The organism is Vibrio sp. 1F263 (assembly GCF_041439035.1).
In the GTDB taxonomy this organism is placed as follows: domain Bacteria; phylum Pseudomonadota; class Gammaproteobacteria; order Enterobacterales; family Vibrionaceae; genus Vibrio; species Vibrio tasmaniensis_A.
Genome location: NZ_JBGONI010000009.1, coordinates 1 through 115,343 on the forward strand (window position 1 = coordinate 1; position 115,343 = coordinate 115,343).

The 115,343-nt window shown below is 43.0% G+C and carries 107 protein-coding genes (1 of these 107 running past the window's edge); 61 read left to right on the plus strand and 46 right to left on the minus strand.

Annotated features, from left to right (window positions below):
• Nucleotides 1-447: 447 nt before the first annotated feature.
• From ACED25_RS08320 to ACED25_RS08385, 14 genes are all read left to right on the plus strand, one after another.
• Complete coding sequence (locus ACED25_RS08320) at nucleotides 448-654, plus strand: Flp family type IVb pilin (RefSeq protein ID WP_371695060.1); 207 nt, start codon at nucleotides 448-450, stop codon at nucleotides 652-654.
• Nucleotides 655-800: 146 nt separating this feature from the next.
• Nucleotides 801-1,253 carry a prepilin peptidase gene (locus ACED25_RS08325; RefSeq protein ID WP_371695061.1) on the plus strand — a complete coding sequence of 151 codons (453 nt, stop codon included), beginning with the start codon at nucleotides 801-803 and terminating at the stop codon, nucleotides 1,251-1,253.
• 21 nt (nucleotides 1,254-1,274) lie between these two features.
• On the plus strand, nucleotides 1,275-2,099 hold the full coding sequence (gene cpaB / locus ACED25_RS08330) for a Flp pilus assembly protein CpaB (protein ID WP_371695062.1): 825 nt from the start codon (nucleotides 1,275-1,277) through the stop codon (nucleotides 2,097-2,099).
• A complete protein-coding gene (locus tag ACED25_RS08335) occupies nucleotides 2,099-3,469 on the plus strand; it encodes a type II and III secretion system protein family protein (RefSeq protein ID WP_371695063.1) in 1,371 nt (456 codons plus the stop codon). The genes cpaB and ACED25_RS08335 overlap by 1 nt, the downstream gene beginning before the upstream one ends.
• Nucleotides 3,466-3,945: a hypothetical protein gene (locus ACED25_RS08340; protein ID WP_371695064.1), complete on the plus strand. Its 480-nt coding sequence runs from the start codon at nucleotides 3,466-3,468 to the stop codon at nucleotides 3,943-3,945. Before ACED25_RS08335 ends, ACED25_RS08340 begins: the two co-directional genes overlap by 4 nt.
• The gene (locus tag ACED25_RS08345; RefSeq protein WP_371695065.1) at nucleotides 3,945-5,180 is read left to right on the plus strand and encodes a CpaE family protein; all 1,236 of its coding nucleotides are present in this window, start codon (nucleotides 3,945-3,947) and stop codon (nucleotides 5,178-5,180) included. The genes ACED25_RS08340 and ACED25_RS08345 overlap by 1 nt, the downstream gene beginning before the upstream one ends.
• Nucleotides 5,177-6,448 (plus strand): CpaF family protein, encoded by a 1,272-nt coding sequence (locus tag ACED25_RS08350; RefSeq protein WP_371695066.1) that lies wholly within the window; start codon nucleotides 5,177-5,179, stop codon nucleotides 6,446-6,448. The genes ACED25_RS08345 and ACED25_RS08350 overlap by 4 nt, the downstream gene beginning before the upstream one ends.
• 1 nt (nucleotide 6,449) lies before the next feature.
• Entirely contained in the window at nucleotides 6,450-7,352 is a 903-nt protein-coding gene (locus ACED25_RS08355; RefSeq protein WP_371695067.1) for a type II secretion system F family protein, read from the plus strand.
• A complete protein-coding gene (locus tag ACED25_RS08360) occupies nucleotides 7,349-8,191 on the plus strand; it encodes a type II secretion system F family protein (RefSeq protein ID WP_371695068.1) in 843 nt (280 codons plus the stop codon). The genes ACED25_RS08355 and ACED25_RS08360 overlap by 4 nt, the downstream gene beginning before the upstream one ends.
• Nucleotides 8,192-8,202: 11 nt before the next feature.
• Complete coding sequence (locus tag ACED25_RS08365; protein ID WP_371695069.1) at nucleotides 8,203-8,943, plus strand: tetratricopeptide repeat protein; 741 nt, start codon at nucleotides 8,203-8,205, stop codon at nucleotides 8,941-8,943.
• Nucleotides 8,927-9,409 (plus strand): TadE/TadG family type IV pilus assembly protein, encoded by a 483-nt coding sequence (locus tag ACED25_RS08370; protein ID WP_371695114.1) that lies wholly within the window; start codon nucleotides 8,927-8,929, stop codon nucleotides 9,407-9,409. Before ACED25_RS08365 ends, ACED25_RS08370 begins: the two co-directional genes overlap by 17 nt.
• Nucleotides 9,399-9,956, plus strand: coding sequence for a tight adherence pilus pseudopilin TadF (gene tadF, locus ACED25_RS08375; RefSeq protein WP_371695115.1), 558 nt, complete (start codon nucleotides 9,399-9,401; stop codon nucleotides 9,954-9,956). Before ACED25_RS08370 ends, tadF begins: the two co-directional genes overlap by 11 nt.
• A gap of 10 nt (nucleotides 9,957-9,966) precedes the next feature.
• Nucleotides 9,967-11,523, plus strand: a complete 1,557-nt coding sequence (locus tag ACED25_RS08380) for a TadE/TadG family type IV pilus assembly protein (RefSeq protein WP_371695116.1) — start codon at nucleotides 9,967-9,969, stop codon at nucleotides 11,521-11,523.
• Between the two features lie 8 nt (nucleotides 11,524-11,531).
• Complete coding sequence (locus ACED25_RS08385; RefSeq protein ID WP_371695070.1) at nucleotides 11,532-12,170, plus strand: OmpA family protein; 639 nt, start codon at nucleotides 11,532-11,534, stop codon at nucleotides 12,168-12,170.
• Nucleotides 12,171-12,311: 141 nt separating this feature from the next.
• On the opposite strand, the gene rsmF is transcribed toward ACED25_RS08385, so the two are convergent.
• From rsmF to ACED25_RS08405, 4 genes are all read right to left on the minus strand, one after another.
• A complete protein-coding gene (rsmF, locus tag ACED25_RS08390; protein ID WP_371695071.1) occupies nucleotides 12,312-13,733 on the minus strand; it encodes a 16S rRNA (cytosine(1407)-C(5))-methyltransferase RsmF in 1,422 nt (473 codons plus the stop codon).
• Between the two features lie 171 nt (nucleotides 13,734-13,904).
• Entirely contained in the window at nucleotides 13,905-16,562 is a 2,658-nt protein-coding gene (locus ACED25_RS08395) for an MlaD family protein (RefSeq protein WP_371695072.1), read from the minus strand.
• Nucleotides 16,549-17,850 carry a PqiA/YebS family transporter subunit gene (locus ACED25_RS08400; RefSeq protein WP_371695073.1) on the minus strand — a complete coding sequence of 434 codons (1,302 nt, stop codon included), beginning with the start codon at nucleotides 17,848-17,850 and terminating at the stop codon, nucleotides 16,549-16,551. The genes ACED25_RS08395 and ACED25_RS08400 overlap by 14 nt, the downstream gene beginning before the upstream one ends.
• A 78-nt stretch (nucleotides 17,851-17,928) precedes the next feature.
• Nucleotides 17,929-19,725 carry an ABC transporter ATP-binding protein gene (locus ACED25_RS08405; protein WP_371695074.1) on the minus strand — a complete coding sequence of 599 codons (1,797 nt, stop codon included), beginning with the start codon at nucleotides 19,723-19,725 and terminating at the stop codon, nucleotides 17,929-17,931.
• Nucleotides 19,726-19,814: 89 nt separating this feature from the next.
• Here ACED25_RS08405 and ACED25_RS08410 point away from each other — a divergent pair, with 89 nt between their 5' ends.
• The 14 genes from ACED25_RS08410 to rmf all read left to right on the plus strand — a co-directional run bounded on the left by ACED25_RS08410 (nucleotide 19,815) and on the right by rmf (nucleotide 41,402).
• Entirely contained in the window at nucleotides 19,815-20,306 is a 492-nt protein-coding gene (locus tag ACED25_RS08410; RefSeq protein WP_371695075.1) for a GAF domain-containing protein, read from the plus strand.
• 97 nt (nucleotides 20,307-20,403) lie between these two features.
• Nucleotides 20,404-21,027 carry an RNA chaperone ProQ gene (gene proQ, locus ACED25_RS08415; RefSeq protein ID WP_009846654.1) on the plus strand — a complete coding sequence of 208 codons (624 nt, stop codon included), beginning with the start codon at nucleotides 20,404-20,406 and terminating at the stop codon, nucleotides 21,025-21,027.
• A 17-nt stretch (nucleotides 21,028-21,044) separates the two neighbouring features.
• On the plus strand, nucleotides 21,045-23,039 hold the full coding sequence (gene prc / locus ACED25_RS08420; RefSeq protein WP_371695076.1) for a carboxy terminal-processing peptidase: 1,995 nt from the start codon (nucleotides 21,045-21,047) through the stop codon (nucleotides 23,037-23,039).
• Nucleotides 23,040-23,315: 276 nt separating this feature from the next.
• A complete protein-coding gene (locus ACED25_RS08425) occupies nucleotides 23,316-23,999 on the plus strand; it encodes a hypothetical protein (protein WP_009846656.1) in 684 nt (227 codons plus the stop codon).
• 217 nt (nucleotides 24,000-24,216) lie between these two features.
• The gene (gene pepN / locus ACED25_RS08430; RefSeq protein WP_371695077.1) at nucleotides 24,217-26,823 is read left to right on the plus strand and encodes an aminopeptidase N; all 2,607 of its coding nucleotides are present in this window, start codon (nucleotides 24,217-24,219) and stop codon (nucleotides 26,821-26,823) included.
• 221 nt (nucleotides 26,824-27,044) lie between these two features.
• Nucleotides 27,045-27,263 (plus strand): DUF2835 domain-containing protein, encoded by a 219-nt coding sequence (locus ACED25_RS08435; RefSeq protein WP_004733645.1) that lies wholly within the window; start codon nucleotides 27,045-27,047, stop codon nucleotides 27,261-27,263.
• A 228-nt stretch (nucleotides 27,264-27,491) separates the two neighbouring features.
• The gene (locus ACED25_RS08440) at nucleotides 27,492-32,333 is read left to right on the plus strand and encodes an NAD-glutamate dehydrogenase (RefSeq protein ID WP_012603883.1); all 4,842 of its coding nucleotides are present in this window, start codon (nucleotides 27,492-27,494) and stop codon (nucleotides 32,331-32,333) included.
• A gap of 346 nt (nucleotides 32,334-32,679) precedes the next feature.
• The gene (gene pyrD, locus ACED25_RS08445; RefSeq protein WP_017099304.1) at nucleotides 32,680-33,690 is read left to right on the plus strand and encodes a quinone-dependent dihydroorotate dehydrogenase; all 1,011 of its coding nucleotides are present in this window, start codon (nucleotides 32,680-32,682) and stop codon (nucleotides 33,688-33,690) included.
• Nucleotides 33,691-33,947: 257 nt separating this feature from the next.
• On the plus strand, nucleotides 33,948-34,502 hold the full coding sequence (locus tag ACED25_RS08450) for a cell division protein ZapC (RefSeq protein ID WP_017099303.1): 555 nt from the start codon (nucleotides 33,948-33,950) through the stop codon (nucleotides 34,500-34,502).
• Between the two features lie 509 nt (nucleotides 34,503-35,011).
• Nucleotides 35,012-37,132 (plus strand): bifunctional 23S rRNA (guanine(2069)-N(7))-methyltransferase RlmK/23S rRNA (guanine(2445)-N(2))-methyltransferase RlmL, encoded by a 2,121-nt coding sequence (rlmKL, locus tag ACED25_RS08455; protein ID WP_017103925.1) that lies wholly within the window; start codon nucleotides 35,012-35,014, stop codon nucleotides 37,130-37,132.
• A gap of 25 nt (nucleotides 37,133-37,157) precedes the next feature.
• Entirely contained in the window at nucleotides 37,158-37,418 is a 261-nt protein-coding gene (locus ACED25_RS08460) for a glutaredoxin family protein (RefSeq protein WP_012603885.1), read from the plus strand.
• The gene (locus ACED25_RS08465; RefSeq protein WP_009846664.1) at nucleotides 37,396-39,312 is read left to right on the plus strand and encodes an ABC transporter ATP-binding protein; all 1,917 of its coding nucleotides are present in this window, start codon (nucleotides 37,396-37,398) and stop codon (nucleotides 39,310-39,312) included. Before ACED25_RS08460 ends, ACED25_RS08465 begins: the two co-directional genes overlap by 23 nt.
• Before the next feature lie 9 nt (nucleotides 39,313-39,321).
• Nucleotides 39,322-41,067 (plus strand): DUF3466 family protein, encoded by a 1,746-nt coding sequence (locus ACED25_RS08470; protein WP_017103924.1) that lies wholly within the window; start codon nucleotides 39,322-39,324, stop codon nucleotides 41,065-41,067.
• A 161-nt stretch (nucleotides 41,068-41,228) separates the two neighbouring features.
• Nucleotides 41,229-41,402 (plus strand): ribosome modulation factor, encoded by a 174-nt coding sequence (gene rmf / locus ACED25_RS08475; RefSeq protein ID WP_009846667.1) that lies wholly within the window; start codon nucleotides 41,229-41,231, stop codon nucleotides 41,400-41,402.
• Between the two features lie 368 nt (nucleotides 41,403-41,770).
• On the opposite strand, the gene fabA is transcribed toward rmf, so the two are convergent.
• Both fabA and ACED25_RS08485 read right to left on the minus strand, forming a co-directional pair.
• Complete coding sequence (fabA, locus tag ACED25_RS08480; RefSeq protein WP_010440782.1) at nucleotides 41,771-42,286, minus strand: bifunctional 3-hydroxydecanoyl-ACP dehydratase/trans-2-decenoyl-ACP isomerase; 516 nt, start codon at nucleotides 42,284-42,286, stop codon at nucleotides 41,771-41,773.
• A 70-nt stretch (nucleotides 42,287-42,356) separates the two neighbouring features.
• On the minus strand, nucleotides 42,357-44,009 hold the full coding sequence (locus ACED25_RS08485; RefSeq protein WP_017099300.1) for a Lon protease family protein: 1,653 nt from the start codon (nucleotides 44,007-44,009) through the stop codon (nucleotides 42,357-42,359).
• Nucleotides 44,010-44,198: 189 nt separating this feature from the next.
• On the opposite strand from ACED25_RS08485, the gene matP reads away from it, so the two are divergent.
• The 3 genes from matP (at nucleotide 44,199) to ACED25_RS08500 (ending at nucleotide 45,402) form a co-directional block, all read left to right on the plus strand.
• The gene (matP, locus tag ACED25_RS08490; RefSeq protein WP_009846670.1) at nucleotides 44,199-44,654 is read left to right on the plus strand and encodes a macrodomain Ter protein MatP; all 456 of its coding nucleotides are present in this window, start codon (nucleotides 44,199-44,201) and stop codon (nucleotides 44,652-44,654) included.
• A 23-nt stretch (nucleotides 44,655-44,677) separates the two neighbouring features.
• Nucleotides 44,678-44,986, plus strand: a complete 309-nt coding sequence (locus ACED25_RS08495) for a DUF3634 family protein (protein WP_012603889.1) — start codon at nucleotides 44,678-44,680, stop codon at nucleotides 44,984-44,986.
• A 104-nt stretch (nucleotides 44,987-45,090) separates the two neighbouring features.
• Complete coding sequence (locus tag ACED25_RS08500) at nucleotides 45,091-45,402, plus strand: hypothetical protein (protein ID WP_017101103.1); 312 nt, start codon at nucleotides 45,091-45,093, stop codon at nucleotides 45,400-45,402.
• 158 nt (nucleotides 45,403-45,560) lie between these two features.
• Here the strand turns inward: ACED25_RS08500 and ACED25_RS08505 are convergent, their stop codons facing one another.
• The 3 genes from ACED25_RS08505 to ACED25_RS08515 form a co-directional block, all read right to left on the minus strand.
• Entirely contained in the window at nucleotides 45,561-46,163 is a 603-nt protein-coding gene (locus ACED25_RS08505; protein WP_029223106.1) for a DUF2971 domain-containing protein, read from the minus strand.
• Nucleotides 46,164-46,625: 462 nt separating this feature from the next.
• Complete coding sequence (locus ACED25_RS08510; RefSeq protein ID WP_371695078.1) at nucleotides 46,626-47,300, minus strand: hypothetical protein; 675 nt, start codon at nucleotides 47,298-47,300, stop codon at nucleotides 46,626-46,628.
• Between the two features lie 553 nt (nucleotides 47,301-47,853).
• Nucleotides 47,854-48,453 carry a porin family protein gene (locus ACED25_RS08515; RefSeq protein WP_017103191.1) on the minus strand — a complete coding sequence of 200 codons (600 nt, stop codon included), beginning with the start codon at nucleotides 48,451-48,453 and terminating at the stop codon, nucleotides 47,854-47,856.
• Nucleotides 48,454-49,057: 604 nt separating this feature from the next.
• Here ACED25_RS08515 and ACED25_RS08520 point away from each other — a divergent pair.
• The 3 genes from ACED25_RS08520 (at nucleotide 49,058) to ACED25_RS08530 (ending at nucleotide 50,227) form a co-directional block, all read left to right on the plus strand.
• The gene (locus ACED25_RS08520) at nucleotides 49,058-49,315 is read left to right on the plus strand and encodes a type II toxin-antitoxin system Phd/YefM family antitoxin (protein ID WP_016787072.1); all 258 of its coding nucleotides are present in this window, start codon (nucleotides 49,058-49,060) and stop codon (nucleotides 49,313-49,315) included.
• Nucleotides 49,303-49,605 carry a type II toxin-antitoxin system RelE/ParE family toxin gene (locus tag ACED25_RS08525; protein WP_371695079.1) on the plus strand — a complete coding sequence of 101 codons (303 nt, stop codon included), beginning with the start codon at nucleotides 49,303-49,305 and terminating at the stop codon, nucleotides 49,603-49,605. Before ACED25_RS08520 ends, ACED25_RS08525 begins: the two co-directional genes overlap by 13 nt.
• 250 nt (nucleotides 49,606-49,855) lie before the next feature.
• A complete protein-coding gene (locus ACED25_RS08530) occupies nucleotides 49,856-50,227 on the plus strand; it encodes a hypothetical protein (protein WP_029222959.1) in 372 nt (123 codons plus the stop codon).
• A 45-nt stretch (nucleotides 50,228-50,272) separates the two neighbouring features.
• Here the strand turns inward: ACED25_RS08530 and ACED25_RS08535 are convergent, their stop codons facing one another.
• From ACED25_RS08535 to ACED25_RS08595, 13 genes are all read right to left on the minus strand, one after another.
• Complete coding sequence (locus ACED25_RS08535; protein ID WP_017103187.1) at nucleotides 50,273-51,034, minus strand: hypothetical protein; 762 nt, start codon at nucleotides 51,032-51,034, stop codon at nucleotides 50,273-50,275.
• Complete coding sequence (locus ACED25_RS08540; protein ID WP_016786871.1) at nucleotides 51,027-52,139, minus strand: ATP/GTP-binding protein; 1,113 nt, start codon at nucleotides 52,137-52,139, stop codon at nucleotides 51,027-51,029. Before ACED25_RS08540 ends, ACED25_RS08535 begins: the two co-directional genes overlap by 8 nt.
• Nucleotides 52,140-52,522: 383 nt before the next feature.
• Nucleotides 52,523-52,696, minus strand: a complete 174-nt coding sequence (locus tag ACED25_RS08545) for a hypothetical protein (protein ID WP_017103185.1) — start codon at nucleotides 52,694-52,696, stop codon at nucleotides 52,523-52,525.
• A 33-nt stretch (nucleotides 52,697-52,729) separates the two neighbouring features.
• Entirely contained in the window at nucleotides 52,730-54,097 is a 1,368-nt protein-coding gene (locus ACED25_RS08550; protein ID WP_017103184.1) for a zonular occludens toxin domain-containing protein, read from the minus strand.
• Nucleotides 54,098-54,100: 3 nt separating this feature from the next.
• Nucleotides 54,101-54,442, minus strand: a complete 342-nt coding sequence (locus ACED25_RS08555) for a DUF2523 family protein (protein WP_017103183.1) — start codon at nucleotides 54,440-54,442, stop codon at nucleotides 54,101-54,103.
• Nucleotides 54,442-56,217: a hypothetical protein gene (locus ACED25_RS08560; RefSeq protein WP_371695080.1), complete on the minus strand. Its 1,776-nt coding sequence runs from the start codon at nucleotides 56,215-56,217 to the stop codon at nucleotides 54,442-54,444. Before ACED25_RS08560 ends, ACED25_RS08555 begins: the two co-directional genes overlap by 1 nt.
• Before the next feature lie 128 nt (nucleotides 56,218-56,345).
• The gene (locus ACED25_RS08565) at nucleotides 56,346-56,543 is read right to left on the minus strand and encodes a hypothetical protein (RefSeq protein ID WP_029222958.1); all 198 of its coding nucleotides are present in this window, start codon (nucleotides 56,541-56,543) and stop codon (nucleotides 56,346-56,348) included.
• Between the two features lie 42 nt (nucleotides 56,544-56,585).
• Nucleotides 56,586-56,810 carry a hypothetical protein gene (locus ACED25_RS08570; protein ID WP_081324601.1) on the minus strand — a complete coding sequence of 75 codons (225 nt, stop codon included), beginning with the start codon at nucleotides 56,808-56,810 and terminating at the stop codon, nucleotides 56,586-56,588.
• Between the two features lie 3 nt (nucleotides 56,811-56,813).
• Nucleotides 56,814-57,161, minus strand: a complete 348-nt coding sequence (locus ACED25_RS08575) for a DUF1293 family protein (protein ID WP_017103180.1) — start codon at nucleotides 57,159-57,161, stop codon at nucleotides 56,814-56,816.
• Nucleotides 57,149-58,261 (minus strand): replication initiation factor domain-containing protein, encoded by a 1,113-nt coding sequence (locus tag ACED25_RS08580; protein ID WP_017103179.1) that lies wholly within the window; start codon nucleotides 58,259-58,261, stop codon nucleotides 57,149-57,151. Before ACED25_RS08580 ends, ACED25_RS08575 begins: the two co-directional genes overlap by 13 nt.
• Nucleotides 58,251-58,451, minus strand: coding sequence for a hypothetical protein (locus ACED25_RS08585; protein WP_017103178.1), 201 nt, complete (start codon nucleotides 58,449-58,451; stop codon nucleotides 58,251-58,253). Before ACED25_RS08585 ends, ACED25_RS08580 begins: the two co-directional genes overlap by 11 nt.
• 2 nt (nucleotides 58,452-58,453) lie before the next feature.
• Nucleotides 58,454-58,765, minus strand: a complete 312-nt coding sequence (locus ACED25_RS08590; protein WP_017103177.1) for a hypothetical protein — start codon at nucleotides 58,763-58,765, stop codon at nucleotides 58,454-58,456.
• A 2-nt stretch (nucleotides 58,766-58,767) separates the two neighbouring features.
• Nucleotides 58,768-58,971, minus strand: a complete 204-nt coding sequence (locus ACED25_RS08595) for a hypothetical protein (protein ID WP_017103176.1) — start codon at nucleotides 58,969-58,971, stop codon at nucleotides 58,768-58,770.
• A gap of 213 nt (nucleotides 58,972-59,184) precedes the next feature.
• On the opposite strand from ACED25_RS08595, the gene ACED25_RS08600 reads away from it, so the two are divergent.
• Complete coding sequence (locus ACED25_RS08600) at nucleotides 59,185-59,553, plus strand: DUF3693 domain-containing protein (protein WP_017103175.1); 369 nt, start codon at nucleotides 59,185-59,187, stop codon at nucleotides 59,551-59,553.
• A 150-nt stretch (nucleotides 59,554-59,703) separates the two neighbouring features.
• Here ACED25_RS08600 and ACED25_RS08605 read toward each other — a convergent pair whose 3' ends face one another.
• The 3 genes from ACED25_RS08605 to ACED25_RS08615 form a co-directional block, all read right to left on the minus strand.
• Entirely contained in the window at nucleotides 59,704-61,428 is a 1,725-nt protein-coding gene (locus ACED25_RS08605) for an ATP-binding protein (protein WP_017103174.1), read from the minus strand.
• On the minus strand, nucleotides 61,428-62,612 hold the full coding sequence (locus ACED25_RS08610; RefSeq protein WP_009846705.1) for an FIST signal transduction protein: 1,185 nt from the start codon (nucleotides 62,610-62,612) through the stop codon (nucleotides 61,428-61,430). Before ACED25_RS08610 ends, ACED25_RS08605 begins: the two co-directional genes overlap by 1 nt.
• A gap of 115 nt (nucleotides 62,613-62,727) precedes the next feature.
• Nucleotides 62,728-63,093 carry a hypothetical protein gene (locus tag ACED25_RS08615; protein ID WP_009846706.1) on the minus strand — a complete coding sequence of 122 codons (366 nt, stop codon included), beginning with the start codon at nucleotides 63,091-63,093 and terminating at the stop codon, nucleotides 62,728-62,730.
• A gap of 252 nt (nucleotides 63,094-63,345) precedes the next feature.
• Between ACED25_RS08615 and ccoN the strand changes: the two genes are divergently transcribed.
• The 10 genes from ccoN (at nucleotide 63,346) to uspE (ending at nucleotide 72,330) form a co-directional block, all read left to right on the plus strand.
• Nucleotides 63,346-64,779 (plus strand): cytochrome-c oxidase, cbb3-type subunit I, encoded by a 1,434-nt coding sequence (ccoN, locus tag ACED25_RS08620; RefSeq protein WP_008221953.1) that lies wholly within the window; start codon nucleotides 63,346-63,348, stop codon nucleotides 64,777-64,779.
• Nucleotides 64,780-64,790: 11 nt separating this feature from the next.
• Complete coding sequence (ccoO, locus tag ACED25_RS08625; protein ID WP_122047301.1) at nucleotides 64,791-65,411, plus strand: cytochrome-c oxidase, cbb3-type subunit II; 621 nt, start codon at nucleotides 64,791-64,793, stop codon at nucleotides 65,409-65,411.
• 9 nt (nucleotides 65,412-65,420) lie between these two features.
• Complete coding sequence (locus ACED25_RS08630) at nucleotides 65,421-65,597, plus strand: CcoQ/FixQ family Cbb3-type cytochrome c oxidase assembly chaperone (protein ID WP_009846708.1); 177 nt, start codon at nucleotides 65,421-65,423, stop codon at nucleotides 65,595-65,597.
• Entirely contained in the window at nucleotides 65,597-66,571 is a 975-nt protein-coding gene (gene ccoP / locus ACED25_RS08635; RefSeq protein ID WP_009846709.1) for a cytochrome-c oxidase, cbb3-type subunit III, read from the plus strand. The genes ACED25_RS08630 and ccoP overlap by 1 nt, the downstream gene beginning before the upstream one ends.
• 85 nt (nucleotides 66,572-66,656) lie before the next feature.
• Nucleotides 66,657-67,136 carry a FixH family protein gene (locus ACED25_RS08640; protein ID WP_009846710.1) on the plus strand — a complete coding sequence of 160 codons (480 nt, stop codon included), beginning with the start codon at nucleotides 66,657-66,659 and terminating at the stop codon, nucleotides 67,134-67,136.
• 5 nt (nucleotides 67,137-67,141) lie between these two features.
• Nucleotides 67,142-69,514 carry a heavy metal translocating P-type ATPase metal-binding domain-containing protein gene (locus tag ACED25_RS08645; protein ID WP_017103171.1) on the plus strand — a complete coding sequence of 791 codons (2,373 nt, stop codon included), beginning with the start codon at nucleotides 67,142-67,144 and terminating at the stop codon, nucleotides 69,512-69,514.
• Complete coding sequence (gene ccoS, locus ACED25_RS08650) at nucleotides 69,514-69,750, plus strand: cbb3-type cytochrome oxidase assembly protein CcoS (RefSeq protein WP_009846712.1); 237 nt, start codon at nucleotides 69,514-69,516, stop codon at nucleotides 69,748-69,750. Before ACED25_RS08645 ends, ccoS begins: the two co-directional genes overlap by 1 nt.
• Nucleotides 69,740-70,414: a sulfite exporter TauE/SafE family protein gene (locus ACED25_RS08655; RefSeq protein WP_009846713.1), complete on the plus strand. Its 675-nt coding sequence runs from the start codon at nucleotides 69,740-69,742 to the stop codon at nucleotides 70,412-70,414. The genes ccoS and ACED25_RS08655 overlap by 11 nt, the downstream gene beginning before the upstream one ends.
• Before the next feature lie 86 nt (nucleotides 70,415-70,500).
• Nucleotides 70,501-71,247 (plus strand): FNR family transcription factor, encoded by a 747-nt coding sequence (locus ACED25_RS08660; RefSeq protein ID WP_009846714.1) that lies wholly within the window; start codon nucleotides 70,501-70,503, stop codon nucleotides 71,245-71,247.
• A gap of 132 nt (nucleotides 71,248-71,379) precedes the next feature.
• Complete coding sequence (gene uspE / locus ACED25_RS08665) at nucleotides 71,380-72,330, plus strand: universal stress protein UspE (protein WP_017097864.1); 951 nt, start codon at nucleotides 71,380-71,382, stop codon at nucleotides 72,328-72,330.
• Nucleotides 72,331-72,438: 108 nt separating this feature from the next.
• On the opposite strand, the gene ttcA is transcribed toward uspE, so the two are convergent.
• The 4 genes from ttcA to ACED25_RS08685 all read right to left on the minus strand — a co-directional run bounded on the left by ttcA (nucleotide 72,439) and on the right by ACED25_RS08685 (nucleotide 76,085).
• Nucleotides 72,439-73,332, minus strand: a complete 894-nt coding sequence (ttcA, locus tag ACED25_RS08670) for a tRNA 2-thiocytidine(32) synthetase TtcA (RefSeq protein WP_029222956.1) — start codon at nucleotides 73,330-73,332, stop codon at nucleotides 72,439-72,441.
• A gap of 289 nt (nucleotides 73,333-73,621) precedes the next feature.
• On the minus strand, nucleotides 73,622-74,272 hold the full coding sequence (locus ACED25_RS08675) for a DUF2987 domain-containing protein (RefSeq protein ID WP_017103169.1): 651 nt from the start codon (nucleotides 74,270-74,272) through the stop codon (nucleotides 73,622-73,624).
• A gap of 123 nt (nucleotides 74,273-74,395) precedes the next feature.
• A complete protein-coding gene (locus ACED25_RS08680; protein ID WP_029222955.1) occupies nucleotides 74,396-75,244 on the minus strand; it encodes a glucosaminidase domain-containing protein in 849 nt (282 codons plus the stop codon).
• Nucleotides 75,237-76,085 carry a membrane protein gene (locus tag ACED25_RS08685; protein WP_017103167.1) on the minus strand — a complete coding sequence of 283 codons (849 nt, stop codon included), beginning with the start codon at nucleotides 76,083-76,085 and terminating at the stop codon, nucleotides 75,237-75,239. The genes ACED25_RS08680 and ACED25_RS08685 overlap by 8 nt, the downstream gene beginning before the upstream one ends.
• Nucleotides 76,086-76,414: 329 nt before the next feature.
• Here ACED25_RS08685 and potA point away from each other — a divergent pair, with 329 nt between their 5' ends.
• The 6 genes from potA to ACED25_RS08715 all read left to right on the plus strand — a co-directional run bounded on the left by potA (nucleotide 76,415) and on the right by ACED25_RS08715 (nucleotide 82,547).
• Nucleotides 76,415-77,530 carry a spermidine/putrescine ABC transporter ATP-binding protein PotA gene (gene potA / locus ACED25_RS08690; RefSeq protein ID WP_009846720.1) on the plus strand — a complete coding sequence of 372 codons (1,116 nt, stop codon included), beginning with the start codon at nucleotides 76,415-76,417 and terminating at the stop codon, nucleotides 77,528-77,530.
• Nucleotides 77,514-78,371, plus strand: coding sequence for a spermidine/putrescine ABC transporter permease PotB (gene potB / locus ACED25_RS08695; RefSeq protein ID WP_012603924.1), 858 nt, complete (start codon nucleotides 77,514-77,516; stop codon nucleotides 78,369-78,371). Before potA ends, potB begins: the two co-directional genes overlap by 17 nt.
• Nucleotides 78,371-79,141, plus strand: a complete 771-nt coding sequence (gene potC, locus ACED25_RS08700; RefSeq protein WP_004733706.1) for a spermidine/putrescine ABC transporter permease PotC — start codon at nucleotides 78,371-78,373, stop codon at nucleotides 79,139-79,141. The genes potB and potC overlap by 1 nt, the downstream gene beginning before the upstream one ends.
• Before the next feature lie 137 nt (nucleotides 79,142-79,278).
• The gene (locus ACED25_RS08705; protein ID WP_017097859.1) at nucleotides 79,279-80,313 is read left to right on the plus strand and encodes an extracellular solute-binding protein; all 1,035 of its coding nucleotides are present in this window, start codon (nucleotides 79,279-79,281) and stop codon (nucleotides 80,311-80,313) included.
• A gap of 227 nt (nucleotides 80,314-80,540) precedes the next feature.
• The gene (locus tag ACED25_RS08710; RefSeq protein WP_029222954.1) at nucleotides 80,541-81,578 is read left to right on the plus strand and encodes an extracellular solute-binding protein; all 1,038 of its coding nucleotides are present in this window, start codon (nucleotides 80,541-80,543) and stop codon (nucleotides 81,576-81,578) included.
• 102 nt (nucleotides 81,579-81,680) lie between these two features.
• Nucleotides 81,681-82,547, plus strand: a complete 867-nt coding sequence (locus tag ACED25_RS08715; protein ID WP_017097858.1) for a GGDEF domain-containing protein — start codon at nucleotides 81,681-81,683, stop codon at nucleotides 82,545-82,547.
• 116 nt (nucleotides 82,548-82,663) lie between these two features.
• On the opposite strand, the gene cobB is transcribed toward ACED25_RS08715, so the two are convergent.
• From cobB to ACED25_RS08770, 11 genes are all read right to left on the minus strand, one after another.
• Entirely contained in the window at nucleotides 82,664-83,398 is a 735-nt protein-coding gene (gene cobB / locus ACED25_RS08720; protein WP_269336212.1) for a Sir2 family NAD+-dependent deacetylase, read from the minus strand.
• A 204-nt stretch (nucleotides 83,399-83,602) separates the two neighbouring features.
• The gene (locus tag ACED25_RS08725) at nucleotides 83,603-84,823 is read right to left on the minus strand and encodes an ammonium transporter (RefSeq protein WP_371695081.1); all 1,221 of its coding nucleotides are present in this window, start codon (nucleotides 84,821-84,823) and stop codon (nucleotides 83,603-83,605) included.
• Between the two features lie 411 nt (nucleotides 84,824-85,234).
• Complete coding sequence (locus ACED25_RS08730) at nucleotides 85,235-85,651, minus strand: hypothetical protein (protein WP_371695082.1); 417 nt, start codon at nucleotides 85,649-85,651, stop codon at nucleotides 85,235-85,237.
• Nucleotides 85,635-86,708: a formate dehydrogenase subunit gamma gene (locus tag ACED25_RS08735; RefSeq protein WP_122047291.1), complete on the minus strand. Its 1,074-nt coding sequence runs from the start codon at nucleotides 86,706-86,708 to the stop codon at nucleotides 85,635-85,637. Before ACED25_RS08735 ends, ACED25_RS08730 begins: the two co-directional genes overlap by 17 nt.
• Nucleotides 86,709-86,721: 13 nt before the next feature.
• Entirely contained in the window at nucleotides 86,722-87,330 is a 609-nt protein-coding gene (fdh3B, locus tag ACED25_RS08740; protein ID WP_010440854.1) for a formate dehydrogenase FDH3 subunit beta, read from the minus strand.
• An 11-nt stretch (nucleotides 87,331-87,341) separates the two neighbouring features.
• A complete protein-coding gene (locus ACED25_RS08745) occupies nucleotides 87,342-90,197 on the minus strand; it encodes a formate dehydrogenase subunit alpha (RefSeq protein ID WP_012603933.1) in 2,856 nt (951 codons plus the stop codon).
• Between the two features lie 10 nt (nucleotides 90,198-90,207).
• Nucleotides 90,208-90,408, minus strand: coding sequence for a twin-arginine translocation signal domain-containing protein (locus tag ACED25_RS08750; RefSeq protein WP_029222953.1), 201 nt, complete (start codon nucleotides 90,406-90,408; stop codon nucleotides 90,208-90,210).
• 76 nt (nucleotides 90,409-90,484) lie between these two features.
• Nucleotides 90,485-91,153, minus strand: a complete 669-nt coding sequence (locus ACED25_RS08755; protein ID WP_371695083.1) for a molecular chaperone — start codon at nucleotides 91,151-91,153, stop codon at nucleotides 90,485-90,487.
• 9 nt (nucleotides 91,154-91,162) lie between these two features.
• Nucleotides 91,163-92,824 carry a 4Fe-4S dicluster domain-containing protein gene (locus ACED25_RS08760; RefSeq protein ID WP_371695084.1) on the minus strand — a complete coding sequence of 554 codons (1,662 nt, stop codon included), beginning with the start codon at nucleotides 92,822-92,824 and terminating at the stop codon, nucleotides 91,163-91,165.
• A 302-nt stretch (nucleotides 92,825-93,126) separates the two neighbouring features.
• Nucleotides 93,127-93,813, minus strand: coding sequence for a DUF3306 domain-containing protein (locus tag ACED25_RS08765; protein WP_371695085.1), 687 nt, complete (start codon nucleotides 93,811-93,813; stop codon nucleotides 93,127-93,129).
• Nucleotides 93,803-94,267 (minus strand): DUF3305 domain-containing protein, encoded by a 465-nt coding sequence (locus ACED25_RS08770; RefSeq protein ID WP_086049431.1) that lies wholly within the window; start codon nucleotides 94,265-94,267, stop codon nucleotides 93,803-93,805. The genes ACED25_RS08765 and ACED25_RS08770 overlap by 11 nt, the downstream gene beginning before the upstream one ends.
• Before the next feature lie 369 nt (nucleotides 94,268-94,636).
• Here ACED25_RS08770 and fdhD point away from each other — a divergent pair, with 369 nt between their 5' ends.
• The gene (gene fdhD / locus ACED25_RS08775; protein ID WP_009846735.1) at nucleotides 94,637-95,458 is read left to right on the plus strand and encodes a formate dehydrogenase accessory sulfurtransferase FdhD; all 822 of its coding nucleotides are present in this window, start codon (nucleotides 94,637-94,639) and stop codon (nucleotides 95,456-95,458) included.
• Between the two features lie 243 nt (nucleotides 95,459-95,701).
• Here fdhD and ACED25_RS08780 read toward each other — a convergent pair whose 3' ends face one another.
• Nucleotides 95,702-97,285, minus strand: coding sequence for an ABC-F family ATPase (locus ACED25_RS08780; RefSeq protein WP_009846736.1), 1,584 nt, complete (start codon nucleotides 97,283-97,285; stop codon nucleotides 95,702-95,704).
• 461 nt (nucleotides 97,286-97,746) lie between these two features.
• Between ACED25_RS08780 and ACED25_RS08785 the strand changes: the two genes are divergently transcribed.
• Complete coding sequence (locus ACED25_RS08785; RefSeq protein WP_371695086.1) at nucleotides 97,747-100,092, plus strand: ATP-binding protein; 2,346 nt, start codon at nucleotides 97,747-97,749, stop codon at nucleotides 100,090-100,092.
• Nucleotide 100,093: 1 nt separating this feature from the next.
• Nucleotides 100,094-100,981, plus strand: coding sequence for a mechanosensitive ion channel family protein (locus tag ACED25_RS08790; protein WP_371695087.1), 888 nt, complete (start codon nucleotides 100,094-100,096; stop codon nucleotides 100,979-100,981).
• 131 nt (nucleotides 100,982-101,112) lie between these two features.
• On the opposite strand, the gene ACED25_RS08795 is transcribed toward ACED25_RS08790, so the two are convergent.
• Nucleotides 101,113-103,140 carry a cache domain-containing protein gene (locus ACED25_RS08795; protein ID WP_371695088.1) on the minus strand — a complete coding sequence of 676 codons (2,028 nt, stop codon included), beginning with the start codon at nucleotides 103,138-103,140 and terminating at the stop codon, nucleotides 101,113-101,115.
• Entirely contained in the window at nucleotides 103,130-104,593 is a 1,464-nt protein-coding gene (locus ACED25_RS08800) for a sigma-54-dependent transcriptional regulator (RefSeq protein WP_371695089.1), read from the minus strand. Before ACED25_RS08800 ends, ACED25_RS08795 begins: the two co-directional genes overlap by 11 nt.
• A gap of 303 nt (nucleotides 104,594-104,896) precedes the next feature.
• Between ACED25_RS08800 and ACED25_RS08805 the strand changes: the two genes are divergently transcribed.
• The 5 genes from ACED25_RS08805 to ACED25_RS08825 all read left to right on the plus strand — a co-directional run bounded on the left by ACED25_RS08805 (nucleotide 104,897) and on the right by ACED25_RS08825 (nucleotide 109,788).
• Nucleotides 104,897-105,703, plus strand: a complete 807-nt coding sequence (locus ACED25_RS08805; protein WP_009846741.1) for a substrate-binding domain-containing protein — start codon at nucleotides 104,897-104,899, stop codon at nucleotides 105,701-105,703.
• Nucleotides 105,704-105,980: 277 nt separating this feature from the next.
• On the plus strand, nucleotides 105,981-106,679 hold the full coding sequence (locus ACED25_RS08810) for an ABC transporter permease (protein WP_009846742.1): 699 nt from the start codon (nucleotides 105,981-105,983) through the stop codon (nucleotides 106,677-106,679).
• Between the two features lie 10 nt (nucleotides 106,680-106,689).
• Nucleotides 106,690-107,409 (plus strand): energy-coupling factor ABC transporter ATP-binding protein, encoded by a 720-nt coding sequence (locus ACED25_RS08815; protein ID WP_371695090.1) that lies wholly within the window; start codon nucleotides 106,690-106,692, stop codon nucleotides 107,407-107,409.
• Nucleotides 107,387-107,971, plus strand: coding sequence for a molybdenum cofactor guanylyltransferase MobA (gene mobA / locus ACED25_RS08820; RefSeq protein ID WP_009846744.1), 585 nt, complete (start codon nucleotides 107,387-107,389; stop codon nucleotides 107,969-107,971). The genes ACED25_RS08815 and mobA overlap by 23 nt, the downstream gene beginning before the upstream one ends.
• Nucleotides 107,971-109,788, plus strand: a complete 1,818-nt coding sequence (locus tag ACED25_RS08825) for a bifunctional molybdopterin-guanine dinucleotide biosynthesis adaptor protein MobB/molybdopterin molybdotransferase MoeA (protein WP_371695091.1) — start codon at nucleotides 107,971-107,973, stop codon at nucleotides 109,786-109,788. The genes mobA and ACED25_RS08825 overlap by 1 nt, the downstream gene beginning before the upstream one ends.
• 133 nt (nucleotides 109,789-109,921) lie before the next feature.
• On the opposite strand, the gene ACED25_RS08830 is transcribed toward ACED25_RS08825, so the two are convergent.
• Nucleotides 109,922-112,069 (minus strand): diguanylate cyclase, encoded by a 2,148-nt coding sequence (locus ACED25_RS08830; protein WP_371695092.1) that lies wholly within the window; start codon nucleotides 112,067-112,069, stop codon nucleotides 109,922-109,924.
• Nucleotides 112,070-112,240: 171 nt separating this feature from the next.
• Here ACED25_RS08830 and ACED25_RS08835 point away from each other — a divergent pair, with 171 nt between their 5' ends.
• Entirely contained in the window at nucleotides 112,241-112,507 is a 267-nt protein-coding gene (locus ACED25_RS08835) for a DUF2960 family protein (protein ID WP_004733780.1), read from the plus strand.
• Between the two features lie 179 nt (nucleotides 112,508-112,686).
• Here the strand turns inward: ACED25_RS08835 and nagK are convergent, their stop codons facing one another.
• Together nagK and ACED25_RS08845 are read right to left on the minus strand one after the other, a co-directional pair.
• A complete protein-coding gene (nagK, locus tag ACED25_RS08840; RefSeq protein ID WP_012603950.1) occupies nucleotides 112,687-113,595 on the minus strand; it encodes an N-acetylglucosamine kinase in 909 nt (302 codons plus the stop codon).
• A gap of 163 nt (nucleotides 113,596-113,758) precedes the next feature.
• Complete coding sequence (locus ACED25_RS08845; protein ID WP_371695093.1) at nucleotides 113,759-114,505, minus strand: tRNA-uridine aminocarboxypropyltransferase; 747 nt, start codon at nucleotides 114,503-114,505, stop codon at nucleotides 113,759-113,761.
• A gap of 68 nt (nucleotides 114,506-114,573) precedes the next feature.
• Here ACED25_RS08845 and ACED25_RS08850 point away from each other — a divergent pair, with 68 nt between their 5' ends.
• Nucleotides 114,574-115,343, plus strand: the 5' portion of a protein-coding gene (locus ACED25_RS08850; RefSeq protein ID WP_371695094.1) for a sterol desaturase family protein. Its footprint extends 34 nt past the window's final position; the window shows 770 of its 804 coding nt (coding positions 1-770); the start codon lies at nucleotides 114,574-114,576; its stop codon lies beyond the right edge, outside the window.

A 115,343-nucleotide genomic window follows, 5' to 3' on the forward strand; every position in this document is an offset into this window, starting at 1 on the left:
AGAAATACGCGAAACGGGGTTGTTCTATCTTTAAATTTAATTACGCAACAAAGCCCTGTAGTTTCATGATTCGACTAACCCCTGATACTGAAAAATCATATTTATTTGGAGAACAATAACGTGATGATAATTTAATCTCAATGAGTTTCATAATAAATAATTGTAAATCTTTAAATGGGTTATATCTAATAGTAATACAATGCATTCGTGATGCGTGTCACATTTTTTGTCTTTGTAAATTTAATTTAAATTTCCACTACTAATACCCGTGTTATTTTAAGCTGTTGTTTTTTAGTTGTTTATTTTTGTCTGTTTTGTGATGTGAGACGTTTTTGGTTGTTTTTTGGACGACCTATAGGTTTAATCGATAGAGGGTATTTTCCTTAGATTGGTGGTGCTAAATATAATAATGGCGAATTTTAAACACCCCTTAAATAGGAATAAATAATGATTACTAAGCTATACGTTAAAACAAGCATGTTTTTATCACAATTCAAGAACGATGAGCGCGGTGTAACTGCAATTGAATATGGTCTTATTGCAGTAGCAATGGCTGTATTAGTAACAGCAGCAGTAGACACAACTGGTTTTATTGGCAAACTAGAAGGAGCGTTTAAAGAAGTAGGTAAAGCTATCACAAAGGCTAGCACCTAACATCAAGCCTCATTGGCTAATGTAGTTCATATCGAAAGATATTTGTGCCAGATCTATGCTTCCATTGGTCTGGCTCTATTAATTGTGAATATCAATTAAGACATGCGCTTATGCCAATCCATATAACTTAGGTAATATTTCTAATTTTGAGTTTTGAAGTCTATTTACTGATTTTGGCAATCTTGTGTGTCTATGTATCGGTTACTGATTTTTTGTTTCGCAAGATACAAAATCACGCATTGTTGATATTGATCTTTTTGCAATGTTTTCTATCACCGTTAGACATTCAGAGTATAAGTTTTTTACTGGTGTTAGGCGGAGGGCTGATAGTTTATGCCCTGATTTGGATTGGAGCCGGTGATATTAAATATGCCGCAGCTCTATCACTTACCATACCTGTCAACGATTTACATTGGGCGTTTGTTATGACGGCTTTTGCTGGCGGGTTTTTATCCGTGATTTATGTCGTAAAGAGCAAGCTGATAAGTAAAAAGCTAACAACAAGCATGTTGAACGATCGGCAAGGCATTCCATATGGGATAGCGATTAGCATTGGATTTTACTTGGTGATTTTAACTCAAAACACGCCACATATATAACCCTCCAAGAATGAGAACATTATGAGATCTCGACTGGTATTACTTGTTGCCATAGCTGCCGTAATAGTTGGTGTGCTAGGCGTTGTCGATTTGTTGAAGAGTGAACCTCAACCAACAACGGCCGCTGAAATGGTGGAAGAAAAGAACGAAGAGCATGTTGCCGTTTGGGTGACCACGGAACCTTATGGAAAAGGGCGTGCGGTCGATGCACAAGGTGTCGTTAAACAACAACTTCCTCTTAGTGAAGCATTAACGCTTGGTGTCAGAGAAGACGCACAAATCAGCTTTGCCCCCTCCATTTTGCTAAATCGCGACCTTAACGCTGGTGAGGTTGTACTGCCTGAATATCAAGTGATGCCTGACCAGCCCGGATACATCGATCTTTTGGTCACGGAAGGCATGACGTTATACCCACTTCAAGTGAGTGATACAAACCTCATTAACGATTACATCCGCCCTGGAACGTCCATCGATATCCTCACTGTGAGTTCTCCAAATGATAACTTAGCCGGAAATATTGATAAGCCGAAACGCTTTAGAGGAGTAAAGGCTTCAATGTTCCTTAAAAACGTCAAAGTACTCAATATTGGAAATGACGAAACTGGCGACAGTTCTATTACCGCTCGCGCTCCTAGTAAAGAGGATGGACTGACGACGGTGGTCATCGAAGTTAGTCCCGACGAGTTACCAAAACTTGCGCTGGCACAACGAACTATGCATATCGAAATTTACCGAACTCAAACCTATACACAACCTGAGTTTGCTGAGGTGCGCAATATTATCGATAACTATACGGGGATTGCTGAGTTACGTGGTAACGAAAATAACCCGAGAGAGGCTTTGTGATGATGATTCACCATCGAATCAAGCAAGTAATGTTTGCTTTCGTTTTAGCACCACTGATTGGCTTATTTTTTATAACCAACGCTTTTGCCGCCGATCGCTCTATCACGCTCAACGACGGTGAGCACATTCAGCTACAAAGCCCGATCGGTCAAGTGTTTATTAATAACCCTGATATCGTCGATTATAAAATAATCAATGACAACACACTTGTTGTGTTCGGCAATGGTATTGGTCAATCGCGATTAATTGTCTATGGCATTGATGACGATGTTCTGCTTTCAGATCGCATTATTGTCGATTTAGATTTAACTGATATTAGACGCCAACTCAAATTTCATTTCCCTGATGCCAAAGTCAAGGTTCAGTCCGTAGGAGAACAAGTTGCCGTTAGTGGCCTTGTTGATTCCGAAGCGACTCGTGACGACATCTATCGTTTGGTTGCCACTCTGCTTGGACGAGAAAAAACAGAGAAATGGGACAAAACAGTGAAACTGGAGTTTAAATCCGACCACGCAAATTATGAAGAACCCGAAAGCATGGTTTTTGCCCGAAATATGACATGGGAAGGGATCATAGAGCGTATAGAGGTCGCAACGACCCAGCAAGTGAACGTTAAGATATCGGTGGCTCAAGTATCGGAATCATTTGGGCAAACTGTTGGCGTTGATTGGAGTACAGTCGGTTCAAGTGTTGGCGAATTTGTGTTTGATCAATTTGATGCAGCAAACCTTAGTACCCTGATCACAGCGTTAGGTAATGATAAAATTGCGGAGGTTCTGGCTGAACCCAACTTAACCGTGCTATCGGGTGAGTCTGCCAGCTTCCTTGTAGGAGGGGAAGTGCCCGTTATTGTAACTTCTAATAGTAACGTGAACATATCTTTCAAAGAGTTCGGCATCAAACTTGACCTTACGGCAAAAGTACTTAGCCAAGATAGAATCCGAATGCAATTAGCCCCAGAGGTGAGCGAAGTCGAAGGCTATGTAGAAGCAGCAGGAATCAAAGTTCCGCAACTGGCTTCTCGACGTGCTTTGACAACCGTTGAGCTAGCGGATGGTGATAGCTTCGTCCTTGGTGGCTTAATGAGCAGTTCTGATTTGGAAAAAATGCAAAAAATTCCTTTTATTGGTGACATACCTGTACTCGGCGCGGCATTCCGAAAAGCCACCACTGAGAGAAAACGAACTGAGTTGATCATTGTTGCCACCGTGAATCTTGTTGAGCCGATGAAACCCAAAGACATTCAGCTGCCTTATATTAAGAAGACCTCTACATTGGCGCGTTGGTTAAACATTAGATGGGATGGCAAGGCGGTAACGTCTTCTGATGCAACGATTCGTCTATTGTCGCAAGGAGGGTTCATTCAATGAAAAAATCACTAATAATGGCGTTGTTTAACTTGTCACTTTTGGGTTGTGCTTCCGAGCAATACTTTGTCGGTCAAGGCGCTGAAGCCTTGGTCTACAAAGAGCAGCACAGTTTTGAGTTTGCTATGAAAAATCGAGATGAAACGACTAAGCAAATTACCGCTTTAATTCAAAATATTGAATTAATGGACAAAGAAGCAACCTATGCCGTGGATTACAAATCAATACGTAGCAAAGCAATGTTACAGTCGATCTTCGAGGAGTATCCATCACATGTCATAGCGCCGCAAAGAGTCTTATATCGAAGCGTTAAGTTATTACCGAGTGACTTAAAAATTCAGGTGACTTTAACGCGCTTGAAGACTCAAAAATGCGCACCAGCCCAGATTCATGTTCGGTTGAGGCAGCCAGACTGCTTTGCTGAGTCGATGCGTTTGAAGCAAGTAGCTTACAAGTCTCGTTTGGTAGGAGAGCAATAATGTTTGACTTGACTAAAGCATTAACAACAAAGGCCAAGCCAGTTCAGACTGGAACGCCAGGTTTTGCCGGATGTACTCTGTTTTATCAATCTCAAGAGTGTTTAGACCTAGTTCAAGAAGTTTTTCGATTTGAAGGATGGAATGATCTTGCATGCGTTAAAGCCGGTTTAACCAAACTGACAGAGCAACAAAGCAGCCAAATTGTGATTCTTGAGCTTAATGAGTCAAGCAATGTTGTTGAAGACGCAAAGTCTTTTGCTAGCACTGTGCCCACACATAAAGGGGTGGTGGTGATTGGTAAAGAAGATGCCATTTCTACACTTCGTTCTCTCAAGGACATGGGCTTCTATTACGTTTTCTGGCCAGTGAATAAACAGGAATTTGCTGATTTCTTAAACCACGTGAGCAAGAACCTTAAAACTTTCTCTGGTGTGAGCGAGAAACGAAAAGCAAAGCGCGTTGCGATTGTTGGTGCCAAAGGTGGCGTAGGTGCGTCGTTTATCACAACTGAGTTGGGCTCACTATTATCGACGCAAGGCTCAGACACGATTCTCGTCGATCATCAATATGCGGATACTAATATTGATGTATTGCTTGGGCTCAAAGACTTTAAGCCGCGAACCATTGATGAATTCACAGCGCCATTGCATGAAATGGATGACGAAGGGGCGTTGAGCTATTTAATCAATGCTCGCAAAAATTTACGTCTGTTGGCGATTGATGGCGATATGAGCCAAAACGATGTTCTTAATTACAACCAAACCTTATGTGAACTGTTAGCGCGTAATGCCAATTTCATTATTGAAGACTTTTCTGGTGGTGTGGATTTCAAGGTAGAGCCTCAACTATTGGTAGAAAACTTTGATGTGGTTGTATTGGTGTTCGACGCATCTGTCTCTTCAGTTAGAAGTGCAAAAAGACTGTTTGAGAAGGTGTCCAACTTACAACTCACGTTATCGTCGCGCACTCGCGTCATTACTGTGGTGAACTATCACCGCCCTGAAAACGCTTACGTCTTACAAAGCCCCGATCTTGCGAAGTATTTAGGCGCTGAAGTTGACCTCGAAATCGATTATTGCAAAGCATTGGCACACATTATTATCGATGGAAAACGTGGCCATAAGCATGATCGCCACATAAGTCGTTCTATGGAACAACTTGTGAAACTGATTAATGGTCAGCCTATGGACCAGAAGAGAATGAACTCTTGGTTTAAAAAGGTGCGTGTTAAATGAGTTCTAACAAAGATTTATACCTCGCGTTTCGTGGCCAGATATTCGAAGCCTTAGATGCAGAGGCGGTTCAGAAAATGAGCCGACGAGATCTTGAATCTCAGATACAAGCAGCTGTTGATCTATTGGCGAATAGCTATCAAAGACCGATTACTTCAATGATGAAGTCGGGGTTGGTAAAAAGCCTGATCGATGAACTGTTTGGTTTGGGGCCTTTGCAACCTTTGGTAGAAGACCAGTCCATTTCCGACATCATGGTGAATGGGCCCAACAACATCTTTTTTGAACGACACGGCAAGGTGCAAAAATCTGAAGTATCGTTTGTGAATGAAGAGCAGTTGCTAGCCATTGCCAAGCGGATTGCGTCACGTGTCGGGAGACGTGTAGATGAACTTTCTCCGACGGTTGACGCCAGATTAGAAGATGGCAGCCGTGTGAACATAGTGATTCCCCCAATCGCGTTGGATGGCACATCGATCTCTATCCGTAAGTTCAGAGAGCAGAATATCGGCTTTGAAGATTTGATTGGCTTTGGCTCGATGTCTCCAGACATGGCGAGAGTGCTGATGATTGCTTCTCGTTGCCGTATTAATGTGTTGATTTCTGGTGGTACAGGCTCAGGTAAAACTACGCTGCTCAACGCATTGTCTCAATATATCGCCGATGATGAACGTATCGTCACTATTGAAGATGCTGCCGAACTGCGTTTGCAACAACCCAATTTAGTTAGACTGGAAACGCGAACCTCAAGTGTTGAGCAAACCGGAGCGGTAACGCAGCGTGAGTTGGTGATCAACGCACTTCGTATGCGTCCAGACCGTATTATTCTTGGTGAGTGTCGTGGTTCTGAAGCGTTTGAAATGCTACAAGCCATGAACACGGGGCACGATGGGTCGATGTCGACATTGCACGCTAACACTCCACGTGATGCGATTGCTCGAGTGGAGTCGATGGTCATGATGGCTAACTTAAACCAGCCTCTTAGTGCTATCCGCAGAACAATTGTGAGTGCAGTTCAAATGATTGTTCAGGTTAACAGGTTACGCGATGGGTCTCGTAAAATTACAAGCATCTCTGAAATCGTCGGCCTAGAAGGTGACAGTGTGGTGATGGAAGAGATCTATCGTTTTCGTTATGACGATGCCCACTATGGCGAATCCGTCAAAGGCGAATTCGTCACCGACGGTATTATGCAACGATCTGAGTTGGTGAAAAAAGCGCAGTTCTTTGGGCTCTATGAAGAGCTTAAAGCATCGTTTAAGGGGGCGTAGCATGCTTTGGCTTTCGTTGATCCTTTTTGCGGTTGTGCTGATTTTAGTCAGAGATTCAAAGGTAAAAAAAGTTAATCAGTTTTTTAATATTGAAGAAGTAGAAGCTGAAAGTGTAAATGCCATTAACGTGAAGTCATTGGTACGTAAACATAACTTACAAAAGTTCAAAGAGTCCATTTCACCCACGCTAATGGTGTTGGGCCCACGTTCTTCTCTGTATATCACGCTATATATTTTGGGCTGCATCATCGCTTCTTGGTACATCGTTGTTGAGCTACTATCAATCTCCAATACGTGGTTGGTGCTGGGCTTATTTATTGTATTTAACTTATGTGGTTATCGGATCCTAGCTACAAAAAGACGTCGTGAATTTGAGAATACATTCCCAGATGCGTTGAACATTTTAATGAGTGCGGTGACTGCAGGTGACAGCTTAATGCAAGCCATCAGTTATGTCGGTGATGTTATGCACAACCAGATAGGCCGTGAATTTAAGCTCATGGGCGACCGACTTAAGTTGGGCGAGTCACCAGAAGTGGTGCTTCAACGATCGTGCAAAAACTACCCTTATCCAGAGTTTCTATTCTTTACCGTGACGATCCGGGCAAATATCGCTCGAGGTGGGCAGCTCAAAGGGGTGATGGCACGGCTGATTAGAGTGTTGGTAGACTCTCGAACATTAGAGAAAAAGAAAATGGCGATGACTTCGGAAGCTCGAGTTTCCGCCAAGGTCGTAGCATCTATTCCATTGATTTTTATGGTTATTCTCAACCACATCAATCCCGAGAATGTGAATTTTGTTCTCTACCATCCAGAGGGAAGAGTTGTACTGTTTTACGTGCTGGGTAGTGAGCTTTTGGGTTTATTTATTGTTTGGCTATTAGTCAGAGGGGTACGAGCATGATGTTATTAAGTTCTCTTATTGTGTTGTGTTTCGCAATACTCTTTTTGATCATCGATTCAATTCGTAAAGATCAACGACACAAGAAGGTGGCGCTCTATATTGGAGATAGCTCTGCGCGTGAGCCTTCTCGCGTTTACCGTTTGTTCGTTCGCTTTGGTAAAGAATATCGCCGCGAACTAGAGCAAAAAATGATAGAGGCAGGTTACTACAACACTGAGTGGGCAAAGTTCTATTTACCTGCCAAGTTGGCGGTATTAGGGTTGGTTTCTGGATTTGTGCTATTGGGAGATATGACATCAACAAACAAACTTATCGTGGTTGTTTTGTCGTTGATTGGCGTTATTGTCGTTCCAGATACCGTGCTGCAAATGCGACGTAAAATGTTGATCAGCAGAACTTCTGCCCAACTGCCGTATTTGCTAGATATGATGTCGGTATGCGTTCAAACCGGTATGACGATCGAGGCCGCGCTAGTTTATCTGGGCAAAGAACTTGCTGAATTTGATTCAGACCTTTGTTACCAAATCAAGCGCACTTCCGATTCTGCGAAAATACACGGATTGGAAAAGGCACTCAATGACCTGAGTGAACGCATCCCGACCCCTCCTGTAAGAAGCTTTGTACTGACTATCATCCAAAACTTGCAATACGGCACATCCGTGGCTCAAGTGTTAAGTGATCTTGCTGAAGATATGCGAAAAATTCAAATTCTTACGGTTGAGGAAAAGGTAGGTAAGCTTTCAGCGAAGATGAGTGTGCCTTTGATACTCCTCATTATGTTTCCGATTGTTATCTTGATTCTCGCGCCGAGTATCATGCAAATGACATTAAGCATCTAGGGTAACTACGAGTGATTGAAAAACGTGCTTTCCTCATTTTGTTAGTGCTGAGCGTACTAGCTGGTTGTCAATCGGCACCGTCACAACAAGCCTTGCAGCTTGCCGACGTCACTAGTATGGAAAAAGTGAACAACTATGACGGTCTTATTCAATATTACAAATCTAAGTTAGAACAGGGCTCGGAAGACCCAAAGGTAAAAGAGAAACTGGCTTGGGCATATTTTTATAAAGGGGATATTGAGTCGGCAGACTTCTATGTTCAACATTTACAAAAAGAGGGAGTTACAAATTCCAACTTGTATCAGTTAGAAGGACAAGTGTTCGATGCAAAAAACGACGTTGAAAGTGCTATTTCTGCCTATATAGCTTCTATCGATGCAGGAAACAAAACAGGCCAAATTCACGTTTTGCTCGGCGTGTCATACACCAAAATGGGAAAATATGATGAAGCTTACCAAGAGCTAAATCGAGCTCGTTTACGCGGTTATGACGATGTCGTTGTTAAGAACAACATTGCGATGATTCAACTGGCCAATGGTCAGTATCAACAGGCGATCGAAACGTTAGCTCCTATTTTAAAAGAAGACCCAGCAAATAAGATCGTAAAAGCAAATCTAGCGATCGCATTGTTGAAAACCCAGCAAATAGACTCGGCCAAAAAGTTACTTAAAGGCGATTTCTCAACGGAGGAAATTCAGAGCATTACCGATGAATTAACTCAACTAGGAGTTAATGATGAAGCGTCTTTATAATCAAAAAGGAACAACGGCAATTGAATTTGTGCTGGGTGCGCTCGTTCTGTTTTTCGCAACTTTTGCGATTTTCGAGTCGAGTTACCAAATCTACGTCGTGAACATGACCGAGTATTCGCTGAGAGAAACCATCAGGAATACCAAAATATATGAAGGCAAAGGGATCAACGAGCAGTACGAGAAAAAATTCAGGTTGTTAATTGAAAACGAAGATAATTTATGGAGTTTCTTAATAGATAGCTCACGATTTTCTATCGCTGGTCAGTACTTCAAAACCTACGACGATTTTATCGTGAACAAGGGGCATTCTGACCAAATGTTAAATTTCAATTATAATTTAGCCGAAATCACCGTGACTTACCGCTACACTCCGGTGATTAAATTGATTGGCGCTGCTGACAGGAATATTTCACGAACCATGGTTTTGAATTTGGAACATGAGGGGTGGAAAGATGATGCTCCTTAAGCAACGTGTGTTTTCTATAAAAAGCCAAAAAGGCTCATACACCATTGAGTTAGTTTTCGTTCTTGTCGCTCTGTGGGGCGTTTATCTGTTTGGGGCGGACTTGAGTCATCAGTTACTCGTACGTGCCAACTTGGATCGATCCAGTTTTGCTTTGGTCAATGTCATCAAAGAGCGTACTCGTTATTTTGAAGCCGATGTGTTGGCAGGAAAAAACTTAGCCGTGACCAACAGCGAGTTATTAGAGATGACGAAAGTAGCAAGCAGAATGCTTAATACACCAGTAGACAGTGTAGCAATCAAGATAGAGTCGTTGACTAATAAAGCTAACGTCACTGAGTTTTCGTCCAGAAAATATAGAAATTTAAATTGCCAAACAGATTCGATTATTGCCCATGCAGATCTAGCGCCGATAGAGAAGGGGGTTGTGTATCCACTGTACCGAATCAGTCTTTGTGAAGAGCAAAGTTCATGGTTTAAACCCTTCTTCAATGGTGGCACAAGTACTACGGTTAAGATTGGCTCTTCGTCAATAATGCCTGGGAGATAATGAAATGAAAATGCAGCACGAACGTCATATTAATCGCCAGCATATCAGTCTCCAACGACAACAGGGTGTTGCAGCGGTTTGGATGGGCTTATTGCTTGTCCCAATTATGGGAATGACCTTTTGGGCGGTTGAAGGCACACGTTATGTACAAGAGACCAGTCGATTGAGAGACTCTGCAGAGGCTGCCGCCATAGCGGTAACCATTGAAGATCAACCGGATCTGGCTCGCGGGTTAGCGACCAAATATGTTGAAAACTATGTACGCGACATTAAATCAACTAACCTCTCCACAAAGCGAGTTCATCAGCTTGAAAGCGAGGCGGCAGGGGTTCTTGAATATATCCAATACACAGTGAATGCTAGGACCACGCACGACTCTTGGTTCGCAAGCAGCTTTATCCCTTCATTTAACCAGCAACAAGATTTGGCGGGGCGTTCGTTAGCTCGAAAGTACCCAGTCTACCTTGGGGATAACAACATCGATATTGTTTTTGTCTCAGATTTTTCTGGTTCGATGAATGAAAAGTGGGGCTCAAATCGTAATAAGAAAATAGACGATTTGAAAACGGCCATCGATGGAATATCAAACAAAATCCTTTGCACATCGATTAAGCGAGTGCGTATAAATGGAGAGCTGAAAAACGTTTGTGATGAGCCTGGAGAAGATACAGCCGGAGACAAGCTGCTTAATCGAGTTGGTTTTGTGCCTTTTAACGTTCGAACGAGGGAGATCGTCTCGGGAAATAAAGCACGGGCGACAAGTCAGTTGAGCTACAAAGACAACTATAGAACGCACGTATCACCTTATTCCTACAACGATGTTGATTGGGATTATTGGAGTACGTATTCGGAAGATGATGTACTTGATTGTGCTGATGACAAGTCAAGTTGTCCAAGACCAAAAACAGATAATCGAAAGTACGCCAAGCGTATAAAGGATGTCATTGATTTAGATAACTATCGTGTTGCCGACGTATACAAATACGTTGATTTACCGACATCAGTGTCGACTATGTTTAATGATAAATCGGGATTAAAGTCCAATTTCTATCGTGTGAGTAGAACAGATCTATTTAACGCGCATGGATCTTCAAAATCGTCGCAGTTTTCTAACATTCGATTATCGAACAAGCTTTCAGAGTTAGACCCGATTAAATCGATGTGGGCAGCCGGAGGCACTGCGGCTTTTCAAGGCATATTGAGAGGCGCCCAGATTCTTCATGACGGTGACCCGAACAGTTCGAATCAAGAAGAACAGCAAGTCTATAACAAGAAAATTAAGATGCTGTTGATTCTAAGTGATGGGCAGGAAAGCCCTAATAACGGTATTCTCAAAGGGCTAGTCAAGAAAGGCATGTGTAACAAAGCAAGAAATGAAATACCAGGCCTATACATAGGAGTTATTGGTATCGATTTTAAAGCATCTCAACAAAGTGGTTTTCAAGACTGTGTTGTCAATCCAAAGCAAGACATCATCGATGTATCTAACCTAGATGAATTGATTAAAAAGATAGAAGAACTCATCCGTAAAGGCTCAAAAACAAGCGGAATAACTAAGTTGTACTAGAGGAAAATATGAAAAAGTTAATGATTGGTTCAATCGTCATATCGACATTGCAATTTAGCCTGATCGCCAATGCGGAAGAAGGCATCAGTGTCTATTGCGATACTGCGTTCAGTGAATATAAACATAGTGTCACGGTGAACGATGTCGTTGGTATCGCGCAGCATAGACAGGGCTTATTACAAATAGAACAGAAGTCTGATAACCGCGAACTCAAACAAGCATTAGCAGGTCAGTATAATCTAGGTCTGAATCAATCTGAATGTAGGACTTGGATCAGCAACCAAGAACGTCACGGATTGCTAGCAAGTCTTCATTTTGGTTTTGACCAACACAACTTAACGCCGATGGGGAGCAAATCATTGAGTCAGCTAGCCGCTGAGTTAAAGAGTAACGGCAGTTTAATTACGGTGGGTGGACACACTGACAGCACAGGCGCAGAAGGTTATAACCAAGCATTGGGGCTTCAAAGAGCACTGGCGACGTCAGATGGTTTGATTTCGGATGGTGTCGAGAAAAATCGCCTTGTTATTCGCTCATTTGGTGAAAGTAAACCTATAGCCTCTAATACAACTCCAGAGGGTAGAGCTAAGAATCGACGCTCAGAAATTTGGGTTTCTAAGGACGATAGTGTCGAATTAGAAAATTAAATATAGAGTGTTTAGGACTGCGAACCTATCAGTTGAGAAAACTAGATTCCGGTTATTATTTCAAGCAACAAAAAGCCCAAACAATGAACGTTGTTTGGGCTTTTTGTTTTCTCAGTACAGTGGTGAGTTTTAATTGAAAGTTTAGAATAGGTTCTTATCGCGCACGAGTTCGCGTGGTAAACCGTTCTTCACTCGGTTGCCAACCCACTTACCAAGGCCGATGATCGCACCATTGTACTTCACTAGTACTTCACCTTTGCCTGACAAGCCTTCAGGGCGAACATCGCGTCCCATGAACCATTCACGAGCATCTTCAATACTAAGGTCTACAATGTTGGCTTCATTGCCTGTTGCGAGCGTTGTCGCGACTTGGTGCTGCCAGCGGTAACCTTTTTTATGGGTTTCAGCGATCTTGATGCCCATGCGAGAGAAACGGAACTCACCGATCATAGGTTCTAGCGCTTCCGGGAATAGCCAAACGTCTTTGTCACGAATCCAAACTTGAGTATCACTTGGTAGTTCGATATCGAGTGCGCCCAGCAGTTGTTCAGCGACTTCTTGTTGAGCTTTCTTTGACGCTTTTTCAAATGGAAATTTGCCCAGACGTTTTTTCACTTCTGGTGGTGTTACAGACGCTAGTTTACGGATGCGCGCAACGAAAAAACCTTCTGAATCATACACTTGTGGGAAAATGTGTAGAAAGCCTTCTTCTGTCGTGGTTGCTTTAGCATTGTCGAATAAGTTTTCTAAAGACTCGAACTCAACCGCATCACCAAAGGTCTCTTTTAGGTGATGACACACTTGTTGGTTCTCTTCCGTGCTTAACGTACAGGTTGAGTAAACCAGCACGCCGTTAGGTTTGAGAGCATGAAAAGCACTTTCGATCAGATCTTTTTGAGTGTCAGCAATATCGACTACAGATTGATACGTCCAGTTCTTCATCGCATCGGCGTCTTTGCGAATGGTACCTTCACCAGAGCAGGGCGCGTCTAGCAGCACAGCATCAAACTGTTCTGGTAACCACCCACCGAAAACTCGACCATCAAAGTTACTGAGTGCGGCATTACGAACGCCACAACGTTCGATGTTGGCATGAAGAACTTTCACGCGGCTTGCTGCGTATTCATTGGCAACCAATACGCCGTGATTATTCATTAGCGCCGCGATTTGCGTTGTTTTAGAACCGGGTGCAGCCGCAGTGTCTAATACGGCTTGGTAGTCTGCCTCACTTTGGAAAAGTGCTGACGGTGGCATCATAGAACTGGCTTCTTGGATATAGAAAAGGCCAGACATGTGTTCTGCCGTATTACCTAGTGGCGCTTCACTTTCATCAGCTGTAATCCAAAACCCCGTTTCGCACCAAGGTACAGGTTCCAGTTCCCAGCCTTTCTCTTTTGCTCGTACTAAGAAGTCCTCAACACTGATTTTCAATGTGTTGACTCGAATACTTTTACGAAGTGGTTTTTGGCATGACGCGACAAAAGAAGCCATATCTAGATGACTAGGCATGATTGATTCGATGTGCGTTAGGAATTCTTCAGGAATATATACGTTAGCGTGCAAAAGAGTGTCTCGATTTATTGCATTAATGCGGGGGAGTTTAAAGCAAAATGAGGCCGTCCTAAACCATATTTATAGCAAACAACAAAAATGCAGCCGAATGGCTGCATTTTTGATGATGAATTATTCTTTGTTAAGCGGTATTAATTTGCCTGGAGCTTCTGAGGGTTCACTCTATGGGCGAGGAATTGCGGTTCTCCATGATTTCCACTCATCTTCGGCTTTAGGATAGAGATAGAAAGACTGATCTTCGTTTGCCACTGGCTGAAGCTCATTGGTCGGTGGCGTTGAGAATGTAATACCACCTCTTAACAAGCTGTCTACCGTTCCAGCTTTGATGTTTGCACCAGAGAGACCGATAGAGACATCGACGCCCGACACGTTCCAAAACACGGTGTTTGCGCGGATCAGATACGCGTAGTCAGGTTCGATTTGAATCGTAGAGATGATTCGATCAGCAAACTCGCCTAGTTGAACATCGATAACACTACCGATTTCTAGTTCTCGAAATAGGATCGGTGTGCCTTCTGATACCGAGCCTCGCGTTTCGCTTTGTAGCTGGAATATCTTGCCTTCAGGCTGCACTGGCCCCTTGCTCAGCTTAAATTTCGTATTTATGTCACCATTGCCCGGGTCTACGTTGATGTGCTTAGAGAGCAGTGCAGAGACGTTTTTGATGCCATTGAGGCCGATTTCAGGTTCTGCTAACCAGAAGTGACTCTTCGCAACGGCAATCTTGTCTACGTACTCAGGTAAAATACGCGCAGTAATTTCAATACCGCCTTTATTGAAGTTAGGAATCACCAAGGTAACCTCACCGACGGTGACGCCTTGATATTTGATCGCCATGCCTTTGCTGACTTCTTGATCGCCTGAAGAGGTAATCGTAATCGCACGACCAAATTTTCGCGCGGATTTCGAATCTTTATAAAGTTTCCACACATCACCGAGTTTGTTGTCGATTCCCGGAAGAGAGTCAAAAGCAATACCGCCTTGAATAAGCGTTTTAACGGGTGCTGCTTTAATACTGATACCCGATAGCGACGCATCAATCTCAACGCCTGAGCGGTTCCAGAAAACAGTATGTTCATTGAGTAAGTGTGTGTAACGATTTTCGATCGTGACTTTGATTCTCACGCCACCATCGACAAGCTGAAAATCAGAAATGCTACCTACTTGTAGGTTGCGGTAGAGTAGTGGGCTTCCTTTAGAAATTGAAGGTAGCTCGCTCGCAAACAACGAAAGCGTCTTTGAGCCAGACTGATTAAACTTGGCGATTTCTGCTAACGATTTGCTTTGGAAAAGCTGATAGTCAGTTCGTGCTTTCGACTGACCTTCGCTAACAAAGCTAATTGAGCCAGTAAGAAGTTGTTTTGCCGGTGGAACCGTCACACTTAAGCCAGATTCGGTTAGCTCTGCAGTTGCACTGCCTGTCACAAAGAAACGGTTATGGCTTTTGATTAGGTGAGCATATTCGTTATCGATAAGTGCATCCAAAAACACTTCGTGCTTATCAGAGCCAGTACCTACACCATCGACTAAACCTACTTGGATGATAGAGCCAACAGCAATGCCTTTGTAGAGTAGCTGTGTACCGACATCTAACCCGAATGAATTGTTCGATGTTAAGCGAATCGCAACGGATTTTTCTTGTTCTTGACTGAACTCATTTTTGCGAATCGCAGTAAATCGACGCGCTTTTTCACCCTCACCTGGAACTAAGGTTAGAAAGTTCCCCGTGACTAAGTTGGCAATATTTTTCATTCCAGTAAGTGATAGTTCAGCTTCCTCTAAAACGAATTGACTGCCGCTATTTAAAAAGTCACTGAATGCCGGTTGGATTGCAGCCGATGCCACGACGTTTTCACGCCCTTCGCTTAAAGATAGGTCAGTGATTTGACCGATTTCGATGCCTCGATACATGATCGGAGCGCCCGTTGCACTGATCTTGTTGTCGTCGGGTACGGCTATCTTGATCGAGATACCACGACCGGCTGTTTTCAAATCTGGGTAAAGTTTGAATTTGGTGTTCATCTCGACAGGCTGACCTTCTCCCGGAGAGTCGACCGCAATTGAACCGCCAAGCAGAGCACTGAGGCTTTCTAAGCGTACGTCGACACCAGAAAATCCGATACTGGCACCTAAGCCACTGACATTCCAAAAACGGCTTTGGTCGGTAATGATATGGCTGTATTCATCTTTAATCGCCGCTTGAATCGTCACGGATTTTGCATTGTCGTTTAGCTGGTAGTTGTAAACCTCACCAATTGGAATTTTACGATAAACGATTTGAGAGCCAACAGACACCCCCCCCAGGTCTTTGGTCGTCAATGAAATATTCAGGCCTTCCGAAGCCAATAAGTCAGAAGGGGATGATTCTAAGGCCTGGAAAACGGTTTCTGGTTCTTGCTTGGTTTCGCTAGGATGGATAGCAATATAGTTACCTGAAACAAGCGCATCTAACCCTGAGATACCAGACAAACTTGCTGTTGGTTTTACGAGCCAGAAACGCGTGCCTTTTGAGAGTAGCTTTTTCGCTTCAGGGTAGATGTCAGCATCGACATAGATGCTCGATAAATCTTTGGACAAGGTAATGTCGCGCACCATACCTACCTCTAAGCCTTGGTAGCGAATTGTCGTTCGACCTGCGACTAAACCTGCGGCATCTGAGAAATATATCTGCACACGTTGTCCTGCATCGTGTATCGATTTCATGACCAACCAACCCGCTAATGCGACGGTTAGTATCGGCAGGATCCACAAAGGGGAAATACCTTTGTTTTTCCTGACTTCTGGTGAATATGACGTTTGTGATTGGTTATCGTTGTTCATTCACTGACTCATCTTTAGAGGTGTAGTTATCCCAAATTATCCTAGGATCTAAGCTTTCCGCTGCCAGCATCGTGAGAACAACCACGACGCCAAAAGCGACTGCACCATAACCTGGTGTAAAGTTTAAAATTTGTCCACGGTCGACCAAGGTCATCATGATCGAAATAACGAACAGATCCATTACCGACCACTTTCCCACCCATTTCACAATGAAATAGATGGTCATACGTTGTCTATGGTAAACCGCACGCTTCATTTTGATACAAATTAAGATATACGTTAGACCAAGTATTTTCGCGACAGGCACGACGATACTGGCAATAAAAATGATTGCTGCGATGCCATACATGTCGCTATTAATTAGCGAAGCGACACCGGAGATGATGGTGTCTTCTAATCTTTGTCCGTTTGTTATCACGATAGAAATTGGAATGACGTTGGCCGGCACGATAGCCACTGAGGCGGCAAAAAGTAGAGCCCATGTCTTTTGTACAGAGTAGGGTTTGCGATGATATAAGTCATGGTGACAACGCACGCAAGTGTGCCCGTCAGGCTGAGACAGGTGACAGTTATGACAGTGTACGTTCTTACTTTGTTCGAAAGAGTAGTCAGACTCTTTAGCCCAAGCTTCCCAGTAGCGACGCACACTGATTCGGCTTACCAGCAACACACTGAAAAGCTGCAGTAGAATCAGACCAACTAAACCAGGGCCGACGAAAATATCTGAGTAATCTTGTAATTTGAAGCACGAGATTGCCACGCTCACCAGAAATACATCCAACATCATCCAGTGCTTAAGTGTCTGAATGATAACTAATGCATAACGAAATGGTGTGAAAATCTTAAAGCGCAAGGATAAATGGGTGATGAGTACCGAGGTACAAACAAGTAACGGGGCGATCGAACTGCAGAATAAGATCAACAAGCCAAGTAGAGGGAAGCCTTCACCCATTAAAGTAAATACGCCAGATGGTAATGTCGCAGGTATCATGACACCAATCAGGCGAATACTGATGAATTCAAAAAAGTGTGAGGGGATAAACAGCAATAAGCAGGTAATAGCGATTGCAAGGTTTCCAGACAGGCTAGGGGTACCGCCTCTATAAAGCTGAGTACCGCATCTTGGGCAGTAAGCGGATTTCCCCAAAGGGATATCCATTTTATCAACGGGAAGTTCGCAGCCCTGACAAAGACGTACAGAGCTACTGTCGCACTGGTGCTGAGTCGATAGCTGCTGCTTAGTTGATAAAGGGTTGGTTACGAATGGGGAGGTCACGCGACCTCCCAAGTTGAAACACTAATCAGACTTTTAACCTGATTTAAATGCCTAGAACAACTCTGATTTAAATCTTTAGAACAATAAACATCAGGCGTGCGATTGCACACTGCCATAGAGTGTTTGATATAATCCTTGTTGTTCAACCAATTCACCATGTGTTCCTGTCTGTGTAACTTGCCCATCTTCTAAAACATAGATTAGATCGGCCTGTTTCACCGCTGATAATCGATGAGCCACTATCAAAGTTGTGCGATCTTTCAAAAACTCGCTCAGCGCTTTATGCAGTGCTGACTCTGTTGCTGTATCGAGTGCTGATGTCGCTTCATCTAGAATAACAAACTTAGGATTGCTCAGCACCATTCGGGCTATAGCTAAGCGTTGTCGTTGCCCGCCAGACAGTCGAACGCCATTCCTACCAATTTGTGTATCTAAGCCATTACTCAGTTGCTTGATGACATCTTGCATTTGAGAGACTTCAAGTGCTCGCCACAACGACATTTCATCGTATTCAGCACCAAGGGTCAGATTATGCCTTAATGTATCGTTAAAAAGTATAGGTTGTTGTAAAACAACGGCAATTTGACTGCGTATTACATCGAAACTGATGTCGTCGGTGGTTTCACCGTTATAACGAATGCATCCAGAGTCCGCTTGATAAACACCAATCAGTAACTGGATTAACGTAGATTTACCACCACCACTCGCACCCACCAAAGCGACTTTCTTACCTGCAGGAATGTGCAGCGATAGACTATTTAAAACAGTGTTTTCTAATGTGTAAGAGAATGTAACGTCTTCAATGTCGACTGTCACTTCTTGATCTTCATTAAATGGGTTCACTTTACTGATAGGGCGCTTCTCTTCTTCTAACTGAAGAAGGTCGTTGATGCGCTGAAGTGCTGCTTTTGCGCTATACCAAGAGAATTGAATCCCTAGCAGCTCTTGAACCGGGCCTAACATGAACCACAAGTAACCAAATACCGCGAAAATCTGACCAATCGTTAAGTCGCTGAATAACACCATTAGCATCGCGACGGCACGGAAAAGCTCGAAACCTAATAAGAACAGAAGAAACGAAACACGGCCAGCAGCTTCTGATTGCCAAGCGTATTTGTCTGCATCGACTCTCACTTGGTTTGCTTGAACCTTAAGTTCATCGAGAAAGATACGTTCCTTGTTTGCCGCACGCAGTTGGTAAATACCGTCTAAGGTTTCCACTAAACGGTTTTGAAAGCGCTCGAAAGATTGGTTCTCATACTTTTTAAGGTGTTTAACTCTGCTACCTAGTTTACGGGAGAAATAAATCACAACAGGATTGACCAGTAAAATGAACAGTCCTAAACGCCACTCTAACCATAGCAACACGATAGCGGTACCGAAAACGGTTAAGAAGCTAATTATGAACTTAGATAGAGTCGAACCAATGAACTTATCTATTGTCTCTATGTCTGTTATCAGGTGAGCATTAATACCGCCACTGCCTTTGGTCTCGTATTGTCTAATACTAATGCGGCCAAGCTTATCTATCATCTTGCTGCGCATTTGATAGGTAATTGTTTTTGAGACAAGCGTGAATTGACGCCCTTGTAGAATGTTCAACGCTTGGCTAACAGTACGCATGATTATGACTAACAGCAAAGTCAGTGCAATATAGCCAGTTGGTGTCTGCAACGATGTTGGAAGTAGATGGTTCATCATCTCTAAGCCAGAAGCCGGCTTATCAAGTAATACTTCATCAACCATTAATGGCATGAGCAACGGGATAGGGACACTAATGAGAGTTGCAAGTATGGCAATAATGTTAGCAAACAGTAATTTGGACTTGTGTTTTTTTACTTGAGTTATTAACCAAGAACGGCTAATAGTGTCTTCTGAATTGGTCATTGTAATGAGAATAAGTCCTATTTAGTTTGATGGCCGCATTTTACTGCGTTCTCTTGATAATGGAAGTCTCAATTTAATTGGAAGTTAATATGAAAATAGAACATTACCAACGCTTAACCAAACAAGCCGTTGCATTAATTGAATCAGAACCCGATCTAACTGCTAATCTAGCTAATATCAGCTCATTATTATTCATGGAGTTGGATGAATTAAATTGGGCTGGTTTCTATTTAATGAAGCAGGACCAAGCTAAGGAAAAAGACGAACTTGTACTTGGCCCATTTCAAGGTCAACCGGCTTGTGTTCGAATTCCGGTAGGGCGTGGTGTGTGTGGAACTGCGGTCGCGACGAATACAGTTCAGCGCATTTATGATGTTCATGAATTCGAAGGACACATCGCTTGTGACGCTGCAAGTAACTCAGAAATCGTTATACCATTTTCGATTGACGGGGAAATAGCGGGCGTTCTTGATATCGATAGCCCAAATGTTGGTCGTTTTTCTCAAATTGACGAGGACGGATTAACATTTTTCATGGCAGAAGTGGAAAAGCTGCTTAATTCGCACGCGAACAAGGCATAAATTATTCTCTTACTGTGGTTTTTCCCAAGCATCTCTCTATAATACGTAAAAATATTTTCTTAATGCTCGCGGAAAACCGCAAAAACCAGGAACCCACATGGAAAACACTGAAAAGTTAAAAAACAGCAAAGAAGTTATCGCATATGTTGCTGAATGTTTCCCTAAATGCTTTACTCTAGAAGGTGAAGCGAAACCACTTAAAATTGGTATTTTTCAAGATCTTGCTGAACGTCTAAATGAAGACGAAAAAGTAAGTAAGACTCAGCTTCGTGCAGCGTTAAGACAGTACACATCATCATGGCGTTACCTGCACGGCGTAAAAGCTGGCGCAGAACGTGTTGACCTAGACGGCAACGTATGTGGCACACTAGAAGAAGAGCACGTTGAGCACGCTAAAGCGACACTTGCAGAAAGCAAAGCGAAAGTTCAGGCTCGTCGTAAAGAACAAGCACAGAAAGCTCGTGACGAAGGCAAAGCGAAAGCTAAAGCGAAGAAAGCTCAACAGCCTCGTCGTCAAGCGCCTAAAGCACCGAAAGTAGAAAAACCTGTAGAAACACGCGCTTTGAACGCCGATGAATTTATCACTGGTAAAGAAGTAAATGTGAACATGGGTACGGGAAACATGGCTGCGACCATTGTTGAAATCAATAAGGAAGATGTGCGTGTTCAGTTAGCAAACGGCCTACAAATGGTTGTTAAAGCGGAGCACTTGCGCGCTTAAAGGAGATACTCCTACGCATGAAATGCCGTTCAAAATTGACACTGATTGCTGCTAGCTTTTTGCTAGCAGCTTCAGCTCAGGCTCTTGAAGCCAAATTAAATCAGGACGATTTACCTCTACTCGCTCCTGAGGTTCAACACGAAACTGCTAGTAAACGTGTTACTTCTCGATTTACTCGTTCCCACTATAAACACTTCAATCTCAACGATGATTTCTCCCAAGCTATCTTTAATCGTTATTTAGAGATGCTGGATTATAACCGTAATATCTTCACTCAAGCTGATATTGACTCTTTCGCTACTTCATCTAAACAAATTGATGACCAACTGAAAGCCGGTAATAACCAAATTGCATTCGATGTTTATAATTTGTCCATGCAGAAGCGTTTTGAACGTTTCCAATATGCGCTGTCTTTACTAGATACTGAGATTAAGTTTGATACTGATGAAAGTATTGAGCTCAATCGTAGCGAAGCGGAATGGCCAAAAGATATCGCTGAAGTGAATGAGCTTTGGAGGAAGCGTGTTAAATACGACGCGTTGAATCTAAAACTTACAGGTAAAGAGTGGCCAGAGATTCAAGAAGTTTTGGAAAAGCGTTACAACAATGCGATGAAGCGTATTACGCAATCGCACAACGAAGATGCTTTCCAGATCTACATGAACGCATTCGCGCGAGAAGTTGACCCTCATACCAGTTACCTTTCTCCAAGAAATGCAGAGCAATTCCAGTCTGAGATGAATCTATCTCTAGAAGGCATTGGTGCTGTACTTCAAATGACAGACGACTACACCGTTATCCGATCTCTCGTTACTGGTGGCCCTGCGTCAAACAGCAAGCAATTGAGTGATGGTGACCGTATTGTTGGTGTTGGTCAAGATGGCGAAGATATTGTTGATGTTATCGGCTGGCGTTTAGACGATGTAGTGCAATTAATTAAAGGACCGAAAGGGACTAAAGTTAAGCTACAGATCTTGCCAGATGGTAAAGATGCAAAAGGTCACGTTGTCACAATTGTACGCGATAAGATTCGCTTAGAAGACCGCGCTGTTAAATCAGAAGTTATCGAGAAAGATGGCAAGAAGATTGGCGTACTAGAAGTACCAAGCTTCTATGTTGGCCTTTCTAAAGATACTGATAAACTGATCACCGAACTTAAAGAGCAAGGTGTCGAAGGTATCATTGTTGATCTGCGAAACAACGGTGGTGGTGCACTAACGGAAGCAACCGAACTCTCTGGTTTGTTTATCAAAGAGGGGCCCGTTGTTCAAGTTCGTGATAGCTACGGTCGTGTAAAAGTGAACAGTGATACTGATGGCGAAATTAGTTACCAAGGTCCATTAACGGTATTGGTGAATCGCTACAGTGCTTCAGCATCTGAAATCTTTGCAGCAGCGATGCAAGATTATGGTCGTGCAATCATCCTTGGTGAAAACTCTTTCGGTAAAGGAACGGTGCAACAACACCGCTCTTTGAATCATATTTATGATTTGTTCGATAAAGAGTTAGGCTACGTTCAATACACCATCCAGAAATTCTACCGAATCAATGGCGGAAGTACGCAAAACAAAGGTGTAGTGCCTGATATTGCTTACCCAACGGCAATTGATCCAGCAGATACTGGTGAAAGTGTTGAAGATAATGCTCTGCCTTGGGATAGCATAGATAAAGCTAACTATTCAGTGTTACAGCGTAACGATGAGCAAGTTGCTGCTTTAACCGCTCAACACCAAGCTCGTATTGCGACAGACATGGAGTTTGGCTTTATCGCGCAAGATATTGAAAAATATAAGGCTGATAAAGATGATAACGACCTTTCTTTGAACGAAAAAGTACGTCAACAAGAGAGTGATGATGGGGATGTGCTTCGTCTAGAGCGTATCAATCAACGTCAAAAAGCGGCTAAGTTAGAGGTATTTAAAACGTTGGATGATATCCCTAAAGACTACGAAGCCCCGGATGCTTATCTTGATGAATCTGTTGCTATCATGCTGGATATGATCAAGAAATAGAGCAAATACCTGTTAAAAGGTGATTGTTTAAAGATGCACAATTTAAAAAGCGAGCCTAGGCTCGCTTTTTTTTGTGTCTATGATTTGACAGGAATACCTGATTGTAACCGTTGAGACTGTCGTAAAGAACACTCAATGTTCAGGGTTATTTAGCTCTGTTTTGTGTCGAATAATGACATTTAAGTTACTTTGCACTTAAAATTTAGTGACTTGGATCAAATTTTTTCGCTTTCTATTCATTACCTGCCTAAGCTTAAAGAAAACGAGGGGGCGCGTATGAAATGGATTCTACTATTTTTATCTTGTTTAAGTTTTGTTGCTTTTGGGAGTGAGGTCGCTTCAAGCGATCAGCAATCAAAAAGTGACAGCAATCTATCTCATTTTGACCTTCCTTTACTGCTTGGTGATTGGTATTTGATGAACCCAGATCCTGAACAAGGTACTGAAAATTTTAGAGCGATAAAGCTAACCCTTGATTCAAATTATTCATTCTCCATTGATATTCAAAAGAAAGACTACAGTGTCGACCATTGGGAAGGCTTGTATAATGCCAATGAAGATACCATTATTTTGGGTTTAAACACCTCTGAACCTCAAGTTTACGCCTATAGCAGTAACCATAATATGTTGAACCTCAACGGTGTCATGTTTACCAAAGCCTTACCGAATGCACTGGCAGGTATTTGGTCGAGTGCTGAGCTTTCAGGTAGCGACCTGCGCGCGAGTAACATTCAAAAAATGGATTTAGTGCTTCAACCTGACTTTGTATTTATGTTCAGAGTGTCCGATGAAGTGGGGAGTGAGGTTGTTCGTCGTGGGGTGTATTACACCGAAGGCGATCAATTGGTGCTTCTGTATGAAAATGGCGAGCACGGCACTCGTTACACATTAAACAGCGACGTCTTGACGCTTCAAGGTGAAGAAGGCGACATGTTTGCAGTACTCAATCGTATTCGATAATGCGGGTTGGATGCGCAAAGTCAGGTTTGTTGATAATATGGCTCACAGTTCATTTATTAGCCGTTCCTTTCTTATTTGGTTGATAAAATAGCAAAACATGGAGGCGTTTTACTACAATGCCTCCTTTTTTCAATATTCCCCTTGTGTTCTTGGCCCTCAACCTTTAGATATATACAGTTAAAATACAATTACGTATAACGATCAAAAGGAACCCGTCATGGCATATACACCTCAAGCCAAGTATCGTAAAGATTATCAATCACCATCTCACACTATTTCTCAAATCGATCTTACTTTCGATTTGTACGATTCAGCGTCCATCATTACGGCGGTGTCTAGTGTTAAGCAAGAGAAAGATAGTTCGACCTTAGTACTTGATGGTGAAGGTTTGACGTTGGTTTCTGTTTTAGTTGAGGGTCAAGAGTGGACGCAATTCGAGCAATCTGAAACTCAACTGACACTGAGCGGACTACCGAAAGATTTCACACTCACGATCGTGACGGAAGTAAATCCTGAAGGGAATAGTGCACTTGAAGGTTTGTATAAGTCGGGTGGCGCATTCTGTACTCAGTGTGAAGCTGAAGGTTTCCGCCGCATTACTTACTATATGGACCGCCCTGATGTATTGGCAAAATTCACCACAACGGTAATCGCAGACAAAGCTGAAAATCCATTCTTACTTAGTAATGGTAACCGTATAGATGAAGGTGATGCTGAAAATGGTCGTCACTGGGTGAAATGGCAAGACCCACATCCAAAACCTGCTTACTTGTTTGCTCTTGTTGCCGGTGACTTTGATGTACTTCGTGACGCTTACACCACACAATCAGGCCGCAAAGTTGACCTGGAAATCTTTGTCGACAAAGGCAATCTAGACCGCGCAAACCACGCGATGGTTTCTTTGATTAACTCAATGAAGTGGGACGAAGAGCGTTTCAATCTTGAGTATGACTTAGACATCTACATGATCGTAGCTGTTGATTTCTTCAACATGGGCGCGATGGAAAACAAAGGTCTGAACGTATTTAACTCTAAGTTTGTTTTAGCGAACGACCAAACAGCAACCGACACCGACTACCTAGGCATCGAAGCGGTAATCGGTCATGAATATTTCCATAACTGGACGGGGAACCGAGTGACATGTCGCGATTGGTTCCAGTTAAGCTTGAAAGAAGGTTTAACCGTATTCCGTGACCAAGAATTCTCATCTGATCTTGGTTCTCGCGCAGTAAACCGAATCAACAATGTTCGTATTATTCGCGGGCCACAATTCGCTGAAGATGCGAGCCCAATGTCTCACCCAATTCGTCCTGAAAAAGTGATAGAAATGAACAACTTCTACACGTTGACAGTATACGAAAAGGGCAGTGAAGTGATCCGAATGATCCACACATTGTTGGGTGAGGAAGGTTTCCAAAAAGGCATGAAGCTGTACTTTGAACGTCACGATGGTACCGCTGCAACTTGCGAAGATTTCGTTGCTGCAATGGAAGATGCGTCGGGCGTTGACCTGTCTCAGTTCCGTTTATGGTACAGCCAATCTGGTACGCCGACGCTTTCTGTTGAAAGTCACTACGACGCAGACAAAAAAGAGTACACGTTAACAACTCGCCAAGTAACGGCTCCAACTCATGAGCAAACGGATAAGCAAGCTCTGCATATTCCTCTAGACATCGAGCTATACACCGCGTCGGGTGAAGTGATTGGGTTACAATGTAACGGTCAGCCAGTTCACAATGTATTAGATGTGAAAGAAGCGGAACAAACGTTTGTGTTTGAAAACGTTTCAGAGCAACCGATCCCATCGCTACTTCGTGAATTCTCTGCGCCAGTGAAATTGGAATACGATTACTCAGATGAAGAGCTGATCTTCCTGATGGTGAATGCTCGCAATGAGTTCTCTCGTTGGGATGCGGGTCAAATGCTGCTAGCGAAATACATCCGTAGCAACGTAGATAACGTTCAACAAGGTCAAAAGTTTGAACTTTCTGCTTCTGTTGTTGATGCATTCCGCGGGGTACTGCTTAGTGATTCACTAGAACCTGCGTTTATTGCAGAAATGCTTTCTCTACCGAGCCATAACGAAGTGTCGGGTTGGTATGAGCGCGTTGATATTGATGCGGTCGCATCTGTTCTTAACTCAATGAAAGTAACACTAGCTGCAGAACTTGAAGACGAGTTAGCGGCGGTTTATCACAGCCATGCACTAACAGAATACACGATCGATCACGATTCGATTGGTAAGCGTACTCTACGTAAAGTCTGTCTAAGTTACTTAGCGCATACTGAAAAGGGTAATGACTTGGTTGTTGCTATGTACCAACAAGCAAACAACATGACAGATACAATGGCAGCGATGGGCGCGGCGAACAGTGCGCAACTACCATGTCGTGAAACCTTGATGGCGGATTACAGCGACAAGTGGAAACATGATGGTCTTGTCATGGATAAGTGGTTTGCATTGCAAGGTTCAAACCCAAGCTCTAATGCACTTGAAGTGATTAAAGCGTCGATGTCGCACCAAGCGTTCAGCTTGAAGAACCCGAACCGTACTCGTAACTTGGTTGGTTCGTTCTTAAACATGAACCCGGTTCAATTCCACGCCAAGTCAGGACAAGGTTACGCGTTTGCTGGCGAGATCCTACGTGAACTGAACAGCAGCAACCCGCAAGTGGCTTCACGTTTGATTGACCCGCTACTTAAGTTCCGTAAGTACGATGATGAACGCCAAGCTCTAATCAAAAAAGAACTTGAGACGCTGAAGAACATGGACAACCTTGCAAAAGACTTATTCGAGAAAGTGGCAAAAGCACTAGAGGCTTAAGTCAGCCGCTTATTCAGGAAACTGTTCGATCATAAGCGGTTGGCTAATAAACAGTTTACTAGTAACGAAAAGTCATCAGTGGTAGAGAATATCTGCCACTGATTTTTTGTTTCTGGTTTATCGAATTTTCGATAAGCTAGAGCAGTTTCAAGTTAAGTTTCACTTTCAGACATCGTTAAGTGCCAAAAATCACCGGCACTGTATATATATACAGGTATCGTATGAATCGCTATATTTTCCAACTTAACATCTCATATCAGCAGTTTTTGGCTAGCTACTCGGGTGCCGCAAGTAAAGTTCAAGTGATAACAACAACAGGGTTACGCTTACAGCTACCTGCAACTCGCTTCAGACCATTTCTTACACAAATAGGGGTTAGAGGACAGTTTAGGTTAACAACTGACCAAAAAAATAAGTTTATTAAGTTGGAAGCTCTGTAAAGCTTGGCGTGCCTAGTGAGTTAAAGGGAATCTTAATCACATAATCAAACATTTCACCTCTTACCACCTCTAAAACAATTAACTATTTATCAATAATGCTTTTACAATAAATGAATGCATTACCTTTGCTTAACTCGTTAGTAGAACTGGCCTTGAAGGCTTGATTCAAACGCAAGCTTAAGTAAGCCCCCTAATAATAAAATAAAATTCTAATTGTGGAGTGTGACTATGACCGCACGTGAAACTGTGGTTCCAGTTTTACTTGAAAAAGTGTACAAACTGATTCAAGACAAACTTGACCTTGCTCATCGACCTCTCGTAACTCAACTTGCTCAACACTTGTTTAGTAACGTTTCTCACGACGATCTAACTCAGAGAAACGAATCCGATTTATACGGTGCTGTAGTTAGCTTATGGCATCACATCAATGAAAAGAAAGCTGACCAAATCTCTGTTCGTGTTTTTAACCCGACAGTAAGTCGTCAAGGTTGGCAATCTACTCACACTATCGTAGAGATAGTCGTACCAGATAGCCCATTCCTTGTAGACTCTGTAAAAATGGCGCTGACTCGCCTAGACCTTTCTTCTCACCTTATGCTTCACAATCCAACACAAATCTCTCGCTCTGATAAGGGCAGTGTTGTCGGCGTGAGCAATAACGAAGGTGCATTCCAATCGCTTTTCCATATCGAAGTAGACCGTCTTAGCAGCAAAGCTGAAATGACAGCGCTCAAAACGGAACTACTGGATATCTTTACCGATACTGGTTTAGTCGTGAACGATTGGCTGAAGATGGTTGAAAAACTTGAGGAAGTAACGAATCAAGTTGAAAAGCAAAAAGAAAGTATTCCTGTAGACGGCCAACGTTTTGATGAGACGTTGGCGTTTCTTCGTTGGTTAGGCGAGCACAACTTTACGTTTATGGGCTACAAGGAATATGACCTTGTTTCTGTAAATGGCGACACAGAACTACAACCGACCAAGGAGCAAGGCCTTGGTTTGTTTGCGAATTCAGATCGTGTGCGTAACGTTAAGCTGTCTGAGTTTTCTGACTCGGCACGCTTAGAAGCGAAAAAACCGTATGTATTGATCGTAACCAAGGGCAACACGGCTTCACGCATTCACCGCCCAGCTTACAATGATTACATTGGTATTAAGAAGTTCGATAAGAACGGTAAGGTCATTGGTGAACACCGCTTTACTGGTCTTTACACCTCTGCCGTTTATAACCAAACCGTTGAAACGATCCCTCTTGTTCGCGAGAAAGTAGAGCGCATCTTAGACGCGAGTGGTTACCGTGAAGGTTCATACTCTTACAAAGCTCTGCACAACATTCTAGAAAACTACCCGCGAGATGAACTGCTTCAAGCTCGTGAAGAAGAATTGCTAGAAGTCGGTACTGGCGTAGTTCAAATGCAAGATCGCGATCTTCTGCGTTTGTTTGTTCGCAAAGACCCGTTTGGCCGTTTCTTTAGCTGCATGGTTTACGTTACTAAAGATCGTTACAACACCGAACTTCGTCGTCAAACCCAACGCATCTTGAAGCAGTATTTCGGTTGCGAAGAAGAGGTCGAATTCACGACATACTTCTCTGAAAGCCCACTGGCAAGAACGCACTATATTGTTCGTGTTGATAACAACAACATGGATGTGGACGTGAAAACAATTGAGCAAAATTTAATGGAAGTATCGTCTACATGGGATGACCGCCTGTCTGAATCAATCGTTGCTAACTTCGGTGAGAGCAAAGGTCTTCCGTTATCGAAAGAGTACATGCGTGCATTCCCACGTTCGTACAAAGAAGACATGATGCCTGGTTCTGCGGTTGCAGATATCGAACGTCTAGAAGCTCTGAGTGAAGACAACAAACTTGGCATGCTTTTCTACCGCCCTCAAGAAGAAGCGGCAGACTCTAAAGCTGTTCGTTTGAAGTTGTTCTACCACAGTGATGAGCCGATTCACCTGTCTGATGTTATGCCAATGCTTGAAAACTTTGGCCTGCGCGTTATTGGTGAATCACCTTATGAAGTACGCAAGACCAATGGGGTGACTTATTGGATCCTTGATTTCTCGATGCTGCATAAGAGTGACAAGACGATTGATCTTCGTGAAGCGCGCGATCTATTCCAACAAGCCTTTGCTGCGATTTGGGAAGGAGAATTAGACAGCGATGGTTTTAACCGCTTGGTATTGGGTGCTGCTCTTTCTGGCCGTGAAATCTCAATCTTACGTGCGTATGCGCGTTACATGCGCCAAGTGGGTTTCCCATTTAGCCAACAATACATTGAAGACACATTGTCTCATTACCCAGATCTAGCGAAAGGGTTAGTGAGCTTATTCGGCAAGCGTTTTGATCCTAAATTAAAGGGTAGCGCGAAAGGCCAACAAGATCTTATTAAGAAGATCACTGAACAGTTGGATCATGTAGAAAGCTTGGATGATGATCGTATCATTCGTCGTTACATGGAAATGATCACAGCAACGCTTCGTACTAACTACTACCAGTTAGACGACAACAAACAGTCTAAACCTTGGTTGGCTCTGAAAATGAGACCAAGCGAGATCCCAGATATCCCAGCACCGGTTCCTGCGTTTGAGATTTTCGTTTACGCACCAGACATTGAAGGTGTGCATCTACGTGGCGGTAAAGTCGCTCGTGGTGGTTTACGTTGGTCAGACCGTCAAGAGGATTTCCGTACTGAGATTCTAGGCCTAGTTAAAGCACAGCAAGTTAAGAACACAGTAATTGTACCGGTTGGTGCAAAAGGTGGTTTCGTTTGTAAGCGTCAACACACTATGTCTGGCCGAGACGAGATCTTCGCTGAAGGTCAACGTTGTTACAAGCGCTTCATCCGTGCACTACTAGACGTATCAGACAACATCATTGAAGGTGAGGTTATTCCACCTAAGAGCGTTGTTCGTCACGATGAAGATGATCCGTATTTGGTTGTTGCCGCCGATAAAGGTACCGCAACGTTCTCAGATCTAGCAAACTCAGTATCTGCTGAATACAATTTCTGGTTAGGTGATGCATTTGCCTCTGGTGGCTCTAACGGTTATGACCATAAAGCCATGGGTATCACGGCGAAAGGTGGCTGGGAATCTGTTAAACGTCACTTCCGTGAAATGGGCATCAACTGCCAAACAACGGACTTCACCGCTATCGGTGTCGGTGATATGGCGGGCGATGTGTTTGGTAACGGTATGCTGTTGTCTAAGCATATTCGTATGCAAGCTGCGTTTAACCACATGCATATCTTCATCGATCCGAATCCAGAATCAGCATCAAGCTGGGTAGAGCGTGAGCGCTTGTTTAATCTTCCTCGCTCAAGCTGGGAAGATTACAACAAAGACCTGATTTCTCAAGGTGGTGGCATCTTCTCACGTCGAGCGAAGTCTATCTCTTTGACGCCTGAAATTCAGAAAATGCTGGGTACTAAGAAAGCATCAATGGCACCAAATGACTTGATCAAAGCGATCTTGTCTATGCAGGTTGATCTTCTTTGGAATGGCGGTATCGGTACTTACGTTAAGTCTTCAAACGAGACTCATACAGATGTTGGTGACCGTGCAAATGACGTGCTTCGTATCGATGGCCGTGACCTGAAAGCTAAGGTTGTTGGTGAAGGCGGTAACTTGGGTATGACTCAACTGGGTCGTATTGAATACGCGCTGACGGGTGGCCGCGTTAATACTGACTTCGTTGATAACGTTGGTGGTGTTGACTGTTCGGATAATGAAGTAAACATTAAGATCTTCTTGAATGGTTTGGTGTCTAATGGTGATCTAACCGTTAAGCAACGTAACCAAGTGCTTGAATCTATGGAAGATGAAGTGGGCGAAATCGTACTAGACGACGCATATTGCCAAGCTGAGTCTATTTCGGTTACGGAGCATCAAGGTGTTGGCTTAGTAAAAGAGCAAATCCGCTTTATTCATACAATGGAAAAAGCAGGGTACTTGGATCGTGGTTTGGAATACATCCCAGATGACGAAACACTGCTTGAGCGTGAAAAGCAGGGCCAAGGCCTAACAAGACCTGAGCTTTCTGTACTTGTCGCTTACGGTAAAATGGTGCTTAAAGAAGATCTTGTTAGTGATGATATCGCTAATGATGAATTCCATGCTCAACAGCTTATGCAGTACTTCCCAACGGCGTTACGTCGTAACTACTCTCAGCACATGGACAATCATCCACTACGTTCTGAAATCATTGCGACGGCACTGGCTAACCAAATGGTTAACGAGATGGGTTGTAACTTCGTTACTCGTCTGCAAGAAGAGACGGGCGCAAATATTGTTGATATTGCCAATGCTTACGCGGCAACACGTGAAATCTACGGTCTTGGCAAAGTTCTGAAGAGCATCCGTGAACTGGACAATGTTTCAAGTTCTGAAGCTCAATATGAATTGATCTACCATGTTCGTCGCACACTTCGTCGTTTGGCTCGTTGGTTGCTAAGAAACCGTACCGGAAAACAGTCAGTGAAAGCATTGATTGAACTTTACCAAGGCGATGTTCTTACTATCACAGAGAAACTGGATGAAAACCTAGTGGCTTCTGAAGTAGAAGAGCATAACGCAATGGCACAGTTATGGATTGACCAAGGCGTAAACGCTGAGTTGGCTAATTCAGTTGCGCGTTTGTCTAGCTTGTACTCAGCACTGGATATATCCACAGTAGCTCGTGAGACGGGTAAAACAGTACAACAAGCGTCTAAGCTTTACTTCAATCTTGGTGACCGCTTGTCTCTGCACTGGTTCTTGAAGCAAATCAATGGTCAAGCAGTAGACAACAATTGGCAAGCCCTGGCACGTGCAGCATTCAGAGAAGATCTGGATTGGCAGCAACGTCAGCTAACTGGCCAAGTGCTTAACTGCGGTTGTGCTTCAGACATCGATGTGATTAAAGCGCTTGATGATTGGATGGAAAGTAACTCTGTTTCTCTACATCGTTGGGAAAGTATCCTCAATGAATTCAAAGTAGGTTCGGTTCATGAGTTTGCCAAGTTCTCAGTAGCACTGCGTGAATTGATGTTATTGAATCTAAACTGCATGTCGACAGATTAGTGATTAGATAAAACGAAAGACATAAGGGCAGGCCATAAGGTTTGCCTTTTTCGTTTCTATAAAGTGGCATCAATAGGTCTAACGATTTTTGACGGACCCACTTCTTTTGACGGACCCACTTCGTGGACACCTTGCTTGTTGTTAAAAGAGTGGGTGGCTGTAATATGGTAGAGACTAGAAATGAGTAAACTGACTGCAGAAACGATAACGTTTGCTTAATAAAGAACCTCATTCGCTAACAAACTCGATTATCTTACCCTTACAGACAGTAATAGATTGAATAGTTGAGTAAATAAGTAAATAATATCGCCCCGTTTACACGGGGCTTTTTTCTATCGGAGGCACAATGCTCTACCGTCTAGCCAGAACTGGCTTTTTCCAACTTGATGCCGAAAAGGCACATGATCTTGCAATTCAAAATTTCAAACGCTTCACAGGCACTCCTATTGATCTTTTGTATCGCCAACAATTACCTAATCGACCTGTAGAATGCATGGGTCTTACTTTTAAAAACCCAGTTGGCCTAGCGGCTGGCCTAGATAAAAACGGCGAATGTATTGATGCATTTGGCGCAATGGGTTTTGGTTTCGTTGAAGTAGGAACGGTAACTCCTCGTCCACAAGCCGGTAATGACAAACCACGTCTATTCCGTCTTGTTGAAGCTGAAGGTATCATCAACCGCATGGGGTTCAATAACTTAGGCGTCGACAACCTTATTGAGAACGTTAAGAAGTCGAACTACGACGGCATCTTAGGTATCAACATCGGTAAGAACAAAGACACACCAATTGAAAAGGGCGCTGAAGATTACTTGATCTGTATGGAGAAGGTATATCAATACGCTGGTTACATTGCTGTGAACATCTCTTCACCAAATACTCCAGGACTTCGTTCTCTACAATACGGCGAAGCTCTAGACGATCTATTGTCTGAACTTAAAACGAAACAATCTGAACTAGAAGAGAAGCATGGTAAATATGTGCCTCTTGCTCTTAAGATTGCTCCGGATCTAAGTGATGACGAAATTAGCCAAATTTGTGAATCATTGATCAAAAATAAGATCGATGGTGTGATCGCAACAAACACAACATTGGATCGTTCAATCGTTGAAGGCATGAAACATTGCGATGAAGCGGGTGGCCTAAGTGGACGTCCAGTTCAATCTCGCAGTACTGAAGTGGTTCGTAAACTTCACGAAGAGTTGGGTGACCAATTACCGATCATCGGGGTAGGTGGCGTTGACTCTTACGTCGCTGCGAAAGAGAAAATGATGGCAGGCGCGAAGCTTGTACAAGTTTACTCTGGTTTCATCTACAAAGGCCCAGGTCTTGTAGGCGACATCGTTAAAAATTTATAGTCCCCGAAAACCAGATCTTTTATAAACCCAGAGCTTTTATAAACAGAGTTATCAAAAAGATTTGGTTATTTTAGGAAAGCTATAATTTGGCATCGTCTTACTAAAAGAGACACTGTAACTCACTGAGTTGTAGACAGAAGCGATAAGAAAGAGGAATTCATTTCCTCTTTTTTTTTGCCTATTGCTCAGTAGAATTACTGTAATTGAAGGTAATTTTGCGTTTTACCTAATGGAATGGTTCAACAGTGTGAGACGAAATGATGCTTAAACCTAGCGATACATGGAGTTGGTATTACGATGAGCAGCAATGTTCATTAATGCTAAACCTCGGAGAGGATATGATTTTCAAAACGAATCTGGTCCGCAATAAGCTGGTGGACTGCGCGTTTAGAGATAATGAATTCACCGTTGATGACGCATCTTCATACCAAACCTTCAAAGAACAAATTTCTGGCTTAGAACTGTCTGAGCCTCGCCAAGCTGAACTCGCACTATATTGTGTGGCAGCAAAGCGCTTCCACAAGCCTGTACAGCCTAAAAGCTGGTTCTTCGATTCACAAGGCGCTGGCCACGAATCTCCTCAAGAAGGGGATATCGTACAAATGAATAACGAGCATAGCCTAGGTTACTTCATTGTATTAGAAGTGGGAGAGTGTGCGAGCCTATGTGCATTTGTCGACTTAGAAGAGTTTCTGCTCACACCTTCAAAAGGGTTAAGCTTTGGAGACTCGATTAAAGTGATGCACGATAGGATGGTAGACGCGAACTCTATTCTTCATTTTCACCATACACATATTGCAATGGTCGGTTAATTCCCCAGTTTAGTTCATCATTTCTAACACACATTGCAACGCATAAACCTATCAAACCTTCCTTAGAATCGGCTCAATAGCCGATTTTTTTGTGCCTAAAAAACCTCATCCAGATAAATACATCACCGCTTAACTATTTAATTAGTGAACTTGTGACTGTTTTTTCATCTTAATTTCTGCCTATTTTCATCGGCAGAAGTGTAAATTACCTCCCTTTATTCCCTGTTTTTGTGCTTTTGTAGCTAACTTTCAGTCTTAAATTGACTCTGGTATATACCAATTTTAAGGCGAATATAAATTCACACCGCCGCATTGGCCGATGTTTGGTCATAAATTGTGCTGATTTGATAAGTCTTATGTTCTAAGGGGATGTGGGTAAGCGATCGCTTCATGACTGTGTGTTTGCTAGCCAGTTAGTCGAAAGATTCAATGAAAAGACAAGTTTAGTGTGATGCTCTAATAACAAATTCAGGTATAATCGAGCTAATTTTTATCAATAAAAGAACACTATGAATCAATATCTAGCGGTTACCTCAAACGGCCTTGAGAATTTATTAGTTGAAGAACTAACCCAACTAGGGATTACAAATGCAAAACCTGTTCAAGCAGGTGTTAAATTCAAAGCGACCAATGAGCAAATTTATCGTTGTTGTTTATGGAGTCGTTTGGCTTCTAGATTTGTACGTGTCCTTTCTGAATTCACTTGTATGGACGACATGGATTTGTACCTATCAACCACTGCGGTTAACTGGGTAAATCAATTCCATAGCTCTAAGCGTTTTGTTGTTGACTTTAACGGTACAAACAACGAAATCCGTAATAGCCAATACGGTGCGATGAAAGTAAAAGATGCCGTTGTTGATAGCTTTGAGAAAAAGTCTTTACCTCGTCCGTCTATCAGCAAAGAAAATCCAGATATTCGTATTCACGTTCGTCTACATCGTGATAAAGCGATTCTTGGTGTTGATATGGTAGGTAGCGGTCTTCACCAACGTGGTTATCGTCCAGAATCAGGCCGCGCACCATTGCGTGAAACCCTTGCTGCAGCGATTCTTCTTCGTAGTGGCTGGGATGCGACTAAGCCTTTCCTAGACCCAATGTGTGGTTCAGGTACGTTAGTGATTGAAGCGGCAATGATGGCTGCGAACATGGCTCCAGGTGTTAAACGCCAGAAGTGGTGTTTTGAATCACTAGAAGATTTTGAACCAGAACTGTGGGCTGAAGTGAAAGCTGAAGCGAACGTTCAAGGTCGTCGTGGCGTTAAGAAAGTAGAATGTAAGTTCTATGGCTACGACAATGACGAGCGCATGATCAAAACAGCGCGTGACAATGCTCGTCGTGCTGGTGTTGAAGAGCTGATTGAATTCGAAGTAGGCGATGCTGCAAAGCTTAAGCGTCCTACAGAGTTTACTGATGGTGTGATTGTTTCAAACCCACCTTATGGTGAGCGTCTTGGCACAGAGCCGGGTTTGATTGCACTTTACACGGCATTCGGTGCACAACTTAAAGCGGAATTTGGCGGTTGTAACGCGTCTATCTTCTCTAGTTCTGACGAACTGCTTAGCTGCTTACGTATGCGTGCAGACAAACAGTTCAAATTGAACAATGGTGCGTTACCGTGTCACCAAAAGAACTACTCAATTTCAGACCGTCCGATGTCAGAGCGTCCAACGGGTGAACAAGAGCAACTTATTGCTCCAGACTTCGCAAACCGTCTTAAAAAGAACATCGGTAAAATTGGCAAGTGGGCTAAGAAAGAGCAATTAGATTGTTACCGTATCTACGATGCGGACTTACCAGAATACAATGTAGCGATTGACGTATACCCAGGTCACCTAGTGATTCAAGAATACGCAGCACCTAAAGATGTACCGGAAGAGAAAGCAAAACGTCGCTTAACCGATATCATCCGTGCTTCTATTCAAGTCACTGGCGTTGAAGCAAACAACGTGGTTCTTAAGGTTCGCCAGAAGCAGAAAGGCCGATCTCAATATCAAAAAATGGCTCAAGACTCCTCTAACCTAGAAGTGAACGAATACGGCGTTAAGCTGATTGTTAATCTTCATGACTACTTAGATACGGGCTTGTTCTTAGATCATAAGATCACTCGTCGTCGTATCGGCGAAATGGCTGCAGGTAAAGATTTCCTTAACTTATTTGCTTACACAGGCAGTGCATCTGTTCATGCTGCTGTGGGTGGCGCACGCTCTACAACAACCGTTGACATGTCTAATACCTACCTTGAGTGGGCAAAGCAGAACATGGAGCTTAATGGCCGTGTTGGTCGTCAACATCAGTTTGTTCAAGCCGACTGCTTACAGTGGTTGGTTAAAGAGCAGGGTTCTTATGACCTGATCTTCATTGATCCTCCAACGTTCTCAAACTCTAAGCGTATGGATCAATCTTTTGATGTTCAGCGTGATCACATTCAATTGATGGAAAACCTAAAGCGTCTTCTTCGTGAAGAAGGCACAATTGTGTTCTCTAACAACAAGCGTCACTTCAAAATGGATGTAGAAGGCCTAGAAGAGTTAGGTCTCAAAGCTCAGAACATCTCAGCTAAAACGCTTCCATTGGACTTCTCTCGTAACAAGCACATTCATAACTGCTGGTTGATTACACATAAGTAATTAAGAGATTGTATAAGGATATAGCGTGCTGACTCTCTACAGTACAGAAGGGTGCCATCTATGTGAGATGGCATTCAAACTCACGGAACAGTTAAACATTAGCCATCACGTCAACGTTGTCGACATTGCATTTGATGATGAGCTCTTTTCCCGTTACGGGGTCACTATTCCGGTGCTCAAATTTGAAAGCTCTGACTTTTCTCAAAGCTCAGAGCTTAACTGGCCATTTGGCTTGTTAGAACTTAATGATTGGTTAAAAAAGAATGGCATTACTTACAATTCATAACGGGCAATTAGCGTTTGGCGATCACCCGTTATTAGATCGTGCGGACTTTGCACTGCAAGAAAACGAACGTGTGTGTTTAGTAGGGCGCAATGGCGCAGGTAAGTCTACGTTGATGAAAATCCTGTCAGGGAACATCATCATGGACGACGGTAAGATGCAAATCACACAAGATGTGGTTGTATCTCGCCTTGAGCAAGATCCACCGCGTAACGAAGAAGGCACCGTTTATGATTACGTTGCTGGTGGCCTAGCGGAAATCGGCGAACAGTTGAAGATCTATCATGATCTTTTGGATCTCATTGGTACTGACCCTAGCGAAAAGAACTTAAATCGTCTTACTCGTGTGCAAGAGCAGTTGGATCATGCCAACGCATGGCGTTTCGAAGATCGCGTAAGTAACGTAATGGCGGCGCTTAAACTCACTGCTGAAACAAAACTGACGGATTTGTCTGGTGGTTGGCAACGTAAAGCGGCGCTTGCTCGTGCGCTTGTATGTGACCCAGACGTGCTTCTACTCGACGAACCGACTAACCACCTAGATGTTGCGACAATCGAATGGTTAGAAGGCTTCCTGAAAGATTTCCGTGGTTCAATCATCTTTATCTCCCATGACCGTGCTTTCATCAAATCGATGGCAACTCGCATTGTTGATCTTGATCGCGGCAAGCTGAGCTCGTTCCCTGGCGATTACGAAAACTACTTGCTAGAGAAAGAAGAAGCGTTACGTGTCGAAGAGATGCAGAACGCTGAATTCGATAAAAAGCTTGCTCAAGAAGAAGTGTGGATTCGTCAGGGCATTAAAGCTCGTCGAACGCGTAACGAAGGCCGTGTACGTGCACTTAAGAAGTTGCGTGAAGAGCGCATCAATCGTCGTGAAGTGCAGGGTAAAGCGGTTATTCAGATCGATGATGGTCAACGTTCAGGCAAGATTGTATTCGAAGCAGAGAATCTTAACTTTGGCTTTGAAGGCAAAGAGATTGTTAAAGATTTCAGCTTCAATATTATGCGTGGTGATCGTATTGCTCTGATCGGCCCTAATGGCTGTGGTAAGAGTACCGTACTTAAACTGCTTCTTGATCAGCTGAAGCCTGATTCTGGCCGTCTGCATTGTGGTACTAAACTTGAAGTGGCTTACTTCGACCAATACCGCGAAATCCTAGACCCTGAGAAGTCAGTAATTGACAATCTAGCGGATGGTAAGCAAGAAGTGACAGTAGGCGGCCGTGAGCGCCATGCACTGAGCTACCTACAAGATTTTTTGTTCTCTCCTAAACGTGCTCGCACTCCGGTGAAAGCACTGTCTGGTGGTGAGAAAAACCGTCTGTTATTAGCTCGTATTTTCCTTAAGTCGAATAACTTATTGATTCTCGATGAGCCAACCAACGATCTAGATATCGAAACTTTGGAACTTTTAGAAGATTTGCTTGCCAACTATCAGGGTACGCTTCTTTTAGTGAGCCACGATCGACAGTTTGTTGATAACACGGTTATGACAAGTTGGATTTTTGAAGGCAACGGCGTTGTTGAAGAATTTGTTGGTGGTTACCACGATGCTCAGCAACAAAGAAAGCAGGCTATAGAGTACCGACAGGTTGAAAAGCCATCAAAGCCAGAGAAAGTAGTTGAGGAAACTCCCAAAACTGCGCCAGTTAAGGCTAAAGCTAAGAAGTTATCGTATAAGCTACAACGAGAACTAGAAGCGCTACCTTTGCGTTTGGAAGAATTGGAAACTCAAATTGAAACTCTTCAGGAAGAAGTCAACGATCCTAGCTTCTTTTCAAAATCTGTAGAGCAGACACAACCAGTATTAGATAAGCTATCTGCAGCAGAGCAGGAGCTTGAAGTTGCTTTTGAGCGCTGGGAAGAGCTCGAGGCACTACAACAGGAAAGTTAAGAAGTAATCATGACTTGTAATAAATTTAAATTAACAACAGTTGCAGCCTTAGTTTTGGCTGCAACTAACGCGAATGCTGCACTGTACAAGGTAGTTGAAGTCGCGACTCCTAGCTCAATTGTCGGAGCTTCTGAAACGTTTGGTGTCGCGATTCAACCAGCGGCGGTTACCGGAACTGAAAGTTGTTTTACCACCGGTACTATTGGTGGTGTCGCTTGTGATAGCTTTAAGCTAGCAGGTGAAACACGTAATTCACTTGAAGCTATTAGTTACCGTGAAGAAGTTCCTTTTGCTATGGATGCTGTCTTCCAATATTTACAAGAGTTCGATGACTTCAAAAACTATTGTAACCGTGAACTAAGATATTCCACATGTGAAAGCTGGGCGAAAACTCGCTGGGAAGATACTTGGTTTAAGGAAAGAAACAACCTGAGTTATGTAAATGCAAAGGCATTTATAGAAGGCGGGGCAATACTCGATACTCGCAATACAGTGATCAACTCCCTTTATGTGAACGACGCATCAGAAGTTAAGCCTTTAGGTATCAAATCAGAAGGTAGCATTCGTAATAACGCAATCTTTACAACGTCACCAAATGGGCCTGCAGGATCTTCTGAGACTCGAGCATGGAAAGCCATCACAGCGAGTAATGGTACTGTTTACAATGTAGGTAGTGTTTCTACGAGTGAAACCATTACGGAGACGTCAACGCCGGATCCTGTATTTAGTTCAAAAGCTGCTATTTGGGATGGTACGAATACCAAGCAAATCGATTGGACTCGTGGTGGAACTGCTAGACAAGGCGATTACTATGCTCAAGGTAGCATGCGTTCAATTGCCGAATCGGATACTAAGTTTTATGGCGTAGGCTACAATACTGTTGATGGTAGTGGTGATCTGCAAGATATGAATGCATCTGTATTCATCAGTAAATCTCTGGACTTAGCTGACAGCGCGAATACTTGGACGACCAAATCAATTGAGGGGGCTAAGGTCAACTCTAACTCGTCTAATGATTACAAATACAGTAACTCTGTAGCGACCGATATCAACAAAAACTTGTTTGTTATTGGTAACTCTAAGCGTAATGGTCGAGTGCCTGAAAATGGTAGCGCAGGCAGCAAGATGTTTGTTGTTACTGATGCTTCAGTTGCGACTCCAACAGCGACATACCTAACGGGTGGTATCTTCTTTGCTGGTTCGAGTGGTGAAGCTAGAGCAGTTAACAACTTCAATGAAATTGTTGGTCAAGTTGACGCAGAAACAACGCGTGAAGTTGATGGAAGTGAGCGTAGACACCGCGGCTTTATTTATCCATATCAAGCAACGGGTACTGACCCATCAAGAATTGATCTGTTTCAGAACAAAGCTTGGTGGCTAGACGATCTAACTAATGATGGCAACGTTTCTGGAGAGAACAACAAGTTCCGAATCATTGATGCTTCAGGCATCAACGATGCGGGTGTTATCTCTGCAACAGCTATAAAATGTATGATCGATACAAATGGAGACGGTAGAGGTAACGATGAACGAGCCTACGATACAACGTCTCACAACTCATACTGTGCTGGTGCTGCGTCTAATGCAGTAGAAGAGGTTGTTGCGGTTAAATTGATTCCTATCGAAGGTAAAGGTAAGAGTGATATCCAAGCTCGTAGTACTGATACAGCAAAGGTCGATCGTAAAGGCGGTAGCTTAGGTTGGTTCGCTTTGACTGTACTCGGCTTATTAGGGTTCCGTAGAAAATTTAAATAATTTCATCTCTTGAGCCCGAGTTCACAATTCTGAATTCGGGCTTTTTTTCGCCTTGAGAAAAGTGAAAAACTGGTCGATTCTTAAAGTTGGAGTCACAAAAACTCCGCAAAGTTGTAATCATTGTATGTTAGTAAATAGAACACCCGTATGAGGACTGCACTATGAAGAGACAAAAGCGTGATCGACTAGAACGAGCACAATCTCAAGGCTACAAAGCTGGTATAAACGGTAGGTCACAAGAAGCTTGCCCATATAGCCAAATGGATTCTCGGTCTTATTGGTTAGGTGGTTGGCGTGACGCCAAAGGTGATAAGCAATCAGGTCTCTATAAATAGATAGGGCGGAACATATTCAAAGATCAAGGCTCCATTGTTGTACAGCAGTGGAGCCTTGTTAGTTTCTGATTGGGACGATAATACCAATCGTAGTAAATAACTTTTCACTCTAGCTTGCTAAAAAGCTCGATAACTTCGTTAGAATGTTTGATTGTAGAATAATGGCGCAGAGAGCTAAAACCTTAAGCTGATACTTATAGCGGAATACACAGTTGCTGGTGGACTAATACAGTACAGTTTCGGGATAAGAAAGTTTGTTTAATCAGTACACTATAGTGCACTATAACTAAATGTATTGGAGTGAAAATAAAGCAGCCAATGGCTGCTTTATTAAAATCTAACTGCGTTACTCTAATTAAATGATTAGGTTAGAATGCTGACGTATCTTGGAAAAGGCCAACTTTCAAATCTTTAGCAACATAAATCTCTTTGCCATCAACAAGTACGCGACCATCTGCAAGGCCCATAACTAGGCGACGGTTAACAACACGCTTCATGTGGATTTCGTAAGTCACTTTTTTCGCAGTAGGTAGGATTTGACCAGTGAATTTCACTTCGCCTACACCTAAAGCACGGCCTTTACCTTTGCCGCCAACCCAACCAAGGTAGAAGCCAACAAGTTGCCACATTGCATCAAGTCCTAGACAACCAGGCATTACTGGGTCACCAGGGAAGTGACAGTCGAAGAACCATAGGTCAGGAGTAATATCCAGTTCAGCAAGAATCAAACCTTTACCGAAATCACCTTCAGTCTCAGACATTTTAGTGATGCGATCCATCATCAACATGTTCGGTGCTGGTAGTTGAGGACCTTCAGGCCATAGTTCGCCTTGGCTTGATGCTAGAAGATCTTCGCGAGTGTAAGAATCACGTTTGTTTTGCATTATCAATTACTCCAATTTTTGATAGGTGCATATTAGTGAACAGGTGTACGCTAAACAAGTCCGATCAGTACTAGACAAACCAGTTTTTAATGCGTCCAACAATTCCAATAGGGTGCTCATGTCTTTCAAAGTTTTCAATACGTTCCGCAATTTTGCTCAGAACGCTTTCTTGTTCATCATCTCTAAATGGTTTGTTCATAATAAGAGGAATAGCTTCATCTACATTAGAGACAGACCAAATATGGAATTCTTTGTTTTTGATGCTTTCAATTAGGTCTGGCTTCAGAGCTAGATGTCGTAAGTTAGATCTTGGAAGGATCACACCTTGTTCGCCAGTTAACCCGTTGTGTTTACACACATGATAGAAGCCTTCGATTTTCTCGTTTAGCCCACCAACTGCTTGTACACGACCGAATTGGTCGACAGCACCGGTTACCGCTATTTGTTGATTGATAGGGTATTCCGACAAAGCACTTACCAAAGAGCAAAGCTCAGCAAGAGAAGCACTGTCGCCATCAACTTCGCAGTATGATTGCTCAAACACAACAGAAGCAGCATAGGGCAACGGATCTTCAAGGTTTAATGCGCTGCTTACAAATGCTTGCATGATCATCATGCCTTTGGCGTGAAGGTTACCACCGAGTTCCGCTTTGCGTTCAACGTCGGCAATATCACCATCACCAAAGTGGATAACACATGAAATTCGGGCTGGTTCGCCATACGATACAGGGTGTCCTGGTACATCGATAACCGTCAGACCATTAACTTGTCCAACTTGTTCACCCTCGGTTTCGATAATAACTTGGCCATCTCGAATATCATCAAGAGCACGTTCAGGTAAGTACGATTCGCGGTTGTATTTGTGTTGTTGTGCTTGCTGAATATGGTGACCATCAATCTCACCATGGTCGGCTTCAATCAAAGCTTCGTTCAATAACGCATTGTGCCAAATCGGGCATAACGGTATATAGCTTTGGTCTTCAGTTTCTCTCGCACCAGCAGTAAGAATGCCTGTCACCGCCTGTTGCGTGATGTTTGGCAATTCATAACGTTGTTGGAGCCATTTAAGGTAACCAAGATATTGCGTCAACGTCTCTTCTGTTAGCTTTATGTCTTGTTCAATTTCACTGAATAGGCAGAAACCAGTTTGAATATCACTGTCTAGATAATCAAGATCGCCGAGTTGAGCTCGGTCTCCAACCACAATCAACTTAATATTGTAGGTAAGCGGTAAAGATGGAGATTGGTTTAAGTGTTCTGGGTTGCTACTGATGGGCTCTACGGCCTCACCAAGAAGTGCTGACTTAAGCAGTAACCAGCTTCCCGGGTTTGCTAGAATCAAGTTGGCTGAAACAATCAGATAACCATTGTTCGCTCTAGCCAGTAAGCCAGGCTTTGTCGCAACGACTTGGCCGTCTTTTGATTGAACTTGGTCAAACAAAGAGACAGCATTTAAAGACTCAGTTTTTATTACTGGTAACGTGTGATCATCTAGAGCAGTAACTAAAGATTCAACAATCATTTGACGATAGATCGAATTGTCCGGAGCGTTGACAAGTAAAACACGCGAAAGGTTGGACAAGCGGACAAAGCGGGTTAACGCATCGTTGAATCTATGTTGAATGTCTGAAAATGGGAAAGGCGAGATGTCAGGGAATTGCTCTAATTGAGCGCTATATTCGTCGTACTGAGGCGTAACATGTCGCCAATCTACTAGAGTCATTTAAGTTTCTGATTATGATAATGAGGTAGGGAGTATATAGAAAAACCGATCTCGCTTGTAGCTCTATGTTGTAGTTACTAATCACTAAGCTAATATAAGTATGATCTTGGTCTATTCTTTCAAGACAACAATTGTTAAATAGCCTATTTTGGGTTACGCTGTCACTAGGATTAACTCTCGAGATTAGACATGAAATATCAGCAACTTGAAAACTTGGAATGTGGTTGGAAATGGAACTATCTGGTCAAAAAATGGAAAGAAGGCGAGTCGATCACCTGCCATATTGATTCAAGTGAAGCTGACGTTGCTGTACAAGCCTTATTGAAGCTTGAACACCAACCAACAGGTGTTCTTGAGTGGATATCTGACAACATGTCTCCTGAGCTCGATAACAAGCTCAAGCAAGCGATTCGAGCTAAGCGAAAGCGTCACTTTAATGCTGAACAAGTTCACACTAAGAAAAAATCAATCGACCTTGATTATCGTGTATGGGAAAAGCTATCCCAGCGTGCGAACGAGCTAGGTTGTACGCTATCAGATGCTATTGAGTATTTGGTGAGCGAAGCATCTCGTAGTGAACAGGCCAGCAAGACAGTAACCAATCTTAAAGAAGATTTAAGCAAGCTCCTTTCTGACGATAAATAATCATCAACAGTAGTGGTGACATTATGATGTATGTAATCTTAATCGGTGCAGCGTTGGTTTTTTGGTTAGTCGCGGTTGATAGGCCGGTATTGAAAATCAAATTTAACGATGGGGCGATCGAACAAGTTAAAGGTCATCTTCCACCCAGCTTTAAGCACAACCTTCAAGAGATTGGCCACAACAACACTTTTAAAGGTGAATTAAAAGTGTACGCAAAGCGTTCTGGTTATAATCTCAAGTTCACAAAGGATGTACCTAAGAACGTGCAACAACGTATTCGTAATGTATTCCCGCATAACGGCTTCAAATCTAAAGGCTCAAAGAAGGCGTAATGGTCAAGAATTACGTCTTATCTTGTCAATCTTCATACTAAGTTAGTTCTTCGCTTGCCTTAACCATCGTCATACTGTTCTCAGTTCCAATAAAGGAGAACAGTATGAGATATCTAATCCTTTTGTTGTTTTTTTCATCCCCAGTCGTATTTCCCGATGATGCATTGGTTAATCCGGTAGCCAAAAAAATCAAAGCCACGGTCATGAAAGGACTAAAAAAGAGCAATGTTGAAATCGATGGTTATTGTGACCTGATGATTGAAATGAAGCACTCCAAAGGTTACACAAAAATCAAGAGAGTGAGAACGTCCGGCGATAGTAAAGCTTGTAGACAGGCGAAACAGCACTTACCAACCAAGAAAAAGTTCAAATATAGTTTTCCAGAAAAGTACATCCGACTTCATATCACAAACTGACCATTATAATGCACTATAACTAAACAATGTTAATTTGATTGACTAAAACGTCAATGAATACGAGTGAATTACGGTGATCTGAGTTAGATGCCAGTTTGTTGCACTGTCACTTGATATAACAATATGTCTCGTAGGGCGTTCATTTTACTGATATCTATTTAACCGAAGGTGGCAAATGTACACGAATCTTGTTTAGCGACAGCGTGTTTAACTGGGATGCCGAGGTGTTGGCAAGTCATTAGTACCTTTAGTTTTCTATCGGCAGGAGCGTGTTCTGAGAGAATCACAGAGCTTATACACTCTTTATTCAGATACAGCTTGTTGCCAATAATCTCTTCATTGGGCAGTACCCAGCGATATTCTTTTTCGTAACGCCAGTTTGAATGTTTGATTCCAAGTACGCTCGCGGCTAATTTCGATGCTTTTAAGTCAACTAGCGAAGGAGAACTAAGCATGCTTGGGTTGTCAGCATACTGAACTTCAAAGCAATTGAGATCTGCCTCACCGTGATAACAGTTAAGATCATACTCAATACACATACCTTTAAAGTTATCACCATACTGAGACCAAAGTATGGGATGGTCATTCGATTGAGAGAAGCACATAACCTTGAAGTCGTTCTGAAGTTCTTTGTTGAACAGGTGATGAGATTCAAAAGGGTTATTAAAGGTCTTAGCGGAATCAAACCACAACGAACACTCGGATATCGATTGTATGTTTCTATCGTGAAGAGATCTGAACTTATAAAGTTTAGGCAACATATCAAACACCTGGTTTACAACATTGTCTGATGTTAACACTATAATTCATAATGTAAGCGTGAATGCATAGTGTTTGCTTGCTTAGTCACCAAGTTTAATCATATAACTGATTGATAGATCAAAATTTAAACACGAAATAGCAGCCTGTTTGAGTGATATATCTTGTGCTAGAGCATTAGGTAAGCGCAGTGTTAGTTAGCCTGATTGAAAATAAGGTACAACGTAACTTTTATTTTGACTAAATTCAGCATCGAGTGTTCGTAAGGAGAATTTAGTAAAGGGAGTTTTCTAGATCACGAATACGGTGTTATGGGGTTTAGTTCATTCAATTGGTTTGGAGTGTAAAAAGTGAAATCAGATAGCTCCTTATCACTTGATAACTTAGATAAGTATCAATCGATTAAGCTTTCAAAGGGTTCTAAACTAATTACACATGAACATCGGTAGTGTCTTTCTAAGAGATTAATGCCAGAGGGACTGGCCTTCAAAGTGTGAAGGGTCATGAGGTAATTTACGTAAAGTGATTTCATCTTTTAAATATAACTTGGCGAAATTCTTGCGTTTAGTTCCTGTTGCGGGTAGTTCTCCCAACACGTTTACAATCCTACTAACTTCTTGTGAATCAAAACTATAGCCTTGTTCAAGAAGCACTTCTAATACAGGGTAGAGCTTTTTATATACTCGACTTGCATCCGCTTTTGAATCTAAACGTGCTTTGATCTTCATTAGTATAGAATCTAATAATGGCGCCTTTAGAAACTGGCCAAGTACATTGGTTTCATGCACTATCACATTCGCTATATAGCTATTGATTGCTAGCTTAATCGAAAAAATAACGTAGTACTCTCTAGTAAGCGCTTGGCTTCTGAGCATTACCATTGGGTAAATATTCTCTAAGATGGTGATGCAAACAAAACTCGCACCTATCAAGGTACGATACTTGGAATTAATCACGTCCACATTCGTGAATCTTAAGAACAGAGCTACGATGACAATATAACTGATAAGCGATGAAATGAAGGATATGACTTGTTCACTAATGGTTGCGACCATCCCGTAAGCGTTAACGAAAGCCGACCCAATTGTTAATAGTGCAAATAAGATCATCGCTTGCTTTTGATAATTGGTTGTTTGCAAAGTAACGGCTCCGTTTTAATTTAGGCGCGGAGTATAGATTAAACTTACGACCATTTTTATATCATTGATTTAAAATGGTTATTTTGACTACTCAATTAGTTATATTGATTGCTTTAATGGGGAGTAAGGCCGTGCATTTGGCGCTTCTCAGTCAAGCTCTGTACGACTTATGCTAATCGGATTTAATACAGGTCTTTGTCCGTTTGAATTTCTCTAGCATCGATAACAGGTTGATCGAGTTCTGGTGTGTTTTGTTTTTTCATGGAATAGGGTGTTTTTATACAGCTTGTAAACAAGTGACGGCTTTACCAAGGGTGAAGCACCTTCAAACCAGAATAGAAGCCTGTTTGAGTGATTTATCTTGCAACAGCGCTGGTTTTTTTAATAAGTTGCACCGTAACTTTGTATTGGTGGAAGAATAGGTCTATATTTGGAGGCAATGTAAAGGAAGTTAAGTGAACCAATAGTGGTAAATCCGACCTCAAAGAGATCGGACTATTTGCAATGTTAGGCTAGTTGACCGCAATAAATTGGTCTAGCCATTGAAGGAACTTTAGAAATGGTATCGTGCACCAATGTATGCTGTTTTGGACGAAACATCGATGGACTCTATTTCAATATGTGCAGAGCGGTAACCAACATGAACGTCGATATTGTCGGTAATTATTGCGCCAAATTCTCCACCGATTTGGTAAGCGGCCTCAGATTCAGAAGCTGAGAGCCCAAAGGCTTTGATTTCCGTATCAATAGATCCAACGCCTGCTAACAGGGAGACATACAAATCCAAGACGTCGCCTTTAACGATGAATTTGGGCTTAACATTCACGAAGAAGGCTTGGCCTTCAATATCCATCATTTGAGCAAAGTTAACTTTGCCAATTTTTCGGTACTCCGCTTCTAATCCCAGCTTTACTACATCGTGTGTATTGAACTCATAACCGCCAACTAAGTTATAACTCAAATCAGCTAGATCAGAAGAATCTTCAATTTTGCTACCGCGGTATTCTAATTCGGTTTCATTATAAAATCCGACATCTACACCTGCATAAAAATGACCGAGATCTTTAGCTGCTGTGTCATTTTCATTAGCAAGCGCGTATGAACTCATGCCAAAAGCGGTGAATAGTGATAGGGCAACCATACCGATTTTCATATTAAGCCTTTTATATAATAAGTTATTGATTCCTTGAATATCTTACCAAATGTAGAGCTTTTAAACTAATAGTGGTTTTGTGTAACCATCTGATTTTATGAACTTATTATCGATATAAACGTCAATACGAAGCAAGATGATTTGATTTTAGCAGTATCGCTTCAAAGAGCAATACGTTGATGATACAAAGCGATTTCGAGAGTACTTTTATAGACCACTGAAAAATTTCACCTTGTATATGGTGTCAGCCTTACCCGCAGCTTTTTTATGTGTGGCGCTTATCTCACTAATCACGACGACAGAACTCTTTGAATTAACGATTGGTCTTCCTAATTTGGCTTGGTATTTAATATTAGTCGCTTTCGCTGGACTGTTTATGAGAGTGGCTTACCATAAGATCACAGATACACAAAGCATCAAGTACGCGGATGAACTTTTACTTAATTATGAAAGCGCTCACGTTAAAAGAGTTGAGCTAACATTCTGGAATAATATAAGAAAAGTGATTGAATATGATGTTATACGCGGTATTTTTCTGCGCTAAACTTGTAAGAACGAGAGTGATACAATAGTATCACTCTAATCTTTTATTGGAGTCATTTATATGAAAGTCGAGCTCGTAACTTCTCTTAAGCGTCAAGCTACCAAAATCCTTGCTGACCTGCACGACACCAAAGAGCCCGTGTTGATCACCGAGCATGGCAAACCTTCAGCGTATCTCGTGGATGTTGACGACTACCAATTTATGCAAAACCGCTTGGCTATCCTCGAAGGGATCGCACGCGGTGAGCGCGCCATTTCTGAAGGCAAGGCGCTGAGTCATGACGAAGCCAAAGACAAGATGTCAAAATGGCTGAAGTGATTTGGAGTGAGCCCGCGTTATCGGACCTTAACGATATCGCGGAATACATTGCCCTTGAAAACTTAGTCGCGGCCAAACAGCTGGTTCGAAACATTTTCGACAAAGTTGAACGTCTCAGCGACTTTCCCGAGTCTGGGCGTCTGTCTCCTGAGCTTGAGCACTTTAATTATCGCGAAGTCGTAGTGAATCCATGTCGAGTTTTCTACAAGCAAGAAGGTGACAAGGTGTACATCTTGTTTGTGATGCGCGCGGAGCGAGATTTACGTCGGTTTTTGCTGAGCAAACAGTAAAGCGTTTTTGCCACCTCTGATAGGCTGATGGTCTACGCAGACGAGGGTTCAACATGGCGAAAAAGAAAAAATCACTTCCATCTAAATATCCCACTAAACCTAAACCAGTGCTAAGGTGACATTTTAATCTGGCTCAAAAGTGACATTACTATCTGAGGCTTACACCTTTGATTCGTATTATGTCTGATTATGTTTAATGGTGCATATATTACCAGTTCAATACAACCTCTTGTATTTAGAGGTTTTATCATTGAAGTATCGCGAAATGAGTAAGAATTACATTTTTCGTAAATTGGAGTGCCAATTAACTAAAGAACAAACCGCTAATCTGTGTTTCAAAAGTGTGAGAACTGTCACAAGGTGGGATGAGGGTCAAACAATCCCACCTGAATGCAAAAGGCTTATGAGGATAGTCAGAGGAAGAGGGTTAGGCGTGACGGATGAGTGGAAAAAATTCAAAATACATTACGACAAAATAGAGCTACCAACAGGACAGCTTATATCTGCACAGCAAATGATACTAGGTATAGCATTAGTTGAAATACAATCCGAACTAGAACTTAAGACGTCAACAAAGTTGCTTAAGTATGCTCGAATACTAGCAGATTTAGTTAAGGAGTAACGTTTAGGCTCCATGGAGTGGAGCCTATATGGAAAACTAAAACTACTAGTTATTATCGAGCAAGGGGAAGAGGCCTTTGCCATAAAAGTCGTACAACATAAATGGGAAAGACGATAGGACTGCTATTTGCCTTTGAGGGATATGCTGTGACAATTGTTCTTCAAAGATATTGAATTGTTCTAGTTGTTGGGTAGGTAGGACAGCTGTTTGATGAACCAGAATATTGCCCCGAATTAGGTTGGATTCCGTAATTTCTTTCCATATATTGAGATCATATGCACCCCAATTGTGATAGCTCCTAGAAAGATTGGGGCCTGTATTAACCCAATTTTTATAACCGAGTAAATCATCATTTTCAATGGGGTGTATGATTTGAGTAGGTTGAGTGCCGAACTGATGTCTTATTGCTTCAACCATTGGATAGCTAACACACAAAAGCCCCTTATCTTGAGAATCATTAAAATGTTCTAACATTTCTTGCAAGTGCTCATCGTTCGCATTAGAACAATGACAGTCATAATCGAAAAATAAGTATATATCACTAATTTCGTCGTAATCTTCAATATCTAAGACATCTTGGTCTGTTTGTGTAATAACTTGCTTCTTTTTGATTTCTTCAACAATTACGTCATACATCTCTATATAAGGGTCATCCTTAATTTTTGTGTATAGTTGATAAATGTTACAACCATAAGATGCCCTTAGTAATGAGTTTGATTCTTCATTTATAAAAAATCTGGCTAGGTTGTTTGCGATATTGGGTTCTGTTTTACGCCCTTCAAAAATAAAAAGTACCGTACTACTCATCAAAAGCACCTGAACGATACATTTTTTCTAAGTTGTGACCCTTTCTGATCTCACGATTACTTAGCTTATGTAGTGGAACTAGTTGTTGATTCTTCAATTCAAAGTAGCAGTCGGGTCTAAGCACGTTGTTAGACATCAAGCTGATGTTATGTGTGGTAATTATAGATTGACAGTCTAGTTTTGAAATCAAATCTACGACTCTTTTGGACAAAGAGAAGTGGTAATAAGCATCAAACTCATCAATGTATGCAAAAGAAATCTTTCCGGAAAGAAGCTTTAGATACCAAAAATAGAATATACCAAGTGACAATGTACCTGTGGATGCAACCAGTGAAAATTGAATATTTCTTCCATCGAAGACGAATTCAATAAATTCTTGCCCCGGTGGGCCTGACTTTTGGAGCTTACACTCTACACCTGACTCATTTAAAAACTTCTCAAAATCTTCTAACTTATCTTGTTCAATAATAGTCTGAGATATGCGTTTTGAATCAACAGGTTGCCCGTGATAATCCTTCATCCTACTTAGAGTTCTGAAGAATATCATTCCTTCAACAAACTCCATGAACTTGAAAAAAGTATCATTAATAGTACTTTTATCTAGCAAGGCATTCGAATTAACATATCTAACAGCTGAGACTTTGCGCTCTGTAAAATCATCTTTTAAACTATCATCACCATCAAAGTCATACTTAGCAATATTAGATTTCCTTCTATCAATATCTATAACCTTCCTACCATCAATAAAGAGCTCTTCATAGATAGCAGCATCACAGGCCTCTTTGCCGTATTTATATACGACATCAACGCCATCAATAGAAAATTCATATACGAATTCAGCTAGAGGGAGTGAAGTAAGAGCGCTTATATAATTTGAACGAAGTGAATCCATTATCGTGGGATCGGTGAGATGGCAAGTTATATCTAAAAGAGCTAAGCCCACATTAGATTTCCCTTGCCCGTTTTTCCCATAAATCATGGAATGCTTAATAGTATTATCTACAACAACATGAGTGTTGAATTCAAAAGCTCTATCTGTCTTGAGGTCGAGTTCAAACCAATCACTAAAGTTTCTAAAGTTTTTGACCGCTAATTTTTTAAGCATATTGATGAACCAGTATTAAGTGTTTACGAAACTATAGCATGCTTTGATAGTGCCGTAAAAAAATTACGGCAGTAGGTTAAGCAGACGCTGATAGATAGGTCGAATTTACCCCCGTGATACAACACGGGGGTTGCCCCCATCTTCCGCGCTCGTCGTCCTCAGTCTTCGTCCTCCTTGCTTGTCATCAGGGGAACCCATCATTTAGTGACGCGATTAGAGCACCAGTAAAACTATAACCACCAATTAACACTCAACAAAGCCTGTCCAAGTTTTAAGAGCGCCTAGCAAGATGAAGGGTTTTCGTTTGTCTCTCGAACGCCAGCTGCGCTTCGCTGATTATCGCTCATCAAGCTGAATCGACCCCTTAACATGATCATGTTCGCTTATCCCTGCGGGGCTTTTCCGTTCGTTGACCCAAAGCGCCTAAGAACCCGACCGACAACAGCGCAAACCAAGTCATAAAAAAACAGTGCGCCTAGAACACCGATAAACCCATAGATAGCAAAAGCCTGAGCAATCATTGCGATTTGGTCAGCCGTTAACGTGACACTTTCCATTTAATACCCCTATACAAAATTTAGTTGTTGCCCTTAAAACAAATTCACATCAGCTCGTTTTAATTCTGGCTCGTCTGACAGAGCCTCATGAGGCTTGCACGTTATCAATTTGGTTAACTGGCCTCTGTTGAGTTTCAGTAGGCAATCGTCAATAACATCGTAGGTCACATCGTAAGCCCTTAGATAATTCTGATTAAGGCTATAAACCCCATCGGATGCGACTATCTCAATACTGACATGACGTTCAATTTTCTTTGGCTTGATAGCGAAATTAACACCCGTTACAAATGCCTTTTGGATACCGTCAAACGGTAAGATATCCGCTATAGAAATACTCGAAACATCATCATTGTTATCAGCTTGATTGCTATTCCCACCATCAGATACACCGCTAGCACCTTGACCGCTTTCTTGAGCTTTTGAGCTGTCTTTCCCAGTAGGGGAATCTTGATATTGTGGCGTTTCCGCTTCCTGAACTTCCTCAGTAGAATCAAAAACGCGATTGGATATTTCATTGGCCATGTACCCCAAACAACTAATAAAAAGTAAAAACACTGCAATCACTTTAGGACTGCGATAAAGCGTATTCATAGCTCCGGCTTGCTTGGCTATGCCTGTTCCCGTTGACTTATAAAGTAGAAAAGCATCCAACGGTATTTTTTGCGTGGTGGTGTTAACGTCTTTGGATTTTGGAATAACTGGAGTCGATACCGATTTGTCGTGCTTCCATATTAATGGTTTGCGTTTAGTCCAAAAAAATTGGTCACGTCCCTTGTGATAAAAGTTCTGCTCACCACATGCTTTGATGCCCGTATCAATCTGTTTCCAATCAGGCGAAAGCAATTCAATATCCCAGTTATATTTCCTATGACGCATGAATCCCTCATTGAAAGTATGAGGATAGATAATGCGCCCCTGGTCATCGTATTCAGCGACTCCGCGGTCGTCAGTTTCCGATTCGTTTAGCTGTTCCATATCAGCAGGCGTATAGCGAGAATAAAAAAAGGATAGGTAAGACTCGGGTAATAGACCGTCTTGGCCGTCGTTCTTGGTGATGAAGTCCTCGACAGGTTTGTAGGTCACTTTCTTCATATCAAAACCAATGTTCTTGGAATAGATATCCTGACACTCATCGATAACAATCAAAGCACCAATAGGGCACCAACAGAAAAAGTGCGTCCATAGATGAACACCTGCCGAGTCCCTAGACGAGATACGAAACAGTTTTGATGTAGTAGGGAACTCAACACCAAAACGCTCTTGTATGACATTTAATGGTTGCATGCCCTCTATATTCGTCACGACAACCTTACCCGCCTTGAGAGCTCGATAGATTGAGAAGTAGGCCGTGTATGCGGACTTGTATGAGCCGTTTGCTCCGGTTCTTATTGTGATAGCCATGCGTTACCTCGTCATTCTCATTACAAAGCCCGTCGTGAAGAAGTTCGCCACAATGGAAAGCCCTTGAGGAATGCCAAACTTAAAGGCATAAAAGCGAATCTCAGACGGCATAGCGTTAAACGTTGCGGCTAACAAATCGTTAAAACCTATCTCCTGCAATAACATCTGTGCAGTGACGTAAGACATCTTTATAAATTCTATTTGTCCGGCTATTTTCATTTTCAAATAAAACAACTGAATGTAAGAGAAGATATTCGAAAAGATATAAGGCAGCGATTTGATGAAATCGACAACGACTTGAAATTGAGTTGAAACCCAATCAAAGAAAGCAAATATAGTATCCATTAATTAGACCCCATCATTTTGATACCGATAAGAACGAAGATGAAAAGAACGATAGCTTTTATGATTTCGGCGTTGTCTAAAAGGGCAGAGAGAACGCCAGTTTTGAATGACTGTTTGTGACCAGCAACAGTAAGGTCTAATTGATGCTCGACATATTTCCCGTCTTTGAATGCTTTGGTGTCGATAGAGAATAAGGTTTTAAATTGCTCCGTTTCGGTCTTGTAATTCTCCTTTAGAACCTCGATTTCTGCGGTGATATCTTTGAATGAATCCGCATCAAAAATAAACCCACCCATAAAATCGTCAGTAACCACAGGAGCCGAGAAAGCACTATCAGCCCCTAGTAAATCTCGAATGCCTTTTATCGCGTCTTTGGTTGCATCATCGAGGCCGCCCATACCGTCTATTTTGTCTGAAAGCCCATCAATTTTCCCTGATAGCTCAGAGCCGGATTGTTCTATTTTGGAAGATAGCCCCGTTGTCGAATCTTCTATGCTCGTTTTCAACTTAGAAACAGCATTGTCTATGTTGGTTTCATTGCGTTTATCTTGATTGTCCATTTTGTCACTTAGGAAACTACGCAACGCAACAAAGTCTTGAGAGATGGAATCATCAAGCGTGCTAAGAGCTCGATTCAAACGCATGAACTCGCGACCAGTTGCTTGTGTTGTTTTCCTTTGAGAGCTTTTTACTTGGTCGATTACTTCCTTTTTTGCATCTGCGAGGTTGTAATCAACATCTTCCACTTTTAAGGTCAAATCTTGAATGAGTTCAGTGTTCATTTGTGCGGAAGCTGCTTTGGCTAAAAAGAGATCTTGTCTTTGAGTTAATCCGGTATCGATGGAGTCGATAGCCTTAATAATCTTGTTGGTTTCTAGCTGTTGTTTCGCTGCTATAGAGGCCGGAATACCATCGATAGCACCAATGATTTTATTGTCTACAAGGTCAGTCAACAGGTCATCAGAGCGTTTAGCTTTATCAACTAGACTGGCCTCAGTTTTGGTCACCTTATCAACCATTTGAGATAACGCACTTCTAATGCTGTAGTTAACGTTCTCAACATCAGATTTTGATGCGCTTTTTGAAACCAAATCTTTGACTACTTTGGTTAGCTCCCTGTTTGTAACCGAAACTTTTTCAGAAGCTTTAGCAAGATTTAACATTGGAGTACACGTGTGGTCAGGAGCACCGGAAGGGCATCGAAGGTCATATTTGATTACCTCTGTACTCTCTAACGTATCGAGGTAAGGCTCTAATTTATCAGGGACATTGTTGTTGTTTTTATCTTCTAGAGTGTTATCAGACTTGTTTGGGTTTTTATCTACGCCATTGGGGATTCCATCACCGTCCCAATCTTCATCAACGTCAAGAATGCCATTCATATTATGGTCACCCTCCCACGGATAAAGCTTAGGCGTACCGCCAGTAAAATGATTACGGCGAGTACATTCTTTACCCGTAAATCTAAACTTAGTTTGCCAAAACTGAAAATCAGGTGAATCAGTAGAAATAGCGATAACTGCTTTTTCCATGCCGCAATAAATAGGAGCACCAAGAGCACCGTAACAATACCCTGTTGGTTGCTCACCGTAGATATAGGCATCCCAACTAACCGTACGGTTAGAACCCTTTAAAACTTCGCAAGCACTAACACAAACACCGCCACTATCGACAGAGCCTGCAGGACAATCCAAAGCATAGGATTTTGTTACGAAAATCAAGCAAGAGGTCATAAAAAAGAGAATGCGTAGAAGTGCGTTAATGGCTGTTTTCATAATCAAAACCTAGATATAAAAAAGCCCCCGTTAGGAGGCATTAATACCCGTATATACACCGTATATAAAGGATGAGGCCATAGACACACCCAAGAGGATGGTTACGACTTCAGAAACGAGTACAGCCATTAGCCGCGCATAGCTCCCATGATAGCTTTAAGGCCAAAGCCAAGCGCACCAAGGCCAATCAAACCAACCACAACCAGACCGTAGTTAGCTTGACCAGAAGTGACCGCGCCATTGATAGCGGTTTGAACGGGTGTAGCGTCGGCCATTGAAGCACCAGAAAGAACAACAGTAGATAGAGCGATTAAACGAGTTTTCATGTTTTTCATAGTATTACCTATAGATTGTTTTAAAAAATGTACTCAGCCTTTGCCGAGTGTTTTGAGTATTCGTCCAAGTACATGACCTGAAACGAATGAAAGTAAAATCCATCCCGAAACGGTGGTGTAGAGCTCCGTATCGATATTGAGGGATTGTGGTGTTGACACTAAATTGTTGTATTCAGTGTCAGTAAGCATGACGAGCTTGCAGTCAAAGTCGGTTGACGTTCTTAGATAACCTTGCTGAGTTGTCGTGATGCAGTTCATTGATTAAGCCTTGTTAACTTTCATGAAGTTATCAAAGTGCTTTTTGATTTCTTCATCGACAGGAACAAGCTTGTTGACCAAGATATCTAGTGGGTCATTTGGGTTAGCACCAAAGCTGAGTTCGTATTCACGGTTAGCAACAAATGCGCGTGATTGGATAAGCTGACGCGCATACTCAACATCGATTTTCAATGCTTGTTTGTTGTAAGGAATATCAGTAGAGAAACCGATACCCGTTTGCTGAAACTTCTCGTTGTCGACTTCTTCTACAGCACGTAGAACAGACAGCTCAGCGAACTCCATGTTTGATTTAGGGAAACGCTTGATAGCAATACCAGTTATTGTAGGCATATTCTTGACTCCAAAATTTCGATTTTCTGTTTAGTGTATTCGTCAGGAATGCCCAACGAGGTTTCAAAGTTTGCACGTCTATGATGCGTAGGAATGAGCATTCCAAAGGCTTCACCCAAATCACCTTCAGTCATAGCAACAACTTCAGATAGAGCTTTACCACATTGACGACGAACCCAAGCGATACGAGCGAAGAACTCAAGACCTGCTTTTTTCTTGTTGAGTTCAAGCTTCATTGGTTCAGCAGGGTCGATACTGGCCGAGAAATCACAGAGACCAGCAAAGGCCGAAGCAGGCGAGGCGAGTAGTGATAAATCGCACTTCTTCAGTTCCACTTCGTTGCGGTACCAAATCACTTCAGGGTCAGCGATGTTTTGCTCGAACTTCTTGTTGTACACACGCCAGTAGATTGCAGAGGTACGAGAGCCAACAAGAACGGCTTCCTCTGATAATTCACCGGATTGTGAAACGCGCTTATGAGGAACCATTGTCGGACCACGTCCACGAGAAGCAGTGCGAAATGCTCCCTCATAAAAACATTTCTCAGCATACTTACAGTCAAAGATTCCGGTGTAGTCATCCACGCAAAGGTCTAAACGGGCGAGGCGAGTGATACCCAAAAGTGATAACCACCAGTGCACCTTCTTGTGTGTGGTGAAGTCGAACAACTTAGCGCAACCAGTACCATTGATTTGCACGTAAACCGTATCGTTGTTACCGCCAACACCAACCAAACCACACTCAACCGTTCCCGTTGAATCGTAAATCACCATTGAATCTTCATAGCCATGTAAGCCACGGCCACGCATAGGAGATATGCGGAAGTTAAAGACTTTAGACATGAACTCATCAAACCTATCGGCTAAAACCTTACGGCATTTGTTACGGTGTGACTCAATTGACTTATCAATGGCTTCTGGTGAGTTAAGGCGACCATTAACGCTTCGCTTTTTAAACTCAGGAAACTGCATATTGATAAAGTCTTGTTCGTTCGAGTTGTCCAAGTGTCTAAGTGAGCCGTACGAAAACGAAAAGGCTAGGTGATCAACTTGTACCGGACGAATCTCGTCATGGAACTTATGTGGTTTTTTAGATGGCATGGAACACACCCTTAACCAAAAGCTCTTGGTAGTTATCATCCGTGATTTCGACAATCTGAAATGACACCATGCCGTAGTGAGCTTCCATGAACTGGAAGAAATCACGCGGAGTCTTGAAGAAGTTATGACCCCACGGGAAATAGGCGTTGATGCCGTGATTGGGTTCGTTGTCGAAGTAGATTGAATCCATGATTAAAGCACCTCCAACAATTTAGCTTTAGGTGAAGTTAATTCGTCATAAGCTCGTTGCAGTTCTGAAGCTTCACAAATATCAATCTGACCATCATCTGACATCAAAGCAGCTGCCAGTACTTTGATTTCCTCAACCTCAAGAGAACCGGCAACAATCTCCGAATAAGTTTTATTTGAAACCTCGAAACTACAAAATTTTGACTTTGCAAAATCAACAGAGACATCAAATAGGAAAGTAAAATAAAGAAAAGCAACGCAGAAGATATAAAGCTCGACTTTGCATTTAAGCAAAAATGAAAGGACAGGTTTCATGATTAAAGACCGACAACGTAAGAAACTTGAGCCAAAGGCCATGAGTTTTGTAAACGTTCAACAATGCTGTGAGCATCTGATTCAGAAAGGAATTTACTGTGAAAATGTTGAGCTGTGGTAATCACAAAAGGCTTACCATGAGCTGAAGTGCCAAAACCTGCAAAGTAACGAGGTAGACACCCAGAAACTAATAGAACATTAACCATAACAACCACCTTGACTGATTATTGAGAATTGGGATTGACGGTCTAAGCCGAGCTATAAGCGTCAAGGGCAAACAGCCCAAACCTAGACAGTCAAAATACTGGAACAAGTAAACTTGATTCGTTGAGGAAGATTATAGGCACGAAAAGTTGTGCCTGTTAAGCACGGAAAATCATGCCTAATCAGCTAGAATGTAGCTAAAGGGAGAATGTCTTATGTATCAAAATGAACTGTTAGATGCCTACAAAAAGGCGCAAAACTACGTACAAGATAAGCAGATTGCACATGATTTGAATCTGCCGAGACAACGGATTGGTGAAATGCGAAAAGGAACTCGTTATATATCTGATTCTGAAGCAGTTTTTCTAGCAGAAAGCGCAGGTATTGACCCTGAGATGGCTTTGTTAGGTTGTCACGTTGACCGCAACGAAAATCCAGAGATTAAACAGCTATGGGAACACATAGCAAAAAAGTGCAACGGGCTAGGATTAAAAGCGATTTCAATGACTTGCGCGGGATTCGCGTTGATGGCGACCACCCCAGTTGATCCCACGATTCAGTGCGTATTATGTATATTATGTTAAATTGGTTTCGATGTTTATAAGGCAGGTATCTTTGTGTGATGCCCTGCCTCTTGTTTGACTACCAAACTGACGTTCTATTTAACAGTAAGTCTATTTACCATAAAATACCTAATAAACATATTTCCTAATCTTCGATTAAGAATACGTTTATTAGACTTCAAGCATTAACCTATCAATTGCTTCAATGATCTCTTTGGTTCTTACAGGTTTGGTAATGAAATCATTCATACCGACATCTAAACAAGAAAATTTATCTTCTACTGATGTGTGTGCCGTTAGCGCGACGATTGGTGTTTTGATGTTTGCGTCTCTCATGTATTTGGTTGTGGTTATTCCGTCCATGACTGGCATCGACACATCCATCAAGATAATGTCTATCGGATCATTACCTCTTTCTACAAAGCCAATGGCTTCTTCACCGTTGCTTGCGATGAAAACTTCGTGGCCTTGCCGCGCAAGGATCAATTGAATCACCATCTGATTGGTTGGGTTGTCTTCAACAACTAACACTGAATAACGGGTTCTTGGAACTTGCGAGTATTTATCTTCTGCAGCATGATCTTGATTGTTCGTCACTCTCGTTAGGACTGGTAACTGCACTTCAAATTTCGAGCCTTTTCCTGGCTCACTCTCGACCGATATACGCCCGCGCATCAGTTCTACTAGTCGTTTTGTTATTGCTAAACCTAAGCCGGTGCCACCAAACCTACGTGTGATTGTGCTATCGGCTTGCACGAATGGACTGAATAACGACGAAAGTTGCTGTGAGCTGATGCCAATTCCGGTGTCTTCTACGCTAATACGGAATGAACTGTGCTGGTATGTAATAGAAACATGTACATGCCCGTGTTCAGTGAACTTTATTGCGTTACCAATGAGATTAAAAAGGATCTGTGCTAAGCGACTTGGGTCGATGTAATGTAGTTCACCTTCTGGAATGTCGCTAGTTAGAGTTAATGACAACCCTTTATCGTCTGCTATCTTCTTTTGTTCAGATAAAACAAAAGTTACAGTGTCTCTTGCATTGCTCCATTGAGGAGCCAACGAGAAGCATCCAGACTCAATCTTTGAAAAATCCAATACATCACTGATGATCGCCAATAGGAGTTCAGATGATGTACTCATATTTAACAATATAGACTGTTGTTCATCATTCAGCGGCGTGGACTTTAGCGTGTCGATTAAGCCTATGGTAGCGTTTAGCGGCGTTCTTAACTCATGACTCATCATTGCTAAGAATTCAGATTTGGCTTTGTTGGCTCTTTCTGCGTCTTTTCTTGCTGCTACGAGTTCTGCTGTACGTTCTCGGACTGTCGCTTCAAGTTTTTCTTTGTTTTCAATATCGAAAACAGCACGCTCAATCAGTGGTCGAAATCGGTTTAGAGTGGCTTTGGTTTCAATACTAAAGTGTTTGGTATTGGAATGGATAAAGATGATAACGGATTGTGTTAGCCCGCTATCAATACCAGTAATCAGTACAGAGTTAATTTGGTCTAGGATAATGGGATGCAAAGTGCTGAATTCACCCAGAGATTTGGGTTCAAAAAGAATGGCACATTCTCCATTAATGACTCGCGATAGCTTGCCACAATCTGTCCAATTCATTTGTTCGAATACTTTGTTATTGGTTAACAGGGTTTTGAAACTACCTTCATTCCCTACTCTTGATACCACAATAAAATCATCAAACTTTATGTATTTTTTGAGTGCGAATTCGAGACTAGAAAATATTTCAGATATGTTACTCGCCTTACTGATCGCAGAGATAGTCGATAGGATCACCCTATTCTCTTCAGCTAATTTACGTTCACGGACCTTTAGTTTTTGCAGTTCAATACGAGCTTCTTGCAGCGCTTCTTGGTCTTCAGTATCCATTACTTTTTCAGCCTATAAAACGTTGCAGACGATACCATCAAATTTCCGTGCGCATTTTCACCACCAGAGAGTCTGCCTTGCTCACCAAACGTAAATGGACATATGTATGGAAGCCCACCAAGTGCGTGATTGATTTGGTCACAAACCTCATCCATATCTTGTTTTAGGTGCAGCATTGGTCCTGCACAGAATATGTTGATCGCCCCTAATTTTTCTTCAAGATCCATATCATTATAGTAAGACGAATGAATGATGTTAGCGGCACGACTTATAAGTTGTTGCTTAGAGCCTTGCATCAAATAGATGGTGTCACCTTCATTGATATCAGTGAACAACTCGATACCGTTACACTCAGTTTCTCTGATCGAATGCGATAACTTGAAATATGGGTAGTCGTAAGAAGAGCCGACCTTTCGGCCTAATGGATAAACTGTCGACTTTTCAAAAATATACCCATCATCACTGCCACCTAAATGAAAATTAGTCCATTCATTATAAACGGTGGTCGCAGGCCTATGGTCGATCTCTAACAATATTCGATTTCTTACTTTGGTGACGGTGCCTGAATACTGAGTGGGTGTATGACCGGCGCTAAAAGATGAATAGATGGATTGTGACGCAAAAAACACCGTTAAAGAGACGCCATTAATAGCAAGAGCTTCTTCGGTAAAGATACTCCAATTTCCAGACACTTGATTGTCTGCTGCGCTTCCACCAATAATCGGCACCTCTGTGCCAAATTTGTTATCGATGGCCGCCATCACCTTCTCTTCATTTCCTGGGGTGGAATGGAGCAAGATAAGATCGGGTATTTCACCTTCTCGGTTGGCGTTCTTTAATGCTTTATCGATGGCGCTGAATGTACTACGGTCTATGGAATCGCCAAAGTGACTGATGCCGGTACCGTAGGCATTGATCCCGGAATCATAGATGATGAGTATCCCAATCACAGGGCCTGAATGGAATCCTGTTTCGGTCATAATACCGTGACAAGTGGTGCAGCCATGTATTGGTGTATTCGGGAGCGCATCTACCAAATATCTCTGCACAGCAAGTGTGGAGTACTCTTCGGTGCAGTAGCAGATAAGACAGGCAATATCGTCAGGGTTTGCCACCCCACTGAGCAGCTCATCTACTGCGATTTTATCGTCTAGGGAATAAGAGACTTTTGATAGAAATTTCATAGATCTCGGAAGATTTTATTAATGCTCTCTTTATAACACTTTTATACAATCTATTTCACTGACTTAGTACATATTTCTATCAAAAGAATTGAGGTGAGACTAACTTGTTACTGTGTTATTCCTTAGAAAGGTTTACAGAAAGTGTGGCTATCTGTTGTGGAAATGTAACCGTTATTGAGGAGTTCTGAGCGTTCGTTCGTAACAGCCAAATTGATGCCCCTTTTTCTTCTAGAGTTCCGCTCTCATTATAGTTAATGATAAATTTACCAGTTTTAGATGTTTCGATCGAATACCCTAGGTTATCACCCGAAATTAAAACATTATGTTTATCAATAGTAATTTGGCAAGGTTTAGAAATTATACAGTTTACTGTTTCGTCATTGTCGTATGTCACTGTTCTCCAAGTAAATGCAGCTATTAAAATAACCAACATGACGATAATTTGAACAAGCCTGCCCTTTGTTAGCTTTTGTGCCGCCATTATAATCTTTACTCCTTGTTACAAAGTTCAAAGTTTTTAAATAAAAATCCAATTCCAGACCAAGCGTAAGGTTACTACTCTGTCATTGATTTGTTAATTCAAGTATAGTGTCGCGTTGAAAATGCCACTTTTTTTTAAAATCAGCAAGTGGAAATAAAGCTCTGAATAGGCTGAATTTCCTTTTCTAATTTGGGTGGCATTACGACGTGAGTCGTGTTGGAAGTAAAGTGTAGTAAATAAGAAATTGGAAGCATGCAAATGAGCCAAGAAAAGCAGCTTGAACAAAACTACAACTATACGGTCGTCCGTCAATTTACCCTCGTTACAATTTTGTGGGGTATTGTCGGTATGGGCGTTGGTGTTTTGATTGCCGCTCAATTAGTTTGGCCACAGCTAAACTTTGATACGCCGTGGCTGACGTACAGTCGTTTACGTCCCCTGCATACTAATGCGGTTATTTTTGCGTTCGGTACAAGTGCGCTGTTTGCAACATCATATTATGTTGTGCAACGTACCTGTCAGACGCGTCTCTTTGGTGGCCCTCTCGTAGCCTTTACCTTTTGGGGTTGGCAAGCGATTATCCTGTCCGCTGCAATTACTTTACCGTTAGGTTTAACCTCTGGTAAAGAATACGCAGAACTTGAATGGCCAATCGATATTGCTATTACTCTTGTGTGGGTAGCTTATGCGGTCGTGTTCTTCGGAACCATGATTAAGCGTAAGACATCGCACATTTATGTAGCTAACTGGTTCTTCGGAGCCTTCATCATCACGGTTGCCGTGTTGCACATCGTTAACAGCCTGGCTGTTCCTGTATCTGCGTTTAAATCGTACTCGATTTATTCCGGAGCGATCGATGCAATGGTGCAATGGTGGTACGGACACAATGCGGTAGGCTTCCTATTGACAGCTGGTTTCCTAGGTATGATGTATTACTTCGTTCCTAAACAAGCTGGTCGCCCTGTTTACTCTTACCGTTTGTCGATTGTTCACTTCTGGGCTCTTGTGTCTCTGTATATTTGGGCTGGTCCTCACCACCTACACTACACAGCACTTCCAGACTGGACTCAGTCTCTAGGTATGGTTATGTCTTTGGTTCTGTTTGCTCCATCTTGGGGTGGCATGATCAACGGTATTATGACTCTATCTGGTGCGTGGCATAAGCTACGCTACGACCCTATCCTACGTTTCCTAATCGTTTCTCTATCATTCTACGGCATGTCGACTTTCGAAGGCCCAATGATGGCAATCAAAACGGTTAACGCACTATCTCACTACACGGACTGGACTATCGGTCACGTTCACTCTGGTGCGCTAGGTTGGGTAGCGATGGTTTCTATCGGTTCGGTTTACCACTTAGTTCCTAAACTATTTGGTCAAGAGCGTATGTACTCTGTATCTCTAATCAATGTTCACTTCTGGTTAGCAACGATTGGTACGGTTTTCTACATTGTTGCAATGTGGATCTCTGGTGTGATGCAAGGTCTGATGTGGCGTGCAGTTAACTCTGACGGTACATTAACTTACAGCTTCGTTGAATCTGTAGAAGCATCTTACCCGTTCTACTTTGTACGTTTCTTAGGGGGCTTCATCTTCCTATCTGGTATGTTCTTACTGGCATACAACACGTACAAAACTGTTTCTGCACCTAAAGATAGCCTTAAAGCTATCCCTCAACCGGCTTAAGGAGATTTAGAATGAGCTCAAATTCAAATAATCGCCATGAGTTGGTAGAGAAGAACGTTGGCCTACTGGCGATCTTGATCGTTATTGCTATCAGTTTTGGTGCTTTAGTAGAAATTACCCCTCTTATTTTCCAAAAGCAGACGACTGAACCTGTAGAAAACCTACGCGTTTACTCTGCTTTGGAAATGGAAGGTCGTGATATTTATATCCGCGAAGGTTGTAACGTATGTCACAGCCAAATGATTCGTCCTTTCCGATCTGAAACTGAACGTTACGGTCACTACTCTGTAGCGGGCGAAAGCGTTTGGGAACACCCATTCTTATGGGGTTCTAAGCGTACTGGTCCAGATCTAGCGCGTGTTGGTGAACGTTACTCTGATGAGTGGCACCGTGTTCATCTTATCGACCCTCGTGAACTTGTTCCTGAATCAAACATGCCTGGTTTCCCATGGCTTGCTGAGAATGTACTTGATGGCAAATTGACTCAACAGAAGCTTGAACTCTTCCGTAATCAATTTGGTGTTCCTTACACAGACGAACAAATTGCTAACGCTAAACAAGATGTTGAAGGAAAAACAGAGATGGATGCAATCATCGCTTACCTTCAATCGCTTGGCCACGCAATGAAATAAGGAATAATTATGGACATTATTACATTTCAAAGTGTTTGGACTGTTACTGTTTTTGCTTGCTTCATCGGCATCGTTTGGTGGGCATACGGCAAGAATCGTAAATCACGTTTCGACGAAGATGCGAACCTAGTGTTTGCAGACGACGAGCCGGCAACAAGTTCTAAAAATCAAGGAGTGACAAAGTAATGAGTACATTCTGGAGTATCTGGGTTAGTGCGATTACGATTGGTACCCTAATTGGTTGTGCTGTCTTGCTTCGTTGGTGTTTTAAAGATCGAACTGGCGTAGAAGAAGGTCATGATATGGGCCATGAATACGATGGTATTCGTGAGCTTAATAACCCACTACCAAAATGGTGGACATACCTTTTCATCAGTACGATTGTGTTTGCAGCGGTTTACCTTGCTCTTTACCCTGGCCTTGGCAATTTTAAAGGTCTACTAGGGTGGACAAGTTCAAACCAAGAAGTTCGTAGTATTGAAGAGTCTCGCTCTTCGATTGCTGCGGCTCAAGCGAACAAGCAGTTAGACGAGTACGCGAAAGAGCTTGATGACGCCAACACCTATTTTGGTGAAGCATTCAAAAAGCTAGCTCACGACGAAAATGGTTTACGTTCTGTCCCTGACATTGCATCAGATGCTGACGCAATTAAAGTGGGCCAACGTTTATTCTTGCAAAACTGTTCTCAGTGTCACGGCTCTGATGCTCGTGGTCAAAAAGGTTTTCCTAACCTAACTGATGACGCATGGCTATATGGTGGTGAACCACAAGCTATCGTGACAACAATCATGCATGGTCGTGTTGGCCAAATGCCTGGCTGGAAAGATGCACTTGGTGAGCAAGGCGTTAAAGAAGTGGTTAGCTACACGCTTAGCCTTTCTGGACGTAGTGTGAATGCTCGTGAAGCTGAAGCTGGTAAAGCACGCTTTGTTGTATGTGCTGCATGTCACGGTACAGATGGTAAGGGTAACCCTGCTGTAGGTGCACCTGACCTGACCGACCGCGACTGGTTGTTTGGCGACTCTCGCGCTGCTGTGACGGAAACAGTAATGTACGGACGCTCTGGCGTGATGCCTGCTTGGAAAGACATTCTAGGCGAGGATAAAGTACAACTGATTTCATCATACGTGTGGAGCTTAAGCAACTCGGATAATAAGTAACATTTCAATAACAGCCTCTTTCTAAGAGGCTGTCTTTCCTTTATTTTATAACCCCTTCTTTTTATTCTTTTTTGAGATCTTTTTTATGGTAAAGCCTTGGTATAAACAGTTTTGGCCGTGGTTCTTAATCGCGTTGCCAGCGACAGTAGTTATTTGGACCATCATGACGGTTATTGTGTTCACACAGAACTCTGTAGACCTAGTGACTGAGGATTACTATAAAAAAGGAAAAGGCATTAATGTCGACATTTCAAAAGTAAATATTGCAAAGGAACTCGGCCTTTCAGCTTCAGTTAACGAGAAAGGTAATTCAGTTATCATTACTCTTGAGAAAGGTAAACTCGATCACTTCCCTGCGATTAACGCAATGTTTGTTCACAGAACACTGCCTGACCGCGATTTTACTCAACTACTGACAGCGGATGCGAAAGGCAACTACACCATGACTTTGGATCACGAAATGCAAGGACCATGGTTTATTGAGCTTTCTCCGCATGATTCTGAATGGTTAGTGCAAGGTCGCATGAACTTCCCTATTGATACTCCTACTCAACTAACGAATTAAAGCTTATGTGTGAATCCTGTTATCACTGCGGTGAAGATGTACCAGCGGAAACGGATTTTAAAGTAGAAATTTTAGGATCGGTTCGTCCGATGTGTTGTCCGGGTTGCGAAACCGTAGCCCAGACAATCATAGATAGCGGTTTGGTCTCTTATTACCAATACCGTACTGCTCCGGCTGAAAAAGCCGATCTGGTGCCAGAGCAACTTCTGGCTCTCAGTCACTATGACAATGAAGATGTTCAATTGGAGTTTGTCCGTAACTCCGAAAACGTCTCTGAGGTGACATTGTCACTAGATGGTGTCTCTTGTGCGGCTTGTGCTTGGCTTATTGAGAAGCAAGTTTCTTCAAAGCTTGGCGTTGTGAGTATTCGTGTTAATACCACGACCAACCGCGCTTTGCTTAGTTGGGACAACACTCAGGCTAAACTAAGCGAGTTGCTATCCGCGATTCATAGGTTGGGCTACAAAGCTGCACCATTCGAGGCTGACCAACAAGAAGCCGCTTATCATCGTTCGATGAAAAACTACCTTTATCGTCTTGGTGTCGCGGGTTTAGCGACTATGCAAGTTATGATGCTAGCGGTGGCGCTTTATCTCGAAGTTTTTGGCAGCCTTGAGCCGGAATTCAAAAGCTACTTTCGTTGGGTGAGTTTGATCTTCGCAACGCCTGTACTGCTCTACTCAGCATTACCGTTCTATATTAACGCTTGGCGTAGTATTAAAGGCCGAACCTTGGGCATGGATGTTCCTGTGTCGATCGCTCTATTGTTTGCCTATGTTGCGAGTTTAGTGGCAACGGTGACAGAGCAAGGCGAAGTGTTCTTTGAATCTATCTCGATGTTCACCTTCTTCTTGTTGCTTGGTCGTTTCCTTGAGATGCGCGCGCGTCGTAAAGCGGCAGCAGCTAGTGGTAACCTGCTTAAGCTAGTTCCAGCTATGGCGACAACATTAGACGGTGAACAAGTTCCAGTTAAAACATTGAAAGTCGGCGACCAGATTCGGGTTCTACCCGGTGAGCATATCCCTGCGGATGGTAAAGTACTGTCTGGTAGAGTTCATATTGATGAATCGATGCTGACTGGCGAATCGATTCATGTGGTTAAGAATGAAGGCGATACCGTATTTGCTGGTACATTGAATGGTGATGAATCGTTTGAATTGGAAGTGATGACGTCTAAAGCTGATTCCGTGATTTCCAATATCGTTCGCCTTCAGGATGAAGCGCAGCTGTCTAAGCCTCGCATCGCTGAGATTGCCGATGTGGTTGCTCGATACTTTGTTGCTGTGATTCTGGTTATCTCGTTCGGCACTTGGTTTTACTGGCACCAAACACGTCCAGAAGATGCTTTCTGGATTATGCTCTCGGTACTTGTTGCGACATGTCCTTGTGCTCTATCGCTTGCAACACCGACAGCCATCACCTGCTCAACTTCTCGTATGGGTAATTTCGGTATCTTGCTGCGCAAAGGCCATGTGTTTGAAACTTTGTGCAAAGTGAATCACTTGATCATAGATAAAACAGGCACGTTGACCGAGGGTGATATTCGTATCAGCCAAGTTGAAACCTTCGCAGAACTTGATAAAGACACCTGTTTGAAAGTAGCGGCGAGCCTAGAGCAACATGCTAACCACCCTATCGCGAAAGCGTTCAAGACTCATCTTTCTGATGATATCGAAGTAGAGTCTGTCAATAACGTAATTGGCTCTGGTATCACTGGTGAGTGGAATGGACAAGAAGTCGCTATCGGCAGCAGTGAATTCATTCTTGGTGATGCACAAACATCGGAAAGCAATGGTATTTACTTGTCGATGTCTGGTCGACATACCGCAACATTCACTTATGAAGACCCGATTCGTAAAGAAAGTATTGAGTTCATTAAGCAATTCAAAGAAGCGGGAATCAAAACCACGCTGCTGACTGGCGATTCTTTGATTAACGCGAAACCTGTTGCTGAAGAGATCGGCATTACTGACATTGTTGCTAACGCGAAGCCGGAAGATAAACTGGCTTATTTAAACTCTAGAGACGCTAGTGACATCACCATGATGGTTGGTGACGGTATTAACGATGCGCCTATTCTTGCAGGTGCACACCTTTCGGTTGCTATGGGCGGCGGTACCGACGTGGCGAAAGCCTCAGCGGATATGGTGTTATTGGGTGACAAACTCGATAGATTACTTAAATCACGAACATTAGCGCTTAAAACGCGTAAGATAATCCGTGAAAACTTAGCGTGGTCGTTGGGGTATAACTTACTTATTCTTCCATTGGCCGTAGCGGGTTTGGTTGCTCCATACATTGCCGTTGTTGGCATGTCTGCTAGCTCTATTATTGTTGTGTCTAACTCGTTAAGGCTTTTAAAAGAGCAAGGTAAATAATGGAAAGTTTATACATACTTATTCCAATTGCGATCGTACTTGTGTGCATCGCTGTCGGTATATTTCTGTGGGCAGTTAAGAGTGAGCAGTTTGAAGACCTTGAGCGTCAAGGCCACAACATTCTGTTTGATGAAGACACTAATGCTCTTCACCATTCTGATAGTAAACCTGTTAAGAACGAGAAAGCTAACGTAGAAAGCCAAACTAACTTAGACAAAAAGAACGATGACGCCTGATTGGATCGGAGCCTTTGTTGTTGGGTTGATCGGCGCAGGTCACTGCATGGGAATGTGTGGTGGCATTGCGTCGCTTCTTTCAATTGGAAACAGTAAACCTTCCCCTGTCATTCCCCTGCTTTATAACCTAGGACGCTTGCTAAGCTATGCCGTGATTGGCGGTGTGATTGGCGGTGCAATTTCTTCTATAGGTCAGCTAAGCGATTTTAACGCTCTGCTAGGTTGGCTGCGATTATTTGCTGCTGGCTTTATGATCGTCTTAGGTTTGTATATTGGCAAATGGTGGTTCGGCTTGTTGTTTTTTGAAAAAGTCGGACAAAAACTATGGCGCTATATCTCTCCTGTCGGTAAATCATTTCTACCATTGAAGCATCCTAGTCACGCTCTACCATTTGGTTTCATTTGGGGGTGGTTACCATGTGGCCTTGTTTATTCTATGCTTACATGGGCGGCCGTATCAGGAAGTTGGTATAACGGAGCGGGTATCATGCTTGCTTTCGGTTTAGGAACCCTCCCTGCGATGCTCACGGTTGGAATGGGGGCAAATTTCCTCAAAAAACTGCAACAAGCTGACTTATTTCGTCAGTTTGGTGCAATTTTAATCCTCATTTACGGCTTCTATACCGGTTATATGGCGCTACAGCTTATTATTTATACCGTATAGCGGCGTCTTTAATCCGGTTTTTTTACTACCCTTTAGGATTAAGGAATGCTAAAATATTGACGTATATCAAATAGTGAAAGATTGTTATGATTTCTGAAAAGCCTGTGACGAAACGTGTTCAGTCTGGTGGCTGTGCGATCCATTGCCAGGATTGTAGTATTAGCCAGCTCTGTATTCCGTTTACTTTGAATGAATCTGAACTCGATCAACTTGATCAGATCATTGAGAGAAAAAAGCCTATTCAAAAAGGCCAAGAGTTATTTAAAGCCGGTGACGAGCTTAAATCTCTATACGCTATTCGCTCTGGAACGATCAAGAGCTACACGATTACCGAGCAAGGTGATGAGCAAATTACTGCATTCCATCTAGCGGGCGATCTTGTTGGCTTCGATGCGATTACTGGTGACATGCACCCTAGTTTCGCACAAGCGTTAGAAACTTCTATGGTATGTGAAATTCCATACGAAATTCTAGACGACCTATCAGGAAAAATGCCTAAATTGCGTCAGCAAATTATGCGTCTGATGAGTAATGAGATTAAAGGTGACCAAGAAATGATTCTGCTTCTTTCTAAGAAGAACGCGGAAGAGCGTCTTGCTGCATTCCTTTACAACCTTTCTACTCGTTTCTCTCAACGTGGCTTCAGCCCACGTGAGTTTCGCCTAACGATGACTCGTGGCGATATTGGTAACTACCTTGGTTTGACTGTTGAAACAATTAGCCGTCTTTTAGGTCGCTTCCAAAAAGCAGACATCTTGAGCGTTAAAGGCAAATATATCACTATCGAAGATCACGATGCGTTGATGGAACTTGCTGGCGTTTCAAAAGAATAGTCTAGATATCAATGATGTAGTTCAATAATGAGCTACATCATGTTTCTCTCTTAAAACCTCTTATATTTCTCTTATTCTCTCCATAACTACGCTACATTATTTATATGTTCGGTCTGAAAAGTAGGCTTAGTTATGAGTATCTATAACAAAATTTTAGTTGTCGCAGACATTAATCACGATGAGCAACCTGCTCTAGTTCGTGCTATCCAACTTGCCAAGAAAAGCACATCAACAAGCCACATCACTTTCTTTTTATCGATCTACGATTTCTCGTATGATATGACATCTATGCTCTCTGTCGATGAAAGAGACGCAATGCGTAAAGGTGTAATTCATCAACGTGAAATTTGGATGAATAAAGTGGCGGCTCCTTACCTTGATGATTCCATTGAATTTAACGTTCAAGTGGTTTGGCATAATCGCCCGTATGAAGCGATCATTGCTGAGGTTTACAGTGGTGAGCATGACATTTTGATCAAAGGCACACGTAAGCACGATACCTTAGAATCAGTCATCTTTACTCCAACCGACTGGCACCTATTAAGAAAATGCCCTAGCCCAGTGTTGTTGGTTAAAAATGATTTCTGGCCAGAACACGCGAAGATCTACGCTTCCGTTCATGTTGGCTCTGAAACAGAAGCTCACTTAGAGCTCAATGATACGATGGTCGACAGATTACTTGAAATCACAGGTCGTTTAGATGCTGAGCCGCTATTGGTAAACGCCTACCCGGTGACACCTGCTAATATCACAATCGAGCTGCCAGAGTTTGACCCAACCTCTTATACTGACGCGGTTCGTGGCCATCACTTAACAGCGATGAAAGCGTTGCGCCAGAAGCACGGTATGAGTGAAGAGCAAACTGTTGTTGAGCAAGGCTTGCCAGAAGATGTTATTCCTCGTGTCGCGTCTGAAAACAACGCTGCTATGGTGATTCTTGGTACAACCGGCCGTACTGGATTGTCTGCCGTGTTTATTGGTAATACTGCGGAACATGTAATCGACAAGATTAACTGCGATGTACTGGCTCTTAAACCGTCGGGTTACGTCAGTCCACTTGATCCTAATTTATCTATAGGTTAATACCCTATAGCTGATTTAAAATCATAAAAAACGCCTCAAGCACTGCTTGAGGCGTTTTTTATTATCTAGAGCTTCCGCCATTCCAAATACAGAATCGTGAATATCTCGTTATACGTTAGTCACGTCGATGAACATTGACTCATCAATATTTGAAGAGGAAATTTCAGCTTCTTCGAATTCGTAGGCCTTGCGATCTTCACTACGGTCTAGTGGAAGGTTTACGAAATCAAACAATTCTCGGTCAGCCAGTTGGCTTGGACTTACGTTCTGAATTGACTTGAAAATCTTCTCAACACGACCTGGCGTTTGCTTATCCCAATCAATCAACATCGCTTTAATGTTCTGACGCTGTAGGTTCTCTTGAGAGCCACACAGGTTACAAGGAATGATTGGGAAATCTAGGTGCTCTGCGTATTGGATTAAGTCCGTTTCACGACAATAAGTCAGTGGACGAATAACAACGTTACGGCCATCATCAGAACGCAATTTTGGCGGCATTGCTTTCAAGCGTGCACCGTGGAACATGTTCAGGAACATCGTCTCAACAATATCGTCTAGGTGGTGGCCAAGAGCAATCTTAGTCGCCCCAATTTTCTCTGCAAACGAGTACAAAGTACCACGACGAAGACGAGAACATAGACCACAGGTTGTTTTACCCTCTGGCACTTTCTCTTTAACTACGGAGTACGTATCTTTATCTACGATGTAGTAAGGAATGTTCAGAGTTTCGAAGTACTCAGGAAGAATATGCTCAGGAAAGCCAGGTTGTTTTTGGTCTAGGTTTACGGCAACAACATCGAATTTGATAGGTGCAGCTTCACGTAAACGTAGCAAAATATCTAGCATCGCAAATGAATCTTTACCGCCACTAATGCATGCCATTACTACGTCATTCTCTTCGATCATGTTGTAGTCAACGATGGCATTTCCAACATTTCGTCTCAGACGTTTCTGAAGCTTGTTGAATTCAAGTGTTTCTTTTTTATTTTCGTTTTGGTTCATTGCGACTCTCACACCGTCGTATTACCGACTGTAGATTGCTAGTGGGACTGTTTTAGGGCGTGGATTATACGGATTTTTATTTGATGTTGAAATAGTAACGGCAGGATTAACAAGCTGAGTATTGGAAAGATTCCGCTTCTTTTGAGCTTTAAGCTCTCTAAACGGTTAGATAAACGCGTCTTAACAAATTCGAGGTTTGTATAGTAGACAAAGAAAAGCAGCCTTCTCTAAAAGACCAGGCTGCTTAAGAACTACTTCCTCAAAGCGTAGGGAGTGCTTTTAGCTAGACTTATTGCGCGGGAATGTACGGTAATACGCGAACCGTTGGCTCTGGTAAAGTGATGCTGTCACTTCCATTGAGCTCTTCTAAGGTGAATTTAACACGGCCTTCTTTAATTGGGATCTGTTTACCGTTAGATAGAGCAATGTTGCCTTCAAGCTTGTCATTGAACTCCAACGTTAACCCTTGGATATCAGGTGTGAACCAGCTAGAGAACATGCCGCTGACGTCTTCTAGCATTGCCTGCATCTGTGGTAACAGGCTTTCTAGCTGTGCAACTTCAACATCGCCAGCTAAAGGCTCTTGAGTCATTACAACGAGCGAATATGCACACTCTTGCTCTTGGGTTTGTACAAAGATAAGAGGATTTGCTGAGCGCAGGTTTTGATCTACAGGTAGAAGCAGCTCATTCGCAGGAGATACTTTTAGCTCTTCGTAGTGCTCTTCTTTCTCCATCCAAGCTTTGCTGATGTGACAGGTTTTCTGTGCTTGTTGGTCAACAAAGAACACCGCAACTTTGACATCATCGTGCCCTTCTTTGGTGTTGTTTTTCAGCTGAGTATAGAGTTTAGAATACGTGAACATGTATTCTTGCGCCGAAGCTGGAAGAGAAACCCCAAAACTTAAAGTGGCCAATAAAGCGATAGCTGTCTTTTTCATTATTATAATCTTGTTGAAGTTGAGCGTTTATAAATAGAAAGAGCAGCCAATGAGCTGCTCTTTTGCGATATTGCTTGGTGTCAAATTGACTAAAGAAGTCAATCAAACGGATATCCAAATGAGTTACTTTTCCCAGTATACCTTGTTGTGACGGATCATAGCTTGTAAATCAGTCACATAGTCTGAACCTCGCTCAGAATATTTTAACAAGCCATTGGTCAATTCGGTCGCCGTTTCTTTGGTTAACAGATCATTACCATTTGCTGCCAGTTGCGCACGAATGGCTCTTAAATCTGCATAGGCACGGTTACGATTAAGGTTCATGAAGTAACGGTGTACGGATTCTTGGCTTGAAGAAAATGTTGCTACTTCATGCGAGCTGCCTTCGTTACGTTGTAGCGGAACAAGGCCACAACCTTTGCTGTAACACCAATGTCCGAAATAGTTGTTTGCTTTGGTGGCGAAACGTGATGTCCCCCAAGCTGATTCATTAGCAGCCTGTGTCAGTACCAGCGCCTCTGGCAGTACGTTGACTCGGTTAAGCATTTCCGCCAACCATGTCTGCTCTATACCTGTGCTAGGTACCGGTAAGCTGTACAACTTCCCTAACCTTTTCGCATAAGAAATGTCTTCAGAATCAATATTACCTAAACCAGATTCAGAGAGCTTAGTTAAAAACGCACGTTCTTTGGTGATACGTTTGTTTTCAATCTTGATGCTTGGGCGTAGGAACGAAAAAAACGCATCTTTTTTCTCGTTTACATCCTTAATAGTCGCAAAATTTGGTGCGCTTGAAGCAACAGTCAAGTCATCAAATTGGTCTGCTGAATTAGAGCTCTGTTCTGTCGTACGTCGGCGTTCTTCTTCTTGGTAAAGGTAAGGGCCAATCAGTGAAATAGAACCCACTATTGCTAGTGTTGTTACTTTGAGCGCAAGAGATTTACTCGCGCTGCCTTTGTCGTTATTACGCATCGAAGACCTGCGGGTTTTTGTTCTTGTTACCATGGCTACTGTTGTTGCCGTTATTGTTACCGCCATCGCTATCGTCATCGCTCATTGGGCGGTCTGATGCAATTATCTTCAGCTTGATGCCAAACATCTCACGGTAAACGATACCTTTCACGTGGAAGAAGAATGGAAGAACGAAGATCAAGCCAATGCCGTACATCATCGCAGCAACGATGAACATCAGCATAACCATTAGATATATAGACGCGACTACGAAGATCTTCTTATTTACTGCTCTTAGAGAAAGTAACAGCGATTGCATCGGCGGAACTTTTTTATCACAAATCAGCAGAATTGAGTTGCTGAACGCAAGTGAGAAGTAGATAGACAGAAATGGCAGAATCATACCAGCGATGCCTTGAAGCATTAGGCTGAACAAAGTCACTAGAATAACGGGGATCGTAAACTGCAAACCTTTGCCTATGTGGCGTACTTTAGTTTGAAGACCTGCAGCGTGGCTCATTGCCATTAAACAGATGCCGGCATAGATGGGTGCACTGACGACTTCATAGCTAAAATTTGCAATGAAAACCGATTCAACGATCTGAGGTGTAAAGGCTTCAGGGTCGATTACCGCATCTAAGATAACTGCAGGGTCACCAAGTTGCAGTTTTAGTGCGATATAAAAGATAGCCAATTGTACGAACATCAGCGCAACAATCGCAGGGGAAAACGAAAGAAAGTGACTTATCGTATGTTTCCAAGCTTCTTGGAATACAGCCGTTGCTTTGAGCTCATAATCGCCGGAAAGTGCACGGTCGATACTACCGCCCAAATTAAAATCTTTTTCGATGTCGTTGTTCATATTGATACCTAGGTGCGCCAACTAAACGAAGGCACCTAACTTATTGATAAAAAATTACCTTCATTATACCCATATGTCGGATGCAAACTAAAATATGAATCTGTAACAAGGCTTGCTTTTACGTCTTAATGGTCAATAATTAGACACTTGTTGGGATGTGAACCCAACAAATAACAGTATGGTAAAGGATGTTTACTTTTACCTGCGAATTTTTTTGTCTTCGAAAGATAAAAAATGCTTTGAATTCACGTTTTTGGTGATTATGATGCGCGCCTTAGAGGTGTATAGCAACAGGTCTCAAATAGAACCAAGGTGGAGAAAAACAGACGTTGAACGCTAAAAAATCAGTAGGGAAGCCAGTAGTACAGCTAACTGGCATCAGTAAAAGTTTCGATGGTAAGGAAGTCATCGGCAATCTGGATTTAAACGTAAATCATGGTGAGTTTCTCACGATTTTAGGCCCATCAGGTTGTGGTAAAACAACCGTGCTAAGAATGATTGCGGGTTTTGAAACGGCGGATAGTGGTGAAATACTATTAGCTGGACAGAACGTAACCCAAGTTCCTGCTGAACAAAGGCATGTAAACACTGTTTTCCAAAGCTATGCCCTATTCCCGCATATGACCGTTTTCGATAATGTGGCATTTGGCTTACGCATGCAGAAAGTTCCAAGCAGCGAGATTGAACCTCGTGTAATGGATGCTTTGAAAATGGTGCGCTTAGAGCAAATGGCACAACGAAAGCCACACCAGCTATCTGGCGGCCAACAGCAACGTATCGCAATCGCTCGTGCTGTCGTTAATAAGCCTAAAGTTCTCTTGTTGGATGAATCTTTATCTGCTCTTGATTACAAACTACGTAAACAGATGCAAATCGAGCTGAAACAACTGCAACGCCAACTTGGTATCACGTTCATTTTTGTAACGCATGACCAAGAAGAAGCACTCTCTATGTCCGACCGCATTATTGTTATGCGTGATGGCGTGATTGAACAAGACGGAACACCAAGAGAGATCTACGAAGAGCCTAAGAACCTATTCGTAGCGCGTTTCATTGGTGAAATTAACGTATTCGAAGCGACAGCTAAATCTCGTCAAGATGAAAAGCGCATTGTTGCGACAATCGAAGGTGAAGAGTCCATTATCTATCACGATAAAGACGTAACACCGGGTCAAAAACTGCAAGTATTGCTTCGCCCTGAAGATCTTCGTATCGAAGAAATCAAAGAATCTGAGCAACGCGGTATTGTTGGTCACATTGTCGAGCGAACCTATAAAGGCATGACATTAGATTCAGTCGTAGAACTTGAGTCGGGTATGCGTGTCATGGTTAGTGAATTCTTCAACGAAGATGACCCTGATGTTGATCACTCACTGGGCCAAAAAGTTGCAGTAACTTGGGTTGAGAGCTGGGAAGTGGTATTAGAAGATGAGCAAGAAGTTTAATTTACAAAACGCAATTGTTGCTTTAATCACAGGTTGGTTAGTGCTGTTCGTGATGATTCCAAACATCATGATCATCGGTACTAGTTTCTTAACTCGTGATGAAGCTAACTTGATTGAGATGACTTTTACTCTCGATAACTATGTGCGTTTGGCTGATCCGCTGTATTTTAAAGTGCTGATGCACTCTTTCTATATGGCAATCGTTGCTACCCTGCTTTGTTTAATTATTGGTTACCCGTTCGCCTATATCGTGGCAAAAATGCCAGCGAAGTGGCGTCCAATCATGTTGTTCCTCGTGATTGTACCATTTTGGACTAACTCACTGATTCGTACTTACGGATTGAAAGTGGTTCTGGGTACTCAAGGTGTGTTGAACAAAGGCTTGTTGGCGTTAGACATTATCGATAAGCCACTTCGTATTATGTATTCAGAAACGGCAGTAATGATCGGTTTAGTGTATATCCTACTCCCGTTCATGATTTTGCCGTTGTACTCAGCAATCGAAAAGCTAGACGACACTTATTTAGAAGCGGCTAAAGATTTAGGTGCGAACAAACTGCAAACGCTATTGAAAGTCGTGTTACCACTGACTATGCCAGGTATTGTCGGCGGTTGTTTATTGGTGTTATTACCTGCATTAGGTATGTTCTACATCTCTGACCTATTAGGCGGAGCAAAGAACCTGCTGATTGGTAACGTGATTAAGAGCCAAGTACTCAATGCTCGGGACTGGCCGTTTGGCGCTGCGACGAGTATTGCACTGACCGTGGCAATGGCTGTGATGCTTTATGCCTACTACCGTGCAGGTAAGTTATTGAATAAGAAAGTGGAGCTAGACTAATGGGTCGCACAGTTAAGTTCAGCTTTATGGCGTTGGTGTACGCTTTTCTATACCTACCTATTATCGTATTGATTGCAAACTCATTTAATGCCAATAAATTCGGCATGAAATGGGGTGGCTTTACCACCAAGTGGTATGACGCACTGATTAACAACGACAGCCTAATGCAGGCTGCGTGGCATTCGATCAACGTAGCGGTGTTCTCAGCGACTGCCGCAACGATTGTCGGAAGCCTGACTGCCGTTGCCCTATTCCGTTACCAATTTAAAGGTAAAGGCATCGTCAATGGCATGTTGTTCATCGTGATGATGTCACCAGATATCGTAATGGCGATTTCGCTTCTTGCGCTATTCTTGGTTATGGGTGTACAACTTGGGTTCTTTACCCTACTTGCAGCGCACATTACTTTCTGTTTACCGTTCGTTGTTGTCACGGTCTACAGCCGCTTGAATGGCTTTGATGTGAAGATGCTAGAAGCAGCAAAAGACTTAGGTGCAAGTGAGTGGACGATTCTAAAACAGATCATCCTGCCTCTTGCTAAGCCAGCGGTTGCTGCGGGGTGGTTATTGAGCTTCACTCTGTCTTTGGACGATGTGATCATCAGCTCTTTCGTAACAGGTCCAACTTACGAAATCTTGCCACTGAAGATTTACTCGATGGTTAAAGTCGGTATATCTCCAGAGGTCAACGCCCTAGCAACAGTGATGTTAGTGGTGTCGTTAATACTGGTGATTATTTCTCAGTTGTTAGCGAGAGAGAAAATCAAGTAAGTCTCCTACTCTTTACTGAGACGGACTTGATAAGATTCAAGTTTAACAAAAGTGTTATTCATAAACAGAATGGTAAATTGCCATTCTGTTTTTCTATCTACTGCCTTTAGGCAACGTTTAGTTTGGAGCTAACGTCAATGAAAAAATGGGCTACTCTATTAGCTGGTAGTGCATGTGCGCTTTCAATGTTATCTGCATCATCATTTGCAAAAGATAACAAAGAATTGGTATTCATGAACTGGGGACCTTACATCAATAGTGAGATTCTAGAACAGTTCACTGATGAAACTGGAATCAAGGTTATCTACTCAACTTACGAGTCGAATGAAACCTTGTACGCAAAGCTAAAAACACACAACAAAGGCTACGACCTAGTTGTGCCGTCGACTTACTTCGTTTCTAAGATGCGTGACGAAGGTATGCTACAAAAAATCGACAAAACTAAGCTGTACAACTTCAAGAACCTAGATACTAACTACTTAGATAAGCCGTACGACCCAAGCAACGACTACTCTATTCCACACGTAGTTGCGATTACAGGTCTTGCTGTTAACACTGAAATATACGATCCGGAAGACTTCCAAAGCTGGGCTGATCTATGGAAGCCAGAGCTTGAAGGCCAACTGATGATGATGGACGACACGCGTGAAGTGTTCCACATCGCACTGCGTAAGTTAGGTTACTCTGGTAACACAACCAACGAGAAAGAGATCGACGAAGCTTACGCTGAACTACAAAAGCTAATGCCGAACGTTCTAGTCTTTAACTCAGATAACCCTGGTGCGCCATACATGTCTGGTGAAGTGGGTCTTGGTATGCTTTGGAATGGTTCTGCTGCTGCTGCGCAAAACGAAGGTCTACCAATCAAACTGGTTTTCCCTAAAGAAGGCGGTATCGGTTGGGTTGATAACTTTGCGATTAGCTCTGGTGCGGTAAACGTAGATGCAGCTCATAAGATGATCGACTTCCTACTTCGCCCAGAAATTGCAGAGCAAATCTCTCGTGACACAGGCTACCTAACGGCAGTTAAAGCGTCTAACGAGAAGTTTAAAGACAGCCCTGCGCTGTTCCCATCTCAAGAAGACCTTGACCGTGTGGAATGGCAAGCTGCGGTTGGCGATAAGACAGTGAAGTACGAAGATTACTTCATGAAGCTTAAAGCCGGTCAGTAAGTGAGTTTGTTATCTAATTACTCCGGTCAACAGAGGCTAATAAGTAACTGGTTTACTTAACAAGCCTAGTTAGGTAATCAACACGTTAAAAATAAGAATATCAATCAATAGGCAGCTTTGGCTGCCTATTTTGTTATATCACTGCTATAATTTAGCGCGATTTTTAGAAATCCATTTACTTTGGGTTCAATACCCAGCTCCAAATCAAACAAATGAACGGAACAGTAATGAAAAAAACACTGTATACCGGCGCATTGTGTGCTGCTACTTTACTTTCTACACCCTCTTTCGCAGCTGACCAAGAACTGTATTTTTACAACTGGTCTGAATATATTCCAAATGAAGTACTAGAAGACTTCACCGAAGAGACTGGCATTAAAGTCTATTACTCAACTTATGAGTCTAACGAAAGCATGTACGCTAAGTTAAAAACTCAAGGTACGGGTTACGACTTGGTCGTTCCTTCTACTTACTTCGTTTCTAAGATGCGTAAAGAAGGCATGCTTCAAGAGCTTGATAAAACTAAGCTAAGCCACTTTGCAGATTTGGATCCAAATTACTTAGATAAGCCATTTGACCCAAACAACAACTACTCGATCCCATACATCTGGGGCGCAACGGGTATTGGTATCAACTCAGATATGCTAGACAAGTCATCAGTTAAAAACTGGGGCGATCTGTGGGATACACAGTGGGAAGGTCAATTGATGATGATGGATGACTCTCGTGAGGTTTTCCATATCGCACTGTCTAAACTGGGTTACTCTCCAAACACGACTAATCCTGAAGAAATCAAAGAAGCGTACGAAGAACTTCGTAAGCTGATGCCAAACGTATTGGTATTTAACTCAGATTTCCCTGCGAACCCTTACCTAGCGGGTGAAGTGTCTCTTGGTATGCTTTGGAATGGCTCTGCTTACATGGCACGTCAAGAAGGCGCAACGATTGACATTATCTGGCCAGAGAAAGGCGCTATCTTCTGGATGGATAGCCTAGCGATTCCAGCAGGTGCTAAGAACACTGAAGCGGCACATAAGATGATCGACTTCCTACTTCGCCCAGAGAACGCTGCGAAAATTGCTCTAGAGATCGGTTACCCAACACCAGTTAAAACGGCTTACCCTCTTCTTCCGAAAGAATTTTCTGAAGATAAGAACGTTTTCCCGCCACAATCAGTGATGGATAATGGTGTTTGGCAAGACGAAGTTGGCGAAGCGAGCGTTATTTATGACGAGTACTTTCAAAAACTTAAAGTAGACAACTAATTTGTTAGCAAAAATTTAATTGTTGCTAGTAAGTTAAATAAAGCGGCGTAAGCCGCTTTATTTTTATTCAGAAATTATATAGGATTGAACAAACAATACGAAGTGCGATTACATATGCAAGCAAACCCTATCCTGTTAGTTGTGACTTTTATGCTGTTAGCGTCACTGTTGATGCTTGGCTTGAGTTCATTTATTCATATTGATTCAAACTATGATTTGTTTTTCGAAACAAATACCCTCGTGATCACTATGTACATCTATTATGTTGCGCGTCATTCAATTCGTCCCCACAAAGTTCTTCGCTACGGCGCTCTATTACTCATTTTTAACCTATTTTATGACGTATCAACCGAGCTTAAACATCTTGATGAGTGGGCTGACCAAAATGAACTAATAGATACCTTCTTGGAAGACGGGTTGCTACAAATCGCATTTCTATTGATCGCTTACGGCATTACAGAATTAACTGGAAAAATCAAAGACCAAGGTAAACGCGACGAGCTTACTGGTTTGTATAATCGCAAGAAGTTTGACGCGATCAAACTTGCAGAGTTTGAGCTCATTTACTTCGACTTAGATGGACTAAAAGAGGCAAACGACCTTAAAGGCCACAAAGTTGGAGATTTAATGATTGTTCGTTTCTCTCAGGCTCTGAGGCAAACTGCATTGGAAGATGAAATGGTGTTTAGAGTGGGTGGTGATGAGTTTGTTGCAACGGCTCAACTCGGTCGTGGTGGTGAGTTTGTCAGCCAAGTCAATAACTTACTGCATGGTGAGAACATCAGTTTTTCTTACGGTATCGAAGTGACCAGCCGAGATAATTTTAAACAGGCATTGGTTGAATCCGATAAGGCGATGTACGAAATGAAAAAAGCTCAACGACCTGTTCAAAACTCTTGGTGCACGTCTTGTCCTAATCTAGAGACAAATTGCCTGAATATAGAAACAACAAGGCAAACCGATGACTAGAGCCTCATCTGAATAAATGTCAGTTTGCCACTTATAAATGATAAATGATAACTGTTGCTGATAACGAGCTCTCAAGTTCCAACCTTAAGCGGGTCAATCAATTTATTGGCACAAGGTCAGGCCGTTAGAGACCCCTTCTCTGACAGCAATAGCTCACCGACTAGCTTAGGTACCTCGATACTCGCCTTACCGTAACGTTTCTCTTCAAATTCACTCTCTACCGCACTGGGTTCGAGGTTTATCTCGATCGTATGTGCTCCATGCATTTTAGCATCATGTACAAACCCCGCAGCTGGATAGACCACCCCCGACGTACCAATCGAAATAAACAGATCTGCATCTTCTAACGCCGAATAGATATCGCCCATTCTCAAAGGCATTTCGCCAAACCACACAATATGAGGACGCATTTGAGCTGGTATCTGGCAACAATGGCACAATTCACCAGTATGAATGTCGTCTTTGTGCTCTAGAACTTGGTTTGACTCGCTACAACGTGCCTTAAGAAGCTCACCGTGCATGTGGATAATGTTGTTGCTACCGCCTCTCTCGTGCAGGTTGTCGATGTTCTGAGTGATGATGGTTACTTTGCCGTCGAGCTTATCTTCAAGCTCTCCTAGCGCCTTGTGGGCTGAATTTGGAAAGATATTTTCACTCTGTAATCCATGACGACGCTTGTTGTAAAACGCTTGTACAAGGTCAGGATCTTTTGCAAAACCTTCAGGTGTCGCAACATCCTCGATTTTATGGTTTTCCCATAATCCGTCTTGTGCTCGGAATGTTTGTATCCCCGACTCTGCAGAGATACCGGCGCCAGTAAGAATTACGATATTTCGATATGGGAAATGCATATAACGTCCTTTTCAATATGTCACTTGGTAACAGCTTAGCACTGTTCAAATTCCAACAATAGTTTTAGGGATTAGACCATAGTCTTAGCCAACTGAATTCATTGGCTATTTGTGACATAACTCGCTTGATCTCTGCTATTCAGAAATGAAATAGGCACAAAAAAAGCGGCCGAAGCCGCTTGATGTTTATCTATTGAACCGTGATCAGTCTTCGTTGATTGATGAGATCTTATGGATAGAAAGATCCGCGCCATTAAACTCATCTTCTTCACTTAAACGTAGGCCAGTCACTTTACTTAGAACACCGTATACAACCAATGCACCGGCTAGAGCGACGATAATACCTGCAAGTGTTCCCATTACTTGCGCACCAAAGCTCACGCCACCTAGTCCCCAGAGTGCTTGCTGGCCGAAGATGCCCGCTGCAATGCCACCCCATGCACCACATACACCGTGCAGAGGCCACACACCTAGCACATCATCTATCTGTGTTTTGTTTTGCATGTAAGTAAACAAGTAAACGAACAATGCGCCAGCTACGCCGCCTGTTACCAGTGCGCCGAGTGGGTGCATTAAATCTGAGCCTGCGCAAATAGCGACGAGACCAGCTAAAGGACCATTGTGGATGAAGCCTGGGTCATTTTTACCTGCAATCAGAGCCGCAAGAATACCGCCAACCATTGCCATGAGTGAGTTCATTGCCACGAGACCGCTGATACCATTGATAGCTTGAGCTGACATCACGTTGAAGCCAAACCAACCCACACATAAGATCCAAGAACCTAGTGCTAAGAATGGGATGTTTGATGGTGCGAAGTTAGTGTGTTTGCCGGCGCGGACACGGCCTTTGCGCATGCCAAGGAAGTAAACCGCGACCAATGCAATCCAGCCGCCAACACCATGAACGACAACAGAGCCCGCGAAGTCATGGAAGCCATAACCGAATTGCGCCTCAAGCCAATCTTGGAAACCAAAATTACCGTTCCAGATGATGCCTTCAAAGAATGGGTAAACAAAGCCTACGGTGAACAGTGTTGCGATGAGTATTGGATAGAAACGTGCACGCTCAGCGATACCACCAGAAACGATCGCTGGAATCGCCGCCGCAAACGTCATCAAGAAGAAAAACTTCACCAGCTCGTAACCATTACCTTGCGATAAGGTTTCTGCATCTGCAAAGAAATGCGCACCGTAAGCCACCCAGTAACCGATAAAGAAATAGGCAATGGCAGAAACGCCGAAATCCGAGATGATCTTGACCAACGCATTAACTTGGTTCTTCTTTCTAACTGTACCGACTTCCAAAAATGCAAAACCAGCATGCATTAAGAAGACCATGATCGCGCCTAGTAATAAAAACAGAGTATCCGAACTCTGCGTCAAGCTCTGTACTGCGCTATGAACTTGGTTAACCGTTTGACTCATTAAAGCTCTCTCCCTTAGCTTTGTCTCAATTGCACTAGAACCGTGCGAATTGATGTCGTAATTAATTAAAGACTCAACAGTAAACGCAAGATGCGTTCCAACTTGGTTACGCAAAAAACGTGCAACAGAGTTTGGTTTTAAGTTATTGATTCTTTGTGGTTAATTTCTTAGGTGCACTTTATTGGTTCTCAGAGAGAGACAATATTCGATAACTGATTGCACCAATTGAGGGAATTGCACCATATTGATGCGGTCAATATAAGGTTTTAGATCAGTTATCTAGCGCCCAAACGACAAAAAGCCCAGTGAAATGAATCACTGGGCTTTTAAGGTCTTTCGCTGATTACAGTTAACTCATCGCAAAGGAGCTATTATCGAGTTTGGTAACCCGAACGGCTTACATATAAACGCTTAAAGGTTTGGACCTGTTGTCGGGTTTTGCGGTAGGTTTTGACTTAAACGCTGCATGCCTTGATACATACGAATAAACCACACCACAATCGCCACACCACCAAATAACATGCCCACATATGGAATGTAGTAAGCGATGTCATCGATAATATGGTTTTGATACCAGTAATCGTTCACACCGATCAACACGCCGTTAGAGGTCGCTACCGTGACGATAAGCACAACAAAGAACGTCAGGTTCAAGAAGAACGAGCGAATCAAGCCGTAATAATGCGTCTCCACGACTTCGCCGTCTTCACCTTTATCTAAACGATAGCCCGCGTAGATGATGGCAATTACACCAGAGAGAAGACAAGTAAATGGTGTAAAACAGCTGAGGATGTAAGCAACCCAAATACCTTTATGAGGTTTGTTCATTCTTATTCACCCCTTCACTTTTCTCTGTTGCTGCGTTAGCGCTTTGTTCAACGCCGTTTTTCTCTTGTTCCATCACTTCTTTGTACCAAAGGTCATGATGTTCTTTAGCCCAAGTTTCATCGACTTCGCCCGTTACCATACCTTCTAGTGCGCCTTCCATACCGAACAAGCCAATATAGATGTGGAACACAAAACCACAGATAAGGATCAGAGCAGCAAGCATGTGAACTAAGTTCGAAAGCTCCATATCACGTCGTGTTTGGCCAAAGATTGGGAAATCTAACACCAAGCCACTGATCGCTGCGACACTGCCCATAACGATAAGCAGCCAAAATAGCGCTTTTTCACCCGCGTTCGAAAACTCTGCAGATGGATGAGAACCTTTGTGTTTCCCTACCATGCCGCCCAGTTTGATGAACCACTGGATATCGACCATTTTGAAGATAGACTTGCGCCACCACTTGATAAGAACAGCCATCAATAGCACATAGAAAATCGGGCCGATGTAGTTGTGGTATTGCTTCGCCAATAGAACGATAAAGCCCCAAAGGTCAGTTGGAATATACGGCTTCAAAAAGTGCTTGCCGTAAACCAACATCAAACCACTGAACGCGAGCGTTAAGAAAGTAAACGCCATGCTCCAGTGCAACGCACGATCCAGTCGAGACCAACGCTTGATCTTACGGCCAGTTCTTGGCGCACTCAGCATTAGTGGGCCAATCACAACGTACATTAGAGTAACGAAAGCAATACTGCCAAAGATAGCAACTGCGCCGGCTGGCGACATCCACTTCTCTTTCAATATGTACCACGTTTGCCCGGGCGTACTGATTAACACACCGTGCTCAGCAGATTGAGATGTGGTGTAACCTTCCTCACCGTTTCTTACTTGTCGCCAAAAATCAGCGCCAGCAAGTTGTGTGATTTCTCTTTCAGCAGAGCTCGATTGAGTTTGTGATGAGTTCGTCTCAGATGCATGACTCAAAGGAGACAGCATTGTTAGTGCTGCCAACATCGGCAGCACAACAAGGAAGAGACGCTTAAACATTGTAAGCATATGTCTCTCCTAACTAGCTCTTCATCGCATCGTAAGAAAGGTCGTTGCCGTCTGTCCAACCAGCACCTTTCGCACCGCGTTCTACTACACGCTGACGGAAGATATCAGAGACTTGCTCAGCATCACCTGCAAGCAGCGCTTTTGTTGAACAAAGCGAAGCACACATTGGTAGCTTGCCTTCAGCAATACGGTTCGCACCGTACTTCTGACGCTCTTCCACAGAACCCGGTTCTGTTTCAGGGCCGCCAGCACAGAAGGTACATTTGTCCATTTTACCGCGCTCACCAAAGGCTTCCTGTTTAGGGAATTGAGGTGCGCCAAACGGACAAGCAAACAAGCAGTAACCACAACCGATACATAGATCTTTATTGTGAAGTACGATGCCGTCTTCTGTATGTTCAAAACAGTCTGCTGGGCAAACTGCCATACAAGGGGCATCAGTACAGTGCATACATGCGACTGAGATAGAGTTTTCACCCGGTTCACCATCGTTCAGTGTCACAACGCGGCGACGTTGAATACCCCATTCCAGAGCATCATCATTTTCGTTCTTACATGCAGTGACACAACCGTTACATTCGATACAACGTTTGGTGTCACAAAGAAATTTCATTCTAGCCATTTTAAGACTCCTTACGCTTTACGAATATTACAAAGGGTTACTTTCGTTTCCTGCATCAACGTGACAGGGTCGTAACCATATGTGGTTGCTGTATTGGCAGCTTCGCCAATAACGTAAGGATCAGAGCCTTCTGGGTATTTAGAACGTAAGTCTTCACCTTCAAACTTACCACCGAAGTGGAACGGCAAGAACGCTAAACCCGGTTTAACACGACGAGTAACCATCGCTTTCACCTTGATGCGGCCTTTCTCAGCACCTTCAACCCAAACATCATCACCATCTTTAAAGCCAATGTCGTTTGCGTCTTTCGGGTTCACTTCAACAAACATCTCTTGTTGTAGTTCCGCTAGCCAAGGGTTAGAACGGGTTTCTTCACCACCACCTTCGTACTCAACCAGACGACCAGAAGTCAGAATGATTGGGTATTCAGCAGACTTGTCTTGGTCTTGAATTGATTTGTACAACGTAGGAACACGGAAGATTGCTTCCTTGTCATCCCATGTTGGGTAGTCTGCAACAAGATCACGACGTGGCGTGTAAAGTGGTTCACGGTGCAGTGGTACGCGGTCTGGGAATGTCCAAACAATCGCACGCGCTTTCGCATTACCAAACGGGATACAACCATGTTTGATAGCCACACGCTGGATACCACCAGAAACGTCAGTCTTCCAGTTCTTACCTTCCGCTGAAGCTTTCTCTTCTGCGGTTAGATCGTCCCACCAACCCAGTTGTTTCAGCAGTTTGTCACTGAATTCTGGGTAACCGTCTTTGATTTCGCTGCCTTTTGAGTAGCTGTCTTCAGCCAATAGACTTTGACCTTCAAATTCGACACCGAAACGAGTACGGAAGTTACCGCCGCCCTCAGCAACCGGTTTAGACGTATCGTAAAGGATATGCGTACCTGGGTGTTTCATCTCTGGGTTGCCCCAGCATGGCCAAGGAAGACCGTAAGTCTCGCCATTCGCTGGGCCGCCTTCTGCAGCAAGCGTTGTTTTGTGGAACGTGTGCCAGTTTTGCTGGTGTTCTTTCAAACGTTCTGGGCTTTGACCTGTATAGCCGATCGTCCACATACCTTTGTTGAATTCACGAGTGATGTCTTCAATCAATGGTTGGTTGTTCTCAACACGGATGTTTTTGAACAGTTGATCAGAGAAACCAAGCTTCTTAGAAAGAAGGTACATGATTTCATGATCAGGCTTAGATTCGAACAGAGGATCAACAACCTTGTCGCGCCACTGTAGAGAACGGTTTGATGCCGTTACACTGCCGTAGGTTTCAAATTGAGTGGTTGCTGGAAGCAAGTAAACGCCATCTGTGCGATCGTTCATTACTGCTGCAACTGTTGGATATGGATCAACGATAACCATCATATCCAGCTTCTGCATTGCCTTCTTCATCTCTGGACCACGAGTCTGAGAGTTCACCGCGTGACCCCAGTAGAACATGGCACGGATGTTTTCGCGCTGACGAATCTTGTCTTTGTCTTCAAGTACGCCATCAACCCAACGAGAGACAGGAATACCTGCACTGTTCATTGGTTTTTGACCACCGTATGCGTTGTCGTCAAATCGCCCTTTAACCCAGTCAAAGTCGATATCCCAAACTTTAGACCAATGGCGCCAAGAACCTTCAGACAAGCCGTAGTAACCTGGTAGTGTGTCTGATAGTACGCCAAGGTCAGTTGCGCCTTGTACGTTATCGTGACCACGGAAAATGTTTGCACCGCCACCTGATTTACCGATGTTACCTAGCGCAAGCTCAAGTACACAGTAAGCACGTGTGTTGTTATTACCTGTAGTATGTTGAGTACCACCCATACACCAAACGATACAACCCGGACGGTTTTCAGAAAGCAGTTTTGCTGTGTGGTAAACGTCTTCTTCGCTTACGCCAGTAACACGCTCAACTTCAGCAGGGCTCCACTTCGCAACTTCTTCACGGATCTCGTCCATGCCGAATACACGTTGGCGGATGAATTCTTGGTCTTCCCATTTGTTAGCAAAGACATGCCATAACACGCCCCAGATAAACGCAACGTCTGAACCTGGGCGAAGAGAAACATAGTGATCAGATTTCGCTGCAGTACGCGTACGACGAGGATCCGCAACAACGATCTTACAGTTGTTCTTCTCTTTCGCGATTAGGATGTGCTGCATCGCAACTGGGTGAGCTTCTGCAGGGTTCGAACCAATGAACAGCATCGACTTACAGTTGTGCATGTCATTGAACGAGTTTGTCATCGCACCGTAACCCCAAGTGTTTGCAACACCGGCAACTGTGGTTGAGTGACAAATACGCGCTTGGTGGTCAACGTTGTTTGTTCCCCACAAAGACGCCATCTTACGGAATGCGTAAGCTTGTTCGTTACTGTGTTTCGCACTACCTAGGAAGTAAACCGAATCAGGGCCTGACTCTTTACGAAGTTCTAGCGCTTTGTTACCTATCTCTTCAATCGCTTGTTCCCAAGAAAGCTTCTTCCACTTACCGCCTTCCAATTTCATTGGGTACTTAAGACGACGTTCACCGTGGCCGTGCTCACGCAGTGCTGCACCTTTCGCACAGTGTCCACCAGCATTAAATGGGTGATCGAATGCAGGTTCTTGACCTGTCCATACGCCATTTTGAACTTCAGCGTAGATACCACAACCCACAGAACAGTGAGAACAGATTGTACGTTTCACTTCTGTTTTCGCTTCTGGATCGACAGATTTAGCCTGTGCTTTCTTCATCATGCCCGGTGCGAATAGACTTGCGCCTACTACTGCGCCACCAGCAGCCAATGAAGTATTTTTCATGAAGGCACGTCTAGACACGCCTAGCTGATTGGTTTCTTTGCTCACACTATCGGAGCGTTTGACAAGTTTCATCCGTTATCTCCTAAAGTGTGTCGTAGTAATCGCGAATATGTTGCGTTTCACGATAGCCCGTCTTCTTCACGTCTTCTTTCGGCATTTCAACCGTTTCTGAAGCAGTTGCCACTTTCGTTGTACCAGCGACAACGGCACCAGCAACGGCTGCAGTCGTTAAACCTTTGAGTAAGTCTCTACGGCTTGTATCTATTTCTTTGTTATCTTTCATCATTGCTTCCTTACCTTGCGGTAGATCTTTTTGGAGGCTTCATGCCCCTCTATCGATATAATCGCGTACTGCTCGATTACTCGTAATCAGTGACGTTTTTCACATCAATCTTTAATTTGTGTTTACTGCTTTTTGTATTCACGCTGAAACGAACCTGCTCCAACGTTAAGAATGCTTCACATAGCTGTGCTGCTGATTTGTAGAAGTTCGCACTTTCTGCACTTTCAAGTTGACGCGTAAAAGAGTTAAACCAAGGACCAAGATGCTTATTGAAAACGGCTTGTTGAAGCGCGTCTTCTTCATCGGTTAGCATCGCCATTACTTCACAAAGAGCCGCAATATGATCTTCTGGCTCTTTCACTTGATCATCACGTTCAATGCCTAAAAGCTCTAGGTCATGACGAATCTCTGCTAATGGTTTTTCCATCATGGCGCCAGTTCTATGCCAAGAGCCAAATGGAACAATCTCTCCGCGGCCAATGCCAATGAAAAGATTCTGATATTCATCTTCTAGTGCTTCGCGGTTTGATTCGGTTGCGGCTTGTTGAATCGCAATCCAAGCCTTTTGCATCGCACTCTCAGACGCTTCAATGTCTAGCGTCTTGAGAAAGTTGATCACCTCTTCAGAAGGTGCGCTACGAAACAATGCAGAAAGAACCAGATAGATTTCAGTTCTTAGTGTCTGTTCTTGCTTTAATTCTTTTACGAGCTCAGGCTCTTGTGCCTGATCCAAATTAGTATCCAAGGCCAACTCCTAGTATTTCAATTGTTTCAATGGGTCTTGAGCCATTGAATCGAACATGTCCACCACACGACAGTCTTCACACATCGCAATACGATTAATCGCAGTTTCATCTGAAAAATGAGAGTGACCGCGTAACTTGTTCTGTAACATGTCAATCATAGACTGTGGAGCGAATGGCTTATGGCAACGTAAACATTCAGCTGCTTTCTCTTCATGAATCACAACAGCCTTCTGACGTTCTTCTTTCACCCAATTCATACGAGGAGTCAGAGTAAGAACATTCTCAGGACATGCCTTTTCACACAGACCACATTGAATACAGTCTTGCTCTACAAACTTAAGTGATGGAGAGGCACCATCGGTATGCAGCGCACGTGTTGGACACACAGCCACACAGCTCATACACAAAGTACAATCTTTGCTTTCACACGAAACCGTACCGTATGGCGCATTCGAAGGGAGCTCTACAATGTTTTCAACAGGAATACGAGATGAAGACATCGCGTCAAGTGCTGTGAATAGACGTTGACGTTTATTGCCTTGAAGATCGCCAAGTGCAAGATCGAACGAATCAACACACAGTGTTGGAGGCCCTTCACGTAGAGATTCTAAATACAGGATATCGATGGTTTCTTTTGGAACACCGATTTGGTCTAGTAACTCTTGAGCGATCCCTACTTCGTTATTCAGAACACGAATGATGGTTTCTGGCATAAAACGAGAAGCAGCAAACAGAACCTGAGTTGCGCCATTCACTAACGCTGCAAACCAAGTATCAATACCAATAGAAGGCAATTCTTCAACAACGATTGGAATCACGTTATCTGGTAGCGCTTTAAGAGCCATCACGTTGTAAGTTTCATGACGAGAGCTACAGATAAGTACGATTGGATCCAGACCGCCCGCATGTTCATAGTTGGCTAGCGTACGTTCAATGAACTTTTGCGTATCGTCAGGATTTGGAAGCGCATAGGTAATCGCTTCTGTAGGACAGCTTGTTGCACAAGTCCCAACGCCCTGACATAGGTAAGGGTTAATCTCGATCTTGTGACCTGTCTTCTCTGAGCCTTCACTTGATAGTGCGCCAGCAGGACAAGCATCAACACAACGCTCACAGCCTTTAACGCCACGTGAACTGTGCGCACAAAGGTCGGTGTCTAAACGGAAGAACTTAGGCTTATCGAACGTGCCCATTAGCGTTGGAATCTCTTCCAGTGCTTCAGCCAGTTTTGGATAACCGCGCCCTACTGGGTAATACCCAGGAACAGGTACTTCTTCAGTCATGCAACTATTCAGACAAAGGTCTAAAACCACATCGAAACAATCGTGATTAATAGCCACTTTTGCCAAGTTGCTTGATGTGCCTTTACTCTCAACCACGACTTCAAACGTGCCAAGGAAACCGGATACTTGAACCGAATTTGCGAAGTACAGTTCTGGGTTTGTGCCCTTTTCGCCGTCTGTTGACAATAAGGTTAAGCTCGTTAATTGAGGTAATTGCGCCGCAGCACTTTCAATGATCGCAGTTGGACCAATAACAAGTGTATTACCGCCGCTTTCGTAGCTAACAGTAGGTGGAATCAGATTTGTTAACTCTACTGTATTTTCAAATGCATACAGTCTTGCTTTAGCGTTATTTGAAGTTGCTTGTTCTAATAATTGTTTAAGCATTGCTCAGTTCCATCTATGGACATGGATAATCTGTTCAACCTTCATTGTAGTAAGCGATAGAGAACTTGCTGAGTAATCCGTTAACAACTAACTCTTTAGCTAGTGTGCCATTCGTTAGACCATGAACTCGTCTATCTACAAAAAAGTTGATAATGAACGTTATTTAGCAAATGCCATGCCAATTTAATAATCCTTATGTATCAGTACTTTAATGCTTTGTGCCGTTTATTGTACGTATAAAAAAACCGCTTGGGACATTTTGTCGCAAGCGGTTCATTGAGTGTTTAGTCAAAATGTACCTATTATTTGTGTGGTATATTTTGTCCCACCTCTGTCAGGTCAGCTTCGTCTGACATTGTAGCTTTACCATCCGACACTGTGTTTTTATACAGTCCTTTTTCTTCACCCGCAATTTCGTCACTTTCACTGAGTTCTGACTCGGTCTCTTCAGCTTCATTAATAGAGTCATCAACCTCATCAATCAAAGTTTCTTCTTCATTATCAGCGGCTTGTTCAGGTTCGTTTACTGTGTCTTCTTCTGTCTTGTCTTTTACCCAATCGCGAAGAGTTTCTGCAACTCCTTCAGACAGAGACTTCAAATTGCTGTAATCGTCGTCGTAATCATCTAAACCATCACGAACGTTGAACTCTTCTGAGAGGAATAGTTTACGCAATGCCGCTTTTTTTACGCTTTCAGAGGCTTCTGATACCAATAATTGGGCAACAGACAAATCTTCAGAGGCTTCTGGTGCGGGATCTTGAACGTCAGCAACATGAACGTCTTCATTGGTTTCCGAAGCTTCACTCTCTAAAGACTGAGGCGCTGCTGCTTCCATTTCAGACGAAAGCTCAGCAGGCGAAATCTCAGAAGATGAAGAATCAGAAGAAGTGAGTTCTGGTGCTTCCAGTGTTTGCTCTACTTCCAAAGGTTCGTCAGTGGGTCCATCAAGCTTTCGTTGAGACCAACGGCTAAAGAAGTTAGTTGCCATTTGATCTTCCCGCGCCTTTGCGTTTCTTACGTCTTGTTTCTAATAACTCGCCATGACGACCGATGAACGCTTCCATCCAAGCCTGTACGGGCAAAGGAATGTCGTAGGAAAGTACTTGGTTGTCACCGTCCATGTATTGCCCTGCAACGGTTTGTGAGGCAGTAAGTAACTGAATGACGGGCTTAACATCAGAATCGACATTATCCATTACTAAGAAAAGCTTTGGTTGTTGGGAGCTTAGGTTGAATCGATAGTCTGTACGTTCATCTTTATGTAGTTGAAGTAAACAAACGTCTTGGGCGTCATCTTCTGGTGACAGTTCAAACCCCGTCAATTCCCATTGAGTGGTTACCCAGATACCTGTTTTGATCTCTTTCTCTATTCTTTGGACACCTATTGGCCAAGCTGCTTCTGTTTTTTCATATTGTTCTTTGAATTCTTTTATCTCAGACATACTTCACCCAATTGATTTTCTTTGGCCTGAATGTGCTTAGGACATTTTGTACTTAGCTCAATCCTATAAGCGCTATCAAGCAATAAACACGCCAATACAGGTTAACTCCAATAGCACATCTACAATGTTCGTTATCAAGTTGTCACTTAACGTTAGTCGATACTGGTTATTTCATACAACTCCACTCGGTGAACTCCCATATTTTGCGCTATTTTAATCAAATGCTTCATGTTTTCCTGAATACCCGTTATTTTGGAATAAGATTTGCTTTAAGCATGAGTTAAAGAATCGATGAACAAGATCGGCGTTAGACCCTCTTGTTAACTTCTTATCTCTTTAAATCGCTATCTCATTAAGTAGGACGTGACTGTGGTAAAACCAAACATAATAAAAACTAGTGAAAACCCACTTCAAACAATCGAAGTTGAAGTGTTTGATGAATATGGTGAGAAGCTAACCAAACAGATCGCTTGTGAACGCCCTCTTACCGTCATGTTGAACTGGAAAGAGATCGTAACCCTGATGACGCTCGGCTCGCGTCCTGAATCTTTAGTCTTGGGTTATTTGAAGAACCAAAGCTTCCTTTCTGACCCTGAAGCAGTTGAATCTATCATCATCGATTGGGAAACCAGCTCTGCAGCGGTCATTACCAATGAAGATACGAGCCAGCTTGAGCAAGCGCTTAAGAAGAAGACGGTGACCTCTGGCTGTGGTCAGGGCACCATGTTTGGTAACGTGATGAAGCAGTTGGAAGATTACCAAGTGCCTCAGACCAAAATTAAGCAATCTGAAATTTACACGGCTTTAGAAGCACTGACTCATTACAACGACACGTACAAGAAAGCTGGCGCAGTCCATGGTTGCGCTGTTTGCAAAGACGACAAGGTTCTATCGTTTGTTGAAGATGTTGGCCGTCACAATGCGGTAGATACGTTGGCTGGTGAGATGTGGCTTAACAAAGAGTCTGGTGAAGATAAGATTTTTTACACTACTGGCCGCCTGACTTCTGAAATGGTCATCAAAGTGGCGCAGATGGGTATTCCTGTTCTGTTATCACGTTCAGGCGTAACGCAAATGGGTTTAGACTTGGCTCAGCAATTTGGTATCACGACCATTGCTCGCGCTAAAGGCCTGCGTTTCCAAGTGTTCACTGGCGCAGAGAAGATTGAATTTGATGTGAAAGGTGAATAATCAGCAGTCGGAAAAAAGCGTAGGTTCGATTGGAGATTCACTAACCGCTTCTAATTGTAAAGTTCTGATGTAAATAGTTAGTGACCCTTCAAGGATAGATACATAGAAACTTAGCTAGATACAAGATACAAAAACGCCGTCATGCTTTTCAGTATGACGGCGTTTTTAATTTTTAATTTTCGGTTTATAGCTTATGCCTGAATTTCCAACGCATTGAGTTGAAAACTAAGGCTAACTTAAAGCTTAGCCGCGTGCTTTCAAGAACTCAGCGTAAGTACCGCGGAAATCGTTGATCTTGCCATCTTTGATTTCAAGGATACGAGTTGCAAGCGAGTCTACGAATACACGGTCGTGAGATACGAAGAACAATGTGCCTTTGTAGTTCTCAAGAGCCAAGTTAAGCGCTTCGATAGATTCCATATCCATGTGGTTCGTTGGTTCATCCATAAGCAGGATGTTTGGCTTGTGCATCATGATCTTACCAAGAAGCATACGACCTTGTTCACCACCAGAGATAACCTTTACAGATTTCTTAATGTCGTCTTGACCAAATAGCATACGACCTAGGAAACCACGAACAACTTGCTCGTCTTCGCCTTCTTGGCGCCATTGGCTCATCCAATCAAACAAGTTCATGTCTGTTTCGAAATCGTGTGCGTGATCTTGAGCGTAGTAACCGATGTTTGAGTTTTCAGACCACTTGTACTCACCAGTGCGTGGCTCAAGAGCGCCAGCTAGTGTGTTAAGTAGCGTTGTTTTACCCACACCGTTCTCACCGATGATAGCAACACGCTCACCTACTTCGAAAATACCGTCGAACTTGTTGTATAGGTCTTCTTCAAAACCTTGAGATAGGTTTTCAACCACAAGTGCGTTACGGAATAGCTCTTTAGACTGTTCAAAACGGATGAATGGGTTTTGACGGCTAGATGCTTTAACTTCGTCTAGTTGAATCTTATCGATCTGCTTAGCACGAGACGTTGCTTGCTTCGCTTTAGATGCGTTAGCAGAGAAACGAGATACGAACGTTTGAAGTTCAGCAATTTGTGCTTTCTTCTTCGCGTTGTCAGACAGTAGACGCTCACGAGCTTGAGTCGCAGCTGTCATGTACTCATCATAGTTACCTGGGAATAGACGAAGTTCGCCGTAATCAAGGTCAGCCATGTGTGTACAAACAGAGTTTAGGAAGTGACGGTCGTGCGAAATGATGATCATTGTGCAGTTACGTTGGTTTAGCGTATCTTCCAACCACTTGATGGTGTCCATGTCCAGGTTGTTCGTTGGTTCGTCAAGAAGCATGATATGCGGGTCTGCAAACAGTACTTGAGACAATAGAACACGAAGTTTCCAACCTGGTGCTACTTCGCTCATTAGACCGAAGTGCATAGATTCTTCAATACCTACCGCAAGAAGAAGCTCACCCGCTTTCGCTTCTGCCATGTAACCGTCCATTTCAGCGAACTGAACTTCAAGATCAGCTACCTTCATGCCGTCTTCTTCGCTCATTTCAGGCAAAGAGTAAATGCGGTCACGCTCTTGCTTAATAGCCCAAAGCTCTTTGTGACCCATGATAACCGTGTCGATAACCGTGAATTCTTCGTAAGCAAATTGGTCTTGGTTTAGTTTAGCTACGCGCTCGTTTGGATCGTAGCTTACGTTACCAGCACTTGGCTCAAGTTCACCAGATAGGATCTTCATGAACGTCGATTTACCACAGCCATTCGCGCCGATTAAACCGTAGCGGTTGCCTTCGCCGAACTTAACTGAAATATTTTCGAAAAGTGGCTTAGCGCCGAATTGTTGGGTGATATTTGCTGTGGAGATCAATGCCGTTACCTTTTTAATGTGAAAAACGCCGCAACGTTACTTGTTCGGGGCTTTAACTGCAAGTCTTGATTGCAATTACCCGCTATTAAGTGAGTGATAACCCAACCAAATCATAGTTTGAGCTGACTCACACTTTTGATTTTCTATTTATCGACGAAAAGCCGCTGATTTTCAGGGAAAACAAAATATCAAACGGCGCCCTAAAATGGGAGAGATATAACGTCCCAAATCATGCCGACCATTGAATATATCGTATGCTGATTAGTTACAGTAAAACCAACCCGATCAAAGCAGGCACAGACATAGCCAAGATGCTCAAATACTAGCCTAATCCCTGACAATTTCATGACAAAATCGATCGAAACAGGAATAAAGTACTCGCCCCCGATACGGGGTTGGATTTCACAAAGTAAGATTATCTAACTATAGTAATCCTAACCTCATAATTCTAAGAGACTTTTATGCGTTCACTATCGCGCTTCTTACTCCTCACTTTAGCCATTCTCTCATGGCCTAGTCATGCCAACTTGGAATATGACTTACAATCTCAGCCGCAGGTATCCGATTCTGCTGTTGACCTCGATGCTCGAATTGATTCGTTACCCGATCCCCTCTTTATGGAGTCGTCGGACCGACGCCAAGTCAATATCTTGTTAGCTGAAGTTCTGCGAGTTCAAAAGCAGGAAATCAAAATCTTCGAGCAACAGATAAAAGCTTATAGAGATAACAACGACGTCGATCAATGGTTTGAGGTTCAAACCAGTTACGTCACTTTGAATAGCTTAAACGTCAGTAAACAACATCTTCTGGAACAGACGAGCTCTGCGAACAAAGAGCGCTTAACCGGTTTTGGCCCTTATGGTGTTACCCAGTTTAAGCAAGAATGGGAATTAACTAAGCTCAATATTGAGTATCTTGCATACTTCCAAATCCGAAGCTTCAAGGCGTTAGTTAACGATATCTTTATTTCGCCCGTGCCTGTGATTGGTGCGTCGTTAAAAGTGTTGTTCATCTATTTCGGTTTAGTGTGGTGGCTTGCTAACAGCACTCGCTTAATTGAGTTGTTTCGAATTAACTTTCTTGAAGCGAAGACGAATCCTCCTTTCTTGGTTCGTGTCATTTGGTACATCAGCCGCGCTGAAAGTGCGATTGCTTGGCTAATTGCCATCACATTGTCATTGAGAGTGCTTTCTAGTATCCCTAGTCTGCAACATTTGATTTTCCTGGAAATCTTCACGTGGTGGATTCTAGGTGGTTCGATTGCCATCAGCTTTATTTTGGAATTTGCCTACCGTTTGGGTCGTACATCCAATCAAGAAGTGATCGCGCTGCGACTATCGACTATCCGCCGTTACGTGTGGAGCTTCATCGTGGCGGGTGTGATTCTGCAAATATCAAGTATTACGCTAGGCAAAGGCACGATTTATAGTTGGATATATAGCGCCCTGTTTTTCTGGTTTGTATTGGTTACGGTTTCAGTGCTCAAGTTATGGAGAGCGAAAGTCTTCGATACGCTTCAACACATTTCTGATCGTCCGGTATGGGTGAATTGGGCGGTAAACCGTAAGGATACGTTCTTACTTAATGTATTGGCGTCGGCCATTGGTATCGTGTGGCTGAGCGTTTACAACTTCCAACACCGCATAATGGCCTTGCTATCTAATTACACGCTGTTTAGCCAAGCTTTGGCGTATCTCTTTAGAATCGAAGTGGCTAAGCAGTCAGATCTTGATAAGAATCAGCAAAATTTGGTTCGAATCAAAGGCGATCAAACGTATGAATACATTCTGCCAGGTAATATAGACAGCACGTTAATTGACTATGCCGGTGACGAGGTTAAGCAACTGTCTCGCTACTTGATGTCAGACAGCCCGGCTATCTGTATTGTTTCAGGCGAGCGTGGTGTGGGCGCGACAACGCTGCTTTATACTTTGCTGCACAAAGTATCTAACGCTGAGCCCGTATATGTAAGCTGCCCTTACGCGGGTTACCAAGAGCTCTTAGCGCATTTAGCCGTGAGCATCGGCTTGGAAGAAGAAGCGACTGAAATTCAAATATTAGCGCACCTTCGTAAGAGCAATACCACTTACCTTATCGCGATAGATAACGCTCAACGACTGGTGAAACCAATGGTTGGCGGTCTGTCTGATTTGATTCGTTTGACCAACCTTCTGCGTCGTTCTAAAAAGAACCACCGTGTCGTGATATCGATCGCCAAATCAAGTTGGCGATTTGTGGATAGAGCGCGTGGTGAGCGTCTGCTGTTTGATTTGGTGTGCTTCCTTCCGCGTTGGACAGAGAAACAAGTGGGTGAACTTCTAAATAGCCGTATCAATACGGAGCTTGAGAAGCCGTTGTCTTTTGATGGCTTAGTGGTCCCTAAGCAATGGGACCAAGATGATATGAGTGAAGAAGAACGTGCACGCCAAGGTTTTTATCGAATTTTGTGGCACTACTCTGATGGCAACCCTACCGTTGCGCTGCGTTTCTTCCGACTCTCTTTGAACCGAAATAAAGAGACAGATCAAGCGGTAGTACGTTTATTCCATGTCCCTGAAGCGCAAGAACTAGAGAATATGCCTAAACCTATGTTGGCTGTACTTCGTTCTATTGTACAACTGGAAATCGCTTCTCCAGAAGTGTTGTCTGAATGTACACAGCTGAGCACGGCAGAGATAACGGGGATTCTGCGTTACTTTGAAAGCCGTGGTTATATTGGTTGGCATGAAGAAAAGGCTCGAATTTCCGAGCACTGGTTCCGCCACATTACTAACGTTCTTGATCGTCAACATCTACTGGTGAAGTAAAATGAAGAAGTTATTTATCCTACTATTTGTTGGCTTGGCAAGTGCTGTCAGTTTCCCGACCTTTGCGACGGAAGAGTTAGCTAACGTAGAAAACATCTCTAAGATAGCGAGCTTGGTGCGATGGAGCGGCGTGTTCTTCTCCATGATCGTTATTGCCGCAATGTGGTTGTTGCTTAAGTTCATCAATTCGTTAGTGACCAGTTTTGGTAGTCAGTTCGTGCAATATCGAATGCTGCTACAAAAGCTGCAATCGTTTACTCAGTTCTTTATCTACGTGAGCACCGGTCTTATCGTGTTCATGATGAGCTTTAGAATCAACGACCAAATCTTAGCTTTGATTGGTGGTACGCTCGCCGTGTCGGTCGGCTTTGCGCTTAAAGACTTGGCAGCATCGTTTATCGCCGGCATCACTGTGATGATTGACAGACCGTTTCAGGTTGGTGACCGCGTCACGTTCGAAGGCAACTACGGCGACATCATCACCATTGGTTTACGTTCGGTACGAATGAGAACCCTGAACGATGACATCATTACTATTCCGAACAACAAGTTCTTAAATGAAGTTACCACCAGTGGTAACTATGGCGCATTGGACATGCAAGTGGTGATTCCGTTTTACGTCGGTATGAATGATGACATCACCCTAGCCCGCGACCTGATTCAAGAAGCCGCGTCTTCAAGTCGTTACATACACTTGCCAAAGCCTGTAACGGTTCTGGTTAAACAGACGATTACCGACAACTACCTAGCGATACAGTTGACGTGTAAGGCTTATGTGGTGGACACCGCGTATGAGAAATTGTTTGAAACCGACATTACCCTGCGTGTGATGAAAGAGTTTAAGAAGCACAACATCAACCCACCGAAGATTTCAGTGGCAGCGCATTAGGCTTTTCATATTTTAGACGCTTGTAATTGTTCGACATGGCTTGTAATTGTTTGAAATAACGGGCCATAAATAAAAACACCTCCGAACTTATCTTAAGTGCGGAGGTGTTTTTCTATTCGCGTTATGAACGACTAAAGGTTAGACACTAATAACTGCGGTGTGGCTTTTTGCTGAAGATAGATACTAAAGCGACTTCCTTTACCTACTTCGGATTCAACTCGTATTTCGCCGCCAGTTTGGCTCAAAATACTTTGAGAAACGGACAAACCTAAGCCTGTGCCGTCTCTTTTTGTGGTATAGAAAGGCGAGAATATACGTTTCAGTTGGTCTTCCTTAATACCACAGCCCTCATCTTCAACATGAACGATCGCACCATGAGATACTCCATTTTCAACCCAATCTTCACTCGAGATAGTCAATGTGCCCTGTCCGTCCATCGCGTGAATCGCGTTCATTTGCAGGTTCACTAGAATTTGCAGCAATTGGTTTCGGTTCACTTCGACTGAGGTTTTAGCATTCAATTGCGAGACATACACAATGCCTTTCTTTTTTGCGCCTGTTTTTACGAGCGTAATACTTTCATCGACAATTGGATTGATATGTTGCCAAGTGATTTCGTCTTGTACACCACCGTGTCGGCTGTATTGAAGTAAGCTTCGTGTGATGTTTCGGATTCGGTCGATCTGCTCCATGATCGCGTGGACTTCTTCGTCTACACGAGCCACTTCGTCACCTAGTTCAAACTTCATTAGCTCAACGTTGCCTAGAATTACTGCTGTCGGATTATTGATTTCATGGGCAATACCTGCGGTTAACTCACCTAACGCGGCTAATTTTTCGTTGACCACCAGCTTATCTCTAGCTTGGTTGAGAAGCTGGATGTGCAGTTCGAGTTCTTCCGTTTTCTCTTTCAAACTGGCGGTACGAGAATGAACCTTACATTCGAGTTCAGACGCAGCTTGTTGAATCTCTTGATTACGCTCGTGGAGCAGATCTAACATTTTGTCGAACTGTTTCGCAAGCAACGTAAGTTCGTGTTGATCATCCAAACCCAACGTACCGATTCGCTTGTCTTGCCCCATTTGGACGAGCTTTACGACTTTATGGATGCGTTCAATTGGGTTGAAAAGATCGCGTGCACCACGGTGTACGATCAAACCCGAAGCTAACAGCAGTAATATGATGGTGATGCTGATTTCACCAAGGTTAGTCAGGTACGTTTCTACGAGTGGCCAGATTAGATAGCCGGTATAAAGCATGCCAATAACGTTATCAAACTGGTCGTGGATTGGTTGATAAGCGGTGATGTACCAAGCGTCGTAAACATATGCTCGGTCTAACCACTTTTGCCCTTGATTCAATACTTTTGAATGAACCTCATGAGAAACGCGAGTACCAATTGCGCGCCCTGCACTGTCTTCACTGCTCAACGGTACATTAGTGCTGACACGTAGGTCATCAAGAAACACAGTAACGGTACCTATGCGGCGATTAAACCCCTCGCGTTGCGGATAAATGAGATTGCTGATCTGATCAACCAACTGTGTGCTGTTATTAAGGAGGATCCCGCCATCAAGAAAACCAATAACGTGATTATTCTTGTCTCGAATTGACACAACGGTGCGGCTAACTAAACCCCGAGTTTCAACGTTTTGATTATTGAGCATTGGGACTTCGGCTTGCCTTGCAAGGTTTTGGTCTAAATCGTTGAGTTCATTTTGGCTCAATACACTAAAGAACGATTCTTTGCGTGTCAGGTCGAGGTATTCACGCTTTTTCCCCATGCTCTCAACACTCCTCCAACGCAAAAAGTCGAGCTCATAGCGAGATTTGTTTTCAGAAACCCAACGTGTGAGCTCTTCCTTTGAAATATCACTCGTAAGTTTACTTCGAAAATTATAAGACTCTGCGAATGCTTGAACGTTATAGGCCTGTTGATTTTGAATTAGATGGATACTGTTGTCGGCAACGTCCAAACGCTCGTCAACATCGATCAAAGCCCCCTGCCACGTATAATGAACAGACCAATACAAAGTGATCGCGACAAGAGCACATAAGGTAAGAATGATGGGAGCGGATGTTAGAAATAGCAGGCGATAACGCACCATGGTTTTGAACCGGAACGTCCACTTTGACCACCAATGACGTCTAATCGGCATATTCAGAGCCTTCTGTGTTCCAATCTTTATATTTACGCTCTAGCGTTTTCCGTGCAACGCCGAGGTCTCTTGCAGCTGCGGATTTATTACCATCATAAAAACTCACCAGTTGCTCGATGTGAGATTTTTCTACTTCTTTGAGTGTCCAAGTGTTGGGGTAACCTTCTGCAGCGTCTACGTTATTCAAGTTTGGTATTTCCGCTCCATGTGACACCGTCACTGAAATGCTGGTGGGCGCAGGATCGCCATTAATTTCGCGCCAATAGTGCGCTGGTGGCTTGTCTAAAAGAATGCATCTTTCGACTAGGTTCTTGAGTTCGCGAATATTTCCTGGCCATTCGTATTCATTCATCGCCAAAATGTCTTCATGCGCCCAGTTTGGGACCGGTACACTAAGTTCACTTGCTAAAAGACGAGTGAAATACGGAACAAGCTCAATTAAATCTGATGGACGTTCTCTCAATGGCACAACATCAATTTTAAGGACATTGAGTCGGTAGAATAGATCGCGACGGAAGTGCCCTTTTTCGACCTCTTGTTGAAGGTTTCGGTTAGTCGCCGCCACTACTCGTACGTCAACGGCAATTTCTTTCTCGCTACCGACTGGACGAATAGTGCGTTGCTCTAACACACGCAACAGCGCTGCTTGCATTGGTAGTGGCATTTCACCAATTTCGTCGAGGAACAAGGTGCCACCACTTGCGACTCTGAATAGACCTTCACGGTTTTTCTTCGCGCCGGTAAATGCGCCAGAGGTATGCCCGAATAGTTCACTTTCAAGAAGTTCTGGGGCGATTGCGCCACAGTTGATTGGCACAAATGGGCCTGTGCGTTTACTCGCTTCATGTACACCACGTGCAACTAGCTCTTTGCCTGTGCCTGACTCACCTTCTATAAGAACGGATGCTCGAGAGGGTGCAAATTGACTGATCAGCAATTTAAGCTGTTTGGTTTTATCTGAGTTACCGATTAACTCGGTCTTGATATGACGGCTAACATCACGCTTCAATGCGTATTGCATTCTTTGATCAAGGCGCTTATCCATACAACGTAGTACAGCTTGTATCATTTGTTCCAAATTGAAAGGTTTAAGAATGAAGTCTGAAGCGCCAAGCTTAAGCGCGGATATGGTCATCTCTAGATCAGCATAGCCAGTCATGAAAATAACATCAGCACGTTTGTCGTTGTCGTTAAAAGCCTCTTCCCACTCAATGCCAGAGCGTCCTGGCAGGTTGATATCAAGAACAATGAGATCAAAATGTTCGCTCGAACGCAGTATTTCAGCTTCTTCAACGGATCCTGCACTCGATACCTTGCCAAAGAACTTACCCAGAGCCTTCTTTAGAATAGCCTGCATCCCTACTTCATCGTCCACGACCAAGACGGAAAACGCTTGATATTGAGTCAATGTGTTTGGGTTGAGGTTCGATGCAGGTGAACTAGGTAAAGACATAATGATTAACCGATGGGGAAAGTTGGGACAGAGTGTACCAATTAACCTTTTGTGCGACAGGGACAATGTGCGACATTTTGTCCTAGCTCATATTTTAATGCATTTTGTTAGCCTAAATGACGCAGTTTTGTTCGATATAACAGCAATTTAATGAAATTTGATGCACTATTTATTGGCATTAAGCTTGCTTATTAGGTGTAGATTCCTAATTACAACAATTAGCGTCTTATGCACATGCCCTTCTTTGAGCCCTTTAAAAATAGAGGCATGTCATTCATTTATAACAGAATGGACATAATAATAATGAAAGCAATTCCCCTAACTATTGCAGCTCTATCTATCGTCAGTTACACGGCTAGCAGCGCGGAAGACACCACTCATATCAAATTGGCGACAACCACAAGTACCTACCACTCAGGCTTACTGGACTACTTATTGCCTGAGTTCGAAAAGGATTCTGGTATTAAGGTTGATGTTCTCGCTGCGGGTACGGGTAAATCACTTCGCATGGGTGAAAACGGTGATGTTGATTTGGTAATGACTCACGCACCAAAAGCTGAAGCGAACTTCGTTGAAAAAGGTTACGGCGTTTTACCTCGTAAGCTGATGTACAACGATTTTGTTATCGTTGGCCCACAAAGCGACCCTGCGAAGATTGAATCTCAAAAAGCAGTAGCTGATGTGTTCAAAGCAATCGCGAACAACAACGTGACGTTTGTTTCTCGTGGGGACGACTCTGGTACTCATAAGAAAGAGATGGGTATTTGGGCACAAACTAAGATGGAGCCAAACTTTGGCGGCTATCGCAGCGTTGGTCAAGGAATGGGTCCTACTCTGAACATGGCGTCTGAAATGCAAGGCTACACCATGACAGACCGTGGTACTTGGTTGGCTTACCAAAACAAACTTGACCTTAAAGTGTTGTTCCAAGGCGACAAGAACCTATTTAACCCTTACCAAGTGATTCTTGTTAACCCAGAACGCTACCCAAGCATCAATTACCAAGCAGCGAAAGTATTCAGTGATTGGTTGGTTAACCCTAAAGGCCAGAAACTGATCAACGACTTTAAACTGCACGGCAAACAGCTGTTTGTTGCAAACGCAGAATAGTTGGTTGCAAGCGCAGAATAGCTTGTTGTAAGAAATGAGTCGTGGGTTGTGAGTAAAGCGTAGCGTTGAAGGTTTAACCCTAACCAATTAGCGCTACGCTTAACTAAACAGTCAACGAGACCACCTAAATAATCACGTTTAAAAACCGTCTTGCTTTAAAGGCATTCACGCTTAGAAACAATCGCTGACCAATACAGGCTCAAATAGTTTGTGTCAGCTATGATTAACATCAGACACTACCGATAAAAGCCTATTATCGATTCAAACGAGATACTTCATGACCCTATGGCAAACAACGATTGATGCAATGAATCTACTGGTGAGTTTTGACCACGAATTGTGGCAAATCGTCGCGGTATCCTTCAGCGTATCTTTGTCCGCCATCTCATTAGTGATTGTTCCTGCAATCCTTATGGCTTTCTTACTGGCTTACACCGAATTCCCCGGTAAATGGGCGCTGCTTTCGGTGATCAACACCTTACAAGCGATACCGACCGTGGTAATTGGCTTGTTGATGTACATGATGCTCTCTCGTTCTGGTCCTTTAGGTGACTGGCAATTACTGTTCACGCAAAAGGCGATGATTCTAGGTCAGATGCTGATCTGTTTCCCTATCCTAGTTGCGATGATGCATGGCGCTCTGCAGGCCAGTGACCGCCGAGCAGTAGAAACAGCGCGCACTCTTGGCGTATCAACAACACGAGTCGCGTGTACCTTGATTTGGGAAACTCGTTTCCCTCTATTGGCTGCAACCATTGCTGCCTTCTCTCGTATCGTCACAGAAGTAGGTTGTTCAATGATGGTGGGTGGCAACATTATGGGGATGACAAGAAACATCCCAACAGCTATCGCCATGGAAAGCCACAAAGGCGCATTCGCTCAAGGCGTCGCCCTCGGTATGGTGTTATTAGCATTGGCATTAGCCCTTAACTTTTTCCTTTCCAGTGTGAGAGGAAAAGGCTATTTAAGAACTTAGGAACGCTGTCATGAGTATAAAAATAACAACGCAGCAAATTTCAATGCGCTACAAAGAGCGTGTTTTGTTCCACATCCCCGAATTGTCGATCGGCCCCAACGATGCCATTTATCTCAAAGGGGACAATGGCGTTGGCAAAACGACCCTACTTAAAATCTTATCAGGATTGATCAAGCCGAGCTCTGGCCGTATTCAGTCTCCGACACAAAGCTGGCAACATAGCCTGTTTCCTCGGTTAAAATTTAAAGACATCATCTATCTCCACCAAACTCCTTACCTTTTTGATGGCTCGGTGTACCAAAATGTCGCTTATGGCATTCGCTTTAATAAAGAGGGTCAAAAAGATAAGCGAGCTCAAATAATTAATGCATTAAGAATGGTAGGTTTAGAAACCTTGGCAGATGAGCACATTTCTGTGTTGTCTGGTGGTGAGCGCCAACGCGTGGCAATGGCCCGTGCTTGGATTCTTAAGCCTTCAATCTTGCTTATGGATGAACCAAGTGCTTCTTTAGACAAAGAATCTATTGAAAGATTGGTGATTATGGCCGAAGATCTTCTTCAGAGAGGCGCGAGTTTGGTCATCACTAGCCACCAAACTAACGCGTTAACCGATTTATGTAAGAAGCAGTGGTGGATCAAGGACAACACTTTGACTGAATCACCGCTTCTGCAAGTTATTAAAAAGAACAAAGCACAAGAGAATATTTATGCTGCTTCCAACGCAAACTAGTTGGGTTATTTTGGCTGGCGGACAAGCCAGCCGCATGGGCGGAAAAGATAAAGGACTCGTTGAGCTCAACGGTTCTCCGCTTATTCAATACGTTATTAACAAGCTGTCACAACAAGATGTCAGCATTACCATCAATGCCAACCGTAACTTAGACAGTTACCAAGCATTTGCACCGGTTGTTTCCGATTCTTTCCCTGACTATCCAGGCCCATTGGGCGGCATTCATGCTGGCCTTAAAAACGCGAGCACAGATTGGGTCGGCTTTGTCCCTTGCGACAGCCCACAGATTAGTGATGACCTTGTTGAACGTTTTTGTGCAGCAGTAAAAGAAGACAGCGACATTCTTGTCGCGCATGATGGCGAATTTAAGCAACCAGTATTCACCCTATTCCACAAACGTGTTCTACCAAAGTTAGAAGCGTTTTTGGAACGTGGTGATCGTAAAATTATCTTGCTGTACAAAGAGTGTGTCACGGAATACGTTGATTTTAGCGATTCTCCTAACTGCTTTGTTAATCTCAACACGCCAGAAGAACTCACCCAATTCGGAACGCTTCAATAATGAAAGATTCTAAACAACGCCCTAACCTTCCTTTATTGGGCTTTGCTGCTTACAGTGGCACAGGCAAAACAACCGTATTAGAAGCTCTGCTTCCTTTATTGACAGAGTCGGGTTTAAAAGTTGGTGTGCTAAAACATGCTCACCACGATTTTGATGTCGATAAGCCGGGCAAAGACAGCTACCGTTTACGCAAAGCGGGCGCAAATCAAATGCTGATAGCTTCGCGTAACCGTCATGTGATGATGACTGAGACTCCAGAAGCAGAAGCCGATTTTGATTACCTGTTGACTCGTTTTGATACCAACACACTTGATCTGATTTTGGTTGAAGGCTGTAAGAACATTGCTTTCCCTAAAATCGAGCTTCACCGTGATGAAGTGGGTAAACCTTGGTTGTACCAAAACGATGACAACATCATTGCTATTGCTGCTGATAACCACGTTGAATCTGACTTACCTCAAATGGCGATCAACGACTTAGAAGCGATTCGTGATTTCATCATCGATTACGCGCAGTCCTTTGACCTTTCCTCTACAAAAGGCAAAGCAGCGTCATGCTCATCTTCAAAAGACGCAGCGCCCGCGGTGTGTTGTGATTCGTTCTCTCCAGCAGGTTTAACCGTAACTCAGGGCCAACAAAAGATTGTTGATAGCATTGACGCGCTTGATCTCACAGAGAGTGTTGAATTACTGCAAGGCTACGGTCGTGTGTTGGCTGAAGATGTGATCTCGCCAATCAACGTCCCACAGAATACTAATTCTGCAATGGATGGCTACGCGATTCGTAGTGAAGATCTTGAATTGGATAGCTACAACATTGTTGCTGAAGTTATGGCTGGTCACAGCTACGACAAAACCGTTCAACAAGGTGAAGCTGTTAAGATCATGACGGGTGCACCAATGCCAGATGGCGTTGATGTTGTTGTGATGCGTGAGCAAGCCGTGCAAGATGGCGATAAAGTTAGCTTCCCAGATGCGAAAATCTCAGTTGGACAAAATGTCCGTATGGCCGGTGAAGATTTAGAAATTGGCCAACCTGTCTTTACGCGTGGCACACGCATCGAAGCACCAGAAATGGGTATGATGGCGTCGTTAGGTTTCGGTACCTGCCCTGTTCTGCGTAAAGTGAAGGTGGGTGTGTTCTCAACGGGTGATGAAGTTCAGGCACCGGGCGTTGAGCAAAAGCCAAACTCTATCTACGACTCGAACCGTTTCACGATCATCGGCATGCTTCAAAAGCTAGGTTGCGACATCGTTGATTACGGCATTATCGAAGATGACGAACAAAAGATGATGGATGTACTGCATTCAGCGTCGTTAGAGACCGATATGGTTCTGACGTCTGGTGGCGTGTCTGTTGGTGATGCTGACTACATCAAACTCGCGTTAGATAAGTTGGGTGAGATTAACTTCTGGCGTATCAACATGCGTCCAGGCCGCCCTCTTGCTTACGGCAAAATTGAAGACAAACCTTTCTTCGGTTTACCTGGCAACCCAGTAGCCGTGATGGTGTCGTTCATTAACTTTGTTGAGCCTGCGATCCGCAAGCTACAAGGTCAAACCAACTGGACACCTGTTAAAGCGAATGCGGTAGCGACAGAACAACTGCGCTCACGCCAAGGCCGTACTGAATTCAGTCGTGGTGTGTTTTCGATGAATGAATCAGGCGTGCTTGAAGTGAAAACGACGGGCAAGCAAGGTTCAGGTATTTTGCGTTCAATGAGCGAAGCAAACTGTCTAATCGAGATTTCACCAGCGGTAGATACTGTAAAAGCCGGTGAAACGGTGACGATCATTCCTTTGCAAGGCCGTGTGTAAATAAACAAGATTGTTAGCTTTAAGCGAACTTTAAGCTAGCAAATTCAGAGTAATACATACTCTAAATAGATGAAGCCCCTGATATTGGATATCAGGGGCTTTCTTTTTATGGGGGCTTGTATACAGAGTTGAATTAAACAAGCTCTACTTTAAGTAATCTGCAGTCGACCAAATTATAGTTGTTACGGCCATTTTCTTTGATTTGATAGAGCTGTTTGTCTGCAATATCACAAATCATTTTAAAGTTTCGATCCACATTGTCACTGGCTAAGTCGACGTTAACCCCACCAATAGAGAGTGTTAATTGTTCCGCATAGAGAGCTTTAGGGTTTGCTAATTTGACTTCATTTAGCATCTTTCGCAGAGTGACAACCTTATTTTCAATATCACCACTACTCTGTCCGAAGCAAATCGCCATGAACTCATCACCACCATATCTGAAAAGGTAGTCATTCTTGGTTGTGAATGTTTTTTTAAGTAAGCGACTGATAATACGAAGCGCTTCGTCGCCCTCTAAATGCCCATGAAAATCGTTATAAGCTTTATACTCGTCAACATCGATCATAAGGACCGCTAGAGATTGTTTTTGGTAGTAAGCGTTATGTATTAAGACTGGCGTGATGTTATCTAATTGATATCTATTAGCTAGACCTGTTAGTGGGTCAGTAGTACTCAAGATTTCGAGTGTTTGATTCGCACTTTCTAGACGCTGTCGTTGCTTTTGATTTTCTAGCGACACGGCAATAAAGCTAGCTAAATGTTCTATAAGCTGACAATGGTGTTCCTGATATTGGTTTGGTAGATGATGCTGAACTGACAGAAAGCCGATTAATTTTTCATTAAGAATGATTGGCGTTAGAATCATTGAGTTCGTATCAAGCTCGCCACGAAACGTAACGAAATTATCGTCTTGTGTGGTTTTACCGATATAGGGTTCTAGAGCCGCATCTGTCGCGCTATTAAAATGAACGGTAGCTCGCTTGCGAATCACATACGTACCAATGGTTTGGTTCTCTTGGCAAACTACTTTTAGGTTCGGTATTAATCCTTGAGTATCAACAAAATAGCGGTAGTCGAGTATGTCTGATTTATCGTCATACATAGCAATCCCAAACTCAGATGTTGGTAGAATCATATTTATCTTATGGAGTATCTCAGGCAGTACGCTTTCTAAATCTGCAGCGGTTGCTATGAATTGACCAATGTCAGTGAGCGCACCCATATATTTTTGCATTTGAGTCAGAACGTCATTTTGCTTCTTACTCTGAATGGTACCTACCCCTTCTAGAATACGTTCGCTCTGTTCGCGCTCATAACTTCTCATGTGTTTTTCTAAAAGATCCACATGCTGAGTTTGAAGTGCCGCTAAACCAGACCAATCCTCTTCATTTCGAAAGAGCTTCGCCTTAGTTTGGGCATAGATAGCATAAGAACGGTAACTACTCTTTAGATCAAAATTCTGTTCAAGAAAAGCGCACCCTACTTTTGCTTGTTCTCGCTCTCCAATGCCTTCTAAGAATTGAAACCAGTAAACCAAATTTTCTTTTCGATTATGCTCATCTCTCGATTTTTTGAAGTGCTCTTCTGCCTGATAAAATGCATCTAATACATCACTATCATCGAAGCCTCCCCACAAGAGCATGGTTTGCCCTAGGTAACTATGACAAAGAGCTATCGTCCTGTGACTAGAAAGCGAGGTGCCTATTCTTTTCGCTTCCATAATGGCGCTAACCGCTTGCTCAAACTCATTTGTATGTGCACAGCTATAGGCTAGGTTTAAATGGCTGACAGCACAATCTAACAGGCGATTCGCATTTTGAGATGAAATAATGGCTTTACGAGCATATTGCTTCGCTTGTTCGTATTTTTCTAAGCTTAAGTGCAAGTCACTTAGATTACAGAATATAAGTGACTTAAAATTGTCATCAACTAGGTGTAAGTTTTCTAGTGTCTCTGAGTAACAAGCATACGCTGATTGATAATCACCACGAATGTTATGGGTAGACGCAAGTAACCCGATGACAAATACATATAGTTGAATTTCTTCAGGAGCAATGACGTTTAGGCAGGCTTTATAATGCTCAGCAGCGTCAGAAAGGTTATCGTGGCGATAGCTTGTGAAACCTTTAAGGAAAAGCGCGATTGAATCCGGGATCGGTTGATTATTCGCTTCGCATAGACTCGTTATTCTGTCTTCGACTTCTTTTAATCCTTTGATTCCAGGGTAGTTCTGGATTCGCGTTATAATTCCCATGATCTTTGGGTAAAGCGTATTGCTCATAAGTTCCGTTTAAGTCAGCCAGATTAAAAAATAACGAATAGTATACCACAAAATGCTTATTACACATTCCATTCATGAGGCTAATAAGTGGTAATTTCCTATCATTATCTTGAGTGGCGTACTGTTTTTATGTAGAGTGCGCGCAAAGTAATAATTATATTGGAGAGCACCATGGCTCGTACCATTCTGTACACTTATAAAGATGAAGACAAAGAGTTATTGTTTTCGAAACAAGAACACCGCACGATCCAAGAAGCTGTTGCAGCAGCTGAAGGTATCGACATCACTGAGTATCTAAAAACTGAGCAGCAGCTTGAGTTCATTTCTGATACTAAAGCGGTTCGTAACTACCAAGACAACTATTTCCGTAAGCTTGGTTTTACTAAGCTTACATTGAAGCAAAAAGACAACCTTGGTGTTGGTAAAAAGAAGAAGTAAGCCCTCTGGCTCTTTTTCTTGATATGTAGCTTCTAGCTTTTCGTTTGTAATTAGAGCTAAGAGCTGAAGAAACGAAAACACTGAACAATAAAAAATGCCGCAACCTCTTTCGAGATTGCGGCATTTTTATTTGTTCTTTTTAACTATCTAACCTTAGCTAGCTTAACGGTAAGTAACGATTACTTAATGTTAAGGAATGCAGCGCCACGAACACCGCCTGAATCACCGTGTTTCGCTTTGATGATTTTCGGACACTTCGCTACAGACAGTAGGTATTTAGGGATACGCTTTGGCATCTCTTCGTAGATAAGTTCGAAGTTTGAAAGTCCGCCACCCAGTGCAACAACGTGTGGGTCAAGACCCGTAAACAGGTTTGCAAAACAGATAGCCAATAGCTCCATAAAGCGATCTACGTGCTCAGCGGCTTTTGATTCGCCTTCGTTGTATGCTTGAATGATCTCGATCGCTTTCTTCTTCTCACCGAAGTAGTGCTCGTAAATCAGTTCGAAGCCGCGACCCGATAAGTAACTGTCTAAACAACCTTTCTTACCACAACCACAACCCAGTAGCGGTGCGTTGTCGCCAAGGTGGAACCAAGCATCTAGAGGAAGGCGCATATGACCTAATTCACCAGCAACGTGGTTACGACCAGAGAACACTTTACCTTCATAAACTAAACCGCCACCGAAGCCTGTACCTAGAATTAGGCCTGCTACTGATGGTTCGTCTTTAAGTTCATCATCCCACGCTTCTGAAAGCGCAAAACAGTTTGCATCATTTTCAATTTTGACACTACGACCAATAAGCGCTTCTAGGTCTTTGCGTAGTGGTTTCCCCGTTGAAGCTGGTACGTTAACAACCAGCATTGTGCCGTCGTCAGCATCTTCCATTCCAGGAAGACCAAGACCAATTTTGCCTTCGCAAGAAAATTCGTTGTCGTACTTCTTTACCAAACCAGCAATTGTATCAAGTAGCAGTTGATAATCTTCAGTGGGCGTTGGTACGCGTTCTGTCGCTACTCGCTCAAGTTTTTCATTGAACGCACCAAACTCAATCTTTGTGCCGCCAACATCGAAGCCGTAATACATGAAATCTCTCCAATTTTTCCCTAAATTCGGGCAAATAAATTTTTGTAAATAAACAACTAAAGAGCATTATCCATAACACTCCCCCTACAAACCGTGATAGATGACAAACTTATCCCGTGTTTGAGTTTGTTTGAACAACAAGTCAGCACAAAGCGGTTAAAGGTTAGAGTGACTTCTCACTTTTAGTATGATCTATGAAAGCATTCAGGCTCGGTTTGGTTGGATCTGACTTATAACGTGTCTTACTTAACATGTAACTTTCCCGAAATGTCTCAAACCATAGCTGTAAAGTCTTGGCACCCTGCTCTTCACCAGCCTGTTTCAAAACCAAGCTCGCCACTTCTGCTGTCGAAAGATGTTGTTCATTGTCTGACTTGCGCATCATGTATTGAGAAACTGACTCGGGCTCAATCGATAACACAGGTAAATCTTGCAGATATTCTGAGCGACGAAAAATTCGACGGGCCTCGCGCCAGCTACCATCAATAAAGATCAGCAATAGTGTCTTATTCGAATCCCGCATTTCGCCCAGATCCGTAACCACACGCGATTTGTCATCTGTATAGTCTTCGGGGAACACTACAACAGGTTGATAGTTGTCATCTTTTAAGACATCCAACATTTCCTGGTTGGGCTCTGTGCGATGCCATAGGTAAGCGTAACTGTCTTTTACTGTATCGAGAATCAATCGACCTGTATTACTTGGTTTCAATATTTCGTTATCTGACAAGATCAACATGGTCGCGACGTTCGTACTTACGTTTGGTTGATGTTCACAGATACAGCTGTCTTGTTTTATTTTACAGAACTCACATCGCACTACTTTACACCCGCGCGCATTAAACGGCTTAGTAGCAATGGATAAACGATGTTGATATAAACGGTGAAAAACGTGGATTCTCATGGACAATAACGATAAATCTAGAAAAGTGGCACGATTGTACTTACAGTGTCCTTAGAATGATAGAAGGAATACCCATGCAAGACCCATCCCTGCTCCGCCTTGTTTGTTTTATTGTCGTTTTTGGATTGTGTGCGCTTTGGGAGTACCGCTTTCCCCGGAAAACACTGACTCAAAGTAAATGGTTTCGTTGGGGTAATAACTTTGCGTTGGTTGCTTTAAACAGTTTTCTATTAGCCACTCTAATTCCAATCGCAGCATTTCAAGCGGCGGTTATCGCACAAGAAAACCAATGGGGTCTGTTCAATACCCTGTCACTCCCTAAAGAATTCACCATTCTGTTCTGTGTCTTACTGTTAGATTGCGCTATTTACTTGCAGCACTTGGTGTTTCACCGTGTTTCATGGCTATGGAAGTTACACCGAGTTCATCATGCGGATCTAGATATTGATGTCACAACCGGAACTCGCTTTCATCCAATTGAGATGATTCTTTCAATGCTGATTAAAGTGAGTTTAGTGATCGCGCTTGGTGTACCTGTCATCGCTGTTGTCATTTTTGAAATTGTTCTTAACGCCAGTGCGATGTTTAACCACAGCAATGCGCGTCTGCCACTGTGGATTGATAAGCGATTGAGAAAAGTGATTGTGACACCAGACATGCACCGTGTTCATCACTCGATCATTGTTAAGGAAACGCACTCAAACTTTGGTTTTTTCTTATCGGTGTGGGACATTTGGTTCAAAACTTATCGCGCTCAACCTAAGCTTGGCCATGATAACGTTAAGATTGGCGTTCCAGAGATTCAAGATGGTAAAGAGCAACGGTTAGACTTAATGCTACGGCA

What these genes read in the sequence shown, in the direction of transcription:
- ACED25_RS08520 (WP_016787072.1), top strand. Translation starts at nt 49,058, where the DNA reads ATGAAAGTCGAGCTCGTAACTTCTCTTAAGCGTCAAGCTACCAAAATC.
- potC (WP_004733706.1), top strand. Translation starts at nt 78,371, where the DNA reads ATGGGTCGCACAGTTAAGTTCAGCTTTATGGCGTTGGTGTACGCTTTT.
- ACED25_RS08370 (WP_371695114.1), top strand. Translation starts at nt 8,927, where the DNA reads ATGAAGCGTCTTTATAATCAAAAAGGAACAACGGCAATTGAATTTGTG.
- ACED25_RS08465 (WP_009846664.1), top strand. Translation starts at nt 37,396, where the DNA reads ATGGCATTACTTACAATTCATAACGGGCAATTAGCGTTTGGCGATCAC.
- ACED25_RS08810 (WP_009846742.1), top strand. Translation starts at nt 105,981, where the DNA reads ATGACCCTATGGCAAACAACGATTGATGCAATGAATCTACTGGTGAGT.
- ACED25_RS08505 (WP_029223106.1), bottom strand. Translation starts at nt 46,163, where the DNA reads ATGTTGCCTAAACTTTATAAGTTCAGATCTCTTCACGATAGAAACATA.
- ccoS (WP_009846712.1), top strand. Translation starts at nt 69,514, where the DNA reads ATGGAAAGTTTATACATACTTATTCCAATTGCGATCGTACTTGTGTGC.
- ACED25_RS08425 (WP_009846656.1), top strand. Translation starts at nt 23,316, where the DNA reads ATGAAATGGATTCTACTATTTTTATCTTGTTTAAGTTTTGTTGCTTTT.
- ACED25_RS08405 (WP_371695074.1), bottom strand. Translation starts at nt 19,725, where the DNA reads ATGACCAATTCAGAAGACACTATTAGCCGTTCTTGGTTAATAACTCAA.
- ACED25_RS08730 (WP_371695082.1), bottom strand. Translation starts at nt 85,651, where the DNA reads ATGAACAAACCTCATAAAGGTATTTGGGTTGCTTACATCCTCAGCTGT.
- ACED25_RS08335 (WP_371695063.1), top strand. Translation starts at nt 2,099, where the DNA reads ATGATGATTCACCATCGAATCAAGCAAGTAATGTTTGCTTTCGTTTTA.
- ACED25_RS08600 (WP_017103175.1), top strand. Translation starts at nt 59,185, where the DNA reads ATGTATCAAAATGAACTGTTAGATGCCTACAAAAAGGCGCAAAACTAC.
- ACED25_RS08485 (WP_017099300.1), bottom strand. Translation starts at nt 44,009, where the DNA reads ATGACTCTAGTAGATTGGCGACATGTTACGCCTCAGTACGACGAATAT.
- ACED25_RS08320 (WP_371695060.1), top strand. Translation starts at nt 448, where the DNA reads ATGATTACTAAGCTATACGTTAAAACAAGCATGTTTTTATCACAATTC.
- cpaB (WP_371695062.1), top strand. Translation starts at nt 1,275, where the DNA reads ATGAGATCTCGACTGGTATTACTTGTTGCCATAGCTGCCGTAATAGTT.
- ACED25_RS08360 (WP_371695068.1), top strand. Translation starts at nt 7,349, where the DNA reads ATGATGTTATTAAGTTCTCTTATTGTGTTGTGTTTCGCAATACTCTTT.
- ACED25_RS08645 (WP_017103171.1), top strand. Translation starts at nt 67,142, where the DNA reads ATGTGTGAATCCTGTTATCACTGCGGTGAAGATGTACCAGCGGAAACG.
- matP (WP_009846670.1), top strand. Translation starts at nt 44,199, where the DNA reads ATGAAATATCAGCAACTTGAAAACTTGGAATGTGGTTGGAAATGGAAC.
- ACED25_RS08680 (WP_029222955.1), bottom strand. Translation starts at nt 75,244, where the DNA reads ATGCGTAATAACGACAAAGGCAGCGCGAGTAAATCTCTTGCGCTCAAA.
- ACED25_RS08435 (WP_004733645.1), top strand. Translation starts at nt 27,045, where the DNA reads ATGAATCGCTATATTTTCCAACTTAACATCTCATATCAGCAGTTTTTG.
- ACED25_RS08340 (WP_371695064.1), top strand. Translation starts at nt 3,466, where the DNA reads ATGAAAAAATCACTAATAATGGCGTTGTTTAACTTGTCACTTTTGGGT.
- ACED25_RS08540 (WP_016786871.1), bottom strand. Translation starts at nt 52,139, where the DNA reads ATGCTTAAAAAATTAGCGGTCAAAAACTTTAGAAACTTTAGTGATTGG.
- ACED25_RS08790 (WP_371695087.1), top strand. Translation starts at nt 100,094, where the DNA reads ATGAAGAAGTTATTTATCCTACTATTTGTTGGCTTGGCAAGTGCTGTC.
- ttcA (WP_029222956.1), bottom strand. Translation starts at nt 73,332, where the DNA reads ATGAACCAAAACGAAAATAAAAAAGAAACACTTGAATTCAACAAGCTT.
- fabA (WP_010440782.1), bottom strand. Translation starts at nt 42,286, where the DNA reads ATGCAAAACAAACGTGATTCTTACACTCGCGAAGATCTTCTAGCATCA.
- rmf (WP_009846667.1), top strand. Translation starts at nt 41,229, where the DNA reads ATGAAGAGACAAAAGCGTGATCGACTAGAACGAGCACAATCTCAAGGC.
- ACED25_RS08575 (WP_017103180.1), bottom strand. Translation starts at nt 57,161, where the DNA reads ATGCCTACAATAACTGGTATTGCTATCAAGCGTTTCCCTAAATCAAAC.
- ACED25_RS08710 (WP_029222954.1), top strand. Translation starts at nt 80,541, where the DNA reads ATGAAAAAAACACTGTATACCGGCGCATTGTGTGCTGCTACTTTACTT.
- prc (WP_371695076.1), top strand. Translation starts at nt 21,045, where the DNA reads ATGAAATGCCGTTCAAAATTGACACTGATTGCTGCTAGCTTTTTGCTA.
- ACED25_RS08705 (WP_017097859.1), top strand. Translation starts at nt 79,279, where the DNA reads ATGAAAAAATGGGCTACTCTATTAGCTGGTAGTGCATGTGCGCTTTCA.
- nagK (WP_012603950.1), bottom strand. Translation starts at nt 113,595, where the DNA reads ATGTATTACGGCTTCGATGTTGGCGGCACAAAGATTGAGTTTGGTGCG.
- potB (WP_012603924.1), top strand. Translation starts at nt 77,514, where the DNA reads ATGAGCAAGAAGTTTAATTTACAAAACGCAATTGTTGCTTTAATCACA.
- ACED25_RS08760 (WP_371695084.1), bottom strand. Translation starts at nt 92,824, where the DNA reads ATGCTTAAACAATTATTAGAACAAGCAACTTCAAATAACGCTAAAGCA.
- ACED25_RS08500 (WP_017101103.1), top strand. Translation starts at nt 45,091, where the DNA reads ATGAGATATCTAATCCTTTTGTTGTTTTTTTCATCCCCAGTCGTATTT.
- ACED25_RS08750 (WP_029222953.1), bottom strand. Translation starts at nt 90,408, where the DNA reads ATGAAAGATAACAAAGAAATAGATACAAGCCGTAGAGACTTACTCAAA.
- ACED25_RS08770 (WP_086049431.1), bottom strand. Translation starts at nt 94,267, where the DNA reads ATGTCTGAGATAAAAGAATTCAAAGAACAATATGAAAAAACAGAAGCA.
- ACED25_RS08675 (WP_017103169.1), bottom strand. Translation starts at nt 74,272, where the DNA reads ATGAAAAAGACAGCTATCGCTTTATTGGCCACTTTAAGTTTTGGGGTT.
- ACED25_RS08805 (WP_009846741.1), top strand. Translation starts at nt 104,897, where the DNA reads ATGAAAGCAATTCCCCTAACTATTGCAGCTCTATCTATCGTCAGTTAC.
- ACED25_RS08410 (WP_371695075.1), top strand. Translation starts at nt 19,815, where the DNA reads ATGAAAATAGAACATTACCAACGCTTAACCAAACAAGCCGTTGCATTA.
- mobA (WP_009846744.1), top strand. Translation starts at nt 107,387, where the DNA reads ATGCTGCTTCCAACGCAAACTAGTTGGGTTATTTTGGCTGGCGGACAA.
- ACED25_RS08560 (WP_371695080.1), bottom strand. Translation starts at nt 56,217, where the DNA reads ATGAAAACAGCCATTAACGCACTTCTACGCATTCTCTTTTTTATGACC.
- ACED25_RS08590 (WP_017103177.1), bottom strand. Translation starts at nt 58,765, where the DNA reads ATGAAACCTGTCCTTTCATTTTTGCTTAAATGCAAAGTCGAGCTTTAT.
- ACED25_RS08815 (WP_371695090.1), top strand. Translation starts at nt 106,690, where the DNA reads ATGAGTATAAAAATAACAACGCAGCAAATTTCAATGCGCTACAAAGAG.
- ACED25_RS08615 (WP_009846706.1), bottom strand. Translation starts at nt 63,093, where the DNA reads ATGGCGGCACAAAAGCTAACAAAGGGCAGGCTTGTTCAAATTATCGTC.
- ACED25_RS08345 (WP_371695065.1), top strand. Translation starts at nt 3,945, where the DNA reads ATGTTTGACTTGACTAAAGCATTAACAACAAAGGCCAAGCCAGTTCAG.
- ACED25_RS08545 (WP_017103185.1), bottom strand. Translation starts at nt 52,696, where the DNA reads ATGGAAAGTGTCACGTTAACGGCTGACCAAATCGCAATGATTGCTCAG.
- ACED25_RS08660 (WP_009846714.1), top strand. Translation starts at nt 70,501, where the DNA reads ATGATTTCTGAAAAGCCTGTGACGAAACGTGTTCAGTCTGGTGGCTGT.
- ACED25_RS08555 (WP_017103183.1), bottom strand. Translation starts at nt 54,442, where the DNA reads ATGGATACTATATTTGCTTTCTTTGATTGGGTTTCAACTCAATTTCAA.
- ACED25_RS08350 (WP_371695066.1), top strand. Translation starts at nt 5,177, where the DNA reads ATGAGTTCTAACAAAGATTTATACCTCGCGTTTCGTGGCCAGATATTC.
- pepN (WP_371695077.1), top strand. Translation starts at nt 24,217, where the DNA reads ATGGCATATACACCTCAAGCCAAGTATCGTAAAGATTATCAATCACCA.
- ACED25_RS08440 (WP_012603883.1), top strand. Translation starts at nt 27,492, where the DNA reads ATGACCGCACGTGAAACTGTGGTTCCAGTTTTACTTGAAAAAGTGTAC.
- ACED25_RS08735 (WP_122047291.1), bottom strand. Translation starts at nt 86,708, where the DNA reads ATGCTTACAATGTTTAAGCGTCTCTTCCTTGTTGTGCTGCCGATGTTG.
- ACED25_RS08765 (WP_371695085.1), bottom strand. Translation starts at nt 93,813, where the DNA reads ATGGCAACTAACTTCTTTAGCCGTTGGTCTCAACGAAAGCTTGATGGA.
- ACED25_RS08380 (WP_371695116.1), top strand. Translation starts at nt 9,967, where the DNA reads ATGCAGCACGAACGTCATATTAATCGCCAGCATATCAGTCTCCAACGA.
- ACED25_RS08395 (WP_371695072.1), bottom strand. Translation starts at nt 16,562, where the DNA reads ATGAACAACGATAACCAATCACAAACGTCATATTCACCAGAAGTCAGG.
- ACED25_RS08640 (WP_009846710.1), top strand. Translation starts at nt 66,657, where the DNA reads ATGGTAAAGCCTTGGTATAAACAGTTTTGGCCGTGGTTCTTAATCGCG.
- ACED25_RS08795 (WP_371695088.1), bottom strand. Translation starts at nt 103,140, where the DNA reads ATGCCGATTAGACGTCATTGGTGGTCAAAGTGGACGTTCCGGTTCAAA.
- ACED25_RS08580 (WP_017103179.1), bottom strand. Translation starts at nt 58,261, where the DNA reads ATGCCATCTAAAAAACCACATAAGTTCCATGACGAGATTCGTCCGGTA.
- ccoO (WP_122047301.1), top strand. Translation starts at nt 64,791, where the DNA reads ATGAGCTCAAATTCAAATAATCGCCATGAGTTGGTAGAGAAGAACGTT.
- ACED25_RS08570 (WP_081324601.1), bottom strand. Translation starts at nt 56,810, where the DNA reads ATGAACTGCATCACGACAACTCAGCAAGGTTATCTAAGAACGTCAACC.
- ACED25_RS08835 (WP_004733780.1), top strand. Translation starts at nt 112,241, where the DNA reads ATGGCTCGTACCATTCTGTACACTTATAAAGATGAAGACAAAGAGTTA.
- ACED25_RS08605 (WP_017103174.1), bottom strand. Translation starts at nt 61,428, where the DNA reads ATGGATACTGAAGACCAAGAAGCGCTGCAAGAAGCTCGTATTGAACTG.
- ACED25_RS08550 (WP_017103184.1), bottom strand. Translation starts at nt 54,097, where the DNA reads ATGGCTATCACAATAAGAACCGGAGCAAACGGCTCATACAAGTCCGCA.
- ACED25_RS08800 (WP_371695089.1), bottom strand. Translation starts at nt 104,593, where the DNA reads ATGTCTTTACCTAGTTCACCTGCATCGAACCTCAACCCAAACACATTG.
- ACED25_RS08385 (WP_371695070.1), top strand. Translation starts at nt 11,532, where the DNA reads ATGAAAAAGTTAATGATTGGTTCAATCGTCATATCGACATTGCAATTT.
- ACED25_RS08470 (WP_017103924.1), top strand. Translation starts at nt 39,322, where the DNA reads ATGACTTGTAATAAATTTAAATTAACAACAGTTGCAGCCTTAGTTTTG.
- ACED25_RS08685 (WP_017103167.1), bottom strand. Translation starts at nt 76,085, where the DNA reads ATGAACAACGACATCGAAAAAGATTTTAATTTGGGCGGTAGTATCGAC.
- cobB (WP_269336212.1), bottom strand. Translation starts at nt 83,398, where the DNA reads ATGCATTTCCCATATCGAAATATCGTAATTCTTACTGGCGCCGGTATC.
- pyrD (WP_017099304.1), top strand. Translation starts at nt 32,680, where the DNA reads ATGCTCTACCGTCTAGCCAGAACTGGCTTTTTCCAACTTGATGCCGAA.
- tadF (WP_371695115.1), top strand. Translation starts at nt 9,399, where the DNA reads ATGCTCCTTAAGCAACGTGTGTTTTCTATAAAAAGCCAAAAAGGCTCA.
- ACED25_RS08525 (WP_371695079.1), top strand. Translation starts at nt 49,303, where the DNA reads ATGGCTGAAGTGATTTGGAGTGAGCCCGCGTTATCGGACCTTAACGAT.
- rlmKL (WP_017103925.1), top strand. Translation starts at nt 35,012, where the DNA reads ATGAATCAATATCTAGCGGTTACCTCAAACGGCCTTGAGAATTTATTA.
- ACED25_RS08725 (WP_371695081.1), bottom strand. Translation starts at nt 84,823, where the DNA reads ATGAGTCAAACGGTTAACCAAGTTCATAGCGCAGTACAGAGCTTGACG.
- ACED25_RS08585 (WP_017103178.1), bottom strand. Translation starts at nt 58,451, where the DNA reads ATGGATTCAATCTACTTCGACAACGAACCCAATCACGGCATCAACGCC.
- ACED25_RS08515 (WP_017103191.1), bottom strand. Translation starts at nt 48,453, where the DNA reads ATGAAAATCGGTATGGTTGCCCTATCACTATTCACCGCTTTTGGCATG.
- fdh3B (WP_010440854.1), bottom strand. Translation starts at nt 87,330, where the DNA reads ATGGCTAGAATGAAATTTCTTTGTGACACCAAACGTTGTATCGAATGT.
- ACED25_RS08355 (WP_371695067.1), top strand. Translation starts at nt 6,450, where the DNA reads ATGCTTTGGCTTTCGTTGATCCTTTTTGCGGTTGTGCTGATTTTAGTC.
- ccoP (WP_009846709.1), top strand. Translation starts at nt 65,597, where the DNA reads ATGAGTACATTCTGGAGTATCTGGGTTAGTGCGATTACGATTGGTACC.
- ACED25_RS08495 (WP_012603889.1), top strand. Translation starts at nt 44,678, where the DNA reads ATGATGTATGTAATCTTAATCGGTGCAGCGTTGGTTTTTTGGTTAGTC.
- ACED25_RS08655 (WP_009846713.1), top strand. Translation starts at nt 69,740, where the DNA reads ATGACGCCTGATTGGATCGGAGCCTTTGTTGTTGGGTTGATCGGCGCA.
- uspE (WP_017097864.1), top strand. Translation starts at nt 71,380, where the DNA reads ATGAGTATCTATAACAAAATTTTAGTTGTCGCAGACATTAATCACGAT.
- ACED25_RS08825 (WP_371695091.1), top strand. Translation starts at nt 107,971, where the DNA reads ATGAAAGATTCTAAACAACGCCCTAACCTTCCTTTATTGGGCTTTGCT.
- ACED25_RS08745 (WP_012603933.1), bottom strand. Translation starts at nt 90,197, where the DNA reads ATGAAACTTGTCAAACGCTCCGATAGTGTGAGCAAAGAAACCAATCAG.
- ACED25_RS08610 (WP_009846705.1), bottom strand. Translation starts at nt 62,612, where the DNA reads ATGAAATTTCTATCAAAAGTCTCTTATTCCCTAGACGATAAAATCGCA.
- ACED25_RS08830 (WP_371695092.1), bottom strand. Translation starts at nt 112,069, where the DNA reads ATGAGCAATACGCTTTACCCAAAGATCATGGGAATTATAACGCGAATC.
- ccoN (WP_008221953.1), top strand. Translation starts at nt 63,346, where the DNA reads ATGCAAATGAGCCAAGAAAAGCAGCTTGAACAAAACTACAACTATACG.
- proQ (WP_009846654.1), top strand. Translation starts at nt 20,404, where the DNA reads ATGGAAAACACTGAAAAGTTAAAAAACAGCAAAGAAGTTATCGCATAT.
- ACED25_RS08535 (WP_017103187.1), bottom strand. Translation starts at nt 51,034, where the DNA reads ATGAGTAGTACGGTACTTTTTATTTTTGAAGGGCGTAAAACAGAACCC.
- ACED25_RS08565 (WP_029222958.1), bottom strand. Translation starts at nt 56,543, where the DNA reads ATGAAAACTCGTTTAATCGCTCTATCTACTGTTGTTCTTTCTGGTGCT.
- ACED25_RS08630 (WP_009846708.1), top strand. Translation starts at nt 65,421, where the DNA reads ATGGACATTATTACATTTCAAAGTGTTTGGACTGTTACTGTTTTTGCT.
- ACED25_RS08785 (WP_371695086.1), top strand. Translation starts at nt 97,747, where the DNA reads ATGCGTTCACTATCGCGCTTCTTACTCCTCACTTTAGCCATTCTCTCA.
- ACED25_RS08595 (WP_017103176.1), bottom strand. Translation starts at nt 58,971, where the DNA reads ATGGTTAATGTTCTATTAGTTTCTGGGTGTCTACCTCGTTACTTTGCA.
- ACED25_RS08450 (WP_017099303.1), top strand. Translation starts at nt 33,948, where the DNA reads ATGATGCTTAAACCTAGCGATACATGGAGTTGGTATTACGATGAGCAG.